This is a genomic window from Streptomyces sp. NPDC002004, assembly GCF_053593975.1.
Map to the genome: position 1 here is coordinate 331,965 of NZ_JBSFDP010000004.1, position 90,767 is coordinate 422,731.

General features: G+C 70.5%; 77 protein-coding genes, 1 tRNA gene and 11 pseudogenes (1 of these 89 only partly in view). 47 read left to right on the forward strand and 42 right to left on the reverse strand.

The features are described from left to right. Positions 1–869, reverse strand: partial view of a sulfite oxidase gene (locus tag ACWCP6_RS09890; RefSeq protein ID WP_450931857.1) — the 5' portion only. The gene continues 256 nt to the left of window position 1, outside the view; 869 of the gene's 1,125 nt are visible here — the first part of the coding sequence; the start codon lies at positions 867–869; its stop codon lies beyond the left edge, outside the window. A 16-nt stretch (positions 870–885) separates the two neighbouring features. Further along, the gene (locus ACWCP6_RS09895) at positions 886–2,271 is read right to left on the reverse strand and encodes an FAD-binding oxidoreductase (protein WP_450931949.1); all 1,386 of its coding nucleotides are present in this window, start codon (positions 2,269–2,271) and stop codon (positions 886–888) included. A gap of 546 nt (positions 2,272–2,817) precedes the next feature. Between ACWCP6_RS09895 and ACWCP6_RS09900 the strand changes: the two genes are divergently transcribed. Beyond that, positions 2,818–3,378 carry a flavoprotein gene (locus ACWCP6_RS09900; RefSeq protein ID WP_450931858.1) on the forward strand — a complete coding sequence of 187 codons (561 nt, stop codon included), beginning with the start codon at positions 2,818–2,820 and terminating at the stop codon, positions 3,376–3,378. A 345-nt stretch (positions 3,379–3,723) separates the two neighbouring features. On the opposite strand, the gene ACWCP6_RS09905 is transcribed toward ACWCP6_RS09900, so the two are convergent. Continuing rightward, positions 3,724–4,191, reverse strand: a complete 468-nt coding sequence (locus ACWCP6_RS09905) for a GatB/YqeY domain-containing protein (RefSeq protein ID WP_450931859.1) — start codon at positions 4,189–4,191, stop codon at positions 3,724–3,726. Between the two features lie 76 nt (positions 4,192–4,267). Here ACWCP6_RS09905 and ACWCP6_RS09910 point away from each other — a divergent pair, with 76 nt between their 5' ends. Beyond that, positions 4,268–5,194: a metallophosphoesterase gene (locus tag ACWCP6_RS09910; protein WP_450931860.1), complete on the forward strand. Its 927-nt coding sequence runs from the start codon at positions 4,268–4,270 to the stop codon at positions 5,192–5,194. Positions 5,195–5,281: 87 nt separating this feature from the next. Beyond that, a tRNA-Pro gene (locus ACWCP6_RS09915) sits at positions 5,282–5,355 on the forward strand. Between the two features lie 106 nt (positions 5,356–5,461). Here ACWCP6_RS09915 and ACWCP6_RS09920 read toward each other — a convergent pair. Further along, positions 5,462–5,684: pseudogene (locus ACWCP6_RS09920) on the reverse strand (tyrosine-type recombinase/integrase); the annotation flags it as partial. 418 nt (positions 5,685–6,102) lie between these two features. Here ACWCP6_RS09920 and ACWCP6_RS09925 point away from each other — a divergent pair. Then, positions 6,103–6,672: a DUF4232 domain-containing protein gene (locus tag ACWCP6_RS09925; RefSeq protein ID WP_450931861.1), complete on the forward strand. Its 570-nt coding sequence runs from the start codon at positions 6,103–6,105 to the stop codon at positions 6,670–6,672. Between the two features lie 500 nt (positions 6,673–7,172). Here the strand turns inward: ACWCP6_RS09925 and ACWCP6_RS09930 are convergent, their stop codons facing one another. The 3 genes from ACWCP6_RS09930 to ACWCP6_RS09940 all read right to left on the reverse strand — a co-directional run bounded on the left by ACWCP6_RS09930 (position 7,173) and on the right by ACWCP6_RS09940 (position 8,611). Then, on the reverse strand, positions 7,173–7,610 hold the full coding sequence (locus tag ACWCP6_RS09930) for a DUF2267 domain-containing protein (protein ID WP_450931862.1): 438 nt from the start codon (positions 7,608–7,610) through the stop codon (positions 7,173–7,175). A 67-nt stretch (positions 7,611–7,677) separates the two neighbouring features. Then, a complete protein-coding gene (locus ACWCP6_RS09935) occupies positions 7,678–8,073 on the reverse strand; it encodes a DUF2267 domain-containing protein (protein ID WP_450931950.1) in 396 nt (131 codons plus the stop codon). Between the two features lie 106 nt (positions 8,074–8,179). Further along, entirely contained in the window at positions 8,180–8,611 is a 432-nt protein-coding gene (locus ACWCP6_RS09940; RefSeq protein ID WP_450931863.1) for an Hsp20/alpha crystallin family protein, read from the reverse strand. 127 nt (positions 8,612–8,738) lie between these two features. Here ACWCP6_RS09940 and ACWCP6_RS09945 point away from each other — a divergent pair, with 127 nt between their 5' ends. Further along, entirely contained in the window at positions 8,739–9,398 is a 660-nt protein-coding gene (locus ACWCP6_RS09945; RefSeq protein WP_450931864.1) for a type III effector protein, read from the forward strand. Positions 9,399–9,430: 32 nt separating this feature from the next. Here the strand turns inward: ACWCP6_RS09945 and ACWCP6_RS09950 are convergent, their stop codons facing one another. Further along, a complete protein-coding gene (locus ACWCP6_RS09950; protein ID WP_450931865.1) occupies positions 9,431–9,577 on the reverse strand; it encodes a hypothetical protein in 147 nt (48 codons plus the stop codon). A gap of 553 nt (positions 9,578–10,130) precedes the next feature. Here ACWCP6_RS09950 and ACWCP6_RS09955 point away from each other — a divergent pair. Further along, positions 10,131–10,475, forward strand: coding sequence for a MerR family transcriptional regulator (locus ACWCP6_RS09955; RefSeq protein WP_450931866.1), 345 nt, complete (start codon positions 10,131–10,133; stop codon positions 10,473–10,475). A gap of 61 nt (positions 10,476–10,536) precedes the next feature. After that, positions 10,537–10,890: a helix-turn-helix transcriptional regulator gene (locus ACWCP6_RS09960; RefSeq protein WP_450931867.1), complete on the forward strand. Its 354-nt coding sequence runs from the start codon at positions 10,537–10,539 to the stop codon at positions 10,888–10,890. Between the two features lie 406 nt (positions 10,891–11,296). On the opposite strand, the pseudogene ACWCP6_RS09965 reads toward ACWCP6_RS09960, so the two are convergent. Continuing rightward, a pseudogene (locus ACWCP6_RS09965) lies at positions 11,297–11,401 on the reverse strand (Ku protein); the annotation flags it as partial. A gap of 151 nt (positions 11,402–11,552) precedes the next feature. Here ACWCP6_RS09965 and ACWCP6_RS09970 point away from each other — a divergent pair. After that, the gene (locus ACWCP6_RS09970; protein ID WP_450931868.1) at positions 11,553–11,711 is read left to right on the forward strand and encodes a hypothetical protein; all 159 of its coding nucleotides are present in this window, start codon (positions 11,553–11,555) and stop codon (positions 11,709–11,711) included. A gap of 162 nt (positions 11,712–11,873) precedes the next feature. Here the strand turns inward: ACWCP6_RS09970 and ACWCP6_RS09975 are convergent, their stop codons facing one another. Next, positions 11,874–12,905, reverse strand: a complete 1,032-nt coding sequence (locus ACWCP6_RS09975; protein WP_450931869.1) for a saccharopine dehydrogenase family protein — start codon at positions 12,903–12,905, stop codon at positions 11,874–11,876. Positions 12,906–13,015: 110 nt separating this feature from the next. On the opposite strand from ACWCP6_RS09975, the gene ACWCP6_RS09980 reads away from it, so the two are divergent. After that, complete coding sequence (locus ACWCP6_RS09980) at positions 13,016–14,011, forward strand: helix-turn-helix domain-containing protein (RefSeq protein WP_450931870.1); 996 nt, start codon at positions 13,016–13,018, stop codon at positions 14,009–14,011. A gap of 132 nt (positions 14,012–14,143) precedes the next feature. After that, a complete protein-coding gene (locus ACWCP6_RS09985; protein WP_450931871.1) occupies positions 14,144–15,121 on the forward strand; it encodes an L-threonylcarbamoyladenylate synthase in 978 nt (325 codons plus the stop codon). 331 nt (positions 15,122–15,452) lie between these two features. Here the strand turns inward: ACWCP6_RS09985 and ACWCP6_RS09990 are convergent, their stop codons facing one another. Next, a complete protein-coding gene (locus tag ACWCP6_RS09990; protein ID WP_450931872.1) occupies positions 15,453–16,094 on the reverse strand; it encodes a carbonic anhydrase in 642 nt (213 codons plus the stop codon). 119 nt (positions 16,095–16,213) lie between these two features. Here ACWCP6_RS09990 and ACWCP6_RS09995 point away from each other — a divergent pair, with 119 nt between their 5' ends. The 3 genes from ACWCP6_RS09995 (at position 16,214) to ACWCP6_RS10005 (ending at position 19,119) form a co-directional block, all read left to right on the forward strand. After that, on the forward strand, positions 16,214–16,372 hold the full coding sequence (locus tag ACWCP6_RS09995) for a hypothetical protein (RefSeq protein ID WP_450931873.1): 159 nt from the start codon (positions 16,214–16,216) through the stop codon (positions 16,370–16,372). Between the two features lie 10 nt (positions 16,373–16,382). Continuing rightward, positions 16,383–17,282 carry a helix-turn-helix domain-containing protein gene (locus tag ACWCP6_RS10000; RefSeq protein ID WP_450931874.1) on the forward strand — a complete coding sequence of 300 codons (900 nt, stop codon included), beginning with the start codon at positions 16,383–16,385 and terminating at the stop codon, positions 17,280–17,282. A gap of 274 nt (positions 17,283–17,556) precedes the next feature. Next, positions 17,557–19,119: an FAD-dependent monooxygenase gene (locus ACWCP6_RS10005; protein ID WP_450931875.1), complete on the forward strand. Its 1,563-nt coding sequence runs from the start codon at positions 17,557–17,559 to the stop codon at positions 19,117–19,119. Positions 19,120–20,672: 1,553 nt separating this feature from the next. Here ACWCP6_RS10005 and ACWCP6_RS10010 read toward each other — a convergent pair. Next, positions 20,673–21,272, reverse strand: a complete 600-nt coding sequence (locus ACWCP6_RS10010) for a TetR/AcrR family transcriptional regulator (protein ID WP_450931876.1) — start codon at positions 21,270–21,272, stop codon at positions 20,673–20,675. Positions 21,273–21,548: 276 nt separating this feature from the next. Here ACWCP6_RS10010 and ACWCP6_RS10015 point away from each other — a divergent pair, with 276 nt between their 5' ends. Then, a complete protein-coding gene (locus ACWCP6_RS10015; protein WP_450931877.1) occupies positions 21,549–23,063 on the forward strand; it encodes an MFS transporter in 1,515 nt (504 codons plus the stop codon). A 484-nt stretch (positions 23,064–23,547) separates the two neighbouring features. Then, positions 23,548–23,898, forward strand: a pseudogene (locus tag ACWCP6_RS10020) (helix-turn-helix domain-containing protein); the annotation flags it as partial. Between the two features lie 569 nt (positions 23,899–24,467). Here ACWCP6_RS10020 and ACWCP6_RS10025 read toward each other — a convergent pair. The 4 genes from ACWCP6_RS10025 to ACWCP6_RS10040 form a co-directional block, all read right to left on the reverse strand. After that, entirely contained in the window at positions 24,468–25,076 is a 609-nt protein-coding gene (locus ACWCP6_RS10025; RefSeq protein WP_450931878.1) for a hypothetical protein, read from the reverse strand. 83 nt (positions 25,077–25,159) lie between these two features. Then, positions 25,160–26,410 (reverse strand): hypothetical protein, encoded by a 1,251-nt coding sequence (locus ACWCP6_RS10030; RefSeq protein WP_450931879.1) that lies wholly within the window; start codon positions 26,408–26,410, stop codon positions 25,160–25,162. A gap of 318 nt (positions 26,411–26,728) precedes the next feature. Further along, positions 26,729–27,745, reverse strand: coding sequence for a Gfo/Idh/MocA family protein (locus ACWCP6_RS10035; RefSeq protein WP_450931880.1), 1,017 nt, complete (start codon positions 27,743–27,745; stop codon positions 26,729–26,731). Between the two features lie 64 nt (positions 27,746–27,809). Beyond that, the gene (locus ACWCP6_RS10040) at positions 27,810–28,880 is read right to left on the reverse strand and encodes an adenosine deaminase (RefSeq protein WP_450931881.1); all 1,071 of its coding nucleotides are present in this window, start codon (positions 28,878–28,880) and stop codon (positions 27,810–27,812) included. Positions 28,881–29,341: 461 nt separating this feature from the next. Here ACWCP6_RS10040 and ACWCP6_RS10045 point away from each other — a divergent pair. Beyond that, positions 29,342–29,681, forward strand: a pseudogene (locus tag ACWCP6_RS10045) (GNAT family N-acetyltransferase); the annotation flags it as partial. 241 nt (positions 29,682–29,922) lie between these two features. On the opposite strand, the gene ACWCP6_RS10050 reads toward ACWCP6_RS10045, so the two are convergent. Next, positions 29,923–30,282, reverse strand: a complete 360-nt coding sequence (locus ACWCP6_RS10050) for a DUF3052 family protein (RefSeq protein ID WP_450931882.1) — start codon at positions 30,280–30,282, stop codon at positions 29,923–29,925. A 203-nt stretch (positions 30,283–30,485) separates the two neighbouring features. Next, positions 30,486–31,217, reverse strand: a complete 732-nt coding sequence (locus ACWCP6_RS10055; protein ID WP_450931883.1) for a dienelactone hydrolase family protein — start codon at positions 31,215–31,217, stop codon at positions 30,486–30,488. 461 nt (positions 31,218–31,678) lie between these two features. Between ACWCP6_RS10055 and ACWCP6_RS10060 the strand changes: the two genes are divergently transcribed. Both ACWCP6_RS10060 and ligA read left to right on the forward strand, forming a co-directional pair. After that, positions 31,679–32,122, forward strand: a complete 444-nt coding sequence (locus tag ACWCP6_RS10060) for a VOC family protein (protein ID WP_450931884.1) — start codon at positions 31,679–31,681, stop codon at positions 32,120–32,122. Positions 32,123–32,361: 239 nt separating this feature from the next. Then, the gene (ligA, locus tag ACWCP6_RS10065; protein WP_450931885.1) at positions 32,362–34,446 is read left to right on the forward strand and encodes an NAD-dependent DNA ligase LigA; all 2,085 of its coding nucleotides are present in this window, start codon (positions 32,362–32,364) and stop codon (positions 34,444–34,446) included. Between the two features lie 563 nt (positions 34,447–35,009). Here ligA and ACWCP6_RS10070 read toward each other — a convergent pair. Next, on the reverse strand, positions 35,010–36,146 hold the full coding sequence (locus tag ACWCP6_RS10070; protein WP_450931886.1) for an FAD-dependent oxidoreductase: 1,137 nt from the start codon (positions 36,144–36,146) through the stop codon (positions 35,010–35,012). Positions 36,147–36,263: 117 nt separating this feature from the next. On the opposite strand from ACWCP6_RS10070, the gene ACWCP6_RS10075 reads away from it, so the two are divergent. Next, positions 36,264–36,845 (forward strand): TetR/AcrR family transcriptional regulator, encoded by a 582-nt coding sequence (locus ACWCP6_RS10075; protein WP_450931887.1) that lies wholly within the window; start codon positions 36,264–36,266, stop codon positions 36,843–36,845. Between the two features lie 182 nt (positions 36,846–37,027). On the opposite strand, the gene ACWCP6_RS10080 is transcribed toward ACWCP6_RS10075, so the two are convergent. The 5 genes from ACWCP6_RS10080 to ACWCP6_RS10100 form a co-directional block, all read right to left on the reverse strand. Continuing rightward, positions 37,028–37,840 (reverse strand): hypothetical protein, encoded by an 813-nt coding sequence (locus tag ACWCP6_RS10080; protein WP_450931888.1) that lies wholly within the window; start codon positions 37,838–37,840, stop codon positions 37,028–37,030. A 230-nt stretch (positions 37,841–38,070) separates the two neighbouring features. Next, a complete protein-coding gene (locus ACWCP6_RS10085) occupies positions 38,071–38,745 on the reverse strand; it encodes a pyridoxamine 5'-phosphate oxidase family protein (protein WP_450931889.1) in 675 nt (224 codons plus the stop codon). A 940-nt stretch (positions 38,746–39,685) separates the two neighbouring features. Further along, complete coding sequence (locus ACWCP6_RS10090) at positions 39,686–40,114, reverse strand: hypothetical protein (protein WP_450931890.1); 429 nt, start codon at positions 40,112–40,114, stop codon at positions 39,686–39,688. Between the two features lie 216 nt (positions 40,115–40,330). Next, entirely contained in the window at positions 40,331–41,284 is a 954-nt protein-coding gene (locus tag ACWCP6_RS10095) for an NAD(P)-dependent alcohol dehydrogenase (RefSeq protein WP_450931891.1), read from the reverse strand. A gap of 314 nt (positions 41,285–41,598) precedes the next feature. Beyond that, on the reverse strand, positions 41,599–42,507 hold the full coding sequence (locus tag ACWCP6_RS10100) for an NADP-dependent oxidoreductase (RefSeq protein WP_450931892.1): 909 nt from the start codon (positions 42,505–42,507) through the stop codon (positions 41,599–41,601). A gap of 315 nt (positions 42,508–42,822) precedes the next feature. Here ACWCP6_RS10100 and ACWCP6_RS10105 point away from each other — a divergent pair, with 315 nt between their 5' ends. Beyond that, positions 42,823–43,806, forward strand: coding sequence for a helix-turn-helix transcriptional regulator (locus ACWCP6_RS10105; protein ID WP_450931893.1), 984 nt, complete (start codon positions 42,823–42,825; stop codon positions 43,804–43,806). A 209-nt stretch (positions 43,807–44,015) separates the two neighbouring features. Here ACWCP6_RS10105 and ACWCP6_RS10110 read toward each other — a convergent pair. Both ACWCP6_RS10110 and ACWCP6_RS10115 read right to left on the reverse strand, forming a co-directional pair. Beyond that, a pseudogene (locus tag ACWCP6_RS10110) lies at positions 44,016–44,999 on the reverse strand (MFS transporter); the annotation flags it as partial. A gap of 156 nt (positions 45,000–45,155) precedes the next feature. Continuing rightward, complete coding sequence (locus tag ACWCP6_RS10115) at positions 45,156–45,761, reverse strand: TetR/AcrR family transcriptional regulator (RefSeq protein ID WP_450931894.1); 606 nt, start codon at positions 45,759–45,761, stop codon at positions 45,156–45,158. Between the two features lie 421 nt (positions 45,762–46,182). Between ACWCP6_RS10115 and ACWCP6_RS10120 the strand changes: the two are divergent. After that, positions 46,183–47,351, forward strand: a pseudogene (locus ACWCP6_RS10120) (FAD-dependent oxidoreductase). 99 nt (positions 47,352–47,450) lie between these two features. Here the strand turns inward: ACWCP6_RS10120 and ACWCP6_RS10125 are convergent. Continuing rightward, the gene (locus tag ACWCP6_RS10125) at positions 47,451–48,413 is read right to left on the reverse strand and encodes a GlxA family transcriptional regulator (protein ID WP_450931895.1); all 963 of its coding nucleotides are present in this window, start codon (positions 48,411–48,413) and stop codon (positions 47,451–47,453) included. A 147-nt stretch (positions 48,414–48,560) separates the two neighbouring features. On the opposite strand from ACWCP6_RS10125, the gene ACWCP6_RS10130 reads away from it, so the two are divergent. Further along, positions 48,561–49,457 carry an NAD-dependent epimerase/dehydratase family protein gene (locus ACWCP6_RS10130; RefSeq protein ID WP_450931896.1) on the forward strand — a complete coding sequence of 299 codons (897 nt, stop codon included), beginning with the start codon at positions 48,561–48,563 and terminating at the stop codon, positions 49,455–49,457. 194 nt (positions 49,458–49,651) lie between these two features. Further along, a complete protein-coding gene (locus ACWCP6_RS10135; RefSeq protein ID WP_450931897.1) occupies positions 49,652–50,887 on the forward strand; it encodes an epoxide hydrolase family protein in 1,236 nt (411 codons plus the stop codon). A gap of 61 nt (positions 50,888–50,948) precedes the next feature. Here ACWCP6_RS10135 and ACWCP6_RS10140 read toward each other — a convergent pair whose 3' ends face one another. Next, the gene (locus tag ACWCP6_RS10140; RefSeq protein ID WP_450931898.1) at positions 50,949–51,794 is read right to left on the reverse strand and encodes an MOSC domain-containing protein; all 846 of its coding nucleotides are present in this window, start codon (positions 51,792–51,794) and stop codon (positions 50,949–50,951) included. Positions 51,795–51,881: 87 nt separating this feature from the next. Between ACWCP6_RS10140 and ACWCP6_RS10145 the strand changes: the two genes are divergently transcribed. The 3 genes from ACWCP6_RS10145 (at position 51,882) to ACWCP6_RS10155 (ending at position 55,154) form a co-directional block, all read left to right on the forward strand. Beyond that, entirely contained in the window at positions 51,882–52,553 is a 672-nt protein-coding gene (locus tag ACWCP6_RS10145; protein ID WP_450931899.1) for a HEAT repeat domain-containing protein, read from the forward strand. Between the two features lie 3 nt (positions 52,554–52,556). Beyond that, positions 52,557–53,564, forward strand: a complete 1,008-nt coding sequence (locus tag ACWCP6_RS10150) for a HEAT repeat domain-containing protein (RefSeq protein WP_450931900.1) — start codon at positions 52,557–52,559, stop codon at positions 53,562–53,564. Positions 53,565–54,170: 606 nt separating this feature from the next. Next, positions 54,171–55,154, forward strand: a complete 984-nt coding sequence (locus ACWCP6_RS10155) for an AraC-like ligand-binding domain-containing protein (protein ID WP_450931951.1) — start codon at positions 54,171–54,173, stop codon at positions 55,152–55,154. 157 nt (positions 55,155–55,311) lie between these two features. Here the strand turns inward: ACWCP6_RS10155 and ACWCP6_RS10160 are convergent, their stop codons facing one another. Next, positions 55,312–56,061 (reverse strand): hypothetical protein, encoded by a 750-nt coding sequence (locus ACWCP6_RS10160; RefSeq protein ID WP_450931901.1) that lies wholly within the window; start codon positions 56,059–56,061, stop codon positions 55,312–55,314. Positions 56,062–56,584: 523 nt separating this feature from the next. Between ACWCP6_RS10160 and ACWCP6_RS10165 the strand changes: the two genes are divergently transcribed. From ACWCP6_RS10165 to ACWCP6_RS10180, 4 genes and pseudogenes are all read left to right on the forward strand, one after another. Then, a complete protein-coding gene (locus ACWCP6_RS10165; protein ID WP_450931902.1) occupies positions 56,585–58,474 on the forward strand; it encodes an ATP-binding cassette domain-containing protein in 1,890 nt (629 codons plus the stop codon). Positions 58,475–58,667: 193 nt separating this feature from the next. Continuing rightward, entirely contained in the window at positions 58,668–59,057 is a 390-nt protein-coding gene (locus ACWCP6_RS10170; RefSeq protein ID WP_450931903.1) for a MazG-like family protein, read from the forward strand. Continuing rightward, positions 59,014–59,205: pseudogene (locus tag ACWCP6_RS10175) on the forward strand (aspartate aminotransferase family protein); the annotation flags it as partial. The gene ACWCP6_RS10170 and the pseudogene ACWCP6_RS10175, both read left to right, overlap by 44 nt. A 19-nt stretch (positions 59,206–59,224) precedes the next feature. After that, positions 59,225–60,427, forward strand: a complete 1,203-nt coding sequence (locus ACWCP6_RS10180) for a serpin family protein (RefSeq protein WP_450931904.1) — start codon at positions 59,225–59,227, stop codon at positions 60,425–60,427. Between the two features lie 229 nt (positions 60,428–60,656). Here ACWCP6_RS10180 and ACWCP6_RS10185 read toward each other — a convergent pair whose 3' ends face one another. Then, entirely contained in the window at positions 60,657–61,100 is a 444-nt protein-coding gene (locus tag ACWCP6_RS10185; protein WP_450931905.1) for a MarR family winged helix-turn-helix transcriptional regulator, read from the reverse strand. Positions 61,101–61,274: 174 nt separating this feature from the next. Here ACWCP6_RS10185 and ACWCP6_RS10190 point away from each other — a divergent pair, with 174 nt between their 5' ends. Continuing rightward, complete coding sequence (locus ACWCP6_RS10190) at positions 61,275–61,778, forward strand: DinB family protein (protein ID WP_450931906.1); 504 nt, start codon at positions 61,275–61,277, stop codon at positions 61,776–61,778. Positions 61,779–62,060: 282 nt separating this feature from the next. On the opposite strand, the pseudogene ACWCP6_RS10195 reads toward ACWCP6_RS10190, so the two are convergent. Further along, a pseudogene (locus ACWCP6_RS10195) lies at positions 62,061–62,303 on the reverse strand (hypothetical protein); the annotation flags it as partial. Positions 62,304–62,471: 168 nt separating this feature from the next. Next, positions 62,472–62,870, reverse strand: coding sequence for a hypothetical protein (locus ACWCP6_RS10200; RefSeq protein ID WP_450931907.1), 399 nt, complete (start codon positions 62,868–62,870; stop codon positions 62,472–62,474). A 546-nt stretch (positions 62,871–63,416) separates the two neighbouring features. Here ACWCP6_RS10200 and ACWCP6_RS10205 point away from each other — a divergent pair. Then, the gene (locus tag ACWCP6_RS10205) at positions 63,417–63,854 is read left to right on the forward strand and encodes an Lrp/AsnC family transcriptional regulator (protein ID WP_450931908.1); all 438 of its coding nucleotides are present in this window, start codon (positions 63,417–63,419) and stop codon (positions 63,852–63,854) included. Between the two features lie 138 nt (positions 63,855–63,992). Next, the gene (locus ACWCP6_RS10210) at positions 63,993–66,038 is read left to right on the forward strand and encodes an NAD(+) synthase (protein ID WP_450931952.1); all 2,046 of its coding nucleotides are present in this window, start codon (positions 63,993–63,995) and stop codon (positions 66,036–66,038) included. Positions 66,039–66,342: 304 nt separating this feature from the next. On the opposite strand, the gene ACWCP6_RS10215 is transcribed toward ACWCP6_RS10210, so the two are convergent. Beyond that, positions 66,343–67,506 carry an FAD-dependent oxidoreductase gene (locus tag ACWCP6_RS10215; RefSeq protein ID WP_450931909.1) on the reverse strand — a complete coding sequence of 388 codons (1,164 nt, stop codon included), beginning with the start codon at positions 67,504–67,506 and terminating at the stop codon, positions 66,343–66,345. Between the two features lie 369 nt (positions 67,507–67,875). On the opposite strand from ACWCP6_RS10215, the gene ACWCP6_RS10220 reads away from it, so the two are divergent. Beyond that, the gene (locus ACWCP6_RS10220) at positions 67,876–69,363 is read left to right on the forward strand and encodes an FG-GAP-like repeat-containing protein (RefSeq protein ID WP_450931910.1); all 1,488 of its coding nucleotides are present in this window, start codon (positions 67,876–67,878) and stop codon (positions 69,361–69,363) included. Positions 69,364–69,496: 133 nt separating this feature from the next. Here ACWCP6_RS10220 and ACWCP6_RS10225 read toward each other — a convergent pair whose 3' ends face one another. Then, positions 69,497–70,783: an MFS transporter gene (locus ACWCP6_RS10225; RefSeq protein WP_450931911.1), complete on the reverse strand. Its 1,287-nt coding sequence runs from the start codon at positions 70,781–70,783 to the stop codon at positions 69,497–69,499. A 55-nt stretch (positions 70,784–70,838) separates the two neighbouring features. Between ACWCP6_RS10225 and ACWCP6_RS10230 the strand changes: the two genes are divergently transcribed. Further along, positions 70,839–71,828: a DUF5937 family protein gene (locus ACWCP6_RS10230; RefSeq protein WP_450931912.1), complete on the forward strand. Its 990-nt coding sequence runs from the start codon at positions 70,839–70,841 to the stop codon at positions 71,826–71,828. A gap of 13 nt (positions 71,829–71,841) precedes the next feature. Here ACWCP6_RS10230 and ACWCP6_RS10235 read toward each other — a convergent pair. After that, positions 71,842–72,021: pseudogene (locus ACWCP6_RS10235) on the reverse strand (MarR family transcriptional regulator); the annotation flags it as partial. Between the two features lie 220 nt (positions 72,022–72,241). Between ACWCP6_RS10235 and ACWCP6_RS10240 the strand changes: the two are divergent. The 3 genes from ACWCP6_RS10240 to ACWCP6_RS10250 all read left to right on the forward strand — a co-directional run bounded on the left by ACWCP6_RS10240 (position 72,242) and on the right by ACWCP6_RS10250 (position 74,482). Beyond that, positions 72,242–72,907, forward strand: a complete 666-nt coding sequence (locus tag ACWCP6_RS10240; RefSeq protein ID WP_450931953.1) for a DUF4097 family beta strand repeat-containing protein — start codon at positions 72,242–72,244, stop codon at positions 72,905–72,907. 155 nt (positions 72,908–73,062) lie between these two features. Next, complete coding sequence (locus tag ACWCP6_RS10245) at positions 73,063–73,881, forward strand: alpha/beta fold hydrolase (protein ID WP_450931913.1); 819 nt, start codon at positions 73,063–73,065, stop codon at positions 73,879–73,881. A 232-nt stretch (positions 73,882–74,113) separates the two neighbouring features. Continuing rightward, the gene (locus ACWCP6_RS10250; RefSeq protein ID WP_450931914.1) at positions 74,114–74,482 is read left to right on the forward strand and encodes a nuclear transport factor 2 family protein; all 369 of its coding nucleotides are present in this window, start codon (positions 74,114–74,116) and stop codon (positions 74,480–74,482) included. A gap of 401 nt (positions 74,483–74,883) precedes the next feature. On the opposite strand, the gene ACWCP6_RS10255 is transcribed toward ACWCP6_RS10250, so the two are convergent. Continuing rightward, complete coding sequence (locus ACWCP6_RS10255; RefSeq protein WP_450931915.1) at positions 74,884–75,981, reverse strand: magnesium and cobalt transport protein CorA; 1,098 nt, start codon at positions 75,979–75,981, stop codon at positions 74,884–74,886. A 235-nt stretch (positions 75,982–76,216) separates the two neighbouring features. On the opposite strand from ACWCP6_RS10255, the gene ACWCP6_RS10260 reads away from it, so the two are divergent. After that, entirely contained in the window at positions 76,217–77,188 is a 972-nt protein-coding gene (locus tag ACWCP6_RS10260; protein ID WP_450931916.1) for a cytochrome c oxidase assembly protein, read from the forward strand. A 182-nt stretch (positions 77,189–77,370) separates the two neighbouring features. Beyond that, positions 77,371–77,535, forward strand: a pseudogene (locus ACWCP6_RS10265) (nuclear transport factor 2 family protein); the annotation flags it as partial. Positions 77,536–77,694: 159 nt separating this feature from the next. Here the strand turns inward: ACWCP6_RS10265 and ACWCP6_RS10270 are convergent. Further along, positions 77,695–78,390: a metal-dependent transcriptional regulator gene (locus ACWCP6_RS10270; RefSeq protein ID WP_450931917.1), complete on the reverse strand. Its 696-nt coding sequence runs from the start codon at positions 78,388–78,390 to the stop codon at positions 77,695–77,697. Between the two features lie 854 nt (positions 78,391–79,244). Here ACWCP6_RS10270 and ACWCP6_RS10275 point away from each other — a divergent pair. Continuing rightward, complete coding sequence (locus ACWCP6_RS10275; RefSeq protein WP_450931918.1) at positions 79,245–79,430, forward strand: DUF1737 domain-containing protein; 186 nt, start codon at positions 79,245–79,247, stop codon at positions 79,428–79,430. Between the two features lie 466 nt (positions 79,431–79,896). Here ACWCP6_RS10275 and ACWCP6_RS10280 read toward each other — a convergent pair whose 3' ends face one another. Then, positions 79,897–80,745 carry a helix-turn-helix transcriptional regulator gene (locus ACWCP6_RS10280; protein WP_450931919.1) on the reverse strand — a complete coding sequence of 283 codons (849 nt, stop codon included), beginning with the start codon at positions 80,743–80,745 and terminating at the stop codon, positions 79,897–79,899. 141 nt (positions 80,746–80,886) lie between these two features. On the opposite strand from ACWCP6_RS10280, the gene ACWCP6_RS10285 reads away from it, so the two are divergent. Together ACWCP6_RS10285 and ACWCP6_RS10290 are read left to right on the forward strand one after the other, a co-directional pair. After that, positions 80,887–81,666, forward strand: coding sequence for an NAD(P)H-dependent oxidoreductase (locus ACWCP6_RS10285; protein ID WP_450931920.1), 780 nt, complete (start codon positions 80,887–80,889; stop codon positions 81,664–81,666). A gap of 689 nt (positions 81,667–82,355) precedes the next feature. Continuing rightward, positions 82,356–83,819: a TerD family protein gene (locus ACWCP6_RS10290; protein WP_450931921.1), complete on the forward strand. Its 1,464-nt coding sequence runs from the start codon at positions 82,356–82,358 to the stop codon at positions 83,817–83,819. On the opposite strand, the gene ACWCP6_RS10295 is transcribed toward ACWCP6_RS10290, so the two are convergent. Then, positions 83,798–84,250 (reverse strand): zeta toxin family protein, encoded by a 453-nt coding sequence (locus ACWCP6_RS10295; RefSeq protein WP_450931922.1) that lies wholly within the window; start codon positions 84,248–84,250, stop codon positions 83,798–83,800. The two genes, ACWCP6_RS10290 and ACWCP6_RS10295, sit on opposite strands and share 22 nt — an antisense overlap. A gap of 115 nt (positions 84,251–84,365) precedes the next feature. Here ACWCP6_RS10295 and ACWCP6_RS10300 point away from each other — a divergent pair, with 115 nt between their 5' ends. Beyond that, positions 84,366–84,623 carry a hypothetical protein gene (locus ACWCP6_RS10300; protein WP_450931923.1) on the forward strand — a complete coding sequence of 86 codons (258 nt, stop codon included), beginning with the start codon at positions 84,366–84,368 and terminating at the stop codon, positions 84,621–84,623. Further along, complete coding sequence (locus ACWCP6_RS10305) at positions 84,620–85,000, forward strand: hypothetical protein (RefSeq protein WP_450931924.1); 381 nt, start codon at positions 84,620–84,622, stop codon at positions 84,998–85,000. The genes ACWCP6_RS10300 and ACWCP6_RS10305 overlap by 4 nt, the downstream gene beginning before the upstream one ends. Positions 85,001–85,228: 228 nt before the next feature. Here the strand turns inward: ACWCP6_RS10305 and ACWCP6_RS10310 are convergent, their stop codons facing one another. Beyond that, positions 85,229–85,648, reverse strand: a complete 420-nt coding sequence (locus tag ACWCP6_RS10310; protein WP_450931925.1) for a hypothetical protein — start codon at positions 85,646–85,648, stop codon at positions 85,229–85,231. Positions 85,649–85,801: 153 nt separating this feature from the next. On the opposite strand from ACWCP6_RS10310, the gene ACWCP6_RS10315 reads away from it, so the two are divergent. Next, positions 85,802–85,978, forward strand: coding sequence for a hypothetical protein (locus ACWCP6_RS10315; RefSeq protein ID WP_450931926.1), 177 nt, complete (start codon positions 85,802–85,804; stop codon positions 85,976–85,978). A gap of 104 nt (positions 85,979–86,082) precedes the next feature. Here the strand turns inward: ACWCP6_RS10315 and ACWCP6_RS10320 are convergent. Further along, positions 86,083–86,306, reverse strand: a pseudogene (locus tag ACWCP6_RS10320) (transposase); the annotation flags it as partial. A gap of 121 nt (positions 86,307–86,427) precedes the next feature. Then, positions 86,428–88,683, reverse strand: coding sequence for a choice-of-anchor P family protein (locus ACWCP6_RS10325; RefSeq protein WP_450931927.1), 2,256 nt, complete (start codon positions 88,681–88,683; stop codon positions 86,428–86,430). 1,495 nt (positions 88,684–90,178) lie between these two features. Between ACWCP6_RS10325 and ACWCP6_RS10330 the strand changes: the two genes are divergently transcribed. After that, positions 90,179–90,403: a hypothetical protein gene (locus tag ACWCP6_RS10330; protein WP_450931928.1), complete on the forward strand. Its 225-nt coding sequence runs from the start codon at positions 90,179–90,181 to the stop codon at positions 90,401–90,403. Positions 90,404–90,767 lie beyond the last annotated feature (364 nt).

Here is a 90,767-nt window from a genome sequence, read left to right on the forward strand (position 1 = left end):
ACCACGGGGGCGTATCCGGACCAGGCGCGGCCCGCGAGGTCCACCGGACCGGGGCGGACGACGCGCACACGGGACATGAAGTCCGGGAATCCGGGCGGGACCAGCAGCGCACGCGGTTCGATCCGGGTGACGGGCTCGCCGGGATCGCCGCGGCGCTGCTGGTAGCGGTACGAGACGTGCTGCTGGTAGCCCGTGAAGGGCACGTCGGTGAGGGTGATCTCCCGCAGCCACTTCACCTGGGCCATGCCGTACCAGCCTGGCACCACCAGCCGCAGCGGGTACCCGTGCTGCGGCGGCAGCGGACCGCCGTTCATCGCGTACGCGACCAGCACCCGCCGGGCCGGGTCCAGCGCCGCCGCCAGCGGCAGACTGCGCCGGTAGTCCTGCTCGACGCCGCGCTCCACGCCGTGGTCGGCACCGGTGAACACGGCCTCCACGGCGTCGGGTTCGACCCCGGCCGCGTCCAGCAGTGCTCGCAGCTCGACGCCTGTCCAGTCGGCGGTGCCGACCGCGCCGGTCAGCCACGGCTGGCTCACCGGGCGGGGGGTGAGCCGGGCTCGGCCGTTGCCCGCGCACTCCAGCGTCACCCGCTGTGTCACCGCGGGCAGCGCCCGCAGCGCCGCGAGGTCCAGCGTCAGCGGCGTACGCACCCGGCCGCCCACCACCAGCCGCCACTCGGCCGGGTCGGCGGGCGGGATGTCGTAGTGCACGAGGACGTAGTGCAGCCCCGGAGGGGTCACATCGAGCCGCAGGGCCTCCAGCGGCATGGCGTGGTTGCGCGCGGCGAGGGCCAGCTCGTCGAGGCCGACGCCCTCGCCGCGGTCCGCGAGCCGGCCGGGTGCGCTGATGTCGCGGATCCGGGTGCGCATGAGGAGGGACCTGCGCCTACACGGCCGCGCTGGGCTCGATGTTCTGGTTGACGTGGAACAGGTTCGACGGGTCGTACGCGGCCTTCACACGCGCGAGCCGGTCGTAGTGGTCGCGGTAGGTGGTCTGGACCCGGTGCTTGCCCTCGTCCGCGCCGATGAAGTTCACGTACGCGCCGCCCATCGACGTCGGATGCGCCTCCGACCAGTAGTCGGTGCACCACTGCTTGATCGTCTCGGCGTTGGCCGGGTCGGGGTCGATCCCGGCGAAGACCCCGGACCAGACGGCGTCCCGGAAGCTGAACGCCGTGTCGTCGGGGCCGACCCGGTGCGCGGCCCCGTCGACCGGGTACAGGTGCATCGTCGACAGGGGGGTCGGGATGGCGCTCGCGTACTTGAGGTGCACGTCGATCGCGTCGTCCGTGATGCGGTCGAAGAAGTCACCTCGCCAGTACCACTGCAGTCCGGCCGGGATCAGTTCGTCGAACATCGTCTGCAGCGCCGGGTACGGCATCGGGGTCGCGAAGTGGAAGGCGGGCCTGGCCGGTTCGTACACCGCCGAGAACGCCTGCTGCAGATGGTCCAGGTCGCCGGTCCAGCACCAGACCACGCCGCACACCTTCTGCCCGTGCAGCTCCTCGGGGAACGGCGGCCCGGGCGGCACCCGCAGCACCGCGAAGAACCCGTAGAGGTCCTCCGAGGCCCGGGGCAGGAACTCCCGGTACCACTTGAGCACGTCGGGCAGGTCGTCCACGGGCCACACGGTGATGGCGGCACCGACGGTGTGCACCGGGTTGAGCCGGAAGGTGAACGACGTGACGACTCCGAAGTTGCCGCCGCCGCCGCGCAGTGCCCAGAACAGGTCCGTGTGCTGCTTCTCGTCGGCCGTGACGAAGCTGCCGTCGGCGAGTACGACGTCCGCGGCCAGCAGATTGTCGATGGTCAGCCCGTACTTGCGGGTCAGATAGCCGTGTCCGCCGCCCAGCGTGAGGCCGCCGACGCCGGTCGTCGACATGATCCCGGCGGGGGTGCCGAGCCCGAAGGGGTGCGTGGCGTGGTCCAGGTCGCCGAGCACGCTGCCACCGCCGACGACCGCGGTCTGCGTCCCGGGGTCGACGCGCACGGAGCGCATGGGGGAGAGGTCCAGGGTCACGCCGCCGTCGACGAGGCCGAGGCCGGGGCCGCTGTGCCCGCCGCCGTGCACGGCGAGTTCCAGGCCGTGGTCGCGGACGAAGTCCAGGCCGTCCATCACGTCGGCGGCGTCCGCGCACCGCACGATCGCGGCGGGCCGTTTGTCGATCATCGCGTTGTAGAGGGTGCGGGCCCGGTCGTACTCCGCGTCACCCGGCGCCATGACGGGGCCGCGCAGCGCCCCCCGCATCGCGTCCAGCGTCTCGCCGTCCATGCCGACCATGCCGATCTCCTTCGAAAACGGATACGGCCACGCCAGGAGGACACCCACGACCAGCGTCCCACCGGGGTCGGGGGGCGGCAATCCGCCGGGCCCCCGAGGTGCTGCTCCACGACCGTCCGGACGGCGGTCTGTGGGCCCGACACGATCACCGAGGCGGCCGACCGGATCGGCCACCGCGACCTGCCCGCTCCCGGAACGCCGCGATGGGCGCCGCGACCTCCCGGCCGGCCACGACGGACCCGGCCGAGCGAGTCCGAGTCCGAGTCCAGGCCCGAGTCCGCGGCGTCGCGGAACCGGCGGCCCGGCTCGGCCGGTCTTGCTGCGTATCGACAGATCGCGAACGGCTGCTCGGAACGCGGGCGTTGAGGTGCCGTACCCTGCCCGCACCGCACCTCGTGACGTAGGCCGCACCGCACCACGACGTACGACACCGCACCACGACGCACCACGTCACGTGGCACCACACCACGACCGTACGACCGCACGACCGCGCGCCGCACGACACGGCGCCGTCTCATCCGCCGACCGGGAGCCCATGTGAGCGAGCAGAACCCCTCGGGCAAGAAGCCCTTCCTCTATGTCGTGGTCTGCGCATCGGGGATCGCCGGTGGCGTCGGGACGTTGATCACGGCCGCGCAGGAGCGGGGGTGGGACGTCGGCGTGGTGGCGACCCCGCAGGGGCTCGGCTTCATCGACGCGGCGGCGATCGAGGAGCGGACGGGCTACCCGATCCGCTCCGCCTGGCGGCTGCCCGGCGAACCGCGCCCGCTGCCGCCCGCCGACGCCATCGCGGTGGCGCCGGCCACGTTCAACACGATCAACAAATGGGCCGCGGGGATCTCCGACACGCTCGCGCTGGGCATCCTGTGCGAGGCGTACGGCATGGGCATCCCGACCGCCGCGCTGCCCTGTCTGAACGCGGCGCAGGCCGCCCACCCCGCGTACGAGCAGAGCCTCACAACCCTGCGCGGGATGGGCGTCCGGTTCGGCAGTTGCGCCCCCTACCGGCCCGAGGCGGTCGCCGAGGCGCCCCGCTTCCGCTGGGAGGAGGCGTTGGAGCTGCTGGCCCCGGAGGCGGCCGGCCCGGGAACCGCCTGAGGACGGCGGCAGGGGCCGCGGGCGGGCGCCTGTGCACGAGGGCCCGTACGCGTACGGGCCCCTATGTACGAGGACCTCTACGCATACGGACCCTCGTGCGCGAGGTGCAGGCGCCCGAGTGAGCCGGCTCGCCTGAGTGGGCAGGTGCTTCCACTCGCCTGGGTGGGCACGTGCTCCCACGGGCGAACCGGTCGGCCGTGAGGCACATGCCCGTGTGTGCGAGCCGGCCGGGTGTGAGGCACGTGCTCGCGTGGCCGAGCCGGCTCGCCGACCCGGTGCACCGGCTCACGTGCAGGCATGCGCGGGACGCCCGCCGGTGCGGCGCGACGTGCCGAGTGCACGGGCTCAGGCGCCCGCGAGGATCTCCTTCACGATGGCGGCGACCCGGCCGCCCTCGGCCTGCCCCGCCACCTTCGGGTTCACGATCTTCATGACCTGGCCCATCGCCCGCGGCCCCTCGGCGCCCGCGGCCTTGGCCTCCTCGACGGCCTGCGCGACGATCCCGCGCAGCTCGTCGTCGGACAGCTGCTTGGGCAGGTACGTCGCGAGGACCTCGCCCTCGGCCTTCTCCCGTTCGGCCTGCTCGGCGCGACCGCCCTGCGCGAACGCGTCGGCGGCCTCACGCCGCTTCTTCGCCTCGCGGGTGATCACCTTCTGCACCTCGTCGTCGGAGAGCTCGCGCTTCTCCTTTCCCGCTACCTCTTCCTTGGTGATCGCGGCGAGGGTCAGCCGCAGCGTCGAGGAGCGCAGCTCGTCGCGCTCCTTGATCGCGGCGTTGAGGTCTTCCTGAAGCTTCGACTTGAGCGTGGTCATGCCCTGATTGTGGCAGGTGGGGAAGGCCGCTCGCCCGCTGATTTCTCAGGGGTGCCGGGTCTGACACGATGGCAGCATGCGCGCGCGATACGGAGTACCCCTGGGTGTCATGGCGGTGGGAGCCGCAGGCCTTCTCTACTCGGCGGGGTACGAGGCCCGCTCGTTCCGACTGCGACGGGTGACCGTCCCCGTGCTGCCCGCGGGCATGCGCCCCCTGCGCGTCCTCCAGGTCTCGGACATCCACATGGTCGGCGGCCAGTACAAGAAGCAGCGCTGGCTGCGTTCCCTCGCCGGTCTCCGCCCCGACTTCGTGATCAACACGGGGGACAACCTCTCGGACCCTGAGGGCGTCCCCGAGGTGCTCGACGCGCTCGGCCCGCTGATGGAGTTCCCCGGTGCGTACGTCTTCGGTTCGAACGACTACTACGGACCCCGGCTGCGCAACCCCGCCCTCTACCTCGTCGAGAAGGTGCGCGGCGCACACGGTCTGAACGGCAACCCGCCCGTGGTCGGCGCCGTGCACAACCCGTGGGAGGGCCTGCGCGACGGTTTCGACGAAGCGGGCTGGGTGGGCCTCACGAACACCCGGGGCACCCTCAAGATCGAGGGCATCGAAATCGGCCTCACCGGCCTGGACGACCCGCACATCAAGCGCGACCGCTACGCACGCGTGGCCGGCGGCCCCGACGGCGACGCCGACTTCTCGATGGGCATCGTGCACGCCCCGTACCTGCGCAGCCTGGACGCCTTCACCGCCGACGGCTACCCGCTGATCCTCGCGGGCCACACCCACGGCGGCCAGCTCTGCATCCCCTTCTACGGAGCCCTCGTCACGAACTGCGACCTCGACGCCGACCGCGTGAAGGGCCTCTCGACCCACACGGCCTCCGGCAACACCTCCTACCTCCATGTCTCCGCGGGCTGCGGCACCAACCGCTACACCCCGGTCCGCTTCGCCTGCCCCCCGGAGGCGACGCTGCTCACCCTCGTACCCCGCGGCTGACCCCCGCCCGACGCCCCTCGAAACCGGATTTCGTCTCCGGCCGCCGGTGGGCTAAAGTAAACGTCGTCGCCGCGACAGCGGGGACATCGGGGTGTAGCGCAGCTTGGCAGCGCGCTTCGTTCGGGACGAAGAGGTCGTGGGTTCAAATCCCGCCACCCCGACAGCTGAAAAGCAGTTCAGAGGGCCCTCACCAGTTTGGTGAGGGCCCTCTGGCGTTGCTGCGTGTCTAACCGCGTGACTATCGATCCGGAGCGGATTCCTGCGTGCCTACGCCCGCCGCGGATCTCCACCGAAGATGCCGTCCATGACCACGGCCCCAGTCTGGATCACGGGCCGGATCTGCTTCCGGTAGACCTCCTCGGTCACAGCTGTCCCGGAGTGTCCGACGGAGCCGGGAGATCTCCTCCAGCGGGACACCGCGGTCGGACAGCAGGGACACGAAGCTGTGCCGCAGCTCCCTCGGTGTCCACTCGTCGGCGTCGATCCCGTCGATGCAGGCCACGCGAGTACGGGTTGCAGGTCTACGCGACGTCAAGCTGAGTATGCCGGTGGGCGACGAGCCGCAGCAGGTGTCCCGTGCCACTGGATCTTGACCGTTTGCCATCGGACTTTGACGGACGCGAGTTTGTGTCATCGGAGTTTGATCACCGCAGGTCAGCGACTCAGCGCACCTGCGGTGCGCGCCGGGGGCGTGGTAAAACCCGTGGCGCGCTGGAGGTGCTTCTGTCTGCCCTGACGGCCTTCTGCACGGGTGCAGCCTGTCGTCACCGTTCCGTCACAAGTAGTCGCCGCACGGAACCCTGCCGCTCTCCCGCCCCATCTGCACTCACGTACCACGACCACGCGTACCGCGGGGCAACAACCGACGACCGAAACCCGCGGACGAGACGACTCAGGGGGACGACAGCATGCGGCACAGCAACGGCATTCGCAGGGCGGCTCTGGCGACGACGGCGGTCACGGCCGTCGCGGCGGCGGTGACCGGCATCCTGCCCGGCACTGCCATGGCGGCGAGCACCACCACCTCCACCCCGCCGCCCGCCTGCCCGGCCTCCGCCCTCCAGGTCAGCGCCTGGCAGGCCGTCCACCGGCCCGTCGGGACCGGGACCGGGGCGGCGGTCGTGCAGTTCACCAACGTCTCTCGGAGGACGTGCGCCCTGAAGGGCCATCCGACGGTCGCGGGCGCCGGCAACGGCTCCCCCACCCACAACACCCCGCTCAAGGTCACCCCCACCGGCAGGGCGGCCACCGTGACGGTCCGGCCGCACGGCAAGGCGTGGGTGAAGCTGACCTTCGTCCAGGTCCAGGGGGAGGGCGACGGCTACTGCGTGTCGGGCAAGGACCCGGTGACGTATCCGACGATGGTCATCGGGCTGCCGCACTCCGGGAAGCACCAGGTCGCCCTGAACGACGGGGTGTGGGCCGAGTGCGACAACAAGGTGACCGTCACCCCGGTCTCGGCGGTCAAGCCTTCCTGACCCCACCGTCCCCACAAATCGAGCAGCCTGCACGACGATCGCAACGCCCTGACCTGCACGTTTACGAGGCGCTGCACATAAGTACAGGTGATCAAACTCCGATGACACAAAATCGCGTCCGTCAAAGACCGATGGCAAGTGGACATCTACGCGCGGGGCCAGAGTCGACTCCAGGTGTCCAACAAGGGTGTTCAACAACATCCGGCGTCCAACAACCATCTGGAGCCCTTTTCTGTACGGTGTCGTAACCACGACTGCCGAAGGCTCCGCCCCCGTAGAGCCCCAGGTCAAAGCGCTCTCAGGCCCGCGAAGGGCTTAGCGCCTGTTTTCGTTCCGATGTTCCAAGGCCGTAGATGAGGAAGTGACCCCTATCGTCGCCTGGACACACAAGCCGTCCCGGTGGCACGGGGGACGCCACCGGGACGGCTCCGCCCAGCGTAAGGGCTCAGGGCCCCCTACAGGCCCACCGACTTAAGCATGTTCAGCAGCACGTTGGCCGTCTATGCGGCTTGGGTGAGTTCGGCGCGGCCGAACAACAGGGCGTAGCCGGAGGGGAGCTGGTGCAGGATGCGGGTGAGGAGGTCGGGGCCGGCCAGGGCTGCGACAGCGCAGAGGACGGATCCGGTGTCCCAGCGGGTGGTGCCCAGGGTGTCGCCGGTGCGGGCAGCGAGGTCTTTGACGAAGGCCCAGCCGGTCAGGGGCTGGGTGTCGGGGATCTGTGCGGTGAGGATCGTCGCGGCTTCGAAGGGGAGGCGGGCGGCGAGTTCGACGCGTTCGTCGCCCGTCAGCTGGCGTCCGAGTCCTGCGAGGACCAGGCGGACGGCTTCCTCGGCTCTTTCCCTGGTGGGGTAGGCGCCTTCGTAGCGGACCTTCTCCAGCAGCTGCTCGTACGTCATCACGGGGATGTGCTGGAGTGGTGCACGCCGGTCGGTCATCACTGTGGTCGTTGCCCTTTCTGTCGCCGAAGGTCGTGGTGCCTGTGCGGGGGCACCGGGGTGTGGGTGGTCAGGCGGGCTGGGGGTGGCCGAAGAGGAGGTCGTAGCCGACGGGGAGCTGGAGCAGGATCTGGCCCAGCAGGTCGTCGCCGGCCGCGTCGGCGACGGTGCTGAGGACGGCGCTGACGTCCCAGGCGGCGGTCTGCTCGGTGGCCCCTTCGATCCAGGCGGCGGTCGCGCGCAGGAACCGCTCCGGCGGCAGGGGCTCTCTGCTTTGCAGCGGGTTGAGGAGGATCAGGGCGAAGTCTTCCGGCAGGCGCGCCGCCAGCTCGGCGCGTACCTCGCCGACCAGGTGTGCGCCGAGCAGGGCGAGCACCACGCGGGCCGCGCGTTCTGCTTCTGGCAGGCTGTCGTACTCGCCGCGTTCCCTTACATGTTCCAGGAACGCTTCCTGTCGCAGGGTCACGTCCATCGCCACCCTTCTTCGAGTCCGTCCCGTCGGGTGCGGAGGACGGGGTGAGGGGGAGATCAGGTGCCCGTCCTCCGCCGCCGTTCGGCCCGCATCGTCCGGCTCAGCCGGAGATCTCCTTGCGGTCGGATCCCGAGCCGATGGAGATCTTGCGGGGCTTGGCGCGCTCGGCGATCGGGATGCGCAGGGTGAGCACCCCGGCGTCGTAGTCGGCCTTGATCTGCTCGGTGTCCAGCGTGTCCGCGAGCACGATCTGGCGGGAGAAGACGCCCAGCGGCCGCTCGGAGAGTTCCATCTGCACGTCGTCGCCCTTGGCCACGGGCCGGCGTTCAGCCTTGACGGTCAGCATGTTGCGTTCGACGTCGATGTCGATCGCGTCCGCGCTGACACCGGGGAGGTCGAAGGCCACCACGTACTCGTGACCCTCGCGGTAGGCGTCCATCGCCATCGCGGACGGCCGCGACCAGGTGCCCGGGCCGATCAGCTGCTGGGCCAGCCGGTCGAGCTCACGGAAGGGGTCGGTGCGCATCAACATCGAAAACACCTCCAGAAGGTTCGGGCAGTTGCTGCCAATGCGCCTCACTGAAACCGTTGTAACATGTCATCCAATGGATGACAAACAAGAGCGTCGTCGGAAAAGTGACAGCCCGAGGGAGGTGCCCGTGACAGCAGCCGACCAGCCGACCCCTTCCAACGCCGGCGCTCAGAGCCCGGCATCGTTTCTCGCCGCCGCGGCGGCCCTGCACGCCATAGACGACGCCCTGCGCGCCGCCCGGCACGAAGCCCCCGGCTCCCCCGATGTCCCCGACGCCGGCCCTGAACAGGCCCTGGCCTCCCTGCTGCTGCTGCGACAGGTGCGCGAGCAGCTCGCCGGATGGGAAACCGGCCTGATCGAAACCGCCCGCCACGCAGGCGCCAGCTGGGCCGACCTCGCCCACCCCCTCGGCGTCGCCAGCCGCCAGGCCGCCGAACGCCGCTACCTGCGGGGTCGGCCCGGACCCGTCGGCACCACCGGCGAACAACGCGTCCAGGCCACCCGCGAACACCGCGCCGCCGAACGCAGCGCCGCCAAATGGGCCCGCCGCAACGCCGCCGACCTGCGCCGCATCGCCGGCGAGATCACCGCCCTCACCGACCTTCCGGCCGCCGCGCGTTCCCCGCTCAGGCAGCTCCACGCGGCCCTCGCCGACGACGACCCCGCCGCCCTCATCCGCCCCCTGGGTGCCACCCGCCCCCACCTGACCACCACCCACCCCGGCCTCGCCGCCCGACTCGACGCCCTTACGGACTCCGCCAGAGCCACAGATGCCGCCCCCGACTGACCGATGTAGAGCTCCATGTGCGACGTCGGAACTCACGCGGCGGGCTCCGGAGGCGGATCCAGGCCTTCGACGAAGGCGCGGGCGACATCACGGGCGCGAGCGACACCGGCGGGGCTGTCGCCCTCAACCACGGCAGGGGCTCTGGGGGCCTGCGTGCGTGTCGTCTCCATGTCGGTCATGCGCTGTCACCCCACCCTGTCGGTTGTGCCTTCAGGCTCAGCATGTGGCCGCCGAGCCGGGAAGCAACCCGGGACAGCAATCTTTCGGGTGTACCTGAGGCAAGAGTCTGTGCATCAGCCCTATAGAAAACCTGTCATCACGGTAGTAGACATTGGCTCGTCGCGGAGTTACTGTCGTGGTCATACCCAGGAAGTCGAAGAGGCACGGCAGACACGAACTGCCGTGCAGGCAGGTCAAGCAGCACGCGACCCCGCGGGGGGCCGCGAGCAGTACCCGCGATATCCAGCAGTACAAACCGAGTAACCGAAGGTAAGGAGCGAGACGCCATCAGGATCGCCCGGGCGAGGAAGCAGTCCGCCCGGGTACGCAGACCCCGGATTGGAAGGTGGTCCCCGGTCACGCATTCACGATCCCCGCAGCCCCGCCCTCCCAGGCGGACCCTGCGGACACAGAAGACCGGCACGATGCGCCGGTAGATGGTGTTGCAAGCTCGGGGCCCGGGTGCCAGTACGGCACCCGGGCCCCCCGATGCGTCCCCGGAAGAAGAGGTCTATGCCCCCTGCCGCACCCCGTCCCGCCGACAACCTCGACGATGACGACTACCCCGCCTACACCATGGGCCGGGCCGCCGACATGCTCGGCACCACCCCCGCCTTCCTGCGCGCCCTCGGCGAACACCGCCTGATCACGCCTCTGCGCTCCGAAGGCGGCCACCGCCGCTACTCCCGCTACCAGCTGCGCATCGCCGCCCGCGCCCGCGAACTCGTCGACCAGGGCACCCCCATCGAAGCTGCCTGCCGCATCATCGTCCTCGAAGACCAACTCGAAGAAGCGCAGCGCATCAACGAGCAAATGCGCACACAAGGCCCCGAGCCGCAGTCGAAGACCTCAGCCTGACCGGACGCCGGGCCCGAGCTGGACACTGACAGGCACTGAGGAGGGAAGGGCTTCGGTCATCATGGACTACCAGAGCCGGCGGTGGACCTTTCTGACCAACCACGCGCGGGTGCTGATGGTGATCGCCCGGAATCCCACTGCCCGGTTGCACGAGCTCGCTGCCACCTGTCAGCTCACCCAGCGCACGGCCCAGCGCATCGTGGCAAATCTCGCAGAGGCCGGCCATCTGCAAAAGGACCGGGTCGGCCGACGCAACCAGTACACCGTCAACCACGATGGGCCGTTCCGGCATCCAGCGGAGGCCGAACCGTCCATCCGCGCCCTCCTAGACCTCACCACCGGCCTAAAGCACGAAGACACGGACGACGCCCCCGGCCCGCCCCGCCACCGACTGGACCCCACCATCGGCCCCTGAAACAAGCGCCCTGGTTCTCATGCAGCCGCTGCCGGCTCCCTGCCCCGCCGACCTCATTCCCGACGCGACGGGCATGGCGGCCTTCAAAGCGGCGTACAGGCAGGCCAAGGAGCAGGACGCCGTCTTCGTCGCCATCGAGTCTCTGGGCGAGCACTGGACGGTGAAGGCCGACATGATCACCGCCCCGCAGCACGCCGTCGCCGACTCGGTGTACGACGCCGTCCGCGCCGCGGTCATCCAGCTGATCCGTGCCGGCGAGATCCGCTCGGACTCCTCCGCGGGGCCGGTCTACTTCGTCCTGCACGACGTGGCAGAGGAGGGCCGGGCCCGCGAACTCGCAGCCGCCCTGCACGCCGCCCTGTACGGAAACCTGGCGCCGCTCCTGTACCTCAACTACTCACACCCAGATCTGCCGGAACCACACGGCGTGGTCCTCGGTGGCGGGCACGATCTTCACCGGGATAGTGACCAGGCCGAAGGTCACAGCGGTGCCGACCAGGGGGCGTGGCATGACGGCCTCCAAGCCTCCCCCTTTTGATCACCAGGCTATGCCGGGCGCAGGGTTCCAGCACCGCATTCTCCTGGGAGCGTGGCGCGTCGCATGTACGGGTGAGCGCGGAGGCCTTCCGTGACAGGGGCGGCCATGTCCCGTTGTGCGGGGCGTGAAGAAGATGATCTGCGCAGCCACCGCGATGCTTCTCGCCTTGACGGGTTCTGCTGCTGCCTGGGCGGATGCGACCATCCAGGACGGCAAGGTCGGGTTGAGCATCAAGGGCAGGGGCCTGGCAGTGACCCGCACCGGCGGTCGGATGGACGGATGATGCCGATCTCGAATTTTCCTCAGTGTCGCTCTTCTTCCCAGTTGGTTCACGGGGTGCACCAACTAGGGGAATCGGGTGATCTGAGAGGGGTAGGGCAGGTCTCGGGGGGAGGGCGGGCCCCCATCATCGGTACGCGAGGCGCCGGTGCGGGCGGCCCGCTCGTCAGCGGCGCAGTTCCAGGGTGATGTGCGGGGACAGTGCGCGGAGGAAGTCGGGTGCGTCGAAGAGGTCACCGGCGGAGGCGACGCCGGTCGTCCTGGTCCGTCCTGTGAGGATGCGGTTGACGGCTTCGACCGCGAGCGGTGCGGTGACGGCGTAGATGTCCTGGCCGCCGGCCACGGCGCGGCGTTTGCTGTTGCCGGAGCGCACGACGACGTCGACGAGGAAGGTCTGCGCGGACCGCCCATGCTCGTCGACCGCGGTGGGCGTAGGCGTGTCCGGTCCCGTGACGCCGCCGGCCGCCTCGGTCGTCATGTAGGTGCGCACCTCGGGGATGGACAGGTGACTGGGGATGGTGACGACGTCGGCCATCGTGAACTCGCCGATGACGGCCCGCGCGCCCATGGGCTCGGGGAAGGACCAGTTCAGGGTAGGCAGTTCGTCGCTGTGGTACTCCAGCTGCCCGTTGGTGAAGCGGACACGGCGGCCGCCGCGCCGCTCGACGGAGACCTTACCCGCGGCGCGTGTCCCCTGTGTGGGCTCCCAGCTGTTCAGCCCGTACGCGATGTGTGCCTCGTCCGCGCTCTTCCAGTCGCCCATCGCGGCGGTGGCCAGCAGGTCGCCGAGGCCGCCGTAGAAGGCCATCGCGGGGACGACCACCGCGCCGGCGTCGCGGGCCCGGTCCGCGAAGTGTGCGAAGGTGTCGGCGTTGGCCTCGATCTCGGCTGCTACATCGACGTACGGGATCCCTGCTCGCAGGGCCGCCTCGATCACCGGGGCGGCCGTCGTGGCGAACGGCCCCGCGCAGTTGATGACGGCTCCCGCGCCGGCCAGTGCGTGGTCAAGCGATGCCGGGTCGTCGACCGATGCCGGGCGGACGTCGAGTCCGGGGTACTCGTCCGCCAGCGCCTTCAGCTTGTGGGCATCCCGCCCGGCCAGGACCGGAATGAATCCGCGCTCTTGCAGGTGTGCCACCACGAACCGGCCGGTGTGCCCGTACGCGCCGTACACCGTCACCGTCTGCCCCGCTGCCATGACTTCTCTCCTGTGCTCGGACCGATCAACCACTCAACTGCGACCATCCTGGCGTTGTTGAACACGCAACGGTGATGGTCTGAAACGACATAGCCCATACAGTTTCAGACATGAGATCTGTCGCGCTGGCCGTCACCGACGGGATGCTGCACTTCGAACTTTCCGTAGCCCACGAGGTCTTCGGCTTCGCCCCGGCCGCGGTCACCGTCCCCTGGTACGACCTCTCCGTCTGCGGGCCGGACACCGTGCCGTTCGGCCGGTTCCGCCTGGAGCCCGATCATGGCCTCGACCGGCTGCAGGACGCCGATACAGTGATCGTTCCCGGCTGGGCCGACGTCGACGTGGACCCGCCCGCCGAACTGGTCGACGCGGTGCGCGTGGCCCACGAGCACGGCGCACGCGTGGCCTCCCTGTGCACCGGCGCGTTCGTGCTGGCCGCAGCCGGCCTACTGGACGGAAAGCGAGCCACCACGCACTGGGCGCACACCGACGTCCTGGCCGCCCGCTACCCCGAGGTCGAGGTCGACCCGGATGTCCTTTACGTGGACAACGGCCCTGTGCTCACCTCTGCCGGTAAGGCCGCAGCCCTGGACCTGTGCCTGCACCTCGTCCGCCTCGACTACGGCTCTTCGATCGCCAACACCGTCGCCCGCCGACTGGTCGTCCCCCCGCACCGGTCCGGCGGCCAGGCCCAGTTCGTCACCGCCCCGGTGCCCGACCAGGACGGCCACCCACTCACCGCCCTGTTCCCCTGGATCATCGAACGGCTCGGCCAGCCGCTGACCGTGGAGGACCTGGCCCGCCAAGCCCGGATGAGCTCACGCCACCTGGGCCGTCACTTCCGCGCGGCAACTGGCACCACCCCCCTGCAATGGCTGCTGGCCCAGCGGATCCGCCACGCCCAGGAGCTCCTCGAGAAGACCGACGACAGCATCGACACCATCGCCACGGCCACCGGCATGGGCACCGCCACGACCCTGCGCCGGCACTTCAACCGCACCCTCGGGGTGCCCCCGGACACCTACCGCCGCACCTTCCGTACCCGAACCCGCCGTCCCCCAGCACCGGCAACTACCAGACCAGCACAGGGTGGGGAGACCAACTGAGCAGGTCTGGCCACCTCAAGAGCACCACCTGGGGAGTTTCAATGAGCGCCATCAGGGACCAATGGATCCCGTGGTTGGTGCTGAGATTGATCAAGACCGTCGCCGGTCCTTGACGCACCTAGGATTGAGAGGGTGACGGCAAGAACCAGTGACATCGAGAAGGCAGCCGGAGTGCTGCGCGCCGGGGGCCTGGTGGCTCTCCCGACCGAGACCGTCTACGGACTGGGCGCCAACGCCGAGGATCCCGCCGCCGTCGCGCGCATCTTCCAGGTCAAGGGACGTCCGCCCTCGCACCCGCTGATCGTCCACATCGGCGGTGCGGAGCACCTGGACGACTGGGTCCAGGACGTGCCCGCGCCGGCCCGCCTGCTGGCCGAACACTTCTGGCCTGGGCCGCTCACGCTGGTCCTGCGGCGCGGTCGCCGGGTGCCCCTCGAAGCGACCGGCGGCTTGGAGACGGTGGCCGTGCGCGTGCCTGACCATCCCGTCGCTCTCGCGCTGCTGTCTGCCTTCGGTGGTGGTGTCACGGCCCCGTCCGCCAACCGCTTCGGCTCGGTCAGCCCCACGACCGCGGACGATGTCCGTGCCGAGCTCGGCGACGCCGTCGACTTCGTGCTGGACGGCGGCCCCTGCGAGGTCGGTGTCGAGTCGACCATCGTCGACGTCACCGGCGATGCCCCGAGCATCCTGCGGCCCGGCGGGGTGACGCGCGAGGACCTCGAAGCGGTGCTGGGGTGCCCGCTCGCGGTCCCTGCGACCAGCCGCATCCGGGTGCCGGGCCAGCATCCGTCCCACTACGCGCCGCGGGCGCGGGTCGTCCTGGTTGAGCCGGAGAAGGTCGTCTCTGAGGCGGAGCTGGCGCAGGAGCTGGGGCACCGGGTCGGCGTCTTTCTGCCTGCCGCCTTCGCCGACGCTGAGGTGAAGGCGCATGCGGTGGTGCAGGTCCCCGGTTCGATGGCCGCCTATGCGCGCGGGCTGTATGGGTTCCTGCGAGAGCTCGACCAGCAAGGGTGCGACCTCATCGTCGCGTCACTGCCGGCGGAGGAGGGGCTGGGACTGGCGATCGCCAACCGGCTCCGCCGCGCCGCGGGGCCCCGGACCACCGTGTGACCGGCACGGACGCTGCGCCCTTACTGCTCCCGGGTGCGGGGGCCTGCCGGATTCGTGGCGGATTCGGCTGAGCTTTTGCCGGTCTGGCAGGCCGGGCACAGCTCGTGCCGCCCGTCGTGACGACCGTTCCCCATCCCCGGCACACCTCGCAGCCCGCGGCCCGCGCCAGGTCGGCGCGGGGGGCGGTGCTGGGCACGTGGTCGGCTCCGTGAGCCATCGGGTGGTGCCCTTCGGGGGTGATCGAGCGGTGAACCCGGTGGGTTCCGCATCCACGTATACGGGTCTCCTCCGAACGGGGCAAATCACGTCAGGACAGCCATGGCCGAGATGGTCAGGGCGCGGCAGGGACCGCCGCATCAAGGCCGCGAGAGGCGACGAGCTGTGCACTGCCGTCGGCCAGCCGGTAGGACAGCCCCACCACACCGAGGCGGCCGGCGGCCACCCGCTCAGCCAGGACGCGGGAGCGTTCGAGCAGCAAGTCCACGGTGTGCTCGATGTGCTCGGCCAGGATCTCTTCGGCCGTCTCGCGTCCGGCGGCGCGGGCTGCCAGCACGCTCGGCGTCACCCGTTCGACGACATCACGGACGAAGCCGCCGGGCACCCTGCCACCGTCGGCTGCGGCACGGGCGGCTGCGATGGCCCCGCACGAGTCGTGGCCGAGCACGACGACGAGCGGGGCGTCGAGCACGCTCACGCCGTACTCGACGGAACCGAGGACTTCTGCACCGGCGACATGCCCCGCGGTGCGCACCACGAACAGGTCGCCCAGGCCGCGGTCGAAGATGATCTCGGCGGCCAGCCGGGAGTCGGAGCACCCGAACAGCACGGCGAAGGGTTGCTGGGCCGGTGCGATCTCGGTGCGGCGTATGGCGTCCTGGTTCGGGTGCTCGGGGGTGCCTGAGACGAAGCGCTGGTTACCGGCCATGAGCAGCTCGAAGGCGTCGCGGGGCGTCGGGTTCTGGACCTCGGTCATGGCGGCAGCCTACGAGCGGGCACCAGCCGTCGCACGGCCTGGTCCCGCCGGAGCTCGCCGGATCGGGCCACGCTGACGGCCTTGTCATCACCCCCAGGCGCCGGGCGAGGGTGGTCTCGGTGCGGAACCTCAGCGCGCGACGGCGCTGCCCCGCCCTTGTGCTGCAGCTTCTCGTCGGCGCTGGTCTGATCGCCGTCCTCCTGGTCGGTCTGGTCACCGGAACCTCTGCCCGGGGCCTGCGTGCCGCCTTGCGCGCTCTGCTGAACCCGGCTGCGTGAGGTGACGGTCATGTGCCGTCCCGAGAATCCGCTCACCACCGGCAACAAGTCGCTGCGTGAGCTGCAGGAGTGGCTGCGCGAGCAGCGGGAGCGCACCCGGCAGGGCTACCGGGCCCTGTCGGCGCGGGCCGGCTGCCACGCCACGACGCTGCAGCGGGCCGCCTCCGGCGAGACCGTGCCGAAACTGCAGACCGTACTCAACTACGCCCGGGCGTGCGACGCCTCACCCGAGGAAGCGCGGCTCTTGTGGAAGCGGGTCCGGTATGAGCAGACCCGTCTCGCGCGGGGCGGACGCGGCAAGCCCGCTCCCCGCCCGGAGTTCGTCCGCGACTTCGTCGACCTGGGCGCGGCACTGGTGGAGCTGTACGAGAAGGTCGGTTCCCCTCCGCTGCGCACCATGGAACAGTGGGCGGGCGGGTACGGTGCTCTGCCGCGCAGCAGTGCGCACCGCATCGTGAACAAGCAGGCGATGCCACACGGCCTTCGGCAGTTCAAGGCGTACTTGCGGGCCTGCGAGGTGCCGGAGGCGGAGTGGCTGGGTTGGGAGGCCGCCTGGACCCGCGCGTGGCGGCACGAGAAGCAGGACGACCTTGCCGCCCAGTACACCGCCGCATTGCCGGGCTACCCCTGGTCGCCCGAGCGCACCGTCACTGTGGCCATTGAGGTTCCGGTGGCCAGCCAGCGCCACCTGCAAGAGTTCCAGGAGGCCGACGGGGACTTCTACCTGAATGGCCGGGGGCTGCTCCGGCGGGCCACGGTTCAGGTGAAGCACTCCGGGGCGGCGCAGCGCCGTGGCCGGCGGCGGCCCGGGCGGCTGCAGGGCCGCCTCCCTGAACGCCCTGCGCAGCAGCAGCTGGCCTTCGCCATCCCGGAACCGGAACCGGAGCCAGCGCACGGAGCCGTCTTCTGACAGCTGCGGCGGCCGGTCGGACACGTCCGCCGCTACTTCAAGCCGTCCCCAGAGGCGATCGCCGACGGGCACACCGCCTGCGGCAGTTCGGCCCCGGTTGGACCCATTAGGTCCAGCTCACGAGCCTGCTCGCTCCCGGCGATAGCAGCCGATGAGCCTCGTTCCTTGATTGTTCTCAGCGCTAACGGTGCCGGCCCCGTTCTCCTCGCGGGGCCGGTCCCTTGACACCGCGGCGCCTTTTTGGCCTTTTCGGCCCTCGGTCATAGTCGGCGCCATGGACTATGACGTAGTGGTGGCCGGAGGCGGCCCGGTCGGACTGATGCTGGCCTGCGAGCTCCGGCTCGGAGGCGCGCGGGTGGCCGTCCTGGAGCGCCTCACCGAAGTGGACCCGACGATCAAGGGTGGGGCGATCACCACGCCCAGCGCCGAGGCGCTCTACCGCCGAGGCATGCTGCCCGCGCTGGCCGAGGTGCAACGGCAGGCGATGGACCGCTTCCAGGCATTCATGCGCGAACGAAACGTCGGCGACGGAGGCGGGACTGCGGGCCAAGGGCTCGGGTTCGTCGGGCACTTCGCCGGAATCATGCTGCGCGCCGACCTGGTCGACCGTACGGAGCCGGGCCTCGGCGACGCCGGACCCGCCGCCGAGATCGCTTTCGTGGCGCAGCAGGACATCGAGCGGCTGCTCGGCGGGCGGGCGGACGAGCTCGGCGTCGACGTGCGCCGGGGAGTGGAGCTGACCGGCTTCGACGCGGACGACGGGGCCGTCACCGTGCGGACCAGCCACGGGGCCATACCCACCGGCTGGCTCGTGGGCTGCGACGGCGGCCGCAGCACGGTCCGCAAGCTCGCGGGGTTCGAATTTCCCGGTACGGACCCGGAGATCACCTGTCACCAGGCGGTCGTGGAGATGACCGGCACCGAGGACCTGAAGGTCGGCTGGACCGCCACGGACACCGGTGTGTACGCCCACGGGCCGATGCCGGGCCGCATCGTCACCGTGGAGTTCGACGGCCCGCCGGCCGACCGGGACGCGCCGGTCACCACCGAGGACCTCCAGGCGCGGCTGCGCCGCGTCTCCGGCGTGGACGTCACGATCACCGAGGTGCGGACCGCGACCCGCTTCACCGACCACGCCCGCCAGGTCACCGACTACCGCAAGGGCCGGGTGCTGCTGGCGGGCGACGCGGCGCACGTGCACTCCGCGTTCGGCAGCCAGGGGCTGAGCCTGGGTATCGGGGACGCAATGAACCTCGGCTGGAAGCTCGCCGCGGTGATCGGCGGCCGGGCGCCGGAAGGGCTGCTGGACACGTACACCTCCGAGCGGCACCCGGTCGGCGCGTGGGTCCTGGACTGGACCCGGTCCCAGGTCGCGGCCATGCGCCCGGACCCGCAGTCCCGGGCCCTGCGCGAGATCGTCAGCGACCTGGCGGAGACGGTCGTGGGCACCACGTACCTCACCGCGCGGCTCAACGGTAGCGGGGTGCGGTACGAGCTGCCGGGCGAGCACCCGCTGACCGGCCGCAGCACCCCGGACCTCGAACTCACCGACGGCGACCGCCTCGCGGACCACCTCCACGGCGGCCGGGCGCTCCTGCTCGACCTCACCGACGACCCGGAGCTCCGGGCACTCGCTGCGGGGTATGCCGGCCGCGTCGACACCCTGACGGCCGGCTGTCCGTCCCGCCCGGAACTGGCGGCGGTCCTCGTCCGTCCGGACGGCTTCACGGCCTGGGCAGCCGACGTGGGGGCGCAGGCGCTGACGTCGACGGCCGGGCTGGCGGAGGCGCTGGAGGAGTGGTTCGGAGTGCCAGAGGGTGCAGTGACGCCGGGCTGATCCACCGCTCTGCTGACTGACTCGAACCACGAGCCGATCCCACCCACGGCCGCCGCACCCGCCCGGTGCGGCGGCCGCCCGAGAGGGTCAGGCGGAGAAGGTGCCGCCGGGATCGGTCGGGCCAGTCTGGTCGATGGCTTTCAGGGCCTCATCGAGTTCCAGGAGCGCGACTCTCATCGTCATGTCCTCCAGAGACTCGGCCGACTGCTGGCACTCCTGCCCCTCCGGGGCTGTCGAGCAGGCCGATGGCGGCCCGGGCTGCTCCGGACACGGCCCAGAAGTGGAGCGCAGCGTCCAGCAGGTCGACGGCAACCTCGTCGCTCAGGTCGGCAACGGCGCGCAGCGCGGGCTCGGCGGCCGCGGTGAAGGCGGTGCCGTGAACCTGCTCGATCCATGTACGCGCGGCAGGCGGGATGAGTGGGGAGCCCTGTGCGGCGGCCCCCAACTCGTACTGGAAGACGCCCCCGGCCAGTCCGGCGAGGGTGGCCCGGTCGGCAAGCGGTTTCCCATGACCCGATGCACGCGAGCAAGAACGAGTGACTGCGTGGGCATTCGGTGGTGCTCGCCGGTGAAGACGAGATGGTGCTACGCACTGATGCGCTGGGATCGCAGTCCTGGCACCTTCGCCTCGGTGGCTCCAGTCATGGGCTGGGGCTGGCTTGGGCCCGTGCGCGGGCCGTGCACCATCACGGTAGCGCTCGGCACGGACAGCGGTGCCGAGAAGGCACCATCAGCCACGCAAGTCGGCGGCGCCCCGCGCAGCGAGGTGGCGGGAGCGCCGCTGGAATCTACTGCGCTCGGACGAGGACCCGGCGTCCGTGTCGCCTCGGTGAGCCGGTCGTACTTGCGCAGTGTGTGTGGGGGTCACGGCCCCTCGCTGAGGGTGTGTCGGGCGCGGTTTCCGTGTGTGGTTCAGGCTGTGGTGGTCATGGCGGTGGTGCCGGTGACCTCGTTCCAGGTTTCGAAGCGTGGTGCATCTCGATGCGGTATTCGGCGGCGGGGTCGGAAGTGCGGCGAGATCTGACTCAACAACCACGGAACCTCTGCGTTCGGTGGGCCGATGGCACGAGACCGCCGTCCCGGGAGATTCCACTACCGGCCCCGCCCAGAAGATCAACAAACCGAGGACCCCGGCCAGTCGACCGCCACTCAACGTGACGGCACCCATACCGAGCGGAATACTGCGGTGACGCTCGAGGCCGAGGTCGTGGTCCCTGCGCTGGCGTGCGCGGCTTGGTCGGTGGCCGGTCACGGCTCCTTCGATAACCACCGGGCGGCCACTATGGCGGGCCAGGGGCTGTCGAGGACGGCCAAGATCGCCTCCGGCCAATACCGGCTACGGCTGCCACAGATCACCACGTGGTATGTCCACGTTCACCGGGCTCTTTATGCGCGGTCAGGGGAAGCGACCCCCGCCATGCGCTACCAGTTTGTCGACGGCCCCGTACCGCCGAAGACCAGAGGCGGATCCTGGAGACGCGGACACGGTGCATGCCCCGCGCGTCCCGGTCCGCGCGGACGGTCCGCGCGGACCGGGTGCCGGCGGCGTAAGATCAGTGGCCGGCACCGAGGGCCGGCAGCACGAACGCGTCGATGTACCGGTGCATGAAGTCGGCGTCAGCCTCGACGTCCTCCAGCAGGCGGCGGCTGATGACAGCCCCCAGCAGCGCGTGCGGCATGAAGTCCGTCGCGGGGTTGTTGGCCGCGATCTCGCCGCGGGCGGCGGCACGCGCCAGCAACTGGCGCAGACCGGCCAGCTCGGGGCCGATGAGGTGCTCGCGCATCGCCACTGCCAGGTCGGGGTTGTTGCCGGCCGCATGCGCGATGCCTCTGATCAGAGGGGCGTCCTCGTGAGCGGTGGCCCCGACCCCGTTGGCCAGCTCGCGGAGATCACCGACGAGCGATCCGGTGTCGATTGCTTCACTGCTGACCGGGCGGGTGCCGCGAAGGGCGGTCGTGACCAGCTCCGGCTTGCCCTTCCACTGCCGGTACAGGGTGGTCTTGCTCGAATGGGCACGGGCGGCGACGGCATCCATGGTGAGGGCGTCGTATCCCACCTCGCGCAACACGTCGATCACCGCGCGGTAGAGCTCCTGTTCACGCTCGGGGGTCAGCCGTTTCCGGCGTGCCTGGTCGCTCGCGTTTGCGGTCATCTTCCGATCTCTGCCTCTCACCCCGAGGAACGGCTTCGCGCTCGACGACCTCACGCCATCACCCGCCGAAGACAGCACCTGTCACAACCACTCGATTCGATCGAACATACCGCCCCAGTGGGACCAGGCCTGCCATGAGCGCGTCTTCCGCCCCACCGATGCGGGCCGACCACCTCGACGTTCACCGCGCACGCGGATCCAAACCATTGCGTCTCGGCCGGGCACCGCCTACCGTAACTGTACGAAACAGTTTCGTATCCACGGAGGCAGATGCTCATGTCCCAGAAAACCAGCGATCCGCGGGACGGCACCGCCGCACCCGAAGCAGAGGCAGGCGTGCCCCGTACCACGACAGCCAGACGCTGGTGGATCCTCGCCGTGATCAGCCTCGCCGAACTGATGGTCGTCCTCGACGGGACCGTGGTGAACATCGCGCTCCCCAACGCCCAGACCGACCTCGGCTTCTCCGACGGCAACCGGCAGTGGATCGTCACCGCGTACTCTCTGGCCTTCGGCAGCCTGCTGCTGCTCGGCGGCCGGGTCTCCGACTTCTTCGGACGCAAGAGGGCCTTCCTCATCGGTTCCCTCGGCTTCGCTGTGGCCTCGGCCCTCGGCGGCACCGCCGGCAGCTTCGGAATGCTGGTGGCCGCCCGCGCCCTGCAGGGCGCCTTCGGCGCGCTGCTCGCACCAGCCGCACTGTCGCTGGTCAGTACCACCTTCACCGACGTCAAGGAGCGCATCCGCGCCTTCGGCTTGTACGGAGCCATCGCGGGCTCCGGCGGCGCCGTCGGTCTACTGCTCGGCGGCGTACTGACCGAATACATCAACTGGCGTTGGAACCTGTACATCAACCTGGTCTTCGGCCTGATCGCCTTCATCGGTGCCGCCATACTGCTGGAACGGGGCCGCCGAGCGGCCGACGCCAGAGTCGACTATCCCGGCGCAGTCCTGGTGTCGGCAGGTCTCTTCTCCGTTGTCTACGGCTTCTCCAACGCCGAAAGCCATGGCTGGGGCTCCCCCATGACTTGGGGTTTCCTCGCCGCGTCCACCATGCTTCTGGCCGCCTTCGGCTGGTGGCAGAGCCGGGCCGATCACCCGTTGCTGCCCCTGCGTGTCCTGCGCGACCGAAACCGCGTGGCCTCCTTCGTCTCCGTGCTGATCGCCAACGCGGGAGTCTTCGCTGTCTTCCTCTTCCTCACCTACTACCTGGAGAAGAGCCTCGACTACTCCGCGGTCAAGACGGGACTGGCCTTCCTCCCGATGGTCGCGACCCTCATGGCCTCCGCCCGGCTCGCCACCACCGTGCTCCTGGTCCGCGTCGGGCCCAAGCCGGTCGTCCCGGTCGGCTTCGCCCTCGCCGGCGCGGGCCTGGCCTGGCTGACCCGCCTCGAACTGGACAGCGCCTACGCTTCCGACGTCCTCCCGCCGCTGATGGTGGTCGGCCTCGGCCTCGGCCTGATCATGCCCATAGCGATGAGCCTGGCCGGCGTCGGCGTGGACCCCCGCGACGCAGGGGTCGCGTCCGCCACTGCCAACGCCAGTCAGCAGATCGGCGGCTCCGTCGGCACCGCCCTGCTCAACACCCAGGCCGCAAGCGCCGTCACCTCCTACATGAAGGGCAAGAACCCCGCCGACCCGCTAATACGGGCAAACGCCGCACTGGAGAGCTACTCCACCGTCTACTGGTGGGCAGCCGCCTTCTTCGCCGTCGGCCTGGTGAGCGCCCTCGTGGTCTACCGGCGCGGTGTGCCACAGCAGGACCCCGATGCACCGCCCGTCATGCACACGTAGCAACCCCTGCGCCGCCGGGGCGGGCGGTCAACCGCGAACGCGTCACCCGTATCTTGCGCGGACGCGGTAGCCAGGGCGCCCACCGCCGGCGACGGCGGTCGCTGACCCAGCCGGGCAACAAGGCGAGACGGCGCCGGACCTGATCATCAGCCGCAGCTTCCACGCCGAGCAGCCGGGCAGGAAACCGGTCGGGGGCATCACCTCCCTCCCCACAGCCGAGGGCTGGCTCTACCTCGCTCGCCAGCTGGATATGGCCACCCGTGAGGTCGTCGGATACGCGATGGCCGACCACCACTGCGCCTCCCCCGTCATCGATTCCCTGAGGATGGCTTGCGGTCGGGGCGGCCCAAGGTCGAATACGGCGACCGGCACACCTGTGCCACCCGCACCGAGGCTCGGCCAAAGACCGCGACCTGGATCACCGCCTTCTACGAACTGTTGATCGAGATGTCTGACGTCTCAACCAAGCTGCTCGGGGGCCTCGTTGGTCATCTATCCTGCCGCACTCGACCTGCCTCATGCGCTCGTGGAGTGGGTCACCATGCTCGTCGTCACCCGTGAGGGCGATCGACGCTGCAAGCTCCGCCCGTCTAAACGCGCGATGGTGGCACTGGTGTACCTGCGCGAACACACCACCCTGGCGAAGATCGCTGCCGGGTTCGGGATCAGCGAGTCCACCGCCCACGCCTACACCAGCGCGGTCATCCACCTGCTCGCCGAACGTGCGCCGGGTCTGCTCAAGGTCCTGCGCGAAGCCGATGTGGACTTCGTCCTGCTGGACGGCACTCTCGTCGAGTGCGACCAGGGCGGTGACGGGCGGGCCGACTACTCCCACAGCCAGGCGGTGACGCGCCCCGCGTGGGTCACGCGGATCCGGCACCTCGGCCAGCCGCTCCAGCAGGCCCGGGACCTCCTCGGGCGCGACCTGCGGATTCTCGCGTAGTTGGTCAAGGGCAGGTGGCATCAGAGATGATGCCTCGACAGGCACGGCCTTCCACTTGGATCACGGGGCGTCGAGAACTCCATGATCTTGGAAGCCGTGCCCGTCACTGTTCCGAGAGCACCGCCGCTCAGCCGACAGTCCGGCACGAACCGGGCGTCACGCGACTACGCCGATGCCCTGGCGTTCGTAGAGATACGCGGTAGGGAAGGCATCAATGGCGCGTTGGTGCTGACGGAACCACCACGGAGATCAGCTGGTAGGGCCGCCAGGGCCAGCCACGTGCCCTGACCTCTCCGTGCCATGGCGGTGTTGCTCATCAGCTGTCCCCCAGGTCACGCGTCCGGCGGCACAGCGTAGGGACACCAATGCCGCGTGTCCGTCCGGTCTGTGTCTGCGTCTGTGTCTGCGTCTGCGTCTGCGAGGCCACGCAGAAGTCGGCCTTCCTGACGCGGTGTTGCTGTTCAGCCGGCCACCCGGGGGACGGCGGACGCATCCACGAGCGGCGTCCTGGTGTCCTTCGGCATCCCCGCGTTCTGCACGGACATGACGACGATCACCCGGTACCGGTCGGGGTGCTCCGTGACGTCCTTGAACGTCGTCCCCCGACACGGGAGATCGACCCTCAGGGTCTTCACATAGGGCTTCTTGCCGACCGGGTAGCCCAGGGCGGGACTGCCGTCGATGCTGGGCTGTGCGGGGGTCTGGGTGGCGACGATGGCATCACCCTTGAGCAGGAGAGCCGTTGGCGGGACCTCACCGATCGGCAAGGACAGCATCGTCGTGGGCTCGCTCCCGGTGATCCGGTAGGACACGGCGATCCCGGTGGCGGTCCTGGCGGTGGCGGAGGTGAGGGCGAGCCTGACCGGATCCTTGTCGCCGGACGGCGCAAGGGGCGGGGCGATCGTCGTCCCGCAGGCCAGGCTGCGCTGTTGCCGTTCGATCGGCGGGGCGGTGGACGCCGGATCGGCCGGCCTGCTGTTCTTGACCGCGCCGGTGTCACTGCCGCAAGCCGCCAGCAGGAGCAGTGCCGGCGCGAGTAACAGGGCCTTCTTCACCAGGGACTCCTTCATGGGTGTGGTCGGTCCGTTCTTCGATGCGCAGTGGGGCGCACCGGTTCCGGTGCGCCCCACGCCCCTTCGGGATGGTGGTTCGGTCAGGTGTGAGGATTCAGGTCCACGCCGAAGGCATCGATGATGTCCGGGGCTTCCGTCCAGTACATCGTCTGGTTGCCGGACTCGCCGGAGACGATGCCGCGCGCCTTGCGGTCGGTGCGGTTGGTGACGCTGAAGACCAGCGCACCGGAGTCACCCTTGGTCACGGCCCAGTTCGAGTTGTGGCCCTTGACACCGCGCACTGCGTGTACGGAGCCGTCCTCCCAGGTGAGGTTGTACCGGACGTCTGCGTTCTGAACGGTGATGCCGCACGGGACGCCGTGGCCGGTGTAGTAGGAGCGGGCGCCGTCCTGGCAGACCGACTGGCCGCTGTAGGAGTAGGCGGTGCCCTTGACGCGGTACCACTTGCCCGGATGCGCGTCCGCCTCGTCGGAGTTGGTACCGGCGCCGTTGTGCCCGTTGGTCTCGATGAGCTGGGCGTCCCACCGGTCGTTGGTGTTGACGACGTGGCCGATCCGGACTCCGTATCGGTAGCCGAAATGCCCGACGGAGTCGCCCTCGCCGTAGACATCGGTTCCGTTGCGGAAGCAGTGGGCGGCGGTGACCAGGGAGTCGCCGCCGACGCTGTTCTCCAGGGCCAGACCGGCGGTGCACTGGCTGGCGAACCCGTTGCGGTGGGACGGGCCGAGCAGGACATCGCCGCCGATCTGCGGAGCACCGTCGTTCCATCGCCACGAAGCGGCGTGGACCGGTTCACCGGCGACGACGGTCACGGGAGCCTCGCCGTTGTCAGCATGGATCTTGCTCTTGATCGAGTGGAGCTTGTCGCTGTTGCCGCTCACGGTGATGCCGGAGCCGTCCGGGTTGACCGAGACGGAGTAGACGCTGACATCGGCCGCCCTGCCGACGGCGGTGTCCTTGAGGATCTGCTCGGCCTGCGCGTCCAGGGCCTTCTTGGCGTACTTGGCTGTCGCGACCTCGATGAGGCCGGTGTCGATGTCCGGGTGGGCGGCCTTGGCCGCATCGACGAGCTTCCGGCCCTCGTGCGCATCGGTCACGTACAGGGTCACCCTGCCGCCGTGCTCATCCACGTACAGGCTGCTGTACACGCCGGAATAGGCCCTGCGGCCCTGCTCGCCGAGGGCGTCGGCCACGGCGTTCAGCGGTTCGACCTTCTTCGCGTGGTCCAGGTTCGCGGTGTCGGTGACCGCCGCCGCCACGTCGCCGCTCTCGGCCTGCGCCGCTTCACCGACGGCGACCAGGATGGAGCCGGCCACGAGCGCGGTCGCCACGGCCGCAGTCAGTAAGTTCTTGCGCTTCCCCGTCAACTTCTCCCCCTGCGTGACAGTTCGAGCTTCGAATAACTGCTCGATCCATCCAAGTCGCATGGTCACCAACGGTGCAATGGGGTTTCTTGTGCCACACGGGACTCACCGCGTCCGGCGCAGACGCCGACAGCGCACAGCCACCGGGGCGCTCCAGCGACGACTGGGGGTCAGCCGTCCATCGACTCGGCCGATGACGGCGCCTGCAGAGGCAGGTCCTTCATGAGGGGCGATCGAGGCCGTGAGGTCGGACAACCGGCTGGTGCGGCGCGGGTGCGGAGCCGTTCAGTGCGACCGAATGGTGCGGAGAAGTTCGTCGCACAGCGCCATCGTGCCGATGTTGTCCGCCGCCGAGGCCACAGGCGGTGCGCCGTGCAGCACCGTGTCCAGGAAGTGCTGCACCTCCGCCACGAACCCCCGCAGATAGAGATCCTGATGACCGCCCGAGGCGGGAGAGTTGACGGACTGTGTGACGACGGTCGCCTCGCCCAGTTCCTGCCAGGGCTCTGCCACGCCCGCGAGCGGGCGGGTGTGGTGGTGGGTGAGCGTCGACAGGTTCTCCACCCGGGCGAAGCCACGCTGCCCCGTGACGGTCAGCTCCTCCTGTTCGCGGCTCCACGCGGGCACACCGGCGAAGGTGAGGCTGCCGATCACCCCGCTGCGGAAGCGCAACGTCACGGCCATGCTGATGTCCGCGCCCCGCGAATTGCGGAACCCCGTGACCTCCGCCACGTCACCGAAGAGCCACCTGACGAGATCGACCATGTGGATGGCGCCGAACTTCAGGTACGTGTCGTCCCGCAGAGTGTCGGTCCACGGGCTGAAGGCGAAGAACCCCTGGAACGAGACGACCCGTCCGAACGCCGCTTCGTCGGCCATGAGCCCGGCGAGCTTCCGGTAGGCCGGGGCATGGCGCTTCATGAAGCCGACGGTCACTCCCCGCCCGTACCGCTCGGCCGTGCCGGCGACCCGGCGGGCCTCCGCCTCGTCGAGGCCGAGCGGCTTCTCCACGAAGACATGAGCGCCGGCCTTCAGACACGCCTCGGTGACCACCGCCTGGTCCTCGGGGGCGACGCTGACGAACACGGCGTCCAGACCGTCCTCGGCGAGCATCCGGCGGTAGTCACCGTGCCCCCTGTCCGCCCCGTGCAGGGCGGCGGCCCGGGCAGCCGCCGCCTCGTCGCGGGTCGCAATGCTCGTCGGACGGGCGCCGGCGAGCTTGAGGGCGGGGTAGAGATTGGCACGGGCGTGCCGTCCGTGCCCGATGAATCCGATCCGCAGATCCTCGACGCGCTGTGCCATCGTTTCTCCAGACAGGGGGACGAGCGGCGCTCCTCACAGGGGCCGCTGCCGCGGTCCCGGAGGGTTACGCCTGCGCTGCGTAGCCCGGCAGCACGACGTCGGCAATGAGCGCGTTGCGCTCGTCGAACGGGATGAAGGCGCTCTTGAGCGCGTCGACCGTGACCGCACGCAGGTCCTCGAGCGTCCAGCCCGCCTCGGTCACGAGCAGCGACATCTCGCGGGTCATCGACGTACCCGACACCAGCCGGTTGTCGGTGTTGAGGGTGACCCGGAACCCGAGCCTGCGCAGCTCGGTGATCGGGTGCTCGGCGATCGAGGTGGCCGCACCGGTCTGAAGGTTGGAGGTGGGGCACATCTCCAGGGCGATCCGGCGGTCACGTATCCAGGACGCGAGCCGGCCCAGCTTGCCGTCGACGATGTCCTCGGTGATGCGGACGCCGTGCCCGATGCGCTGTGCGCCGCAGGCCTGGAGCGCCTGGTGGATGCTGGGCAGCCCATGGGCCTCGCCCGCGTGGATGGTGAACGGCACGCTCTCGGAGCGGAGGTGGTCGAACGCGGCGAGGTGGTCGGCCGGAGGGAAGCCGTCCTCGGCGCCCGCGATGTCGAAGCCGACTACACCGGCGTCCCGGTACGCGACGGCCAGGTCGGCTATCTCGCGGGTGCGCTCGAACATGCGCATGCCGCACAGCAGGGTGCCGACCCGGACCGGGGTCCCGGCCGCCGCGGCCTTCGCCATACCGGCCGCCAGGCCCTCCTGCACGGTCTCGACGACCTCGTTCAGGGTGAGCCCGCCCTGCACCATCAGCTCCGGCGCGTAACGCACCTCCCCGTAGACCACACCGTCCGCGGCGAGGTCGAGAACGTACTCCTCCGCGGTGCGCAGCAGGCCCTCGCGGTGCTGCATGACGGCCAGAGTGTGCTCGAAGGTGGCGATGTAGCGGACCAGGTCGCCGGAGTTGGCAGCCTCGACGTACCACGCGGCCAGCTCGTCCGGGTCGGTCGTGGGCAGCTGGTGGCCGACGGCCGCGGCGAGCTCGACCAGGGTCGTCGGGCGCAGACCGCCGTCGAGGTGGTCGTGCAGGACGGCCTTGGGCAGCCGGGCGATGGTGTCGGGGGAAAGAGTGGTGGTGGTCATGCAGCAGTTCCTCGGTGCGGCGGCGATCGCGCGGTCGGCATCGGCTGGGACGAGCAGGGGGCAGCGTCCTCGAGAGCGGAAGGTTATACGTATTACGTCAGCAGGACAAGGCCGAGGCGCGAGGGGTGGAACGGTTGCCGCTCGCGAAGGCGGGGGGCGTCCCGGCGGAGGCCGAGGGCATCCCGGCAGACGCGGAGGCCGAGGACGGGCAGGCGGAGGCCGAGGACGAGCCGGCGGAGGCCGAGGACGGGCCTGGCGTCCGCCATCCCCTCCGGCGCAGCTCACCGGCAGCCGTGCACCTGCGAACATCGCACCGCGCTCGTCGAGGTCGGCGCCCGCTTCGTACACGGCCCTGGTGTCCGCCCCCGGAGCCCTTGCCGCGCACGACGAGCCGCCCATCGCCGCACTGCCGGCCATATCCGGTGGCGGGGCGGACCCCTCATGATCGGGATTGCGGCATCACCGGCACATTCCTGGGCTGGTTCGAGTTCCTCCCTCTCGACGACCACAGCCCCGCCGTGGTCGAACTCGGCTGCCGACTCAACAAGGCGCGGCCTGGGGGGCGGCTACGCCACGGAGGGAGCCCGGGCCCTGATCGCCAAAGGGTTCACGGACCTCGGCGTGGAGCGGGTGACCGCGAACACCATGGCCGTGAACGCAGGGTCGCGACGCGTCATGGAGAAGGCAGGCCTGTCGTTCGTCCGGAACTTCACCGGCGACCGGCCGGAAGCAATCGAGGGCTCGGAGCACGGAGAAGTCGAGTACGAACTCACCCGGACGGTATGGGAACAGCACCCGTAGGCCGGTCGAAACCGGCCATGCCGCCGGAACCGGCCCACGACGGCTCGGCGGCTCGGCGGCTCGGCGGCTCGGCACAGACGTTCACCAGGCGGGCCGGCCCGGTCCAGGCACGGCGAGAGCGGGCAAGGAGGCGAGGCGGAAAGCGGGAGGTTCGGTAATGATCCCCCGCCCCGGACGATCACCGGTGAGGAGGGGGCGGCATGGCCGGGTCGCCGCCTCGCCGTCGCACCTGACGCACGGCTCAGGCTGGACGAAACCGCATGGCCGACCACACCTCGTCGACGGCGACCTGCCGGACCGGCTGGACGCCGTGCTCGGCAAGGGCCTCGCGAAGGCTGTCGCGGTTGAGGTCCGTACCGAGCTTGCCCGCCTTCGGGTACGCGATCCAGACCAGCTTGCCGCTCCGGGCCCCGTCGATCGCCGCGACGGCGACGGTGCCGAGGTCCGCCCTGGTACGTACGAACGCCACGATCGCGTCCGCCGCCTCAGGCGATTCGGCGGCCGTCACGTCGTCCGAAACGATCGAGGGAACGTCACCCGTACCGGCCAGCAGCGCCACCCGCTGACCCGGTTTCATCTGCAATTTCGCAACGAGTTCCACCCGGCAAGTATGTGCGACTGCCGCGCGGGGCGCGCAACTGCCTCGGCCTGCGTCCGGCAGCGGCTTCGTCCAGGCCCGACCCGGCCCGGGGCGTCATCCGGCTACGCCCCAGCGGGGCAGGCAGAGACGTGCCCCCGGGCGGGACATAACCCTATGCGCCCATGCGGGCACTCCGCGCAGCGGTGAGAGACCGTCCAGCAAGGCTAGAGGTGCGACTCCAGGGCCGCGTAGACCCTCCGCCAGGCATCCGCGCCGGCCCGCGGGTCGTAGTCGGCAGGGCGGTCCGAGCAGGCGAAACCGTGCCGGGCGCCCGGGTAGGTCACCAGCTCGTGCGGCACCTTGGCCTCGGTGAGCCGCTGCTCGGCCTGCTCCCACTCCTCGGCCGGGATGATGTGGTCCAGCTCGCCGCGAAAGCCCAGCAGGAACGCGCCACCCGCGGCGATCCGCTCGCTGGTCTCCAACGGGGGCACCGGGCCGACCAACGGGAAGCCGCTGTTCAGCAGCCAACCCGGGTAGAAGACAGCGGCCAGCTCGAAGCGCAGCTCGGACGCTGCCCGCACCGCCACGTGCCCGCCCATGCTCAGCCCGAGGAAGGCAACACCCCGGCCCCCGGCCTCGGCGCGTGCCACCGCCAGAGCCGCCGATGCGTCGGCCACCAACTCGTCCCGGTCCAGCGCGCGCATCAGCACCAGGCCGTCCTCGCGTTCCTCGGCCGAGTACCCGAGCCCGGTGCGGCGAGCGCTGCGCCAGTAGTAGTCGGGGGCCAGCGCAACGTACCCGGCCGCCGCCAACTCCGCACAGGTGTCACGTACATAGGCGTTCACCCCGTACAGCTCGGAGCAGACCACCACCGCGCCCCGGACCTCACCCACCGGGCGGTGCACGTACGCCTCGATGCCACCCGTGTCCCCGAGTGGCTCCCATTGACCAGTCATCAGATCCCCCGTGCCTCGATTGCCGAATGTCCACCCGATCCTAGGATCACGCGACCACCGTCGCCCTCGAAACGGCCACACCAGCAGCACCCGACCCGCGTCCACGTGTGAGGTGCCCTCGAGTCCGGGGACGGGCGGCCGGAGCACCTCGCGCCGGTCGAGGACATGCAAGCGTGACACCCGTTTCGCCGGCCCACCGGTGTACGACACCCACGTCTGCGACCTACGGCTCGGCGGAGGCGGTGGCAGCACCGTCCGGTGCATCTGCGGCATCCCGGGCATGGGGCCATCATGGCTTGTGTGACCGCCATCGCAGGCCGACCGCCCGGTGCTTCGCGCCCTTCGGCCGTGGCGACCCCCGACGACGGTGCGCGCTCCTCGGGACGGTGACCGCCGTGGCGCTCGCATCCTGCTGCAGCGCCGGTTCCCCGCTCCTCGGTGAGAAGAAGGAGTGCCGTGTGATGGATACGAAGCTCGAGGTCGTGGTGATACCGGTCGCCGACGTGGACCGGGCCAAGGCCTTCTACAAGGCGCTGGGATGGCGGGAGGACGCCGACTTCGCCGACGGGAACGACTTCCGCGTGGTGCAGATGACCCCGCCCGGCTCTCCCTGCTCGGTGATCTTCGGCAGTGGAGTCGGCGACGCCGCGCCCGGATCGGCGCAGGGGCTGCACCTGGTGGTGCCGGACGTCGAGGCGGCCCGCGCGGAACTCGTAGCGCGGGGCGCGGAGGTCGGCGAGGTCTTCCACGACGCCGGAGGCGTGTTCCACCGCGCCGGTACCGACAACCGGGTCCCCGGGCCCGATCCCGAACGCCGCAGCTACGCCTCCTTCGCCTCCTTCAGCGACCCCGACGGCAACGGCTGGGTCCTGCAGGAGGTCACCGAACGCCTTCCCGGCCGCTGACCCGGAAGGGACCGTCGCTTCGCAGACGGCAGGTGCGAGGCACTGTGGACGGCCCGCCTGCCGGACCGGGGCCGCCGAAGCGCTGCGAACGGGAGGCGGCGACGCGTGCCCGCGCCCGCGGTCCTCGAGATGCCGCTGCCGACGTGAGGGGTGTCGACGTTCGCGGCCTGCTCCACGGCCGGACCCCGACGCTCGCGGCATCGGGCCCGTTGTCAGTGGTGGGCGGCAAGATGCAGCTCATGACAACGCATGCAGCAGTGATCGTGGATGCCGCCGCCTATGCGCAGGCTGTCGAGGACGCCGTGCGTGCGGCGGCCGCCTACTACGCGGGCGGCACCTCACCACTGGACGACGACGCCTACGACCGGCTGGTGCGTGGGATCGCCGCATGGGAGGTCGAGCACCCCGATCAGGTGGCTCCCCACTCCCCCACCGGAAAGATCGCCGGCGGTGCGGCCGAGGGCGATGTGCCGCACACGGAGCCGATGCTCAGCCTCGACAACGTGTTCTCCGCGGAGGAGTTCACCGCCTGGACCGTGTCCCTGGCCCGCCGCACCGGCGGTGAGGTCACACGCTTCAGCGTGGGGCCCAAGCTGGACGGACTGGCGATCGCCGCCCGCTACACCGGCGGACGCCTCAGCCGGCTGATCACCCGTGGGAACGGCACGGCCGGAGAGGACGTGTCGCACGCCATCGGCACCATCGAGGGGCTGCCCGAGAAGCTGGCCGAGCCGGTCACCGTGGAGATACGCGGCGAAGTCCTCATGACGGCCGCCCAGTTCGAGCACGCCAACGAGGTGCGCACGGGCCACGGCGGGCAGCCCTTCGCCAACCCGCGCAATGCGGCTGCGGGCACGCTGCGGGCGAAGGAGCGCGTCTACACGGTCCCGATGACGTTCTTCGGCTACGGACTGCTGGCCCTGCCCGACACCGACCCCGCCCTTGCCGAGCGGCTGAGCACGTCCGCCCACAGCGACCTGATGGACCTGGCCGCCGGCTTCGGTGTGCACACCAGCGCGCGGACCGCGGTCCCGGACATCGTCGCCGGGACCCCGGAGCAGGTCATGGCCCGGATTCAGGAGATCGCCTCGGTGCGTGCCGAGCTGCCGTTCGGTATCGACGGGATCGTCATCAAGGCCGACCTTGCCGCCGACCGGCAGGCCGCCGGATCGGGCTCCCGCGCCCCGCGGTGGGCGATCGCCTACAAGCTGCCTGCCGCGGAGAAGATCACCCGCCTGCTGGAGGTGGAGTGGAACGTCGGCCGCACCGGAATCATCGCCCCGCGCGGCGTCCTCGAACCGGTCGTCATCGACGGCTCCACGATCACGTACGCCACCCTGCACAACCCGGCCGACATCACCCGCCGCGGCCTGCGCCTGGGCGACCACGTCATGGTCCACCGCGCCGGTGACGTCATCCCCCGTATCGAGGCCCCGGTGGCCCATCTGCGGACGGGCGACGAACAGCCCATCGCGTTCCCCGAGCACTGTCCGCGCTGCGGGTCCGCCATCGACACGAGTGAGGAGCGCTGGCGGTGCGCGCAGGGCCGCAACTGCCATCTGGTCGCCTCCCTCGCCTACGCCGCGGGCCGCGACCAGCTCGACATCGAGGGCCTGGGCGCCACCCGCATCGTCCAGCTCGTCGACGCGGGACTGGTCGCCGATCTCGCCGATCTGTTCGCCCTCCGGCGCGAGGAACTGCTCGGCCTGGAGCGGATGGGCGAGACCAGCACCGACAACCTGCTCGCCGCGATCGCCAAGGCCAAGGAGCAGCCGCTGTCGCGGGTGCTGTGCGCGCTCGGTGTCCGCGGCACCGGCCGGTCCATGTCCCGGCGCATCGCCCGCCACTTCGCCACCATGGACAACATCCGCGCCGCCGACACCGCCTCGATGCAGCTGGTCGAGGGCATCGGTTCGGAGAAGGCTCCCTCGATCGTCGCGGAACTCGCCGAACTCGCCCCGCTCATCGACAAACTCGCCGCCGCCGGCGTGAACATGACCGAGCCCGGAGCCACCCCGCCCCCTGCCGCCGATGCCGACCCCGACGGTCCGGCCACGGCCTCGGTGACGGAAGGCCCGCTTGCGGGGATGACGGTGGTGGTCACCGGTGCGATGACCGGAAGCCTGGAGAAGCTCACACGCAACGAGATGAACGAACTCATCGAACGGGCCGGCGGACGCTCTTCGTCCAGCGTCTCCAAGAAGACGACACTCGTCGTCGCGGGCGAGGGGGCCGGTTCCAAGCGAGCCAAGGCCGAACAGCTCGGCGTCCGCCTCGCCACCCCGGACCACTTCGCCACCATGGTCGCCGGACTCCTCGACTGAGTCGGCTCGCTCTCCCTACGGAAGCAGGGACAGGCCGGCCTCGCCCCCGGTCGGCCGTCAGGCATGCGGCGCGAAGGGAGTCGCCCGGGCCCGGCGCGCCGGCAGACGGTCGAAGCGGCCCCTGCTCCCTTCCGTGTGCGGGACAACCCCGCTGGGGCCAACGGTCCACCGGCTGCTCCGCCGCAACGCCACCGTGAGGCGCCGCGCCACCCGCCACCCCTGCGCAGCGCCTGAACGACCTTGCGCGGCTGCGCCGCGTCTCGTCCCTGGGCACGTTCAGCACTCAAGCCGGGCAACGACAAGGCCGCCGTCGACGTGGCAGTGCCCGGCGGCTCCACGGGCGCGCCCCACTCCGCAGCGGACGAGGTGGGCAGTGTCGGGAGCGGACCTGTCGCCTGGGCGGCCGGCGCCGGAGTCGTGGCCGTCGCCGGCTCGGTACTGCTCGTCGCCAGGCACCGGCGCAGGCACGGCGCGTGACAGTGCGCCAGCGCTCGGTGCGCCTGCCGGAGCCCTGGTACTCCTGGCGCCGCCGGCCGGCCGTACATGTCGAAGGCCGGCGGGGATCAGCGGTAGTTGAGTTCGGCGAGTTCGGTGGCGAGCTTGGTGGGGAAACCGGTGTGGCCGAGCAGTCGCAGGCCGGCATTGCGCAGGCCACGTGCGGTGGTGTTGCGGGTGGTGGCGACGCGGGTCATCCGGTCGGCCAGGGCGACCACGCGTTCGGCGACGGGGCGGCGCCGGGCTTCGTAGTCGTCCAGGGTGCCGGTGGCGAAGGCGCGGCCGAGGGCGTAGCCGTCCTGGATGCCGGTGTTCATGCCCTGGCCTCCGGCGGGGCTGTGCACGTGGGCGGCGTCGCCGGCGAGGAAGAGGCGCCCGGCCCGGTAGTGGTCGGCGACCCGGTGGTGGACCCGGAAGCGGGAGGACCAGGCGAGTTCGGTGACGGCGGCCTGGCCGGGGGCACGCTCGTCCAGTAGGTGCTGGACGAAGGAGAGGTCCGGGCTTTCGGGGGCCTGGTCGACGGTGGCGACGATGCGGTAGTGGTCACCGGGCAGTGGGGCGACGACCAGCAGTCCTGCGGGGCCGAAGGTCAGTGAGACCTCCTGCGGTCCCGGTGCCCAGTCCATCACCACGTCGGCGAGGACGAACGACTCGGCGTAGGCGTCGCCGGCGAAGCCGATGCCGGACGCTTCGCGGACGGCGCTGTGCATGCCGTCCGCCCCGACCACGTAGTCGGCGCGCAGGGTTTCCCCGGTGGTCGTGGTGAGTGTTGCTCCGGCGTCGTCCTGGGCGATGCCGGCGACTTCGTAGGGGCGGTGGACGTCGCCGCCCTGGGCCCGCAGCCGGGCCAGCAGCACGGCCTCCGTTTCGTACTGCGGGACCATCAGCGTGTACGGGTGGGGCGTGGGCAGTTGGTCGAAGGGGACGGTCAGCAGTCGCTGGGCGCCGTCACGGACGGTGAACCGGGTGAGCTTGATCCCGCGCCTGACCAGTTCCTCCGATGCGCCGATCTCGTCGAGGACCTCCAGGGTGCGGGCGTGCACCACTGCGGCGCGGGAGGTGTTGGCGCCCTCGGCCTGTTTGTCGAGCAGGACGAAGTCGATCCCGGCCGATGCCAGGGTGGCGGCGAGTGCGAGGCCGGTGGGGCCGGCTCCGACGACGGCGACCTCGGTGCGGGTGGGCAGCGTGGGGGCGCTGGTGTTCATGGTGATCTCCGGGGTGGGTGCGAGCCTCGTGGCCTACAAGCGTTGGCCACCATCTGTTGACCAGAGTGCACCCATCCCGGATTGAAAGTCAACACTTGTTTGCCTACACTTGTAGGCATGATGCAGGGAACCGAGAACACCGCTCCGGCGAGGCGCTCCGACCGCACGCGGGCCGCCATCCTGGAGGCCGCGCGCCGCCGCTTCGCCGCCCACGGCTTCGAGCGCACCACCATCCGCGCCGTTGCCGCCGATGCCGACATCGACCCCTCGATGGTCATGCGCTACTACGGCAGCAAGGCGCAGCTCTTCGACGCCGCGCTCGACGTCGACCTGCACATGCCCGACCTGACCGGCGTTCCCGCGGGCGATCTGGCCAGGGTTCTCGTGCGGCACTTCCTCCACCGCTGGGAGGACGACCCCACCGACGACGCCCTGCTTCTGCTGCTGCGGTCCGCCGTCACCAACGAGCGGGCCGCCGCGCGCACGCACGAGATCTTCGCCGCACAGATCGCTCCCGCCCTGACCGCCGTCCTCGGCCCCGAACGCACAGCCGCCCGTGCCGGCCTGGTCTCGGCCCAGCTCCTCGGTCTCGCTCTCACCCGCTATCTGCTGCGGCTGCCCGCCGTGACCGGCCTCACCCCGGAACAGATCATCGACACCCTCGCCCCTGCCGTCGAGGCCACCCTGGAGGAGCGCTGACCGCAGGCGAGTGCCGGCGCACGGCCCTGTGCGGGCGCCTGCGTGGGCACACGGCGGTCTACTGCCTCAGGGCCGCGTGATCTGTTCCGGCCGAAAGCAGTGCCGCCCCGGTGGCGGACGGGGCGATCCGACCGGCCGCGAGTGGACCCGGCCCGAACCGTCGCCGCCCGCCGTCCGCGCTGTCAGCGGGCAGGTCCCGAAGCGGTTTCGCGGCCGAGAGCGCGGCGCACGGTCATGGCGAAGTGGCTTCGCAGCCGACGCAGTTCCCAGACCGACAGAGCCGTGACGGACAGCGGAGGACCGGCGATGAACAGCACCCGCACCCAGACGGGCGCGGCGACCGGCGAATCGTCGAAGAGCTGAATCGCGCAGAGGGCCCAGACCAGGACGGGCGATATCAGCGGGGGCAGGATCTCGTGGACGTCCGCCGCGCGGAAGACGTGGTGCACACACAGGAACGCCGCACTGATGGTGAACGGCAGGCCGAAGAGGACCGCGGGCAGCAGCAAGGGCAGCAGGACCAGCTCCAGCATGCCGCTCTGCTGGGCGAGTTGGAGCGCGGCCCCCTTGAGGACCACGAACCAGTTCCACGCCGCGCAGCCGAACATGGCCGCGAAGGCGGTCAGCGGCCCGGCGAGCCGCCGCCGGTACACCGATCGCCGCGGCGGTCGGGCGGCCACGACGAAGGCCACGAGGGCGAGCGGTCCCACGACCAGCATGAGGCCGGCGCTGATGAACAGCTCACCGAGCTTGTCCTCCGCCAGGTCCGACGCCGACTCCTGAAGAGGGTAGGCGTAGAGAAGCCAGAGCGTCGCGGCGGTGCCGATGACGGTGCGGGCGATCTGTGCCGCCTCGATGGCACCGTCCGTGGCGCGGTCGGTGCGCGTCGGCCTGAACAGCCGGTCGGCCAGGACGAAGGGCATGGCCAGACAGCCCGGGCGGCGGCCCCTCGCCGACGTACTGGTGCCCTGCCCGGTGCGCGTGCCGACGCTCACGTGTCATCCCCCGATGTCTACCCCGCACATGCCCGGCCCGGAGGACGCGAGCCGTGTACATGACCCCTCACGCACCCTACCCAGCGACCGCGTCCGCGCGGCGGCCGCCCGGGCCTCCTGTCCGTCGGCCGAGGGTGTGAGGGTCGGAGGGGGTGGGCGCCGTGCGGCGGGCGACCGCGCGCGCCGGCTGCCCTCACCCGGGAGCGCCGCCGTGTCCGGACGCCCGGATCTCAGCGCCGCTGCCACAGTCGACGCAGCCCCCGGTGCCCCGTGGCAGGATCCGCCGGACTCTGCCCGTGCGCCGCCGACTGCGTCGCCTCCGGCCCGACGAAGTACTCGGCGTCCTTGGGGCGCCCGTTCTGGGTACGCGGCCGCGTGGCCGGTTCCAGGTGCGGGATGTGCTTGGAGCAGTGGACATACGCCTCGTCAACCGTCATATGGACCCATATCTGCGGCTGCCGCCCCGGGGCCGCGTCCCTCGGGAGCCAGGGATATGCGGCGCGTTGCTGCGTATCGCTGCGCAGCTCGGCCGAGCAGTTGACGTGCAGACCGATGTGGTCGTGCGTGAAGTCCATGAACAGCAGGCCGAGGTGGGGGTTCTCGGTGAGGTTGCCGACGCTGGCCAGGACGCCGTTCCCCCGGTACTCGGGGTAGGTCAGGGTCCGGTCGTCCAGCACCGTCACGAACCCGGGCGGCCCGGCACGGAAGGTCGCGTCACAGGCCCCGCCGGCGTCGGCCGTGGAGAGGAACACCATGGTCTGACGGCCTATGAACGCCCGCATGGCCGCCGTGAGGACGTGATGCACCTGGCGGTCGTAGAAGTCGGCCGCCCGCTCGGCGGTACCGAAGTACTGCTGAGCCGACCGCTCGCCGTACGAGCCGACGGCCCTGTCGTGTGTAGTCACGGCGGTTCTCCTCCAGAGGGCGGACGGGGCGCGTGTCATCCTGGTCCGCACCGTCCGCCTCGTCCAGCAGGCGGAGGAATCGGACTCTGCCCGGCTCGGCCACTGCCCGGGGCCCCGCACCCCGCCCACTCGCCGCGCCCGGCCCATGGCACTCCTCACCGCGGCCTCCACGCACCCGGGCCGGCGCAGCTCACGGCCGCCGCATCCGAACCGCGGAATCAGGGCTTCGACCTGCTCCGATGCCCGCCGGCCTCGGCGCTGTCGCGGGCTTTCCCACGCGGTGAGGGCGAGGACGCCCCCGTGTCCGTCCGACCGGCGTGCGGGCCGCGCTCACTCAGCTCCAGCACGCCGCGCTCGCGCAGAAGGGCATCGAGGGGAGGCCGACGTATCCGGCCGGTCATGGAACCGGCCGGATACACCGGACGCAGACGGACCCCGGGCAGTCATGGGCCCGGGGTCTCGCGCTGCCGGTGCCGTCGCCCCGCTCAGCAGGAATGGACAACACCTCATCATGAGGGTCCTGATTGCCCCAACTTGTACCGAGTGTTCTCCGGCAGGCTCTTCCCCCGGCGGATCAATGCGGCGGAGCCCCCACCCCTGCGCGCAGCCGGAGAACTCGTCGACCCGTCCCCGCCGGGGCGCGGCAGGGCAGCCGGAGAACCGCACCGCACGATCGGACCGACCGTGTCAGCCATCACGGAGTAGCCGTCGCTGCGGACATCCTGGACACAGGCCATGTCGCAGTGGTTCACACCCCCGTCAGGATCCGCGAACCGGCGCGCCACCCCCGCCTGGTGCCCGTCCGCATGCGGAGTCGGCTCAGCAACGGCTGTTCGTCAGACAGTGCTGGAGGTCGCCCTCGGCGCGGCATGAGCGGGGGACGCCCCCACCGCCACGGCCACGCTCACCGCAGCGGGCGAACCCGCCCTGCTGCCCTCGCTCACGAGGTCACCTCGTAGCTCCTGGAGCACTGGGCGGGCACGATACCGTAGAGGCACATCTGAACCTTGTACTTGACTCCCTCACGGATGTCCCCGCCCTTGCAGCGGCCGTTCGGCGAGTTCAGGCCCTGGGTGTTCACGCCGCGGGGAATGGAGATGTAGCCCCCCACGTACCGGCCGTCGGGCCATGCGTCGAATGCGCAGAGCGTGTCACCGTTTTCTGTCGTCGACGGATCAGCCTGCCAGGTGACGTCGCCCAGGTAGTTCCCCCCGGCCTTCGCGTAGATACGGCCGCCTCCGTCAGCGTAAGGGGTGAAGGCGAAGGAGATATCGGCCGCGCTGGCCGGTGCCGCCCCCAGGCCGACGAATGTTCCGGCCACGAGCGCCGCAGCACCCAGAATGCCGGCGCCGCGCTTACGTAAAGACACAGTTGCCCCTTTCTCGATGGTGGTGAACCCGCCCGTCGCACCTGCTGAGCCAGGCCGGCTCGGCACGGGTCACACCTGCGTGCTTCAAGGGTTGCGGTGTCCCACCGGAAAGTCGTTAGCACTCGGTCCACAAGTTCGTTGACTGTGAGTCGACTTCGTCGGGTTCCTCGTCTGCCGCCGACAGCCTTCGGCAGCGTTCCGCCAGAGCCTGCCGGGTCACTTACCGGGCATGGCCACCACGTGCTTGCCCACCACACCGCCGCGTTCGAATGCCTGATGCGCCGAGGCGATGTCGGCCAGCGGATACACGCTGTCGACCACGGGCCGCAGCCCGCCGGAGGTCACATGGCCGGCAAGGTCACGCAGCACGAGGGTGTCGGGGTTGGAGCTCAGCGTGCGGATGCGGCGCCCCCCGTGCACGCTCGACGCGGCGATCGCTGCCAAGGAGGATGCCGACAGTGCGATGGTGGCCATCCTGCCGTCGCGGGTCAGCCGACGCCTGTAGTCGTGCAGTTCCGAGCCGACCGTGTCCAGGATGGCGTCGAACGGCCCGATCCAATCCGGCGAGGTGGCTCCGTAGTCGAAGACCTCGTCGGCTCCCAGCTCACGCAGGGCCTCGGCATGGCGATCGCGAGCCAGAGCGGTGACGTGCCCGCCCATTGCGCGGGCGAGCTGCACGGCAGCCGTACCGACTCCGCCGGCGGCGCCGCGTACCAGGAGGCGTTCACCGCTCGTGAGGTGCAGCGTGTTCCGCAGTGCGGTCAGCGCTGTCGTTCCCGCGACGACCAGGGAGGCCGCCTCCACCGGCGAAATGCCTTCCGGTGCGGGTCCGATGCGGTCTGCGGGAACCACGACGTATTCGGCAGCTCCACCGACGGTGTGCCGCTTGAGCGGGTGCACCGTGCCCCACACCCGGTCACCGACGCGGTACTGATCGACGCCGGCGCCGGTCGCTGCGACGACACCGGCGAAGTCCAGTCCCACACCGAGCGGGAACCGGTGCCCCGTCACGATCCGCAGTCCCCCTGCGCGAACGATCGTGTCGAGTCCGTTCACGCTTGACGCCTCGACCGACACCAGGACCTCTCCCGCGCCGGGGGCGGGGCGGTCGACGTCGTTGACCTTCAGGACATCTGGTGCGCCGAAGCCGGTGATCTGAGCGGCCTTCATGTCACGTTCCTATCGGTAGTCTGCCAGTACGGGCAGTAATGATCGTGGTTGTCCCAGGCGACGGCTTCGATCGGCGCCTGCGGCTGTGGGGTGCGCCCGGAAGGGACTTTCAGCCTCGATCGGGGTACACACCGTCTCGGGCCGCCCGTCGAACGGCCCGTAGGCGCGGGCGGGCGGAACTGCGGGGCGCAGCGCGGGCGCGGCTGTGCAGGGCAGCAGGTTCTCGACCGCGGCCGCAGTCGCCGGTGGGGGTCGTGACGGCTGCGGCGCCGCGTACGCCATGCCCGGTGCGCTCGGGTGAGGCGGTCGTCCGGTCAGGGAAGGAGGACGACCTTGCCCTGGTTCCGGCGGGCTTCGATGTCGGCATGGGCCTGGGCGGCCTCGGCGAGCGGGTACGAGCGCCAGACGGGGACGTCGAGCTTGCCTGCGGCGATCAGATCGGCCAGCTGCGGCAGGGCCTCGGGGAAGCGGTCGGCCGGGTCCATACCGGTGAACCGCACCCCGTGCTGGGCGAACGACGGGTCGGCGATGGTGATGACCTTGCCCGCATCGCCGGCCAGGGCGACGGACTCGGCGAGTACACCCGCGCCCGAGGCGTCGAACACGAAGTCCACACCGCCCGGGGCGACGGCCTCGACCCGCTCCACCCAGCCTTCGCCGTAGGGCACGGCGATGGCGCCGAGGCCGTTGATGCGCTCGACGTCCTCCTCGGCGGTCGTGCCGATCACGGTGATTCCGCGGGCGGCGGCCACCTGCACGGCGACGGTGCCCACGCTACCGCCGGCGCCGTGGATGAGCAGTGTCCGCCCCGGCTGCACACCGAGGTGCTCGATCGCCCGGTAGGCGGCCTCGCCCACCGTGACCATCGCGGCCGCGGTCTCGAACGACAGCTCCTTCGGCTTGGCGAACGGCCGGTCCAGCAGCGCGTACTCGCTGTAGCCGCCGACCGCGGCGACGCCGAGGACCTCGTCGCCGACCGAGGCGGTGGCGCCCTCGCCGACCTTGTCGACGACGCCGGCGACGTCCCAGCCGGGGACCATCGGGAAGGCGACCGGGAAGACGCCCTGCATCATCCCGGCGCGTATCCGCACGTCGATGGGGTTGACGGCGGTCGCCCGCACGCGGATGCGGACCTGCCCCGGACCCGGTTCGAGGGTGGCGACCTGGGACAGGGCGAGGACTTCGGGGCCGCCGTACTCGGAGAAGGTGATTGCAGTGGACACCAGGCACTTCCTAAGGAGAGGGGAACTGGACGCATCATGAATCATCCAGTGCGTGTGATTTCTTTGTATCACACGCGACGTGTGATTTGACCTGTGGCCCCATTCACACGAGGCGTGTGATTCACGGACGGGGCGGCAGGCCGGGTTCCAGCCGGCCCCCGGGCGACCCGCGCCGGCGCCCGGCTCGGCGAACCCCCCGGAGGCCGGCCACCGGTGAGGGCTGCTGCCCGACGGGATCACCTCGCCGGTGGAAGGGATGCCGATGCGGTCCAGAGCCCGACCCCGGCCCTGGCCCGAACCTGGAAGGATCGGCCCATGCGTGCGGCCCGGCTCCTCTCCCTCGTCCTCCTGCTGCAGAACCGGGGCAGGCTGACGGCCGCTGAACTCGCCGATGAGCTCGGCGTCTCGGTCCGGACCGTCTATCGGGACATCGACTCGCTGAACGGTGCGGGCATCCCGGTCTACGGGGATGCCGGGCAAGGCGGCGGGTACCAGCTGCTCGGCGGCTACCGGACCCGGCTCACCGGACTGCACGCCGACGAGGCCGAGTCGCTGTTCCTGGCCGGGCTGCCGGGCGCGGCGGCCGACCTGGGCCTGGGCGAGGTGCTCGCGGCGGCGCAGCTGAAACTGACCGCGGCGCTGCCGGCTCCACTGCGGGACCGGGCCGGCCGGATCCGTGAGCGGTTCCACCTCGACGCCCTCGGCTGGTACCGGGAGCAGGACTCACCGCCGGCTCTCGCGGCGCTCGCCGATGCCGTGTGGAACCAGCGGCGGATCCGGGTGCGCTACCGGCGTTGGGCCGAGCCGCAGGAGGTCGAGCGTGAGCTCGACCCCTACGGCCTGGTCCTCAAGGCGGGCGTCTGGTATCTCGTCGCAGCGGTGGACGGCGCTGTGAGGACCTACCGGGTGTCGTCGATTCTCCGCCTGGACGTCCAGGAGGACGTCTTCGAGCGCCCCGACCGCTTCGACCTGGCGGCCCACTGGCGGGGCTACCTCGCCGCCTACGACGCCCGCAGACTACGGCTTCAGGCATCCGTCCGGATCGCTCCGGCGCTGCTGTCCGCGCTGCCGGACCGCCTCGACGCGGCGCTGGTCCGCGCCGTCGAAGCCTCAGCCGGGCCGCCGGATGCCGACGGCTGGGTGACGGCGACGGTGCCGCTGGAGTCGGTCGACCTGGCGGTGCCGACGCTGCTGTCGCTCGGCACGGACATCGAGGTGCTCGCTCCCGAGGAGCTGCGGAGCCGGATCGTCCGGGCGGCGGCGGCCGTACTCCAGCGGTACCGGCCGGCGGACGCGTAGGACCCGGCGGAGTCCGGCGCCCTCAACAGCAGTCCGGCGGACACGGTCGCCGGCAACGCGAGGGCGGCGAGCACCCCGAACCCGTAGCGCGTGTCACTGTGGTCGGTGACCGTCGCGACCAGGAACATCACTCCGACCGTGGCCGCCAGCCCGCCACCGTTCGCCAGCCCGAAAGCCCTGCCCGCCGAGGCATCGTCGGTCGAGGCCATCAGCATGGTGCGCGAGGCGATCCTGGCCTGCCCGAAGAAGAACGCGCCCAGCGGCACCCCGACGAGGTAGCCGACGATCCCGAACTGGCTCTGCAGCACCAGGCCGACGTTGCAGAGCAGAAAGCCCACGACGGCGATGCGAAGGTCCGGACTGCGACTGCTGACGATCCGGTAGGCACCGGTGGCCGCCAGGAAACCGAGGCATCCGAGCGCGTCCACGGTCCCGAACGTGGCCGCACCCAGGTGGAGTTCACCGATGACGGCAGTGGGCAGCAACGCGTTGAACACCGTGACGACCACACTCCCCTGTGCGTAGAGCAGGATGAAGCGGCGCACACGCAGCGGCCCGTGCGGCGCTGCCGGGACCGGTGCCTGCTCCCCGACGGCGACGACAGGTGGCGTCGGAGCCGGGCGTCGCCCCGCCGCGGCGACGCAGAGCGCCGAGACCATGAACGTCCCGGCGTTGAACACCAGCAGCGGCACGGCGCCGAACGCCTGGACGGAGAGCCCGCCGACCGTCGCCGACAGCAGCATCCCGGCCTGGGTCCCCATCTCGTAGCGGGCGTTGAACCGCCGCAGCCGGTCCGCCGGGACCCGTTCCTTGATCAGCGCGGAACTGGCCGGAAGGAACAGGGCACTGACGACGGCCAGCCCCAGGTTCGCACTGTAGATCCCGGGTCCCGGGGCACCACCCCAGGCCAGCCACAGCGGCAGACCGAGGGCCAGCGCCGCACTGGTGGCGTCGCAGCCGATCCACAGGGTCCGCCGGTCGAAGCGGTCGGCCAGCCGTCCGAACAAGGGTGACAGCAGCGCCTGCGGACCGGCGACGGCGATGAAGAGCCAGCCGACGGCCATCATGGTCCGCTGCTCTCTGATCATGAGGAGTGCACCGACGATGAGCTGGACGTTGTTCCCGAGGGCTGTCGCGAAGGCAGCGGACACGAGCAGCGGCTCGGTCCGGCGGGGGCGGTGACGGAGGATCATGCCAGCAGTGTCCGGAGGTTCACTGACATCTTCTGTCAGTGAAGCTTCTGGCAGTGAAGCTCCTGTCGGTGAGGCTTCTGTCGGTGAGGCTTCTGTCGGTGAAGCGCGTGCCGCTCGGGCGGATTCATGGCGCCGCGATGCGGCGTCCCGTCGCGGTCACACCTCCTGACCGGGGCGGTCCTCCTGTCGCGCCAGGAGGGTGGTGGCCCAGCCGTGTTCCAGCAGGGCGAACAAGTCCCGCATGGTCCGGGACGGGTCCTCGCTTGCACGGGCGATGCTGGGGGCTTCCAGGGCGAAGCGTGCCAGGCCGGTGACGGCGGGGGTGTCCGGGGCAAGCCCGGTGGCATCGGCGAGGGTGGCGGCCAGGGTCTTCTCGTGGCGCAACCACATGCGCCGGGCGTAATCCCGCAGCGCGGGAGTGGATTCGACGAGGACGAAAGTGGGGTCATCGGTGCGCACATCGGTACGGGTGCGCACCATGTGGTCGCGCAGGGCGTGCAGCACGGGCTGACCGGGGGCTCGGTCGCGAACGGCGGCGATCAGGGCGCTCTCGACGTCCGCGTCCAGGTCGAAGACGAGGGCTTCCTTGCTGGGGAAGTGCTTGAAGAGCGTGCTCAGCGAGACATCGGCCGCCTCCGCCACCTCGCGCACACCGACGTTGTCGAAGCCGTGCTCGGTGAACAGCCGCACTGCGGCGTCCGCCAGAGCCTGCCTGGTCCGGGCCTTCTTGCGCTCTCGGCGTCCTGTCGTCGTCTCGGCCATGCCCCCACCCTACCCATGCGAGGCGGATTCGATCGCAAAGGCGAGCAGCTGGAAAGTCTGAACAAATGAACTTTTGGAGCTGCTGTGTTTCTGTGGATGGGCGCGCCTGACCGGCACTCAGCTGCCGGGACCCGGGGCGTGTCCCCGCACCGGAACGACTGATCCGCCATGCCCGAAATCGGCCCGTCGACAGGAAGGAGCCGCGATGGACGAGGCCCGGATGCCCGTGCCGCCCCCGGATCCGACTGCCGTTCGGCCCGCGCTCCGGTGGGCCGTCGGCCCGGGCGTGCAGCTGGTGGCCATGGCCTGGCTCCCGCCCGAGGCGCCGAAGGGGAACCTGCGCCACACACGTGCCCCTTCGTCACGGCGCCACCCCAACGCATCAGCACTCACTTCATCCATGGAACGGAGCGTGACCCTCATGTCCACCACCCCGCGCATCGCGATCAGCGGCGCCGGTCTCGGCGGCCTCGTCTGCGCACGTGTCCTGCAGCAACACGGCGTGCAGGTCACGGTCTTCGAGCGTGAGACGACCCCCCACTCCCGCTCACAGGGCGGCACTCTCGACATCCACGAGGACACCGGCCAGGTGCCCTTCGGGCAGCCGGACTGTTCGATCGGTTCGTGGCCATGTCCCGGCCCGAAAGCCAGGAATGGCGCCTGTACGACCGTCACGCGACCCTGATACGCCACGACCGGGCCGACGAGGGCGATCTGAGCAGGCCCGAGATCGACCGCGGCCAGCTGCGGACCCTTCTGCTGGACTCCCTCACCCCCGGGACGGTCCACTGGGGCCACAGCGTCAGGGCCGTCACCCCGTTACCCCACGGCACCGCACGTCTGCACCACCACGACCGCACCGTCGAGGACTTCGACCTGGTCATCGGCGCGGACGGCGCCTGGTCCCGGGTGCGCCCCGCGCTCTCCGACGCCCAACCCTCCTACGCCGGTGTCACGATGGTGGAAGCCCACTTCGACGACGTCGACCGACGCCACCCCGGCATCGCCCATCTGGTCGGTCAGGGCACCATGTCGGCCAAGGCGGGGCGCCGCAGCCTGGTGATGCAGCGCAACAGCAACGGACACGTCCGCGTCTACGTCACCTTCCGCGGCCCAGAGGACTGGCACGCCGGCCTCGACCTCGCGGACACCGAAGCGGTACGCGCCCGCCTCCTCGCCCAGTACGAGGGCTGGCACGAGAGCCTGCTGGACATCCTGCGCCAAAACGAGGGGGCCTTCATCAACCGGCCCATGTTCGTCCTTCCGGTTCCCCACTCCTGGCAGCGCGTTCCCGGCATCACCCTGCTCGGCGACGCCGCCCATCTGATGCCGCCCGTGGGCGTCGGCGCCAACCTAGCCCTGCTCGACGGCGCCGAACTCGCCCAAGCCGTCATCGGCCACCCCACCATCGACGAGGCTCTCGACGCCTACGAAAGCGTCATGCTGCCCCGCGCCATCGACAACGCGAAGACCGCCGAGCAGATGCTCGCCGATCTCATGCCCGACATCGATTCCGACGATGCCGCCTTCCCCGACACCATCTGGCCGGCAAGCACCGTCCCCGACTCGCAACCCGCTCACACCGACTGAGCTCGACCCCCGGTGTCGGCTGGAGCGACCGTCGATGCGCCCGGGCCCAGGTCCGGCCACCGCCCATGAAACGCCGTGTCCGGGCCGAGTCACGCACGGTCACCGACCGGTCTTCATGCTCGGGCGGTGGGTGAAGGCGCCCCGGTAGACGGCCGGGGTCATGCCGATCTGGCGGCTCAGGTGCTGGCGGAGCGACTCGCCGGAGCCGAGACCACTGCGCCGGGCCACATGGTCGACGGTGAGATCGGTGGTCTCCAGTAGCTCGCGAGCCCTCAGCAGCCGCTGCTGGAGCAGCCATTGGAACGGGGTCACACCAGACTCGGCTGTAAAGCGGCGGGTCAGGGTCCGCACACTGACCTTGGCCTGACCGGCCAGGTCGTGCAGAGAGATCGGCTGGTCCAGGTGCTGGAGTGCCCAGATGCGGGCTGCATCCAATGAGGAATCGGTCTTGGCCGGTAGGGGGGTCTGCACGAACTGCGCCTGTCCGCCCTGGCGCACCGGGGTCACGACAGCGGCGCGGGCCGCCGTATTGGCCACGGCCGCGCCGTAGTCGGAGCTGATCAGGTGCAGGCACAGGTCGATCCCGGCGGCCGAGCCCGCACCGGTGACGATCCGTCCGTCCTCGGCGAACAGCCGGTCGGCGTCCACGCGCACCGCAGGGAAGGCGCGTTGCAGTTCCTCGGCCAGGGCCCAGTGGGTGGTGGCGACACGGCCGTCGAGGAGCCCGGCCTGGGCGAGGACGAAGGCGCCGCTGCAGATCGAGGCAACGCGCTTTCCCGCAGCGGCCGCCTCCCGCAAGGCGTCCAGCGCGGCCGGCTCGGCGTCGTGCCGGCTGGCAGTCGAGGGAACGATCACCGTGTCCGCCGCCGCGACTGCCTGAAGGCCGTGCCGGATCACCACATCGATACCACCGGAGGCGGCGACCGTACCGGGCGTGGCGGTGCACACCGTCACCTCATAACCGGGGTGTCCGCCGAGTTCGGCGGCGCCGAGCAGCGTCGACGGCATGGACAAGTCGAAGGGCTTGACCGCAGGGACGGCCAGGACGGCGACACGATGCATGGCTGGATCCTTGGATCTCGTGGCTTTCAGGCCACTGACCCTACCTGCGTCCGCACGGCACAGTTGGGCGAGCGGTCGGGCCCCCGCGAACCGCGTTTCCCCCTTCGGGGAAGCCGTCCATTCTTGAGGGAGAACGGAGACAACGTCATGGCTGAATCGGTCGTCATCGGGGCAGGCGCGACCGGGGTCGCGACCGCCAGGCAACTGGCCGACAGCGGCAAGCGGGTCCGCCTCATCACCCGCAGCGGCAGTGGCCCTGACCACCCCGGCGTCGAACGGATCGCCCTGGACGCGGGCCACACTGGCGAGCTGGCCGAGGTACTGACCGGAGCGGCCACGGTCTTCAACGCCGCCATGACCGCCTACCAGACCTGGCCAGAGACCATGCCGCCGTTGTTCGCTTCGATCCTCGCCGCGACCGAGCGAGCCGGGGCCGACTACGTGATGCTCGGCAACCTCTACGGTTATGAGCAGACCACCGGGCCGGTCACCGAGCGCACCCCGATGGCCCCGCACACCCGAAAGGGCCGGGTGAGGGCCCAGCTGTGGCAGCAGGCCAAGGATGCCCACGACGAAGGGCGGCTGCGGGCCAGCGAGGTGCGAGCCGGCCAGTACCTGGGCCCAGGCGCAGTCTCGGCGTTCACGCTACTGGTCGCGCCCCGGGTCCGCGAGGGTGAACTGGCTCTCGTCCACGGCAACCCCGATGCGGCACACTCGTTTTCATACACCGAGGACGTCGCCGCGGCGCTGGTGGCGGTCAGCGGCGACGAGCGGGCCTGGGGACGGGGCTGGCACGCCCCGGTCATCACCACGACCCTGCGCCAGGCCGCGACCGACCTCGCCGAACTCCACGGAGCGCCCGAACCGCGGTTGGAGCCGCTCACCGAACGGGATATGACGCTGCTGTCCTTCACCGATCCACTGTGGCGGGAGTTCGCCGAGATGAGCTACATGTCCGAGCGTCCGTTCCTCGTGGACGACAGCGATATCCGCGAAACCTTCGGGCTCGAGCCTTCAACGCTCCGCGAAGCGCTGGCGGCCTGATGCGGCGGTGGGCGAGCCGGGGCTCCCGGCCCGCCCACGCCTGGACATGCCGCCCTGGCCTACCAGCTCGACCCGCACCACCGGCAGGCACTCGCCGCGTCGCTGCCCGCTCTCCTCGAAATGGCCCGGCTCACCACCCAACCACTCAACAGGCCGACGGCACCGCTTCCCCCTGCCCAGTAAGGAACCATGCCATGACCACCCCGCACGCCTTCCCCCTGGAGCCCACCCCGATCCATGTGTCCGACGAGGTCCTCGATGACCTGCGCGCCCGTCTCACTCTGACCCGTCCGCCACTGGACGAGGGGAATGGGGACTGGTCCTACGGCGTCCCGGACAGCTATCTCCGTGACCTGGTCGCCTACTGGCGGGACGGCTACGACTGGCGCAGGGCCGAGACCGCCATCAACGTCTACGAGCACTACCAGGTGAGCGTCGCCGGTGTCCCGGTGCACTTCATGCGCAAGCCCGGCCGCGGCCCCAGCCCGATCCCGTTGATCCTCACCCACGGCTGGCCGTGGACGTTCTGGCACTGGTCGAAGGTGATCGACCCGCTCGCCGACCCGGCCACGTTCGGCGGTGACCCCGCCGACGCGTTCCACGTCATCGTGCCGTCCCTGCCCGGCTTCGGTTTCCCCGGCCCGTTCACCGGCTTTTCGGACGTCAACTTCTGGAAGGTCTCCGACCTCTGGCACACTCTGATGACCGAGACCCTGGGATACGAGAAGTACGCCGCCGGGGGCTGCGACATCGGCGGGATCGTCTCCAGCCAGCTCGGCCACAAGTACGCCGACGAGTTGTACGGCATCCACATCGGCTCCGGGCTGCCGCTCGACTTCTTCACCGGCCACCGTGCCTGGGACTTCGCCCGGAATCGGCCCCTCACCGACGACCAGCCCGCCGACGTCCGCGCCCGCATCATCGAGCTGGACCACCGCTCGGCGTCCCATCTCGCCGTTCACATGCTCGACGGCGCCACTCTGGCCCATGGGCTGAGCGACTCACCCGCCGGACTGCTCGCCTGGCTGCTGGAGCGCTGGAACGCCTGGAGCGACAACGGCGGCGACGTGGAGTCCGTCTTCACCAAGGACGACCTGCTCACCCACGCCACCATCTACTGGGTGAACAACTCCATCGCCACATCGATGCGTTACTACGCCAATGCCAACCGCTACCCCTGGGCTCCCGCCCACGACCGCACCCCGGTCGTGCAGGCCCCGGTCGGCCTCACCTTCGTGACGTACGAGAACCCGCCCGGCATCCACACCGCCGCCGAGCGCGTCCGGGCATTCAAGACCGGCCCGCAGGCCGATTGGTTCAACCACGTCAACGTCAACGCCCACGACCACGGCGGCCACTTCATCCCCTGGGAGAACCCCGACGCCTGGGTGAGCGACCTGCGCCGCACCTTCCACGGCCGCAGGCCCTGAACGATCCTGCGGGCTCGATCGGCCGCGGGCCGGGCGAACGTTGCCTGGACGGACGGGCCGGTCAGGAAGCGCCCTGCACCGTGACCGGGTCGCCGACGCGCACCGTCCCCGGTTCGAGGACGTCCAGATAGACGCCAAGGCACGACAGTCGCCCCAAGTGGAGCACCGGAACCCGGTGTTCACGGGCGACCGCGCGCATGATGCCGGGGTCGGGCGGCAGCTCGTCGTGGCCGAGGGTGGGGATCACGCAGCGCGGCGTAGGGACCACGACACGGAAGAGGGCTTCGCCCACGCGCACTCGCGAGCCCAGCCAGTCGCCCTCCGCGAAGCCCGGCCCCTCACCGGTGTCGACGACCAGGTTCGGGCGGAATCGGCGCGCGTCGAAGTCTCCGGTGGGATACACCGTGCGCAGCCGGGCCAGGGCGCCCGTGGTGACGAGGTGGACCTTGCCGTAGTCGAAGAAAGTCCCTGGGGCGACCGCGCCCGCCGTGATCAGGTCTCCGCCGGTATCGACGGTGGCCGATTCCCTCAGCACGTCCGGAACGCCGCCCTCGAAGTCGGGTACCGCGCGCTCCAGCCTGCCACGCTCCGCCGTACCGGCCGAGACGAACACCTTGCGGTCCAGCAACTCGGACAGCCGCAGGTCGAGTTCGGGGTCCCCGACCTGCAGTGAGGCTCCGTCCGGCAGCCCGACGCGGATCGTCCCGGTGTCGTACAGCCGGCTCCGGCAGCGCAGCAAGGACCCCCACTTCCGCGGGTGCTTGGCACTGCCGACGGCCCCCGTCCCGTCCAGCACGGCGTACCTGCGGTCTCCGAACAGCCCGCCCTCGGTGACGTCCACCGCTGCCAAGGCCTCACCGAGCATGGACTTCACCGGATAACGGCGTAGCGCCGTCACAGTTCCCATGGATCAATTCCCCGTAGATCGATGCCCGTAGATCGATTGACCTTGACACAGTGACAAGGCCTTCACTGTGTCAAGGAGGTGGCCCCGATGACCATGCCGAAAGAGGACACGAACACGATGCGAGCTCTCCAGGGGCTGGAGAACAACAGCTCGTCGGTTCGGCTGCAGGCAGCGCTGGCGGTCGGCACGACCCCGGACCCGGGTTTCATCGGCAAGCTCATCGAGCGATGCGCGATCGAACCGGAGTTCTACGTGCGCGAGATGCTGACGTGGGCACTCACCCGCCACGCGGCATCGATGACGCTCCCGGTGCTTCTCGACGAAGTCCGCTCGGAGCGTGCGCAGGCACGAAGCCAGGCGTTGCACACGCTGTCCAAGATCAGGGATCGGCAGGCGTGGCCGGCGATCACACCGGCGCTGCTGTCCGACGCCGACGACGAGGTGGCCCGCAGCGCCTGGCGGGCAGCGGCCGTGCTCGTACCCGAAGGTGAGGAGCACGAGTTGGCCGTAGTGTTGGCGACACAGCTCGGGCGCGGCGAACGCGGGACACAGCTGAGCCTCAGTCGGGCGCTGATCGCGCTCGGGGAGGTGATGTTGCCGGCAGTGGGCGCCGCGACGACGGATCCCGACCCTCGTGTGCGCACGCACGCGATCGCCACGGAACGGCTGTGGCGTGACCCGGATGCCGGATTCGAGTTCGCGATCGAGGAGGCGAAGCGCATCGTCGCCCTCGGCGGGGCCGGCCGGAAGGGGCGGTAGGCGGTGTTGATCGGTGATGTCGCGCGGCGGTCCGGGGTCAGCGCGCGCATGCTCAGGCATTACGAGTCGCTCGGCCTGGTGCGGCCAACGGGTCGTACCGGTTCCGGCTATCGCGAGTACTCCGGCGAGGACATCCGGCGAATCTTCCACATCGAGAGCCTGCGGTCATTGGGGCTGTCGCTGCGCGACGTGAAGCGCGCGCTCGACGACCCCGGCTTCGCGCCCGCGGAGCTCGTCGACGACCTCGCCCGCCAGACGCGAGACCGCATCGCAGCGGAGACGGAACTGCTCACGCGACTCCGTCGGGTCGGTGCCGCGGAACCCGCGGGCTGGCGGGACGTCCTCCGGATCGTCGCCCTCCTCCAGGCGTTGGGATCGAAGAGCGCGGGGGCGCGGCAGCGCGCGGCCCTGTCCGCGGGCGAGGACGTTCCCGTGCCGGTGGAAGCGCTGGTCGAGGCCGTGCTGAGCGAGTCGGACCCGAACGTCGCCGGAGCCCTTCGTTGGGCTCTGGCCCAATCGGGCGAGGACGGGCCGGCACTGCTGGCGGAGGGCCTCGGCTCCCCCGCGGCCGAGGTGCGGAAACGTGCCGTCCAGTCCATCGCCGAAATTCCGAACGGCGAGGCGACCGCACTGCTGCAGGGCGCCCTCACGAACCCCGACGTCGTGGTCCGCAGGTACGCGGCTCTGGCGCTCGGGGCACGTGGAGTAGCCGACGCGGTCCCGACGCTCATCGACATGATCGTCGAGGGGAGCAACGACGCCGACGCAGCCGATGCACTGAGCACGCTGGCGAGTGATCCCGCATTGACGGATCGGATCGCCACCGGGCTCGTCGACTGCTTCGCCCGGGACAGCATGGGAGCGTCCGCACGTCGACGGCTGACACAGGCGCTCGCGGACATCCCAGGTGCCACGACGTCACATGCCCTCGCAGATCTGTCACACGATGAAGACCGTGCCGTCGCGCTCACCGCGACATACGTTCTCAAGCTGCGCAACGCGGGACAGTGAATCTCTCCTGGGTGCTGCGTGCGTGGGGCCCAGTTGTTGCGGTCACCGCCGACAGGCCCACCGGTGGACACCCCGGCGAACCCGGGCCGGTGCACCCGCCGCAGCAGTCCTGAGCAGGTCTCCACGCGGGGTCCGAGAGCAGCGGACCGGTGCGGTCGCGTTCTGCGGTGTCGGTGACGGCCGGGTCCACGGGGGCTCGGCCCGACACCAGCCGTGCGCCGGAGACGCCGCATTCACGGCCCGAAGGGCCGCGTACGCGCCGTGGCTGATCGCGGCAGCGCCTTTGATCGACCGGCGCGAGCCCTTCGGCCGAAGCCCCACCGCCCGTACGGGTGCACGGCGCATTCGTCCACAACTTCGTCGCCCCGACTCGCCCTACTCCCCGCGGCGACGCCACGACCTGGACATCGCCAGTTTCGCACTGGCCAAGACCTTCCCCACCGGAACGCGGCGCGGCTACGCGGAGACCGGACAGTGGGAGCCCAAGCGGTCCTTCCACACGGTGGCCCGCCGGTTCCGGTGACACGCGCTCGGCTGCTGCTGGTCGCCCTCATCCGACGTCTATCGTCGTCCGTGTCCGATTCGCAGGAGACGGGGGTAATACGGGTGTTGAGCGAGACGGTGCTCCGCAGCGAGGACGTGGCGGCTCCGGACCGGCTGGCGTACTGGGCGCATCTGGTGGGGCAGACGCACGCGCCGGTGCGGATGGAGAGCGAGTATGCGGATGACTTCCGGGCCGTGCAGCGTGTATTGGACCTGGGCGCGGTCTCGGTGTGGCCCGCGACGTTCCAGCAGTTGGTGATCCGGCGCACTCCACGGCTGGTGCGGCAGTCGGATCCGGGGCTGTTCCATCTCTCGCTGCTGGTCGGCGGCACCGGGGTGGGCAGTTGGAAGGACCAGGAGGCCGTCTACCGGCCGTCCGACCTCCATATCAACGATTCGTCGGTGCCGTGGGAGATCCGTACGGGGCAGGAGCCGGTGACGGCGGTGGGGGTGGAGATCCCGAAGGCCCTGCTCCCGCTGCCGCCGAAGCTGCTCGGGCGCGGGGTCCCCCGGCGGGTGGCTGCGGACCAGGGGGTGGGGGCGCTGGTCTCGCAGTTCCTGACCCAGGTGATCTCCGACGCTCCCTGCTACCGGCCGGAGGACGGGCCCCGGCTGGGAGCGGTGCTGGTGGACCTGGTGGCCGCGCTGTTCGCACACGCGGTGGAGTCGGAGAAGTGTCTGCCGGACGGGGCGCGGCAGCGGGCACTGCTGTTGCAGGTGAAGCGGTTCATCCAGGGACAACTCCATGATCCGGAGCTGTCTCCGGGACTGGTCGCGGCGGCGCATCACATCTCGGTGTCCTACCTGCACCGGCTGTTCGAGGGCGAGGAGGCGACGGTGGCGGCGTGGATCAGGCGGCGCAGGCTGGAGGCGGCGCGGCGTGATCTGGCGGATCCGGCACTGGCGGAGGTTCCGGTGCATGCAGTGGCGTCGCGGTGGGGGTTCGTACGGGCGTCGGACTTCAGCCGGTCCTTCAAGGCGGCGTACGGGGTGGCTCCGGGCGAGTTCCGACGGACATCCGACTGCCTGAAGTGGGCCGTGAAGTGAGGACGTTGCGGCCCGGGCCGCGCTGACGACCGCCGGGTCGGCCAAGCACTTGGTGACCCTTTGTCCGCACCGCTGGTGCCGCCATCTGCCGTCGGTGGCAGGGCCGTTGATGTGCGTGTGCAGCAGATTCACCCCGGGTCGTGACCGTGGTGCCCGGTCATGCCCGGGGGCGCGACACCATCCGGTCACCGCGATCGGTCCGGCAGTCCCCCGGCAACGCGTCGACAGCCCTGTTCAAGCAGCCCTCAGTCGCGTGGCCCGGCCACGGCACTTGTGGGCCGGCCGGCGCCCGGCCGCCGACCTCGGAGCGATCGACGGGGAGGTACTGCTCGAACCATCCGGCGACCGTGGTGGCCATCTCCGCCACGTACTTGGGACAGTCCCAGCCCGCAACGGTCGGCCGGGGCCAGTACTCCTCGAACTCTTCGGGGTCCTCGCCGTCCTCGAGGGCAGCGGCCCGTTCCTCCTGCCACTCCTCCAGCGGGGGCCAGCCGGCCTCGCCGTAGGCGATCGCCTCGATGGCGGAGGCCCAGCCTTCCTCGTGGTTGTCCCGGGGGTGGCCGATTCCGTCGTGCGGGCAGGCCCGCGACAGGGGGGAGGTGTCCACGGAGGTCAGGGCCCGGTGGCACAGCGCGATGGCCGGCGGACCGAACCGGTCCCGCATCGACGACATGATCCGCAGGACGAGAACCAGCGGTGCCAACTCCCAGTGCGCGGGGCCGGCGAGCAGCCGCCGTGCGAGCCAGACCGTCATCTCTTCGTCGTCCAGCACGACTCGGCTGTGCCCGCCGAACTCGTCGACACGGGCGTCCAGGTCTCTGTGGAGCGCTCCGGAGAAGTCCGTCGTACCGTCCGTGTCCAGGTAGAGGTCATCGATGTAGCCGGTATCGGGAAGTCCTCGCGTCATATGCTCTCCGTCCACAACTCCGACACCCTACGGGAACGTTGTTCAGGAGATGCCGGACGCCCGTCACACCCGTTCACCTGGTCCTGGTGCCGGTTCCGGTCCGCCTGGCGGGGTCGTAGCAGCCCGACGGGTGGCGTTCGTTCGCTGCGCGCCGCACTGTGGACGGCCGCTCGCGCGGTGCACTGCCGCTGAGACGCCACACCCCCGCACCTCAGCACATGAACCCACCCCCGCGAGGGCACGTGCGACACCGCCGTCGGGACGATACGACGTCCGCGCAGGTCCCGGAACCTCGCCGTGTTCGGCGCCGAATGAGCCGAAGCCGACGGACGGTCGAATGTCGGCGTTTCGGCCATCCCCGGCCCGGGACGCTGTCTTGTGAGGCAAGGGTCGATGCATCCCGCACGCTCCGCTTCTCGCTCTCCCCTGCGGTTTCGGCAGCGTCTGAAATACGTGTGTTCGATATTCCGGCTGGGTCGTTGAGTTCCACGACATACCCGGGCAGCCGTCAAGGGGGACCACGTTGACCTCGGCAGACACACGAGAACAGCAGGACACGACGCTTCCTCCTCCGCCTCCGGCGGAGATCACCTACAGCGGGCAGTACTCCGTCAACCCGCTCGCCGAGGTCAGCTTCCGGCGGATGTGCGGGCAGATCCCTGCGGTACTGGCCCGGATCGCCCGGCTGTCGTGGCGCACCGATCGCCGCGCGGTGCGGTTGCTGGTCGGCTGCCAGGCTGTGACGGGCCTGTCCGCGGCTGTCCTGCTGGCCGCGACCGCACAGGCGATGCGTCCCGTCCTGGGCACCGGGGCGGTGGGTGGTCGGCTGCGCGACGCGCTGCCTGCGCTCGTCGTGGTGGCCGCGGCGGCCGCCCTGGCCCGGGGGGCGGGCGCGGTGGCCACCTACGCCGAGCGCCGGATCACGCCGCGACTGACCACGGAGACCGACAGCGCTCTAGTGGAGGCGGTCTGCCGGGTCGAGGCCGCGGCATACGCCGTGGACGGCTTCGCCGACCGGCAGGAGGCCGCGGAGATGGGGGTGATCCGGACCCATGTGATGGTGACCGACGCCCAGCGGTTCATGTCCGCGCTCATCCGCATGGTCACCGCCAGTGGCGTTCTGTCGGTGCTGAACCCGATGCTGCTGCCGCTGCTGCTCCTCGCGGTCCTGCCGGCCGGAATCGGTGCCGTCCTGACGGCCCGGGTGGACTACGAGATCCACTACGCCAACGTGGCCGACCGGAACGTGCGCGGGATGATGCGCTGGTGGGCGACGACCCCCAAGTACGGCGACGAGGTCCGCGCCAACTCGATGACGGACTACCTGGTGTTCTGGTACCGGTCCCTGTCCGACCGGTGCGACCGGCGGACGCTGGCCGCCGCGCCGCGGACCCTTCGGATCGCGCTGCTCTCCTCGCTCGCCGGCGGGTTCTTCCTGGTTGTCACCTGGGCGGCCCTGGCCTGGCTGGCGGTGACGGGGAGGATCGAGCTCGCGATCGCCGCCACCGCGGTCGTCGCCGTGCAGACGACACTGGCCGCTCTGTCACAGGTCGTCGTCAACGGCGCCGCGGTCTTCCACACCAGCCTCTACCTGAGCGACATGCAGGCATTCCTCGACGACGCCGCGGCCCGGGCCCCCAAGCGTGGTGATCTCACCATCAGCGGGCCCGTCGAGGAGATCCGGCTCGATGAGGTCGTCTACCAGTACCCAGGCAAGGACAAGCCGGCCGTGGATGGCGTCTCGCTGGCACTCCGGCGAGGCCAGATCCTTGCGATCGTCGGCGTCAACGGTTCCGGCAAGTCCACCCTGACCCGCCTGCTGACCGGGATCTACCTGCCCGACAAGGGCACCGTGACCTGGAACGGCCAGGATCTCGGTGCGACCGAGCCTGCCTCCGCATGGCAGAGGACCGGCCTCGTCCCGCAGATCTTCGCCCAGTGGCCCCTGCGGGTACGCGAGAACATCACCCTCGGCCAGCCCCGCACCCACGACGACGAGCCCGTGTGGGAAGCCGTCGACGCCGTCGGCATGCGGGAAGCGGTGGACGATCTGCCGGCCGGTCTGGACACCCTGCTCGCCCGGGAGGTGTTCGGCGGCGCGGAACTCTCCGGCGGGCAATGGCAGCGGCTGGCCTGCTCTCGTGCCCTCTACCGGCGCCCGGCGCTGCTGATCCTGGACGAGCCGACCTCGCAGATGGACCCGCGCGGCGAGCACGGCGTCTTCGAGCAGATCAAGACCATCGCGGCCGGCCGCATCACCGTGGTGGTCACACACCGGCTGGAGAACACCAAGATCGCCGACCACATCGTGGTGATGGAACACGGCCGCATCACCGAACAGGGCGCCTACGACGACCTGGTCCACGCCGGCGGAACCTTCGCCGAGCTGCTGCAACTCTCGCAGGACCGCTGAACCGCGCGACAGCACCGAACCGGCATCTTCCGCCGAAGACACGGTCACCGTGGCGAGGCCGATGCCGCCCGGCGCCGGGCGTACGCGCCCACCGGCCCGGCCCGGTCGCGGTCTCCGCGTCTCCTTGGCCGTGCCCTTTCCGATCGCTGTCCGGCCCCACTCCATCCATCCCTCACCCAGGAGTACCGACACCGTGCACAACGCCATCTGGGACACCATCGGCAGACTCGCCGACCGCTTCACCGACCACGACGAGCAACGCGGCCTGACCCCGGAGGAACAGTGGACTCTGCAGGTCCTGAAGATCGCCGAGGAGACCGGGGAGGCTTCCCAGGCCGTGATCGGCGCACGGGGTACGAACCCGCGCAAGGGTGACAGCCACAGCTGGACCGATGTCCACGCCGAGGTCGCGGACGTGGTCATCACGGGTCTGGTCGCGCTGTACCGGATGCGTCCCGACGACGCCCCGGCGTATCTTCACCGGCAGTTGTCCGGCAAGGCCGTGAAGTTCCTTCCACCCGCTGCCGCGAGCCGCGGCACGCATCCACACGCAGGGCTCGGTCGCCCGTCCGGAGGTCACTAAGCTGATCCCACCGCTGATCGTCGGCAAGCCGGAAGTGGACCGCTGCGTCGAGGCGTTCACCGCGGTGATGGGACGAGCACACGAGGGCGGCGGTCTGATGCGGGAGTTCGGAAGGGCTCTCGTCAGGCAGGCGGTGCGCCACCGCTGATCTTGATGGGGGACGAGCAATGATCGCCGCGACCACGGTGGGGTCCGTCAACGAGCTGACCGGGCGCTGGGCCCGGACCGCGGTGGGACGGGGAGACGAGGGCACCGTGCTCTCCGCGGCCGGGGTCTGGCCGCTTCTGGCACTGCTGGCGGGCGGCGCCGACGGGCCGGCCCGACAGGAACTGCACGGGGCACTCGGCATCCGGGGCACGGACAGCGCGGCCGCTCTCGGGCGCGAAGCGATCGAGGCTCTGGGTGCGATGGCGGGCGTGGCCGCCGCAACCGGGCTGTGGACGCGTCAGGACCGGGTGCCGGTGCACCCGGAGTGGCAGGCCGCGCTGCCCGAGGGGGTGCACGGCGCGCTGGCGGGCGAACCTGTACTCGACCGCAAGGAGCTGGATGCCTGGGCGTCCCGGCACACCGACGGGGCGATACCCAGCATGCCGGTGCCTCTCTCGGCCGACACCCTGCTGGTCCTGGCCGGGGCGCTGCTGGTGCGGACCACCTGGCTGCAGCCGTTCCGGGAGGGCTGGATGCGCCCGTCCTCCGGTCCGTGGGAGGGCCGTTCGCTGGCCGGGCTCGTCCGTTCCACCACGGACCTGGACGGGGTGCTGCGGGTCGTCCCCGACACCCCGGCCGGGCCGCTGACCCTCTCGGGCGTCGCCGGCGACAACGGACTCGACGTCCATCTGGTGCTCGGCGTCGAGGACGCCCCGGGCGGTGAGGTGCTGGAGGCGGGGATCGCGGCGGTCGGCGGCGTGTACCCGGGATGTCCGGGCTCGGCGCTGCCGCTCGGCGAAGCGGGTCCCGGGGTGGACGTCATGGAGGTCACCAGCTGGGACGCCACCCCCTCGCTCGTCCTCAACACCCCGCAGTTCACCGTAAGCGCCCGGCACGATCTGCTGCGGCACGCGGAGCTGTTCGGGCTGCGTTCGGCCACGGACACCTCCAGGGGCCATTTCCCGGGCATCAGCCCGACTCCGCTGGCGCTGTCCTCCGGAGCGCAGAACATGACCGCAGGGTTCAGCCGGGAGGGGTTCTTCGCGGCGGCCGTCACCGCGTTCTCGCTGGATGCGGGCGGTGTGCCGCAGCAGAAGGCGAAGCTGGTCAGCGTGAAGTACGAGCGCCCCTTCGGCTTCCTGGCCGTGCACCGGGCAACAGGTCTGGTGCTGACGGCGGGCTGGGTCACCGAGCCCGAGGCCGCGGTCGGCCGTCCCTGGTAGCGCGCAATCGCATCGAGCGGAGCGCGACCGCTCACGCAGTTCCGCGTACAGCGGCGCTCGGAACACGGCCGGCGGAACCACGAAGGGGACGGGCATGGTGGGTTCCGGCCTTCGCGTTGTCCAGGCCGTCGACCGAAGTCAGAGCCGGTGGCAGCAGCGAGTTGCAAGTATGGGTCCGAACGGAACGGTCGAGTCGCATCTCGCACATTGAGCCGAACCAGGAACCCAACTAGCCGAACGGGCCGTCGGTGACGAAGCGCCGGAGGTGGTCGGCGAAGGTTTCGGCCTCTCCGGTCGGCCATGAGGCGAGACTGCTCTCGATATGGGCGGACAGGCGCCGGCGCAGGAGTTCCACGGTCCGCTCGCCCTCGCTCGTGAGGGCGAGCAGCGTCGCACGCCGGTCCCCGGGGTCCGGTTCGCGCCGTACCAGCCCTGCCGCTTCCAACCGGGAGGCGCGGCGGGTGACGCCGGAGCGGTCCAGCCCCACATCCGGGGCCAGGTTGGCCGCACTGCAGGGCCCGCTCCTGGCCAGCCCGCTCAGGATCGGGTAGGTCAGCTCGTCCACGGCTTCCCCCAAGCCTGCCGTCAGTGTCCGGTACAGCTCCAGGCGGGTGCTGCGCTTGAGCAGCACTCCCAGGGCGTCGGCGATCTCATGTCCTACGGCGTTCTCCACCCACCCAGACTAACGTGCGCAACGCACGCATGCATGCGGGCCTCTGCTGCCCGATGACGTCCTCGCCCGAGCAGCGACCGTCCGGTCCTCCGATCGCCGGCGCGGTCCTGAGGGATGGGGAGACGTCTGAAATCCAATGGCCATGTCGGTGTGCGCCACGAGATGCTTCCGGCGATGACACGCACCGACACGCCTCCCGCCTGGGACGAGCGCACACAGCTGACCACCTTCCTCGACTATGCGCGTGCCACCGCGCGAGCGAAGTGCGAGGAGTTGTCCGACGACGACGCCCGGAAGGCGCTCCTGCCCGGCTCGCCGCTGATGACCATGAGCGGCCTGATCAACCATCTGCGCTGGGTCGAGTACTACTGGTTCCAGGTCGTCTTCCTCGGCGAGGAGGACGAGGGCCCGTGGACCGATGAGGACCCCGACCGCGAGATGCGCATCGCCGTCGACTTCCCGCTCTCCCGGCTGCTCGACGAATACGCCGAACAGTCCGCTCGCTACGCCCGGCTGGTTGCCGCGCACGACCTGGACACGAAGGCCCGGCGGAAGCGGAGCGACGGCAATGCCGTCGACCTGCGCTGGATCCTGCTCCACCTCGTCGAGGAGACGGCCCGCCACAACGGTCACCTCGACATCCTGCGCGAGTTGGCCGACGGGCGGAGAGGCGTCTAGGAACAGGTCGGCGAGCGGGCCGGACGACACTGCCCACGAGGTGACGTGCAGCCCCGTGGACGGTGTCGGTCCTGCCGGAACAAGCCCAAGCCGGATCGGCGGGAAGAACTACTTGCCCGACGTGCCCGCCGCCCACCGACCGTTCCCCGCCTCTGCATGGTGCGGGTCCGTCTCGGCCCCGCTTGCCGGCGGTTCATGACGGGGTGGCACCTTCCGGGTGCGGAGGAGCCACGGTGGGGCGGGCGAGTTGCCGCGGGCGATCAGGCCGCCGCTCGTGCACGGTCACACACCTGTGGTGGAACCGGGGCGGATGATCATCAGGACGGTGACGGTGGCCCATAGCAGGTTGAAGATCCCGGTGAGCATGGCGAGGCGGCCGGCGGACCGGGCAGCGGGGTCCGAACCGGCAGCCTGTGCGGTGGCGAGGGCGCCGTCCTGGGCCGGCAGGATGAGCAGGGCCAGGAGGGCGGCTGCCGCGGCGGTCAGGACGATCGAGGTGATCAGCCATGCGCTGACGAGGACGCCGCGCGGCCCCAGGGCAGCGTGCGCACTCGGCAAGGAGCACGGCGCTGCCCGCCTGCTCGGCGGCCACCCGACCGGCCCGGACTTCGACAGGCACCACGTAGCGTGGCGCGTCACCCGGCCACCGGAACGGGCCCCGCACCCATCCGGGATACGGGGCCGCTCAGTTGTTCACGAAGCGCGCCACAGAGCCTGACTCCGGGTCTGCTCGACGGGCACGTCCACCTGGTCATGGTCCGCACCCGCATTGGCGAGCTTGCGCACCAGGGTCAGCAGGTCACGGACCCGGGCTCGCGCTCCCGCCTGCATTTCGGCCGCATGGTGGCCGACCGACCGACCTCCGTAGTAGCGGTCGAACGGGATCCACGCCCGGCTCCGGGCGCGCAGCAGCTGCTTCGCCGGAACAGGCCGACGGCCCTCCTCCTTCGCGGCCCTGAGGGTCGCGGCGCTGTAGCGATAGGAGACGACCAGGGCCGGCCGTGGCCGGGCATTTCCGCGCCGTCGGTGGTCACTGTCGTCCGTGCCGGTCCACCAGGGGACCGCGGGTGGATGATGGGCAGTACGAGACACGGGTGTGTCCTCCTCCTGCCCGGAACACGTGTCCGGGCTAGGGGGAGTGGCCCGCCGTGTACCGCCTTCCCGTCCGGACGCAGCGGCTCACGCGGCCTCACCCCCGTCGTCCACCGCGGCAACCTGCAATCGTACGCGCACCGTGGCGAGCTGCGGTCGTACCGCGGCCGTTACTTGGGGCGGCCAGGGCCCGTCGGGCGGGGTCCATCGGCTTGGGCGTCCGCTGCGCCGACGCCCCCTCCGGCCGTTTCCGCCGCCCGGCGGTCGGCACCGCCTGGCGACCATTTCACCTGGGGGGCCGGTGGGACCCGCCCGGAGTTCCGCGATGTCACAGGTGCACGATCAGCACGCGTCATGACGACCGGACGGCCGTGCCGCCACCTGCACACCTCCCGACCCGAAGCCGCCCGTCCAGAATTCCGTACGGCCCACCGGGCTTCTCGCGGACATGATCAAGCGTTATCCGGGATCAGTTGAATGTCATTCGGAATGATCATAGAGTGCCCGAATTGGACGACGTGCAGGCAAGGGACGGTCGAGGGGATCGTGGACGACATCGACAGGGCGCTGATCGCGGAGCTTCAGCGCGACGCCACACAGGCCTACGCGGCGCTCGGCAAGGTGGTCGGCCTCTCGGCCGGAGCGGCTCATGACCGCGTACGCAAGCTCCGCGAGCGCGGTGTCATCCGCCGGACGACCGTGGACGTCGACCCGGCCGCCCTCGGGCGGGACGTACTCGCCTTCGTCATGACCGACTCGTCGGCCTGGATGGGGGACGCGGCCGAATCCTTCGCCGCCATCCCCGAGATCCAGGAGGCGCACGTCATCGCGGGCACTGCCTCCGTCCTCGTCAAGGTCCGCACAGCCACCACGGAGCAGTTGCAGGACGTCCTGCGGCGGCTCTACGCGATCGAGGGTGTGAGCGGGACTCAGGCCACGGTCGTGCTGGAGACCTTCTTCGAGAGGCCGGTCCGCGCCGACTGATACCGCCGGGTGCCGGGATGCACCCCATCGTGAACGGCTTGGCCGACTGTTGCTCTCAACCGCGCGGCCGACTCACCTTCAGTGGCCGAGGGACGTGTCCCGGTCACACGGAGCTGCCGGGAAGGGGCACTTCGCATGATGAACTTCCGGTCGATCTACCAGCACGGCTTCGCGCGGGTCGCCGCGTGCACCGGCCACGCCGCCATCGCCGAGCCGCACACCAACGCCGAGGCGGTCCTGGGACAAGGGCGCCAGTGCGCGCAGGAGGGGGTCGCCGTCGCCGTGTTCCCCGAGCTCTGCCTGTCCGGCTACTCGATCGAGGACCTGCTGCTCCAGGACGCGCTGCTCGACGAGGTCGAGGCAGCGCTCCAGGCCGTGGTGGCCGGATCGGCGGATCTGCTCACGGTACTCGTCGTGGGTGCCCCGCTGCGCCATCGCAACCGGATCTACAACTGCGCGGTGGTCGTGCACCGTGGACGGATCCTCGGTGTCGCGCCCAAGTCGTACCTGCCGAACTACCGCGAGTTCTACGAGCGGCGGCAGATCGCCCCGGGCGACGACGAGCGCGGCGGGACGATCCGGGTCGGCGGCGCGACCGTGCCCTTCGGTACGGACCTGCTCTTCGCGGCGGAGGACGTCCCGGGCCTGGTGCTGCACGCCGAGATCTGCGAGGACATGTGGGTGCCGGTGCCCCCGAGCGCGGAGGCGGCGCTGGCCGGAGCGACCGTTCTCGTCAACCTCTCGGGCAGCCCGATCACGGTCGGGCGGGCCGAGGACCGGCGGCTGCTGTGCCGCTCGGCGTCCACGCGCTGTCTCGCCGCCTATGTCTACGCGGCGGCCGGTCTGGGCGAGTCGACAACCGACCTGTCCTGGGACGGCCAGACCATGATCTACGAGAACGGCGCCCTGCTGGCGGAGACCGACCGGTTCCCGCAGGGCGATCAGTACGCGGTGGCCGACGTCGACCTCGACCTGTTGCGGCAGGCCCGCGCACGGCAGGGCACGTTCGACGACAACCGCCGTACCCATGCCGCGCGCACCAGTGGCTTCCGGCAGGTGGCGTTCCGGCTCGACCCGCCCGCTGTCGACCTCGGACTGCGCCGCCGGATCGAGCGCTTCCCCTTCGTGCCGGCCGACCCCACCCGCCTCGCCCAGGACTGCTACGAGGCCTACAACATCCAGGTCGCGGGTCTGCAGCAGCGTCTGGCCGCGATCGGTGGCCCGAAGGTCGTCATCGGCGTGTCGGGGGGTCTCGACTCCACACATGCGCTGATCGTCGCCGCCCGGGCCATGGACCGCGCGGGCCGCCCGCGCAGCGACATCCTGGCCTTCACGCTGCCCGGCTTCGCCACCGGCGAGCACACCAGGAGCAACGCCCACAAGCTGATGCGTTCGCTCGGCGTCACGGCGGCCGAACTGGACATCACGCCGACCGCCCGGCTCATGCTCCAGGAGATCGGTCACCCCTTCTCGTCCGGTGAGCCGGTGTACGACGTGACCTTCGAGAACGTACAGGCCGGGCTGCGGACCGACTACCTGTTCCGGCTGGCCAACCAGCGCGGGGGCATCGTGCTCGGCACCGGTGACCTGTCCGAGCTGGCCCTCGGCTGGTGCACCTATGGCGTCGGCGACCAGATGAGCCACTACAACGTCAACGGCGGCGTGCCGAAGACGCTCATCCAGCACCTCATCCGATGGGTCATCAGCAGTGGCCAGTTCGACGAGGAGACCAACGAGACGCTGGCAGCGATCCTCGACACGGAGATCAGCCCGGAGCTCGTGCCGGGGGAGGAACTGCAGTCCACCGAGTCCAAGATCGGGCCGTACGCGCTGCACGACTTCACCCTCTTCCATGTGCTGCGCCACGGCTTCCGGCCGGGGAAGATCGGCTTTCTGGCCTGGCACGCCTGGCATGACCGGGACGCCGGCGCGTGGCCGCCGGGCTTCCCCGAGGCCGAGCGGGTGGCGTACGACCTCCCGGAGATCTGGCACTGGCTGGAGAGCTTCTGCCGCCGTTTCTTCGGGTTCGCGCAGTTCAAGCGCTCGGCGATGCCGAACGGGCCGAAGGTCCTGGCCGGCGGTTCCCTCTCGCCTCGCGGCGACTGGCGCGCTCCCTCCGACGGTACGGCGGAGGCCTGGCTGAGAGACCTCGCTCGCTGGGACGTGCCGCGCGGCGGGGAGTAGCCGGCGCTCGGGTCCGCTCCGGCCGTGTGCCTAGGCGCGCGTCTCTGTGCCTCCGTGTGCACGGAGATCCGGGCCGTCTGCCGAGGTTGCGACGGTCGCCGCAGCGTCGGTCCGCCGTATCCGTAGGCGTCCGGCGCGAAACGGCAGGTCGGACGCGGGCCGACGAGGCATCCCGGCCCGGGGCACGGGCGAGCGAGGGTTACGCGCCGGCCAGTGGGCGAGCCGCGCATCCGGCAAAGTCCGGTGAGACGGGGGCGGGTTGCGACACCCGGGACTCCCCCGCCCCGTCCCCGCCCAGACGGGTTCAGGACCGGGACGGGCGTGGCCCTGCGACCGCTTCGGCGAACAGGCGGCGTCCGGCCGAGGTGGTGAGGGCCGCGCGCAGGGCCGTGTCCCGTACGGCACGGGCGGGTGCCGAGCGCAGTGTCCAGGCGCGGGTGGCGAGGTCGGTGCGGGCGAGCACGCGCAGGGCGTCGGCGCGGCGTGCACGGCGCCAGGCCGTGAGGTGTTCGGCCACCGCGCCGCCGCGGGCGGTCGCATCGGGCAGCACTGCGGCGAGGGAGACGGCGTCCCGCAGGCCGAGGTTGAGTCCCTGCCCGCCGACCGGACTGCACACATGTGCGGCGTCGCCGATCAGCAGCACCCGTCGGCTCCCGTGGGGTCCGGCGAGGCGCCGCTGGGTGCGGAAGGTGCTCGTCCAGCGGCATTCGCGGACGGTTGCCGTCCACCCTCGGGCCGCCGCCTCGGCGGCGAGCGCCGCCGGACCGTCCGCGCCGCCCGGCTCGGGACCGTGCGGCAGGTGCAGCACCACCCGGGCCCAGCCGTCGAGGTGCATCGGCAGCACCACGAGAAGGCCGCGTGGTCCGCCGACCATGTGCACGCGTGTCGGGTCCAGCGAGGGATCGTCGACCCGCAGATCGGCGAGCTGCCACGTGCCGGCATACGTCCGGCCGCGAAACGCCGTACCGGTGAGGGCACGCAGTGTGCTGGACGCACCGTCGGCCGCCACCACCCAGCGGACGCGCAGGGGGTCGAGCGCGTCCGACCGTACGGTGACGCCGTCGGCGTCCTCGTCGACCGACCGGACCGGCGCCGAGCGGTGGACGCGCGCACCCGCGCGCTCGGCCTCCACGGCGAGCAGACCCTCGGTCGCACACTGCGGGACGGTCAGGATGTACGGGTACGCAGAGCGCAGCCGTGCCAGGTCGAAGCCGCCGAGCCTGTGCCCCTGCGACCACATGTCCACCGTGTCCACGCGTCGTCCCAGCGGGTGCAGCGACTCCGCAAGGCCGCTCGGAGCCAGGGCCTCCAGGGTTCGGGCGTGCAGGTCCGTCGCCCGGGACTCGGTGACGGGACCGGGTCGGCGTTCCAGTACCACCACGGAGAGTCCCGCCCGGGCGAGCAGCAGTGCGGCGCTCAGGCCGACCGGCCCTGCCCCCACCACCGCCACGTCCGCGTCCACCGCCACGTCCGGCACTCTAATCGGACCCGGCGGGCCGCGGACCGCCGGGCCGGAAGCGGAGCGGACGGCGGTCCTGACCGGCGGTCGGCCACACGTGGCCGCTGGTGGTCCGCTACCCCGGAACAGCCGTGGAGGGCGGCCCGAGTGCGTGGGCGCTCAAGGGCGCGGACGAGCACGGCCTGCACCGCCCACCTCCCGGCGCTCGAGAATTTACCGAACTCACGTACAACCCTTACTCATCCATGAGGGTCTTCTGATCGCTGACCGGCCCGTGCAGCGCTGGGACCAGTCCCGGCGGGAGCGGACGGTCCGCGCACCGTAGACCGTGGACGCCTGCCAGGCGTCCCCGCATGCCGTAGGAGAACCCGCGTGCACATGCACCACCACCGACTCGCCCTCGCGACGGCCACCGCTGCCGCGCTGACGGGCAGTCTGCTCACCTTCTCTGTCCCGCCCGCGTTCGCCGGGCAGGCCGCGCCGGCGACTGCCGCCGGCACCTCCAGCCCGTACCGGGCGGACTTCAACGGTGACGGCTACGGCGACGTCGCCTTCGCCGCCCCGTACGCGAGCGTCGCGGGCAAGAGCATGGCCGGTTACGTGGCCGTGGTCTACGGCAGTGCGAGCGGCCTGAACCCCGCCAAGCGCACCGTGATCAACCAGAACACCACCGGCGTGCCCGGCACCGCGGAGGACGAGGACGCCTTCGGCCAGGCACTCGCCGTGGCGGACCTCAACGGCGACGGTTACACGGACCTCGTGGCCGGCGCCCCCGGGGAGGACGTCGGCTCGGACGGCGACGGCGGCTCCGTCACCGTGCTGTGGGGCTCGTCGGCCGGCGTCAGGAACGGCACCACCGTCAAGGACCCGGCGGCCTCCGCGCACGACGAGTGGGGCCGGGTGCTCACCGCGGGCGACTTCGACGGGGACGGCAGGGCGGACCTGGCCGTCGGCACCGGTTCCTCCCACGCCTATGTGATCCGGGGCCGTTTCACCACCTCCGGCGGCACCGGCACCGCCCGGAAGGTGGGTCTGCCGGACAAGGCGAAGTACGGCATCGACGCCATGAAGGCCGGCGACACCAACGGTGACAAGAAGGCCGACCTCGTTCTCACCTACCGCACGGCACTCAACCCGGACGGCTCGGGCAACTGGTCGAAGGGCGTCGCCTACCTCGGCACCTCCTCCGGCCCGGAGACGTCCGTACCGCGGCCCCTGAACGGCGGCACCTCCATCGCCCTCGGCGACATCGACGGCGACGGCTACGACGAGATCGCCCTCGGCAACGTCTTCACCGAGGACGACGACCACGCGGGCTCTCTCGGCGGCAAGGTCGTCGTCATCCGCGGCAGCGCGGGCGGCCCGGTCAACGGCGACGCCCCCATGGCGGAACTCACCCAGGATTCCACGGGTGTTCCCGGCACCGACGAGAAGAACGACGGCTTCGGCAGTTCGGTCTCGATCGGGGACGTGGACGGCGACGGCCACGGCGACCTCGCCATCGGCGTCGTCTTCGAGGACAGCGGCGCGGCCGAGGACACCGGCTCCACGGTGCTGCTCAAGGGCTCCGCCGCGGGCGTCTCCCCGACCGGCGGGCGCACCCTCTCCCAGGCCACGTCCGGTGTTCCCGGTACCGCCGAGTCGATGGACTACTTCGGCTCCGACGTCCTGTTGACGGACGTCAACAAGGACGGCCGCGCCGACTTCACGGTCGGAGCGGGCTTCGAGGACGAGGGCGTCGGCGCCGTCACCGCGCTGCTCGGATCCGCGAGCGGCGTCTCCACCGACGGCGCCCGCGCATTCGGCCCGCGCACGTTGGGCCTCGCCCACACCTACGGCGCGTTCAGCACGGGCCTCATCGGCTGACCCGGAGTTCCCATGGGTCCTGAGCGGCCCGGCGTCCGCGGCGGTCATGAAGCGCTGCGACGACGCCGGGCCGGTCAACGGCGAAGCCGACCGGCACCTGCTCCCCGGTGGGCCAGGTGCCGGTGACGCCTCGTCACGGCCGTGAAGCGGCCGTGGGTGGCGCGGGGTGCGGCGGATGGGACACGGGCGCCGGCGGGAGTTGCCGCATCGTGCGCACGGGGGAACAGAGGACGGGAAGAAAGGCGCACGCCAGACACACGGCTCCGCTCCACACCGCCGCGCGCACGCCCACGGTCTGACCGATCAGTCCGCCCAGTGCGGAGCCGACGGCGAGGGCACCGGTGAGCAGGAAGCGGAAGGTGGCGTTCATCCGGCCCAGGAGCGGGTCCGGGGTCAGGCGCTGGCGCAGACTCACACCGAGCACGTTGTCCACCCCGGTCTTCGTCATGGCCGTCAGCCAGCCGGCAGCGGCCACCCACAGCCAGGGTCCGTGACCGACCAGGGCGACGGCCGGCGCGGCGGGAACGGTCCACAGCCCGGCGAGCCCCAGGACACGGCCGTGTCCGAACCGCGCGGCAAGACGGCGGGCGCACCCCGCGCCCAGGAGAAGTCCCAGCCCGCCGGCCGCCCAGTACAGGCCGAGCGTGACCGCGGGCAGGCGCAGGTCGCGGGTGAACAGCACCGGCAGCATGGCATTGATCATCTGCGCGCCCAGGTTGGTGAGTGCCGCGGTGAGTGCCAGCGCGCGGAGCTCGCGGCTCGCGAGGACATATCGCAGCCCCTCGGCGACCTCCGCCCGCAGCCGCCGTGCGGTTTGCGGCGCGGTGCGCGCCCCACGGCGACGCATGCCGACGAGGCCGACGGCGGAGAGGAGGTAGGCGACGGCCGCTCCCAGGACGGCGACCGGGGCCGTGAACATCTGCACCAGCAGGCCCCCGGCGCCCCGGCCCGCGATGTTGGCCCCGGCCATGAGGCTCACCACCGCGGCGTTCGCGGGGACCAGGCTCTCGCGGCCGACGAGTTCCGGCAGGACGCTCTGCGAGCCGACGTCGAAGAAGACCGTGGCGCAGCCGTTCAGCAGGACCACCGCATACAGCTGAGGCAGCGTCAGCGCATCCAGGAACCAGGCGACGGGGATGGAGGCGAGGAGCGCGGCACGCGCGGCGTCGGCGGCCACCAGGACCCGGCTGCCGGTCATGCGGTCGACCCAGGCGCCGGCGGGCAGCCCGATGAGCAGGAAGGCGGCGGTGGACAAGGCGGCCAGGGCGCCCGCCTGACCGGGACTCGCGTCGAGGACGGTGACGGCGAGAAGCGGGATCGCCACATAGCCGACGTTGGTGCCGAGGTGGCTGAGCGAACTCGCGAGGAAGAGCGTCCGGAAACCGCGTACGCGCCAGGGTGATTCGGGGTCGAGAGGCATGCCGGCACTCTGCGCAGGAGCCCGGCACGTCGCCTACTGATTTAGTCTGAGCTGAATGATCGAGATCCAGTTCGGCCTGGAGGACGTGGCCCGTACGCGCTTCGCCGTCTCCCCGCTGTGGGAGGTGGTCGCGAGCGTACGGGTGCTCAAGGGCGCCGACGAGAACGGCCTGCACCACACCTGGACGGACCAGGTGCGCCCTCGGCTCGCGGCCGCCGCCGTCGACCTCGACGTCCTGTTCGACCTGATCCCGGTACCGTCCCGGTCTCCGTGGACGGGCAGCATTCCGTCGTTCCTCTGCCCGCCGCCCGTGACCCCGCTGCCCTCGCTCGCGATGGAGCTGGCGACACTGCGAGCGACTCCGCCGAGGTTGCTGACGACGACGACGGCCGTGCCCGCCCCGCGCATGGCGGCCCTGCGGGCCGACCCGGTCGTCGAACTCGCGCGGCTGGCGCAGGTGATCGAGGCGTACTGGGACGTGGCCCTCGCCCCGTACTGGTCTCGGATCCTCACCTTCCTGGAGAACGACATCCGCTACCGCGCGGGACGACTGGTGGACGGCGGCGCCGGCCGCCTGTTCGCGGACCTGGACCCTCAGGTCGCATGGGCGGGCGGAACCCTTCAACTGGCGCACCGCACCGCGCGCGGCCCGCGCCGGCTGGACGGCCGGGGGCTGCTGCTGGTGCCGTCGGCCTTCGTGTGGCCGCGCATCTTCTCGGTGCTGGGCGAGTCGTGGCAGCCGTCACTGCGCTATCCGCCCCGGGATCTGGGCTCCTTGTGGCAGTCCCGCCCGACCCCCGCCTCCGAGGCGCTCGCGGGCGTCATGGGCCGCTCGCGCGCCCTTCTGCTGGCCGAGCTGACCGCTCCCGCCTCGACGACCGAGCTCGCCCGGCGCACCGGCCTCACCCCCGGCGGCGTCTCCCAGCACCTGACAGCCCTGCGCACAGCGGGCCTGGTCAGCTCCCACCGTGCCGGGCGGCAGGTGCTCTACGCCCGTACCCGTACCGCGGAGGCGGTGATCGCGGCGGCCGGCACAGGCTCCTGACGTCGGGAACCGACCGGGGGGCGGGACGCCTTGCCATCCCTGGTCCGGACTTGGTCGGGCGGTGCCGTTCGAGGTGGGCCGGGTCGGCGCGGTAGGCGGTGGGGCCGCCGTTGTGCATCACCTCACGCGTGATCGTCGGGGCCGGACGTTCGAGGCGTCGGGCGATCTCGGCCCTCGCGAGCTCCTCGGTGATCCTTCGCGATGGCCCCTGATCCCCTCACCGTAGCGTTCACTTCTTAATCATTGCAATGATCCATGCAACTACCGTTGCGTTACCTTCAAGGTCGTTGCAACACTTTATCGTGTTTGACCTGCATAAATAACGACTCCTCGCAACGAACGCATTGAAGACTATTGGAAAGCAACGTAGCGTTTCCGGTGTCAGAAACAGTGCATGAGTACGGGAGAGCATGATGCAGAAGTTCGAGACCACCGCCCCGATCTCCGCCGTCCTGGACATCCCCGCCGGACGCGTCCAGTTCATCGCCGCCGACCGCGCCGACACCACCGTCGAGGTCCTGCCTGCGAACGCCTCGAAGGACCGCGACGTGAAGGCGGCGCAGGAGACCACCGTCGCCTACGCCGACGGCGTCCTGCGGATCCACACCGCCGAGCCCAAGAACCAGCTCTTCGGCCCGTCCGGGTCCATCGAGGTGACGGTCAAGCTGCCCGCCGGCTCCCGTATCGAGGCCAGGGCTGCCAGTGCCGAACTGCGGACGGTCGGCCGCCTCGGCGACGTCGCTTTCGACGGCGCGTACCGCCGGGTCAAGATCGACGAGGCCGCGAGCGCCCGTCTCACTGCGGTCGACGGCGACGTCGAGGTCGGGCGGCTGGGCGGCCCCGCGCAGATCAGCACGGCACGGGGCGACATCCGGATCGCCGAGGCCATGGGCGGCGCGGTGGTGCTCCGGACCCAGTCCGGCGACATCACGGTCGGCGCCGCCTCCGGCGTCTCCGCCGCCCTGGACGCCGGCACGGGCCACGGCCGTATCAGCAACGCCCTGAAGAACGACGGCACCGCCGCACTCGACATCCGCGCCACCACCTCCCACGGCGACATCACCGCCCGCAGTCTCTGAAGCAGGCCCAGGACGTGTCCGGCCGGGCCCACCGCGACCGAGATCCGGCCGGGTCGTCGCCGACGACCCGGCCGTCCGTGGCCCGGGGGGCGCGATCCGTCTGCAGGGCCTTCACGAAGCCGTCCAAGCCGCTCTCGCACGATCAGGGGGAACACATGACGAAGAACAGCACGTCCTCGACCAGTTCGCAGTGGACCGGCATGGTGCCGGTCGACGACACGGCCCTGGCCGTCACCGACACCGGCGGTCCCGGCATCCCTGTGCTCTACCTCAACGGCCAGTTCGCCACGCAGGGGTACTGGCGGCGGGTCGTCGCCGAACTGGGGACAAGGTGGCGGCACATCACCTACGACGAGCGGGCCCGCGGCAAGAAATCGAAGCGTTCGGCGGACTACTCCTTCGAGGCCGCCGTCCGCGATGTCGATGCCGTTCTCGCGGCCAGGGGTGTGGACCGGGCGCTGCTGGTGGGCTGGTCCTACGGAGCGGTCGTCGGCGCGCACTGGGCCGCCCGGAACCCGGACCGTACCCTGGGCGCGGTCCTGGTCGACGGGGCGTTCCCGTACGACTGGCTGGACGAGGCCATGGAACAGCGGATCCGCACGCTGTTTTGGCGGATGAGCTGGTTCATGCCGCTGCTGCGCCCGACAGGCCTGACCCCGCGGATGAGCGCCGAACAGCAGGCGAACAGCAACATCGAACTCGGCAGGCTCTCGCGCGAACGCGAGCTGGGCCCCGTGCTGGACGACATCACCGTCCCGGTGCGGTACGTGGTCGCTTCGGGGAGGTCCTTCGGAAGCCGGGGTGATGAGCAGGAACGCATCCGCACCAGCCTCGATACGGTGACCGCCCGCAACCCGAACATCCGCATCAGCGCGAAGGCCGCCGGCAGCCACGGTGCGATCCTCAAGAAGGACTTCCCGGCCATCGCCGCAGCCGTACGCGAGGTCGCCGCCCCCGACCGAGTGGCTCACTGAAGACACGGCCGGCGAAGTGACGACAACCGGCTTTTCTCGAGAGGCGCGAGGAGGCGCTCAGCGCCTCGCATCCGGGCTGAGCCGGGACCCTATTACCTGGGGGGTAATCGCGTGGGCGGGCGGGGCGCGGCAGGGTGGAGTCATCGGGTTCCGGGCCGGGTGCACTCCGGCTCGGAGCCCGGGCCAACCGACCTGATGGCCAGGTCACTTCACCGAAATCGGGAGTCCTGTCATGTCGAACTATGCTGCCGCCGTTGCCCGTTACTTCGAGGCGTGGAACGCCGTCGGCGCCGAGGCGATCGCCAAGGCGGTTGCCGCGGCGTGGTCGCAGGACGGCACGTACACCGACCCGCTGGCCGATGTGCGCGGTCACGGGCAGATCGCCGCGGTGATCGGGGCCGCGCACGAGCAGTTCCCCGGCTTTGAGTTCAGGCTGTCCGGTGGCGTGGACGGTAACCATCACATCGCCCGCTTCAGCTGGGAGCTGGTGTCGACCGCCGACGGCTCGGCGCCGGTCGCCGGCTCGGACGTGGTCACTCTGGGCGAGGACGGCCGGATCACCTCGGTCCTCGGCTTCCTCGACCGGCTCCCCGGGGCATGAATCCCCGCCCGGGAGCACCCTGACCCGCCGGACACGGCCCAGGAACCCCCCACGTCGACGCCGCCCTGCTCACCACCGGGATCACCCGGTGAAAAGGGCGGCCTCGTGTTGGTCGCCGTTGGGTGCTCTGCCTGCCGGTTCTTCGCCCCCCGGCCCGGTCATCGCCAAGGCCCGCAGCCGCTGGGGGCATGTTCTGCTACCGGCGGTCCTGATCGCCATCGGCCTGCTCGTCCTCGTCGAGGGGGCTTCGGTCTCCGACCACTCGCGGGTCTCAAGCCGCTCATGAAGAGGTCGTGAGTGCCTCCTGCCGCGTTCCGTCGAAGCCGTGCACCCTCCAGCATCGTGCGGCGAGCAGTCGACTGCGCTGCCCAGTGGCCGCGTTGGCCGCTTGAGGGCTGTCGTTACAGCCAGCCGTTGCGTTTGAAGCCGCGGTGGAGGAAGAAGCAGGCGACGGCGATGACGCTGAGGGCGAGAGGGTAGCCCGAGCGCCAGCGCAGTTCGGGCATGTGGTCGAAGTTCATGCCGTACATGCCGGTGACCATCGTGGGTACGGCGATGATCGCGGCCCAGGCGGTGATCTTGCGGGCGACGTCGTTCTGGGCGACGGCCACGCGGGCGAGGTGGGCCTGGAGGATGGAGTCGATCAGGGCGTCGAAGCCGGTGATCTGGTCGGTGACACGGGCCTGGTGGTCGGCGACGTCGCGGAAGTAGGCGCGTATCGCGGGGTCGACAGCGCGCAGGGGCGTGGTGGAGAGGGTCTCCAGAGGGCGGCCGAGGGGGACCACAGCCCGCTTGAGCTCCAGCAGTTCGCGCTTGAGCTGGTAGATGCGGCCGGCGTCGGCCGTCTGGGAGCCCTGGGCAGAGAAGACCTCGCTCTCGACCTCGTCGATGTCCTCCTGCACGGCGTCGGCGACGCTCAGATAGTCGTCGACGACGTGGTCGGCGATGGCGTGCAGCACCGCCGAGGGACCCTTGGCCAGCTGCTCGGGCTCGGCCTCCAGGTCTTCCCGCAAGGGGCCCAGGGAGCCGTGGCGGCCGTGGCGGACGGTGACGACGAAGTCAGGGCCGGCGAAGACCATGATCTCGCCGGTGTCGACGACCTCGCTGGTGGCGGTCAGCTGCTCGTGCTCGACGTAGGTTACGGACTTGAAGACCGCGAACAGGACGTCGCCGTAACTGTCCAGCTTGGGCCGCTGGTGAGCCTGTACGGCGTCCTCGACGGCGAGCGGGTGCAGGCCGAAGAGGTCGGCGACCTCGGCGAATTCCGTCTCGGTCGGCTCATGCAGGCCCAGCCACACGAAGTCGTGGCCGTGCTTGCGTACCTGCCCGACAGCCTCCTCGACGGTGTCCGTGCCGGGCTGCCGGACACCGTCGCGGTAGACAACGCAGTTGACCACCGTCGAGCCGAGCGGTGAGCGGGCCGGGTGGCTGAGGTCCACGCGGTGGCGGCTGCGCCGCGTCAGACGAGCGGCTGTGCGCAGGTTGCCGACCATCGACATGCAGGGACTCTCCTTCGCCGGGTCCGATCAGTGTGCCAGCAGGGCTGACCGGCGTCGGAGCCGGCGGTCTTCGAAGACGGCGTGAGGGAGGGTGCGCCCCCGCTTTCGGTAAGGGCTTGGTGTGAGCCCGGTATGACGAATGCGGCGCCGCGAGGTGCGCGACCGGCTCGAGGACTCTGCGGCGTTAGGGTGCCTCGGTGAGCCGAGTGTCCGATATGCCGTGAAGGAGATGACGATGGGGAGTCTGCCGGAGCTCACCACGGGGCGGCTGTTCTCCTCATGGCAGACGGATGCGCCGGCATTGCTGCTCGTCGCCCTCCTGGGTGCCCTGTACTGCTGGGGTGTCCTGCGGCTGAGGCGCCGGGGCGAGCAGTGGCCCATGGCTCGTGTCGCCGCCTTCGCGTTGCTGGGCCTGGGCACGCTCGTCGTGGCCACGATGTCCGCGCTGGCCGTCTACGACCGCGTGTTGTTCTGGCCGGCAGCGGTCCAGAACATCCTCCTCGACCTGGTCGCACCGCTGGGCCTGGCGCTCGGCGATCCGCTGGGCCTGGCCCTGCGCGCCCTGCCCGAGCGCGGCGCCGGCCGGGTGCAGCGGGCGATGACCGGGCGGGTCGTACGGCTGTTCACCTTCCCGCTGATCAGCACCGCTCTGGTGCTGGTGACCGAGCTGACGGTGTACTTCACGCCGTACTTCGAGACCGCTTTGCGTGTCGGCTGGCTGCACGAGGTGATGTATCTGCACCTGCTGCTGGCCGGGTGCCTGTTCGTCGTCCCGGTGCTCACCCGTGAGGAAGCTCTGCCCGCCTGGTGCACGCATCCGGTGCGGGCGGCGCTGGTGTTCCTCGACGGGGTCATCGACGCGGTGCCCGGCATCGTCGTCATGACCCACGGCACGCTGATCGCCGGGTCCTGGTATCTGCACCACGCGCCGTCCTGGTCGCCGGACGTGCAGCGTGACCAGCAGCTCGGCGGGGGCGCGATGATCAGCATCGCGGAGCTGGTAGCGCTGCCCTTCCTGCTGGCGATTCTCGCGCAGTGGGCGCGCACCGAGCGGGCCGAGACCGCCGCGCTGGACCGCCGTCTGACGGCGGAGCTGGTCCCGGCGGCACCCACGGCGGGAGGTGCCGGGCAGGAGGCGGACCGCGTGCGTCCGTGGTGGGAGACGGAGAACAGCACGGTCGCGCAGCGCATCCGGCAGCAGCGCTGAGACACGCGGGCCGCTCCTGCCGAAGGCGACCGGCGCGGTTGGCGGCGGTAGCCGCAGCGGGCGTACAGCTGTTGGCGCAGCAGCCGGTTCTCCGTCGCCGGCTGGTGCAGGGAGCCGACCAGCGCCTCGACATCGGCCTTGCTTTGAGTTCGGGCCGGCCACCTGGCCACACTTCTCGGGGACCCGGTGGCGTGGACGGCAGCCATCACATCGCCCGCTTCAGCTGGGAGCTGGTGTCGACCGCCGACGGCTCGGCGCCGGTCGCCGGCTCGGACGTGGTCACTCTGGCCGGGAACGGCCCGATCACCTCGGTCCTCGGCTTCCTCGACCGGCTCCCCGGGGCATGAATCCTTACTCGGGGGCACCCTGAGCCGCCGGGCACGGCCCGGGAACGCCCCCTCGCATCGCCGCCGTCCTGGTCACCCCCTGCCGCCGGCGCGGGCAGGCCGGGGGGCTTCGGGGTATCCCACCGTCGACGCCGGGGGTGCCCCGCGGCAGCGGTCGGGCTACTTGCTCTGTGGCGGTGCGCCGACGTGGGTTGCCACAAAGATGTGATCACTGACGTGCCGGGGGAGCGTCGTGCGCTCGTCACCGCTCACGCACACGCCGCCCTCGACGGCCATGACCTGGACCTTGTGATCGGGCTGTATCCCTGCGCGCTTCAGGCGCAGCAGGACCGAAGGGTCATTCTGGAGTTGCTCGCCGATCCGGCCGACCACCACCGTCTTCTGTGTGGAGACGGCCGCATCCGTCAGGGTGACGAAGGGGCCGAGGGCGGCGCCGTTCTCCTCCGCCATGGGGATGGGACTGCCGTGCGGGCACGTGGCGGGGTGGCCAAGGACCTCCATCAACCGGCTCTCCACGGCGTCGGACAACACGTGCTGCCACCGGCAGGCCTCCACATGAACGTCCTCCCACTGAAGACCGATCATGTCCGCCAGAAGGCACTCGGCCAGACGGTGCTTGCGCATCACCCGCACAGCCCGTCTGCGTCCCAGTTCCGTCATCACCAGACGCCGGTCGCCGGCCACCCGCACCAGACCGTCGCGCTCCATCCGGGCGACGGTCTGTGAGACGGTCGGCCCGCTGCGCTGAAGTCTTTCCGCGATGCGGGCCCGGAGGGGCACGACCCCCTCCTCCTCCAGTTCGAAGATGGTGCGCAGGTACATCTCCGTCGGATCGACCAAGCGGTGTGTGGTCACTGTTCCTCTTCCCTCCACCCGGGCCCGTCGGTATCGGCCCAAGCCGTGCAGGCCGGGTCGGCGCGGACCGGTGTCCTCGGTGCGCCCCCGCGACTGCCAGGGCGGTGAGCGTGCATCCCGGCCCCGCACCAGAAGGTCCTCTTCATCGCGGACTCAGTTCTCGGTGGTTACCCGCTACTTTAGGAACGCGTTCCGAAAATAGCATCGAGAGGGCGTCCGTGAACGTGGAACGGCGCAATCCGCACCGAGTTCGGGACGCCGGGCCGCCTGACGAGGCGAAGCTCTCACCGCGCACCGGCCGGCCGTATCGGCCCACCGCTGACGGTCGCCCTGCCGGGCCCGCCCCGGGCCCTCACCCTCGCCCGGCACGTCAACTCCCCGGCTGCGGCGCCCGTCTCGCCGCGTCCGCCCTCTGTCCGACCGCCGCGGTCAGGTCGGTTCCCCGGTGCGAGGTGCCGGCCGAGGCCGCGTCGTAGCCCCGCACACGCACTGGTGAAATCACCAGGTGCGGGTCGCTCACGGACCTGCCGGCCCGGCTGGCCGGCGTCCCGGACGGGCGGACACCTACGTGAGCGCGCGAGGTCGGCAGATTCCGGCGGGGCAGGAGGAGGGAACCGCTTCTGCAGTCCCGGTGTCCCGTGCCACGGACAGGACCTGCGCCGCAGGGGAATGTGCGGGTGAACCGAGAGGCCGCGTCACCTGGAAAGTGGCTCCGGTTCCGCTGGTGCAAGAACCTGAGCACCCCTCATTCCCGCTGCTCAGGGCCATTGTCCTGGTGATATCCACCTGCCGTTGCGGCCCTGTTTCGTGCACGCGCGAGGCCGGCTCGCGCACCGGCTGGGATCCTTTTCCCCATGAACACACCACCCGACGGATTGCCCATCTACCGAGTGCTGACCGGCCCGGACGACGCCGCGTTCTGCCAACGCGTGAGCGAAGCGATCGGGCTGGGCTACGAACTGCACGAAGGCCCCGCCATCACCTTCAACGGCGAGCGGGTCGTTCTCGCCCAAGCACTGCTGTGGCGGGCGCGTCCGTAGCGGCCTTGGGACACAGGCGCCGATCGTGAAGAAGGTCCGTGTCCGTGACGTTCTCCCGGCCCCCTGTCAGCCGCCGGCGCTACGGATCGCCGTCGGCGGATGCACAGCGTGCCCCCGCCACTGCCGAGCGGTATGTGCGGTGATGCTGCGGGCGGCAAAGAAGGTGACCGCCCCGTGCGTGCGGGTGCCGTCCGGGCACCAGCTGCGTAGCCGTGACCCACGGGCGCGGCACTTGCACTTCCCGCGGTCCGCATTCGCCCCATGCGCGCAGGAGGCCCCTCGTTCGGTCCGAACGAGCAGGCGCTCTTCGGCTCTGGCGAGGAGTTTCCGGGCCGGTTTCCGGCGGGCCCGCACCGCCGGTGTCAGGGTGTCGGGTAAGGAACGTGTCACCAGCCGCACAGCAGGCCGGGGACCGGGAAAGCCGTCAGCATCGAGGCGTTCCGGGCGGCGGGCGGGCGCCGTTGCGTTACTCGCGGACCTGAGCGTTCACGGCGGGATGCGCGTGGCCGCTGTCCGCTCCCAGGCCCGCGAGCAGGCGCAGCCCGTCCTCGGCGCAGCTGCCGGGGGCCGCGGACAGCACCAGCAGCTCCCTGCCCGAGTCATCCGACAGCGCGAAGTTCTCCTGGTGCAGTTCCAACAGCCCGACCAGCGGGTGCCGGTACGCCTTGCGTCCATGGGTGCGGGCGCGCACGTCCGCGCGGGCCCAAAGGCGGCGGAAGCGCTCGCTGCCCATCGCCAGCTCGCCGATGAGCGAGGCCAGGCGGGGGTCCTCGGGGTAGGTGCCGGCGGCCAGGCGCAGGTGCCCGACCACGTCGAGGGTGCATGTCTCCCAGTCCGCGTACAGGCCGCGCTCGGCCTCCTCGAGGAAGAGGTGCCGGGCGGTGTTCAGGCCCGGCATCGGCCGGCCGTAGAGGAGCCCGGCGAGACGGTTCCCGGCGAGCACGTCCAGGCGGTGGTCCATGATCAGCGCGGGTGCGTCTGCGACCAGGTCCAGGACGCGCAGCAGCTCCGGCCGGAGACGCCCGCCCGGCGCCTCCGCACGGCGGCGGCGCTGCCGGGCGAGCCGGCACAGGTGCCCGCGCTCGGTCTCGTCGAGGCCGAGGACGCGGGCGAGCGCGTCGAGGACCTGCTCCGAGGGCTGGGTCGCACGGCCCTGTTCCAGCCGTACGTAGTAGTCGACGCTCACCCCGGACAGATGCGCGACCTCTTCGCGGCGCAGCCCTTGGACCCGGCGGCGGCTGTCGGCGGGGATACCGACGGCCGCCGGGTCGACCCGGGAACGCCGGGACCGCAGGAAGCCCGCAAGATCGTCCATGCCCCCCAGTATGGCCTCCGTTGGTGCCCGTGAAGGTGGTCCTGCCGGTACCAGGAAGTCCCGTCCGACGGAAGGGGCGCCCCTGAACGCCGGCCGCCGCGACGCCCAGGATCGAAGACACCCGATCCGAAGGAGTTCGACATGAAGACGCTGATCGTCCATGCCCACCCGGAGCCGAAGTCACTCAACAGCTCACTGAAGGACCTCGCGGTGTCCACACTGGAGGGCGCCGGGCACGAGGTACGGGTGAGCGATCTGTACGCGATGAACTGGAAGGCGGTCGTGGATGGCGCGGACTACGGCCCCGACGCCTCACGTCCGCTGAAGGTCGCCCTGGACTCGGGCCGGGCCTTCGACGCCGGGACACTCACCCCGGACGTCCTCGCCGAGCAGGAGAAGCTGCTGTGGGCCGACACGGTCATCTTCCAGTTCCCGCTGTGGTGGTACACGATGCCCGCGATCCTCAAAGGCTGGGTGGACCGGGTCTTCACCCACCACTTCGCCTACGGCGTCGGCGAACACAGCGACACCAGCTACGGCGAGCGCTTCGGCGAAGGCACCCTCGCGGGCAGGAAGGCTCTGCTGTCGGTGACCGCCGGCGGCCCCGAGTCGCACTACGCCCCTCGCGGCATCAACGGCCCCATCGACGACCTGCTGTTCCCGATCCACCACGGCATCCTCTACTACCCGGGCATCGAAGTGCTGCCGCCGTTCGTGCTGTACGGCACCGACAAGATGACCGCCGAGGACTACCCGGACATCGCCAAGGCCTGGCAGGAGCGCCTGCTCACCCTGGAGTCGACCGAACCGATCGCGTTCCGGCGGCAGAACTTCGGCGACTACGAGATCCCCTCGCTGCACCTGAAGGAGGGACTGGAGCCCGCGGGCCGCACGGGTTTCGGGCTGCACGTGCGCGGCTGACCGCCGGCGGATGGACAGGGATGAGCCGGGGCGCGAACCCCAGGGAGCAGCCCGCGGGCCGTGCCGGCGGTGAGGGGGAGCGCCACCGGCCGGCAGGTCGGCGCAAGCGACGCGTTCTCCGGGGCCGCCCGAGCCGGGATCGATAGGAGGGGCGGGGCTCGCCTTGCCGATCCATCTGCGCCCGCCTGTACTTGCCTTCCACAACCGCCGCGGAGGCCTTCGCCCACCGACCGAGCACCGGAACATCCGGTATCCCGACACCCCGGATGCCCCGCAGTGCCAGACTATTCGGGGGAAAGGGGTGCTTCATGGGGTTCGGGTTCCGTGTCGGTGTTCCTGGGATGAGTGTGCGGGTCTCGACGCGCGGAGTGCGGACATCGATCGGCCCGCGGGCGGCAAGGCTCAGCGTGGGCGCGGGCGGCGCCCGCGTGTCATCGGGTCTCGGGCCTTTCTATGCCTCGAGTTCTCTGGGCGGTGGCCGACGGCGGACGAGTACGCGTCGGACCCCGAGGCCCCGTACCGTCGCCCCTTCGGCCGCGCAACTGGATCGGGCCCGACGGCAGGCAGAGCGAGCCCAGCAAGAGGCGCAGCGCGATGCCGCCATCGCTGAGCTGCGGGAGCTGCGTCGGCAAACCACCGGCGTCCATCTGCAGTCTTTCCCCGCAGCCCATCCCCCGGAGATTCCGGATGTGCCGCGCCTGGGCCTGCCTTGGGCACTCGCCGAGGCTCGTGCCTTTCATCTGCAGGGCGTCGGCAGACTGGCTCGCGGGGAGCGATCGGCTGCCAAGCAGCGTGCGGAGCAGGACGCTTCCTTCTATCTGGCTGCGGAAACCGCTCGTCTCCTGGCGGTGCGGGAGCAGTTGGCAGGTGAGGCGCAGCACTGGTGGCAGACGCTGGTGTCCAACGACGAGGCGACGGTCTGCGAGGCGGTGAACACCGCCTTCTTGGACAACCCGGCAGCCGGCTGTGCAGTCGGCGTGGACGGCTCTGTCCTTTCCGTCGTGATGCGGCACCAGGACCTCGACTCCCTGCCCACCCAGACACCCGGGCTGACACCCAGCGGTCGTCCCACCCTGAAGAACCTCACCAAGCGGGACAAGACCCTGTGGTGGCTGACGTCCATGGGGTCGAACATCGTCGCCACACTCAAAGAGGGTTTCGCAACCGCCCCGGGAATCACCGCCATCGACCTGGCCGTGCTGACCCGCCTGCCCGACACCCAACGCCTCGGCTTCGTGGCCTACGGCCGCTGGACCCGCGAGGCGATTGAGTCCACGCCCTGGCGGGAACCTGAGGACGCTCTGCGCTTCCTGGACATCGGCCAGGACGTGGCCTGCTCCGTCACCACCACGGCCTCGGGCAACCTCTCCAGCACCATCAAGCCGCTGGACACGACCCGCGTGCCCGGCCTGCAGGACCTGCTCGATCACGCCCAGGACGAACCCGACTCCGGCGAGACGGCCCTGGCTGACCTCGACATCAGCCTTGGCGGCAACACAACATCCGGTGCTGGCAGTCCCGTCATCGATCCCTACCGGATCAAGCCATTCGCCGAGTGGAAGCAGGAAGCACCGGCAAGCCTGCCTCCCATGCCGCCCGCACCTCCGGCAGCCCCCGTCGTGCTGATCCCCGGCCAGACCCTTGTCCTGCCCGACGAGGCATGGCAGGGACTACGGATGGCTTTCCGCTTCACGGGCGCCGACGCAGACCTCACCCTCTTCCTGACGGGAGATGGCGGGCGAGTCGCCGGTGACGAGGACTTTGTCTTCTACCACCAGCCGTCCGCCGCTGACGGAGCCGCGCGTCTTCTGGGCAAACAGCCCGAAGGACCGCACACCGTCGAGCGCGCCACCGTCCACCTATCCGCACTGCCCGAACACGTCCGCCGCGTGGCCATCGCCATCAACATGGACGTCGACGCCGGACTGACCTGCGGCTCCCTGACCTACGCCGCTCTGCACATGGGCTGTGCGACGGGGGCAGCCTGGATGTTCCAGCCGCCCGCAGACCCCAATATCCGGGCCATGGTCGTCGCAGAGCTGTACCGGCACACCGTCGACGGCCGACCCGCTTGGAAACTGCGCGCCATCGGCCAAGGCTGGGCAGAAGGCCTCGACGCTCTTGCCCGCGCCTACGGGGTCGACGTCGAGTGACTGCGGCTGCGAGCCGACACCTGGTGCGGGCAGCGGGCGGCAGTGGCCACGTCGGTACGGCCGGCTTCCGGATCGCTGATCGGGCCGCGCCAGATGCACCCGGAACCGCGAGGGATGATCACGTGAAGCCGCACCAGCTCATCGACATAGGGGTTCGGACGTAGGGCCGGGCCGTAGGCCCACGCAGGAGGTCCATCCGCCAAGGCGCGTGACGGTAGTCGACGATCCGTAGGCCTGAGATCTCCCGAGCGATGTCCGCCGCGCTCCGGGTGGCCGATCCGCACCGAGCCGTCCCTACGGTCGAGCGCGGCCTGTACCAGGTCGGCGGTGTGTGTCTTGCCCGCGCCGGGCTGTCCGGCGACGGTCACGACCGCGGGGTGCTCGTGGGGGACCGCCTCCCGCGTAGCCGTCGGCAGGATCGTCCGGAGCACGATGTCGTGGCTCTCCCACTCGGCAGCATGGCCGAAACAGCCTCACCCAGTCTTCCTGGCCGGCCTGGGTACGGGTACGTACCCGTACCCTAGCGTTATGGAAAGGAGTGCCATGATGCCTGATGCCAACGTGAGAATCCCCGAGGAAGCCCGCGACCGCCTGGCCGCGATCGCTGCGGAGGAAGGTCTGTCCCTGCGTGCCTACCTGGCACGCCTGGCGGACACCATGCTCACCCCCGCGGAACGGGCCGAACGCGCCAAGAAGGCGAAGGCTGCTCTGAAGAAGTGGACGGGGTACGCGCCGACCGCCGCCGAGGAGTCCCGACTGGATGACGAGCTCGACCGCCGTCTCGCTCAGGTGCAGCGCCCGTGACCGACGCCATGCACATCGTCCTGGACGAGACCGCCATGATGGCCGCCGGCACCGGAAACGTCCTCGCCTCCCGCCTGATCCACCGTGCCCATGCCGAGGCCGGCTGGTACCTCTACGCACCCGCCTGCGCTCTCGTCGAAGCTGACCGGGCCCGACCCGGTACCGCCGAGCACCTGGCCGCACTTCCCGGGATCACCGTCCTTGATCTCGATCTGCCGGCCGCTCTGGCTGTTGCCCAGCAGGCCACATGGGGCCAGGCCCACGCTCAGCACGCCGCCCAGCCCACCGCGGACCGCCCCGACGGGGCCATCGTCGCCACCACCGCTCCCACACGGTGGAAAGGCGAACCCGTCCGCATCCTCGATCTCACCCCGTGAACGGGAGGAGACCCTACGCCGCGGCTCAACCGACAGAAGAGGACTGCATTCAGGAGCGCCGCCTGCCAGGAGGAGACGAAACCCCCTCCTGGGCAGGATGCGCCTACCGCTGCACCACCCCACCGGGCTCATTGGCGGTTCGGCGGCGCTACGAGTGGCGGCACCTCAGCGCAGCGCTGCCGCCTCGCGTGACCCTGTGCCCGTCACGGGCCGGTGATGCCATCGGAGTCACCCCTTCGGGCCCACGGGGTCGGCTCCCTCGGCTCGCGCGGCGGCAGCCGCCTCCAGCAGGGACCAGCCATCGACTTCCCTCGCCCGCCGTTCCCCCGGCTGCCACCCGCGAGCCAGCGCCACGTCGAGCAGGGCCCGGACGGCGCCCGGTTCATGCAGGTTGAGGGAACCGCCGCGGACGTACCCCACGTCCCCGGAGCCCGTGGCGAACCCACCCGGGAGGTACCGGCCTGGGCCCGCGGTGAAGACGATGCGCAAGGGGCCGCCGGTACCTGCCGGCTGCGGGTACAGCGTGAGAGTCTGGCGGCAGTCCACAGGCCGGCCGCCGTCCACCACGTCGTGGCTGTGGCGCAGCGTCCACAGGTACACGTGCCCGTCGGCGACCAGCAGACGGGGCTTCTTCCGATGACGGGGCACAGGGCCGAGGGTACGCGGCCTGATCCACGAGACATCCGTGAGCGGTGATCAAACATGGATGAGACGAACAGGACGCTCCTCAAAGGCCGGAGAGACCGGCCAGGGTCCGAAGAGACAGGGCACCAGCCGACAGCGCTGCGCCTGGGACGTCGCATGCTGTCCCTGAACCTGCACGAACCGGGCGCCGCCCGAGCCCTGCTCGACGTGGCGCTGGCCCGCGGGTCGCAGCCGGGGCAGCGGCGGGCGGTGGAAATCGATGGTTGGTCCCTGCTGGAGGCGGCTGCCACCGGGCGAGCCGGGGAAGCCGATCTTGTGGCGCAACTGCGATGACCTCATTGATCCTCGGGCCCGGCCACCGTGCCGCCATCGGGTACGCCAAGGAAGAGTGACTCGTGGAGGCGGGCCGCAGCCATGGGGGCGGGTTGCCGCCGGGCGTGCACCTCGGCCAGGTGAGCGGATATCACCTGCAGGTGAGCCCCCTCGCGGACATGGGGCGCACTGTCTCATCGATGCCGGACAGGCGGCGTTGCCGCTTCGTGACGATCTGCGGCTCAAAGGTGCCCCGCGGTATCGCGGGGCACCTTCACCACTCCGGCCCGACATCGGTCAGCACAGTCTTCGAACGCGTGCTGTTACGGCTGTTGCCGCTGTTCCTGCCCTTCTCGGCGAGCTGGGCCGGGTCTTCGGGCTCAACGGCAGATGCGCTCATCTCACATTGCTTCCGTGATCGTGAGACCCGCCGTTGATGAAACACTGCCCAGTCAGCGGGCGGTTTCAGCTCAGGGCCGCTTGCTGGTCTTCTTCTTCCCCGGCTTCTTTCCGGTGTTCTTGCTCGGCTTGCTGGATTTGCTGGGCTTCTTGCCAGGCTTGCTGGGCTTTGCCGGCTTACTGGGTTTGCTGGGCTTACCCGGCTTGTTGGGCTTGCCGTGGTCGTCCTGGCATTCATCGCCGCCGCCGCGCGTCTTGTTGTCACACGGCGGGTAGCGGAGCACGGTCACCTTGTTGCTGGTGGTGGTCACGGTAGTGCCGTCGGGAGCCGTGCCCGTGGCGTGTGCGATGAAGGTGACCTTCCCGGCCCTGACGTCGGCGTCGGTGGTGGTGTAGGTCGCGGTGCAGGTGATCGACTCGCCGGGCGCCAGTGTGGTCTTCGGGCAGTCCACGTCGAGTGAGTCGATGGACGCCTCGACTCCGCTGAGGGGCTGCCCGCCGGTGTTGGTCAGCTGGAGGTCGAAGTGCAGGGGCTGACCTGCGCCCGTGAACGCGTTCTCCTGGGCATCCAGTACGGCCTTGAGACCGGCCAGGGGGACCGTGACGCCGTTGCTCGCTGCGTGGAGGACGGTGCCGGACGGTGTCCGACCGGAAACGGTCGCTGCGTTGACGACCTCCCCGCGGGCGACGTCGGCCGCGGTCGTGGTGTAGCTGGCCGTGCACTGCACCGATGCGCCCGGCGCAAGCGTCGTCTCCGGACAGGTGACGGTCAAAGAGCCGGGGCCGTGGTCCTCGACGCTGACGTCCGTCACGCTCTGCGTGCCGTTATTGGTCACCGTGTAGGTGTAGTGGAGCGTCTGACCGGCTCCGGTGAACTGGGCCTGCTCGGCGGCCTTGACCACCGTCAGCGCCGCTAGTGGTGTGGTGACCTTGTTGCTGGTCGTCGTCACGGTGGCACCGTCCGGAGTGGTGGCGGTGACCTGACCCTGGTCGGTGACACCTCCGGCCTCGACATCGGCCGCAGTCGTGACGTAGGTGGCGTAGCAGGTAGTGCTCTCGCCGGGCGACAGCTCGTCGGTGCCGCAGCCCGAGACATCGACGCCGGGCGTCAGGTCGGTCACCGCCACGCCGTTGAGCTGCGTCTGTCCGGTGTTGGTGACGGTATAGGCGTAGTGGACCGTCTCACCGGGGGCCTGGAAATCCGCGTCGGTCGCCTTCTTCGTCAGTGACAGCGCTCGAAGCGGGACCACCAGCTCAGGCGTTGTGGCGGTCACGGTCTGGCCGCCAGGAAGAGTGCCTGTCACCGTGCCGGTGTCGGTGATCCGTCCCGCTGCCACATCGGCGGCGGTAGCGGTGTAGCTCGCGGTGCACTCCACCGTGGCGCCGGGAGCCAACGGCCCGGCGGGGCAGGTGACCGTCGGCGAGCCGGGGCCGCTGTCCGCCACCTGAAGGTTCGTCAGAGGCTCGGTGCCGTTATTCCGCACGGTGAAGGTGTAGTGGAGCGTCTGGCCCTCGACGAACGAGTCCTCCTGAGCCGTCTTGGTAACCGTCGGCGCCGGGGCGGCACCTCCGCATTCGACATGGCCGACGATGACGTCAGCTGCGTCGAACTGGGGCAGAAGCACCAAATGCAGGGCGTTGACCGTGAGGACGCCGTTCGCGTCTGTCGTCTGCTCGTTGAGTGTGAGAGTGCCAAGGCCCGCCAGGTTGACGACGGTGTTGGGGGCCGCGTTCGCCTGAAGAGCCACCGGCGGCAGGCTGTCGACCGTGGCGCTGCCTGCGGCAATGACGCCGGACCCCGTCGCACCGGCTGAGGTCGCGCTGCAGCTGGAGCGCACGCCCGTCAGGTTCAGGGAGCCGATCGGGCCGAGGTTGGCGGCGAGGCTCTCCACGGTGGCCGCGGCGCTGGACGTTCCTGCTGTCGGATCCCCGGCGGTGGTCGCGGTCAGGGTGGAGCTGGAGACGAACGGTCCGACGTTGACACCCACCTGAGTCGTCGTCCCACCAGGGGGATAGTCCGAGACCGGTACGGGTGCCACCGCGACGATCGAGCCGATCGCGTCTGCCGACACGACATACGCATGCGCTTGCGGCGACGGGAGCGCGGCGTGGGCCGGCACCGCCGAACACAACGTGCCGGTGAGAGTGGTGAGCGCGGTGATCGCCAAGCCGCATCTGAAACGTGAGCCCATAGGGAGGTCCCTTTGTTTGCACGAGGGGAAGCCTGTCCGGCAGTCGCCTATGGACGTCACGATCCGGCGCACACGGCGACCCGGAAAGGCTGGCCGCGAGAGCGGCACGCACATCATGGCGACGAAGTCGATCACTCGCGACCGCCTGCCGAACGGGCGGCGGCGCGTCGTCCAGGGGACCACCCCAGTGGCCCAAACCGCACCTGCTGCCCGATGTCGGCTACGCCAAGGGCATCATCGAGGCGCCCATCGGCAATGACCTGGTCACCGGCCGGAAGGTCCCGCAAGGAGGACACCTCATGTGCAGGAGTGGCTGAGCAGGCTAGTGCGTTGCGAGCCCCACGCGATGCACAGCACGCTCATGGAGCAGGAGAAGATCCCGGCCCTGTTCCACCCGTGGTGTAGGGGGACAAGAACAGCCCGTCGGCCGTCGCCGGGTCGGGCTGCGTGTGGGCCGCCGGACCTTCTACGACCCCGAGTCTGGGCTGCCCGCCATGGGCAAGCACTCCAAGCACGTGGGCGAAGGCGGCACGGACCAGTGGACCTACCAGACGTACGCCCCGCCAGCCCTGCGCCCTGATGACATCTTCAGCCGCTTTATCGTCAGCCGGAGCTTTTTCTGGGTCCGGACGAAGAAGGAGCTCCTGTCGATCCTGCCGCAGCGCAACGCCCGCGGTTACAACGGCGGCGGCCCACACGCCCTGGCCGCCTACCTCACCCAGGTCGCTGAGACCGACGGGCAGAACACGGCCGCCGGCGCCCCGTACGAGCGGGCGCACCCGGCGATCCTCGCCTGGACGCAGAGCAGCGCGGCGGACCGCGGCGCGAACGAGTTGTCGCTGCGCGACCTCAAGGCGCGACCTCAAGGCGATGCAGCAGAGCTGACCGCCGCCGTACGCGCCGACACCCACGGGCGAGACCTCCGTGGGCTTCGGCGTGTGTGTCTGCGGTGCCGGGCAGGCTGCCGGGCACCGCAGGCGGAACGGGTGACGAAGGCGCCGGGCCACCTGGCGGGACGCGGCCGATGCGCGCGTCCTGGAGGTGGCGGGGAAGGGCGAGGGCGCAAGGGACCAACCCCGAGTCCGGAGGCCCTCGCACGGTTCAGCCGATCCCGCCGCACCTCTCGCCGGAGCTGCTGGACTCCTGGAGCGTCTGGAGCAGCTCACCGACGCGGTTCGGCTGCGAGCGGCGCTGTACCCGGCACCGAAGCCGCCGCCTACCCGTCCTCTCCACGCTCGGCCCTTGCTGCGGTCAGCAACTCCAGGGAGTGGGACATCCCGCGCGAGCGGCTGCGCCATGACCGCGCCGTCGTCGCCGCCCGCGTCCTCACCGCGCGGCTGCGCACCGCGCGCCGCACCGGCCGCCCCTTGTACGGGCCCTGCTGGAGGGCGAGGGCGGCGATGCCAACCGGCGCGCACGCGGCCCAGGCGGGTGTGGGTACGGCCCCTCCACTCTCCCCGCGCCGCTACATGGTTCCAGAATCTATCCAACCACAACTTTGAAGCAAGAGCGGCAAAATCTCCGAGCGTGGAGCATGGCCTGGACCCACAGTCCCCCCAGCGCAGCCTTGCCATAGCGCAGTGATTAACTACGCAGCTCCGAATCTCCTATACACAGGCAGGGGAGTGGCATGCGCAGTGAACCGCCGGATGACAAGACGGACGTCCTGTACGTGGTGGAGCAGGCGATGAGGATCCGGATGGTGTGGGAGAAGGTCAGTTCGACTCACTGGGGACGCCCTTTTGACGAGGTGAAAGATGCACTGACAGCAACTGCTCACCAGTGGGAAGTGCCAATCGACAGCGCCTTCGCCAACAGGGCGGCCCTTGAGATTCACGGTGGATCCTGGGAATGATCGGAGCTCCGAGCCACCCCTTTTAATCCCGCACGCATACGATTCCCCGTCACGGTCTCGCCAACGGGCCCGCCCTCGTAGCTGCCGGGCCGTCAGGCCCGTGAGTGTGCCGCGCGGAGCGTGGCACACCTGGGTGACGCGGAGCGTCACGGTGGCTGGAGCGCAGCGGAAGCCACAGGACAGCCGAAGGCTGGCCGCTGCACTCCTGGAGCGCAGCGGAAGGAGTGTCAACCTTCGGGCGCAGCCCGAAGGTTGGGCGGAGAGCGCAGCGAGCCGCTCCCGCTCCCCGGGAGCGGGTACCCTTACCGCCGCGCGGATGCTGGCGGACGCCGGTGTGCCCGGCGTCGGCGTCCCGAAGTACAAT

Coding starts and splice junctions, on each gene's coding strand:
- ACWCP6_RS10210 (WP_450931952.1), top strand. CDS start 63,993: ATGAACTTCCGGTCGATCTACCAGCACGGCTTCGCGCGGGTCGCCGCG.
- ACWCP6_RS09940 (WP_450931863.1), bottom strand. CDS start 8,611: ATGTTGATGCGCACCGACCCCTTCCGTGAGCTCGACCGGCTGGCCCAG.
- ACWCP6_RS10040 (WP_450931881.1), bottom strand. CDS start 28,880: ATGACCACCACCACTCTTTCCCCCGACACCATCGCCCGGCTGCCCAAG.
- ACWCP6_RS10035 (WP_450931880.1), bottom strand. CDS start 27,745: ATGGCACAGCGCGTCGAGGATCTGCGGATCGGATTCATCGGGCACGGA.
- ACWCP6_RS09910 (WP_450931860.1), top strand. CDS start 4,268: ATGCGCGCGCGATACGGAGTACCCCTGGGTGTCATGGCGGTGGGAGCC.
- ACWCP6_RS10125 (WP_450931895.1), bottom strand. CDS start 48,413: ATGCATCGTGTCGCCGTCCTGGCCGTCCCTGCGGTCAAGCCCTTCGAC.
- ACWCP6_RS10180 (WP_450931904.1), top strand. CDS start 59,225: ATGATCGCCGCGACCACGGTGGGGTCCGTCAACGAGCTGACCGGGCGC.
- ACWCP6_RS10115 (WP_450931894.1), bottom strand. CDS start 45,761: ATGGCCGAGACGACGACAGGACGCCGAGAGCGCAAGAAGGCCCGGACC.
- ACWCP6_RS10005 (WP_450931875.1), top strand. CDS start 17,557: ATGGACTATGACGTAGTGGTGGCCGGAGGCGGCCCGGTCGGACTGATG.
- ACWCP6_RS09950 (WP_450931865.1), bottom strand. CDS start 9,577: ATGACCGACATGGAGACGACACGCACGCAGGCCCCCAGAGCCCCTGCC.
- ACWCP6_RS10330 (WP_450931928.1), top strand. CDS start 90,179: ATGCGCAGTGAACCGCCGGATGACAAGACGGACGTCCTGTACGTGGTG.
- ACWCP6_RS10240 (WP_450931953.1), top strand. CDS start 72,242: ATGCAGAAGTTCGAGACCACCGCCCCGATCTCCGCCGTCCTGGACATC.
- ACWCP6_RS10130 (WP_450931896.1), top strand. CDS start 48,561: ATGGCTGAATCGGTCGTCATCGGGGCAGGCGCGACCGGGGTCGCGACC.
- ACWCP6_RS10280 (WP_450931919.1), bottom strand. CDS start 80,745: ATGGACGATCTTGCGGGCTTCCTGCGGTCCCGGCGTTCCCGGGTCGAC.
- ACWCP6_RS10230 (WP_450931912.1), top strand. CDS start 70,839: ATGATCGAGATCCAGTTCGGCCTGGAGGACGTGGCCCGTACGCGCTTC.
- ACWCP6_RS10315 (WP_450931926.1), top strand. CDS start 85,802: ATGCTGTCCCTGAACCTGCACGAACCGGGCGCCGCCCGAGCCCTGCTC.
- ACWCP6_RS10190 (WP_450931906.1), top strand. CDS start 61,275: ATGACACGCACCGACACGCCTCCCGCCTGGGACGAGCGCACACAGCTG.
- ACWCP6_RS10250 (WP_450931914.1), top strand. CDS start 74,114: ATGTCGAACTATGCTGCCGCCGTTGCCCGTTACTTCGAGGCGTGGAAC.
- ACWCP6_RS10160 (WP_450931901.1), bottom strand. CDS start 56,061: ATGACGCGAGGACTTCCCGATACCGGCTACATCGATGACCTCTACCTG.
- ACWCP6_RS10220 (WP_450931910.1), top strand. CDS start 67,876: ATGCACCACCACCGACTCGCCCTCGCGACGGCCACCGCTGCCGCGCTG.
- ACWCP6_RS10010 (WP_450931876.1), bottom strand. CDS start 21,272: ATGACCGCAAACGCGAGCGACCAGGCACGCCGGAAACGGCTGACCCCC.
- ACWCP6_RS10105 (WP_450931893.1), top strand. CDS start 42,823: ATGCGTGCGGCCCGGCTCCTCTCCCTCGTCCTCCTGCTGCAGAACCGG.
- ACWCP6_RS09980 (WP_450931870.1), top strand. CDS start 13,016: ATGAGATCTGTCGCGCTGGCCGTCACCGACGGGATGCTGCACTTCGAA.
- ACWCP6_RS10275 (WP_450931918.1), top strand. CDS start 79,245: ATGAACACACCACCCGACGGATTGCCCATCTACCGAGTGCTGACCGGC.
- ACWCP6_RS10095 (WP_450931891.1), bottom strand. CDS start 41,284: ATGAAGGCCGCTCAGATCACCGGCTTCGGCGCACCAGATGTCCTGAAG.
- ACWCP6_RS09895 (WP_450931949.1), bottom strand. CDS start 2,271: ATGGACGGCGAGACGCTGGACGCGATGCGGGGGGCGCTGCGCGGCCCC.
- ACWCP6_RS09925 (WP_450931861.1), top strand. CDS start 6,103: ATGCGGCACAGCAACGGCATTCGCAGGGCGGCTCTGGCGACGACGGCG.
- ACWCP6_RS10300 (WP_450931923.1), top strand. CDS start 84,366: ATGCCTGATGCCAACGTGAGAATCCCCGAGGAAGCCCGCGACCGCCTG.
- ACWCP6_RS10145 (WP_450931899.1), top strand. CDS start 51,882: ATGACCATGCCGAAAGAGGACACGAACACGATGCGAGCTCTCCAGGGG.
- ACWCP6_RS10255 (WP_450931915.1), bottom strand. CDS start 75,981: ATGTCGATGGTCGGCAACCTGCGCACAGCCGCTCGTCTGACGCGGCGC.
- ACWCP6_RS09990 (WP_450931872.1), bottom strand. CDS start 16,094: ATGACCGAGGTCCAGAACCCGACGCCCCGCGACGCCTTCGAGCTGCTC.
- ACWCP6_RS10225 (WP_450931911.1), bottom strand. CDS start 70,783: ATGCCTCTCGACCCCGAATCACCCTGGCGCGTACGCGGTTTCCGGACG.
- ACWCP6_RS09960 (WP_450931867.1), top strand. CDS start 10,537: ATGGACTACCAGAGCCGGCGGTGGACCTTTCTGACCAACCACGCGCGG.
- ACWCP6_RS09905 (WP_450931859.1), bottom strand. CDS start 4,191: ATGACCACGCTCAAGTCGAAGCTTCAGGAAGACCTCAACGCCGCGATC.
- ACWCP6_RS10000 (WP_450931874.1), top strand. CDS start 16,383: ATGTGCCGTCCCGAGAATCCGCTCACCACCGGCAACAAGTCGCTGCGT.
- ACWCP6_RS10015 (WP_450931877.1), top strand. CDS start 21,549: ATGTCCCAGAAAACCAGCGATCCGCGGGACGGCACCGCCGCACCCGAA.
- ACWCP6_RS10060 (WP_450931884.1), top strand. CDS start 31,679: ATGGATACGAAGCTCGAGGTCGTGGTGATACCGGTCGCCGACGTGGAC.
- ACWCP6_RS10025 (WP_450931878.1), bottom strand. CDS start 25,076: ATGAAGGAGTCCCTGGTGAAGAAGGCCCTGTTACTCGCGCCGGCACTG.
- ACWCP6_RS10135 (WP_450931897.1), top strand. CDS start 49,652: ATGACCACCCCGCACGCCTTCCCCCTGGAGCCCACCCCGATCCATGTG.
- ACWCP6_RS09975 (WP_450931869.1), bottom strand. CDS start 12,905: ATGGCAGCGGGGCAGACGGTGACGGTGTACGGCGCGTACGGGCACACC.
- ACWCP6_RS10245 (WP_450931913.1), top strand. CDS start 73,063: ATGACGAAGAACAGCACGTCCTCGACCAGTTCGCAGTGGACCGGCATG.
- ACWCP6_RS10070 (WP_450931886.1), bottom strand. CDS start 36,146: ATGAACACCAGCGCCCCCACGCTGCCCACCCGCACCGAGGTCGCCGTC.
- ACWCP6_RS10260 (WP_450931916.1), top strand. CDS start 76,217: ATGGGGAGTCTGCCGGAGCTCACCACGGGGCGGCTGTTCTCCTCATGG.
- ACWCP6_RS09955 (WP_450931866.1), top strand. CDS start 10,131: ATGCCCCCTGCCGCACCCCGTCCCGCCGACAACCTCGACGATGACGAC.
- ACWCP6_RS10075 (WP_450931887.1), top strand. CDS start 36,264: ATGATGCAGGGAACCGAGAACACCGCTCCGGCGAGGCGCTCCGACCGC.
- ACWCP6_RS10055 (WP_450931883.1), bottom strand. CDS start 31,217: ATGACTGGTCAATGGGAGCCACTCGGGGACACGGGTGGCATCGAGGCG.
- ligA (WP_450931885.1), top strand. CDS start 32,362: ATGACAACGCATGCAGCAGTGATCGTGGATGCCGCCGCCTATGCGCAG.
- ACWCP6_RS10285 (WP_450931920.1), top strand. CDS start 80,887: ATGAAGACGCTGATCGTCCATGCCCACCCGGAGCCGAAGTCACTCAAC.
- ACWCP6_RS10140 (WP_450931898.1), bottom strand. CDS start 51,794: ATGGGAACTGTGACGGCGCTACGCCGTTATCCGGTGAAGTCCATGCTC.